Genomic DNA, 104120 nt, shown 5'->3' on the forward strand with positions numbered 1-104120 from the left:
TGGGGCCCCCCCCCCCCGGGCCCCCGGGGGGCCCCCCCGCCCCCGCCCCCCCCCCGGGCCCGCCCCCGCCCCGCCGGGGGCCCCCGACCGGGCCCGTGCCGTGGGATCAGCGGAAGTAGTGGCCCTGGTCGAGGTCCGCGAGCAGCCCGGGGCCGGTGGGGTGCCAGTCGAGGAGGTGCTGGGTGAGGGTGCTGGAGGCGGGCTGGTCGACGGCGAGGATGCCGCCGAGGAAGCCGAAGTCCTCGGCCGGGGCGGCGGCCGTCGGGAGGGAGAGGTGGCGGCCGATCACCGCGGCGATGTCGCGGGTCGGTACGCCCTCGTCGCCGACGGCGTGCAGCATCGAGCCCGACGGGGCCTGCTCGGCGGTCAGGCGGAACAGGCGGGCGGCGTCGCGCACGTGCACGGCCGGCCAGCGCTGGGAGCCGTCGCCGACGTAGCCGGAGACGCCCTTGGCGCGGGCGGTGGTGACCAGCTGGGCGATGAAGCCGTGGTCGCCGTCGCCGTGGACGGTGCGGGGCAGTCGGACGACGGACGGGCGCACGCCGCGCTCCGCCAGGGCGAGGACGGCCGCGGCGTTCTCCTCGCGGCCCGCCCCGAGGGAGCCGGGGGCGCTGCGGTCGTGCTCGGTGGCCGTCCGCCCGGGTGTCGCCGGCGTCCCGTGGGCGACGACCAGGGGCTTGCCGGAGCCTTCGAGGGCCTCGCCGAGGGCCTCGGCCGCGCGGGCGTCGGTGCGGATCGAGGCGTCGAAGGCGGTGAAGTCGTGGACGAAGGCGAGGTGGATGACGGCGTCGGCGGCGGAGGCCCCGGCCCGTAGGGCGTCCAGGTCGCCGAGGTCGCCGCGCAGGACCTCGGCCCCGGAGGTGGCGACCTTGGCGGCCGAGGCGTCGGACCGGGCGAGCCCGGTGACCCGGTGGCCGGCCTTGATGAGTTCGGGGACGACGGCGGAGCCGATCCAGCCGGACGCGCCCGTGACGAAGACGTGCATGACAGAACCTCCGAACGAGTGATGTCAGTGACTGTCGTCAGGCTAGCAGTGATGTCAGGGACTGTCATCGCGTACGATCACCGCATGGGCAGATGGGAGCCGAACGGGCGCGGACGGCTGGCGGAAGCGGCACTGGCGCTCTTCGCCGAGCAGGGGTTCGAGCGGACCACGGCGGCGGAGATCGCCGTGCGGGCCGGGCTGACCGAGCGGACCTTCTACCGGCACTTCGCCGACAAGCGCGAAGTCCTCTTCCACGGCACCGAGTTGATGCGGGAGCTGCTGGTACGGGCGGTTGCGGAGGCACCCGCCGACGCGGCCCCGATGGAGGCGGTGGGCGCGGCCCTCGAAGCCGTGGGCGCCGTCCTGCAGGAGAACCCCGAACGGGTCCGGCGGCGCGACGCCGTCGTGTCGGCCAGCCCGGAGCTACGGGAACGCGAGCTGGTCAAGCTCGACGCGATGGCGGCGGCGACCGCCGAGGCGCTGCGCGGCCGCGGCGTCCCCGCGCCGACCGCCGGCCTGGCGGCCGAGACGGGCATGGCCGTGTTCAAGGTCGCCGTCGCGCGCTGGATCGCCGAGCCGGCCGACCCGGTCGGCCCGGACGGTTCGGACCTGCCGGCGCTCATCCGCGCGTCCGTGCAGGACCTGCGGCAGGTCCTCGCGGCCGGCGCGCCTGCCTGAGGCGTGCGGGGATAGGGGCGTGCGGGGAAGGGTCGTACGGGGAAGACCGGGACCCCGTACCGCACCTCGAGGAGATTCGAGGAGAGCCGCTGCGGATCAGGCGGTGCCCGGGCGCACGGCGGTAGCGGGTCGGGGTGCGGGTTCTGTGGTCCAGGCCCGGACCAGGATTTCGGCGTGGTCCGCGAGCAGGGCGGGTGGCAGCGGGCCGCCGGTCTCCAGGATGACGGCGAGGACGGGCCCGGTGAGCTGGGCCGCGGCCAGTGGCGCGGGGGGCATGTGGGCGGCGTGCGGGCTCACGCGGGCGAGTACGGCCTGGGCTGCGGTGCCGAGGAGGTCGGCGGTGCGGACGAGGTCGCGTACGGCGCTGTCGTGCTGCGCTTCGCCCAGCAGGGCCCGGTAGGCGAGACCTGCGGGTGAGGTGGTGAGGAAGCACGTCAGCGCTTCGAGGAATGCGGTGAGGTCGTCCGTGGGGCGGGCTCGGGGTTCCGTGGCCAGTTCGTGGGCGGCGTCACTGGTGCTTGCCTCGAGCAGGATCTCGGCCTTCGTGGACCACCACCGGTAGACCGTCTGGCGCCCCACCCCGGCCCGCTCGGCGATGCCCTTCATGGTCATCGCCGCGTATCCCTGCTCGACGAGCAGGTCGTCGACGGCGTGGAGAACGGCGACCCGCGCCGCCTCACTGCGGGGGCGCCCGGGTGAAGCGTGCTCTGGGGGGGTGCTCTGCATGGGGCCAGCTTAACAAGACACCGTGCCTCGAAATGGTGCTAGCCTCTTTCGAGACACAGTGACCCGTAATTGGGTGGCGGCTACGCCGTGCCCAACGGCCCTCACGGCAGAGGAAGCCCTCATGAACACCACACGCCACCGCACCGGCCCGGCCCGGACCCTCGACCCGGCCGCACCCGCCGAGACCCGCCCCGCCGCCACGCCGGGAGACCGCACGTGAACACCCTGGCGCCCGGGATCCGCGACGGAATGACCCCACGGCAGGTGACGTTCGCCTTCCGCGGCCTCCTCGCGGTGCGGCTGCTCGGCGCACTCGCCAACGGCATCATGCTGCCGTTCATCGTCCTGTGGGCCCACCGCGTCGGCGGACTCGGCGGAGCAGCGGCCGGAGCCCTCTTCCTCGTCCAGGCCGCCGGCGAGTTCACCGGAGGCCTGGCCGGGGGCGTCCTGGCCGACCGGATCGGGCACCGCCGCATGATGCTGCTCTCCACGACGGGAATGGCCCTGGGCTACGGCAGCCTCTTCCTGGTCCACCACGCCGTCCTCGCCCTCGTGCTATTCCTGGCGGCAGGGCTCTTCGAGTCGGCGTTCCACCCCACGATCGCCGCCCTCATCGGTGACCTCCACACGGATGAGGACCTTCACCAGGCCTACGGACTGACCCGCGTGGTGGCCAGCATCGGCGGTGTGGTCGGACCGGTCCTGGGCGCGGTCGCCGTCGCCTTCTCGCTGTCGAGCGTGTTCGCCGTAGCGGGCGTACTGCTCGTCGCCGCCGCGATCGCCGTGTTCATCACCGTCCCCGCCGACCGCGTCACAGGTCCCGAGACCGCACAAGAGGCAACCGGCGGCGAGGCCGAGAACGTGCACAGCCCGTTCACCCACATCCTGCGCGACCGCAGACTGGCCCTGCTGATCCTCGGCGGCAGCCTGCTGACCGTCACCTTCACCTGGTGGGAAGCGGACGGCCTGGTCCTCCTGAACCGCGTGGACTCCATAAGCCCCACGGCCTACGCCATCCTGTTCGCCGTCGACGCCCTCGCGATCATCCTGTTCCAGATGCGCGTCAGCCGCTGGGCCCGCCGCCGCGACACCGCCCGGCTCCTCTTCCTGGGCGCCGCCCTCCAAGGAGCCGGCCTCGCCGGGTTCGCCGCCGCCGGCCTCGGCTACCCCGCCCTCGTCGCCGCGGCCCTCGTCACCTCCTTCGGCATTATGATCTACGGCCCCACCACCTCGGCGTTCGTCAGCCGCCACGCCCCGGCGGGCAGCAGCGCCACCTACCAGGCCGCCCTGTCCACCTCGCAGGACATCGGCTCGGCGATCGGCCCGATGTCCGGGCTGGCCCTCGGCCGCATCGGACCGCCCGCCCTGGTCTGGCTCACCGCACTCCCCCTGGGCCTGCTGGCCGCTCTCGCGACCGCCCGCGCCACCCGGGTTCCACAACAGCGGGGCGCCGGGACCGTGCCGGCGCAGAGGACAGAGCCGTAGCAGCCTCACGGTGCCCATCCGTCGGCGAGAAGGCGGAGACCGTCGAGCGCGCCCGGCGCGCCGTCGGGGTGGGGCGGGCCGAGCCGTGCCGACCCGTGTGGGGCCCGGTCCGGCCGTCAGGGCCGGGCCGGGTCGTTGGGGTGGGACTCCAGGGCGGTCACCGTGAGGGTCATCCACGGCCGCAGCGGGAGGCTGCCGAGCACCTCCTCGCGCAGCTCGTCCTCGTCGGCGGCCCACCAGACGCCGATGCTGCGCAGCTCGCCGACCGGGCGCCACAGCCGCGCCAGGCGCCCGGCGGCGGCCAGCTCGCGGGCGCGGACGGCCTCGGCGGCGCGCCGGCGGTCGACCTCCGCCGCGGGCGTGCCCTCGGGCACGGTGGTGGTGATCTCGACCAGGAACTCGCGCAGGGGCGCGGCGGCCTCCCGGGGCAGGAGGGAGACCTGGTAGTGGGCGATCGCCCAGCCGTCGGCGGTCCGTTGCAGCAGGACGCCGAGGAAGACGCTCAGCGTCGGGCGGTCGGTGAACGAGAAGTCCACGGCCAGGTATCCGAGGACGAGGTCCCGGGCCGGGCGGTCGATCGTCAGGATCTCGTACTCGGCGGTCATGCCGGCGGGTTGGGCGGCGTAGTAGGCGGCCACCCCGGGCCGCCCGACACTGTAGGGGTGCAGGCCCTGGAAGACCGCGTCCTCGGTGAAGAGGGCGGCGACGCGTTCGGGCTCGTGCCGGTCGACCGCGTCCTTCCAGCGGTCGAGCACCTCGCGCAGGACGGTCTCGTCGGCCGGGTCCTCGTCCATGGTCCGGGTCTCCTCTCGGGAGCGGCGGTGCCGCTGCGGTGGCCGGCGCTCGCGCCGCCGCCCAGGTGCAGGATCCCCCGGACCGGGCGCCGGCCGCTCGTCGGCGGCCCGTCGGCCGCCCGTCGACACCCTCTAAGCCTTGACCGGTGCGGCCGACCTGGCGGCCTGCTCGACCTTCGCGACGTAGGCCGCACGGGCTTCCTCGTCGACCTGCTGCTCGTGTTCGGGGCGCATCCCGGTCCGGCCGTCGAGGCCCTCGCGCAGGATGTCGGCGTGCCCGGCATGCCGGTTGGACTCGCCGAGGACATGGACCATGACGGCGAACAGGTTCGTGTCGGCATGAGGCCCCGGCCACCACGGCACGTGGCCGGGGGCGTCGAGGGGAAGCCCGTTGATCGTCGCGTCCGAGTGCGCCCAGGTGCGCCGGTAGAACCCGATGACCTGATCGCGGGTCTCGTCCTCGGTCGCCCACAGATCGCCGCCGTCGGAGTCCTGCCACCGGGGCAGCGGCTCCGGGGACGGGCGGTCGAAGACCTCGCCGAAGTACCTGGCCTCGACGGTGGCCACGTGTTTGACCAGGCCGAGGAGGTTGGTCCCGGTCGCCGTCAACGGTCGGCGGGCGTTGTACTCGGACAATCCGTCGAGCTTCCAGAGCAGTGCCTCGCGGTCCCGCCGCAGTCTCGCGTGCAGGTTGTCCTTCGCGAAATCATCGATCATGCGCCATGAGCCTGCCATGGGCCGCTCGTGGCCTCAAGGTTCCGTACGTGGTCCAACGACCCGCTTTGGCGGCGGAGGGCGGGTGCCGGTGGACTTCATGGACAGGTGTCCAGATAATATGGACACCTGTCCATGAACTCGGGAGCTGACGATGCGTACGACGGCGGAACTGCTGGTCGGCCTGGTGGCCGTGCTGCACGGGTACATCCTGGTGCTGGAGATGTTCCTGTGGGAGCGGCGGCCCGGCCGAGAGCTGTCCGGGTTCGACCCGGAGCTCGCCCGGGCGACGGCGCCGCTGGCTGCCAACCAGGGCCTCTACAACGGCTTCCTGGCCGCCGGGCTGGTCTGGGGGCTGCTCGCCGGCGGTACCACGGGCCACCAGGTGCAGGTGTTCTTCCTGTCCTGCGTGGTGGTGGCCGGGCTGTACGGCGGCGCCACCGCGAACCGGCGGATCCTGCTCGCCCAGGCCCTGCCCGGAGCGGTTGCCCTCGGCGCCGTCCTGGTGGCCGGATGAGCGCCGCCCCGGACCCGTGGGACGCCCTGAACCCCAGGGGGGCCGTGGACCCGAGGGGCGCCGTGGACCCCAGGGCCGAGCGGACCCGGGCCGCCCTGCGGCGGGCGCTGCTGGCGGAGTGCGCCGAGCGGCCGCTCGCGGAGGTCAGCGTCGCCGCCCTGGTGCGCCGGGCCGGGGTGGGGCGGGCCACCTTCTACGTGCACTACGCCGATCTGGAGGCGCTGGCGGTGGACGCCTGCGCCGACCTGGTCCGGGTGGCGGTGGACGCGCTGCACGCCTGGCGCGGCGTGCCCGACCCGGACGTCCCGCCGCCCGCCCTCACCGGGTTCTTCACCGAGCTGGTGCCGCACGCCGGGCTCCACCGCGCCCTACTGGCGCCGGGCGGCGGCGGGCCGCTCGGCCTGGTGCTCAACCGCGAGCTGCGTGAACGCAGCCGCACCGAGCGGGCGTTGGCCGGAGCGCCGGAACCGGACCTGGTGGCGGCCGCGGTCGCCGGCACGTTCACCGGGGTGCTCGCCGACTGGCTGCACGGCCGGATCGCGGCGGAGCCGGAGCGGGTCGCCGAGCGGGTCTGGCGCCTGCTGATCTCCCTGCACCGCACGCCGGGGCTCTGACCGGCACGACGGCGGGGCGTCAGGCCACCGGGACGGGTACGGGTGCCCGTCCGGTCTCGGCGATCAGGGCGCGGAGGGCGGCGGCGACCGGGGCGGGGCGTTCCTGCATGGCGACGTGGCCGGTGTCGGGGAGGGTGAGCAGGCGGGCGTCGCGGAAGGCGGCGTAGGCGCGCGGGGCGAGCCGGAACGGGACGAGGCGGTCCTCCCGGCCGTAGACCAGCAGCGTGGGGGCGGTGATCCGGCCCGCCTGGCGCCAGGGGGAGGCGGCGCCCCGGTGCAGGGAGGTGCGGACCACGGCGCGCATGCCCGCGGGCAGCATCCCTCCCGCGTACGGGAGTTCGCTGCGGCGCAGCCGTTCGCGGGCCTCCGCCGCGCGCACCTCGGGGCGGACCCGGGCGGGGTCCGCGTAGATCAGCCGGTAGAGGTCGTCCAGTTGGCGGTCCGGGCTCCGCTCGGCGAGCAGCCGGGCGTACAGGCGCGGGGCGCCGGGGAGGGCGAGCAGCGCCGCGCGCAAGGCCTGGGGGGAGGGGAGGGCGGGCAGCACGGGGGCGAGCAGGGTCAGGGAGGCGACCAACTCGGGCCGATGGGCGGCGATGTGCATGGCCGTCAGGCCGCCGAGGGAGTTGCCGACCAGATGGACCCGGCGGTGCCCGGCGCGGTCCAGGTGGGCGGCGACGGCCGCGGACTGGCCCTCGACCGTGACGAGGCCGCCGGGCGGGGGCGCCGACCGGCCGTAGCCGGGGAGGTCCAGGGCCAGGCAGTGCACCGCGCCGCGCAACTGGCCGATCAGGGCCGCCCAGTTGTCGGTCCAGCCGCCCAGGCCGTGCAGGAAGACGGCGGTGTCGGCGGCGGGTGCGGTGCCGGGGGTGTAGGCGGCGGCGAGCGGCTGGTGCACGGGGGCTGGTTCCTTCGGGAGCGGAGCTGCGGTGGAGTGGCGGTGGCGTCGCGCGGCTCACCGCCGCAGGGCTCCGGTGGTCTCCGCGATGGCGAGGCGGTAGTGCCCGATCAGCCGGTCGCCGATCGACGCCCAGTCGCGCTCGGCCACGGCGGCGCGGCCCGCCCGGCCGAGTTCGGCCCGCAGGCCGGCGTCCCGGGCGAGCCGGTCGACGGCCGTCCGGAACTCCTCGCCCGCGCCGGGCGGCACCAGGAAGCCGGTGCGCCCGGGGCGGACCAGGTCCAGCGGCCCGCCGGCCGCCGGGGCGACCACCGGCAGGCCGCTGGCCATCGCCTCCTGGACGGTCTGGCCGAAGGTCTCGTACGGTCCGGTGTGCGCGAAGACGTCGAACGAGGCGTACAGCCGGGCGAGTTCGTGCCCGGTGCGGCGGCCCAGGAACTCCGCGTCCGGCAGTGCGGCCTCCAGCGGGGCGCGGCACGGGCCGTCGCCGACCACCACCAGCCGCACGCCCGGCAGCCGGGAGGCCTGCACCAGCCGGTCGACCTGCTTCTCGGCCGCCAGCCGTCCGACGTAGCCGACCAGCACCTCGCCGCGCGGGGCGAGCCGGCGGCGCAGCGCCTCGTCGCGGTGGCGCGGGTGGAAGCGCTCCCGGTCGACCCCGCGCGGCCACAGGTGGAGCCGGGGGACGCCGTGGGCGGCCAGCGCGTCCAGCGACGCCCGGGAGGGCGCCAGCGTCCGGGCGGCCGCGCCGTGGACCCGCCGCAGGATCCGCCAGGCCGTCCGGGCACCGGCCTCGCCCGCGAACGGGAGGTAGGTCCGGGCGTAGGCCGCCATGTCCGTCTGGAACACCGCCACGGCCGGGACGCCGGCCCGCCGGGCGGCCGCGGCGCCGGCCGCGCCGAGGGCGAACGGCCCGGCCAGGTGGACGACCTGGGGGCGGTGCCGCTCGATCGCGGCCGCCAACTGCCCGCCGGGCAGGGCGATCCGCACCTCCGGGTAGCCGGGCAGCGGGACGGACGGGACCCTGAGCACCTGGTAGCCGTCCACCCGCTCGGGGCCGCGCCGGGTGCGGGTCGCCGGGGTGACCACCAGGACGCGGTGGCCACGGGCGCTCAGGTGCTCGGCGGTCCGTAGCACGCTGTGGGCGACGCCGTTGAGCTGCGGCGGGAAGGACTCGGTGACGATCAGGACCCGCAGCGGTCCGCCGTCCGGCCCGGGGGTGGGGGGTGCGGCGGTGCCGAGCGTCACCGGCCCCGACAGGAGGCGGCTCACCGGGCGGCCCCGCTCTCGATGCGGGCGGCCCCACTCTCGACCCGGGCACGACCGTCCTCGGCCCTGGCCCCGGGTACGGCCGCACTCGGCGGCGCGTCGACGCAGCGGCCCACCGCCCGGAGGTCCCGCAGGATCTCCCGGAACGAGTCGACCAGCCCCGCCTCGGCGTACGGCAGGCCGACCTCCGCGCAGTAGGCGCGCACGATCCGCGAGGCCGGGCGCAGCGCCGGGACGGGCATGGCCGGGAAGAGGTGGTGCTCGATCTGGTAGCCGAGACCGCCGAACAGGAAGTGGGTGAACCGCCCGGCGCGCAGGTTGCGGGAGGGCAGCACCTGGCGCCGGAGGTAGTCGGCGGGCTGCTCGTCCGGTCCGGTCATCGGCATGCCCTTGTGGTTGGGCGCGAAGATGCAGCCCAGGTAGACGCCGAGCACGGCGCCGCACAGCACGGCGAAGGCGAGCGCCTGGAGCGGGGTGAGGACGGCCAGCAGCAGGCCCGCCGCGAGGGCGTAGTGCAGGGCGGCGAGGGTCCGTTCCAGCACCGGGTGGCGCAGCCGGCCCCGGGTCAGGGTCACGGCGGTGGCGACGACCAGGCCGAGAGCCTGGAGCGAGAGCAGCGGGAAGAACAGCTCCGCCTGGTACTTGGCGACCGTCCTCCTCAACCCCTCGGTACGGGCCGCCTGTTCGGCGGTGCGGACGAAGAGCATGGCGTTGGCGGCCGGATCGCGCCCTTCCCGGTTCGGGTGGGCGTGGTGGCGGTTGTGGTCGCTGACCCACCAGCCGTAGCTCATCCCGACCACCAGGTTGCCGAGCAGGATGCCCGCGAGGTCGGTGCTCCGGCGCCCGGAGAACACCGCGTGGTGCGCGACGTCGTGGCCGAGCAGCGCCAACTGGCCCAGCACGAGGGCGAGTACGGGCGCCAGCGCGAGCTGCCACCAGCTCGCGCCGACGACGGCGAAACCGGCCAGCAGCAGGACGAGGGCGCCCAGCAGGGCGGCGGCCCGGCAGCCGTAGTACAGCGGGCGCTTGCGGAGCAGCCCGGCCTCGCCGACGCGTCGGCGCAGCTCGGCGAAGTCCCCGTGCCGGGTGGTTCCGGCGGTCGGGGTGTCCTGAAGGGTCATGCCACCATCCCGGTCTCGGGTCGCTCCGGCCGGTCGTGGCCGCAAAGCCACCCGTCCCGGGGCCACACGCGGTGGCCCCGGGACGGGCGGCGGCCTCACCCTTCCGCACCCGACCGGCCGGTGTCCCCGGCGGACCCGTGTCGCGGTCGGAATGGGCTCGAACGGGCGGGAGGCGGCGGGGGTTGTTCGGGCTGGCATCCGGCTGTCGAGCAGCTTTACGACGTTCCGGGCGGTCCCCCCGGTGAATGCGCTCCCCCTGCCCTCGGGCCGGGGCCGCCGGTCCGGTGCTCTAGCCTTTGGCCAATGACCGGGACGACCCATGTACACGCTGCCGACGTGCCCGACGTGCCCGACGTGCCCGACGAGGCCTGGAGCAGGTTGACCGCGGCCACCGACCTCGATCGGGACGTGGCCCGTTCCTGGCTCTCCGGGCTCGGTTTCAACCGCTCGGCGCCCGTCGACGTGCTCCTGAGCCTCCTGGACGCCGAGGAAGCCGGCTTCCTCTGGCGGGAGGACCTGCCGCCCGAGGTCGTGGACGCCGCGGTCGTCCACGGGGCCAGGCGCGTGCGCGTCATCGCCGCGGAATCCGGTCGCCTCTCCGCCGCACAGTGGGACCGGCTCGTCGCCGCCACGCCGGGTGCCGGGCTACGAGGGCTCTTCAAGGAGCTCGCGGGCGAGCAACTGGCCGCCCGGCGGCTCTCCCGCGGTGGCCGCGGCGTCGGCCGCGCCCCGCACCCCGACGCCACGCCGCCCGGGACGCCGGAGGAGATCGCGGCGATGGCCGCCGACGTCCCCGACATCGACCCGGAGGGCCAAACGACGGCGCTGTGGTGGATCGGCGCCCTGCACGGGGACGCCGACGCCATGCGTCAGCTCGCGGCCTCGCCGAACCTGCTGATCCGCCGCAGCGTCGCCAGGGCGCCGCGCCTGCCCGCGGACGTGGTGGCCGGGCTCGCCCGCGACCGGGACCGGGTCGTGCGGCTCTTCCTCGCCGAGTCGTGCGACGACGCTCCAGCGGAGCTGCTGCTGGACGTGGCCGCCTGGTGGGACGGGAGCCTGTCCTTCCCCGGCCGACCGCACAACCACCCCAACTTCCCCCGCGCGGGCCTGCTGCGCTACGCGACGGACCCGAACCCGCGCCTGCGGGCCCTCGCTCTCGACGACCCGGCCTCGACCGGCGCCCTCGTCGAGCAGCTCGGCCGCGACCCCGATCCGCTCGTCCGCGCGGCTGCCGCCCAGGACCGGCGCCTCTCGCCGGAATCGCTCCGGCGGCTCGTCACCGACACCGACCGAGGCGTGCGCCGGCGGGTCCGGCTCAACCCCGCCCTACCGCCGGATCTGCTGGTGACGCTGCTGCTCGAAGCCGACAGCGCCGAGCACGCCGTCCGCAACCCCGCCATCCCCGTCCCCGTTCTGCGCCGCATGGCCGCGCTCGGGAGGCTCTGGGCCGCGACCGGAACCTCCTGAGCACCGGAGCGGCCGGGGCCCGCCGACGCCGAGGCCCCCGGGTGGTTCCCCGGGGGCCTCAGCGTCAAGGGTTCAGTGGATCAGGTGGAGCGAGAACTCGTCGTCGGTGGGGACCGACGGGGTCTTGACGTGGGTCACGCCCGTCGCCGTGTCGAAGAACCAGCCGGAGGCAGCGGTGTCGAGGGCGGCGGCCGAGTGGAGTTCGGGGAGCCGGCCGCCCTGGGTGACGACCAGGCGCGGGGCGGACTGGCCGTGCACGGTGAAGCGGTACGAGCGGGCGTCCGGCTTGCCGGTGTAGCTGCCCTCGCTGGCGCCGACCTCGACGGTGGTGACGGGCCCGTGGGCGTGGACCTCGACCTGCTGGGTGGCGGAGGAGCCGGCGTTGTACTGGCGGGTGACGCCGTCGTCCTCGTACAGGGTGTACGAGGAGTCGCCCTTCGGGTAGAGGTCGTAGTCGAGTTCGCCCTTGTCGCGGTTCTGCCAGGACAGCGTGCCCTGCGGCCACATCGGGACGATGGCGCCGCCCTTGACGAACACCGGCAGGGTGTCCAGCGGGGCGGAGTAGTCGTCGATGGTGGTGGGGCCCTGGTAGGTGCGCCCGGTCCAGTAGTCGGTCCAGGTGCCCTCGGGCAGGTAGATGCCGTTGCGCACCGAGGTGTCGGAGTAGACCGGGGCGACCAGGAAGTCCGGCCCGGCGAGGAACTCGTACGTGGCGTTCGGGCCGAGCGCGGCCTTGTCGTGCGGGTACTCCAGGGCGAGCGGGCGGACGGCGCCGATGCCGGTGCGGGTGGCCTCGGCGGACAGGGTGTACATGTACGGCAGCAGGCGTTCCTTGAGCTGGAGGTACTTGCGGTTGATCGAGGTGTAGGGCTCGCCGTCCAGCCAGGGCTGCTGGTCGCGCTGCTCCTTGCCGGTCATGTCCTTGGCCCAGCCGTCCATGGTCATGATGGTCGGCAGGAAGGCCTTCCACTGGAGGTCGCGGGTGTACATCTTGGGGTCGCGGCGGAAGATCGAGCCGACGTCCCCGGTGTCGTAGGCGATGCCGGACATGGTGGCGCCCGCGTAGGTGGGGATCTGCCAGCGGATGTAGTCCCAGGACAGGCTCTGGTCGCCGCTCCACAGCACGCCGCAGCGCTGGGCGCCGGCCCAGGAGACCGGCAGCCAGACGAAGCCGCGGGCGTCGCTGTTGTCCTCGATGCCGGCCTTGGCCTGGTCGCAGGCGTTCAGCGCGAAGTCGTAGCCGTTGCCGACCCAGGCGACGTCGAGCTTGCGGACCCGGACCCCGGCCTTGACCTCCTCGGCCTGGTTGGGCAGGCCGTTCTGGGTCCACAGGCCGAGCTGGGCGTGGTCCTTGCGCAGGCCGTCGCCGGTCTGCGGGAGGTTCTCGTAGCCGCAGCCGTAGCCGTCGTTGACCAGCATCCAGCCGAGCGGCATCTGGTTCTGCACGTAGCCGTCGGCGACCTTGAGGGCGTCGGTGGTGTGTCGCTCGCCGCGGTTGGCGTTGTGCAGGTAGCAGTCGGAGTCGCCGGGTTCCAGGCCGTAGACCGGCGGCATGAAGGGCTTGCCGACCAGCGAGGTGTACTGGCCGATGACGGACTTGACGTCCCCGGTGAAGTAGTAGGCGTCCAGGCGCCGTTCCTGCTGGCCGGTGCGCACCGGCGAGCCGAAGTCGTAGATGCCGGGGGCGAAGGTGTTGCGGAAGACGCCGTAGCCGCCGCTGGAGACGTAGAAGGGCTGGGAGTTGTTGTAGCCGCCCTCGTTCCAGTTGGTGCTGTTGGCGACGTGGACCACCTGGTCGCGGTGCGAGAAGCTGCCGTTCTGCTCGCCGCCGCCGAAGAACTGCTCGTCGGTGCCGCGGGTCAGGCTCTGCCGCAGGCCGCTGGTGGACCAGCGCATCGGGGCGTTCTCCTGCCAGATCGCGGTGCGGTTGTCGGCCTGGTAGAGGCCGAACCGCAGCGGGTGCTTGTAGACCCGCAGTACGACGTGGCCGGAGCGGATGCCGTAGTAGTCGCCGGCATCGAACGAGGAGGTGCGGGGCTGGAGTTCGGGCTGCTTGCGGATGATGGTGCTGCCCGCCGGGTCGGTGATGGTGCCGTCCGGCGCGGCGCGCAGCCGCAGTTGGTCGTCGGCGAGGAAGTCGACCTTGGCCTTGAGGGTGCCGGCGGCGATGTCGTAGCTGCCCTTGCCGCCGCTGAACGAGGTGAGGTCGCCGGCGTCGGCGGTCTGCGGCAGGTAGGCGCGGCCGGTGAAGGAGCCGCCGTGCACGTCGTACGGGACGACCAGGACGTGGTAGGTGCCGGAGGCCTTGGGGATCACCGTCGCCTCCGGGTCGGCGGTGCCCGCGCTCTCGGCGACCTCCTTGCCGTTGGCGTCGTAGATGTACAGGTCGAAGTCGTCGGTGGGGTTCTGCCACTGGACGGAGATCGGGACGCCGCCCTCGGGGTTGTCGTCCCAGTAGCCGTTCGGGACGTTCACCGTCAGGTCGAAGCGGGCGCAGACCGCGCCGTCCGGGTCCTGGGCGACGGCGGGGCAGGAGGTGGCGCCGCCGAGGGTGCCCTTGGCGTAGGTGGGGCTCTGCCAGGTGACGTTCTGGTGGCTGCCGTCCAGGACGGCGGCGGGCGGGCCGGCGGCGTGGGCCGGCACGACGGGGCCGGTGACGGCGGCGAGGCTGGTCAGGGCTGCCGCGAGGGCGGCCCGGCGGAGCTGGGGTCGGAGCAGGCGCACGGGGGTTCTCCTGTCGACTCGGGGGCTCGGGGGCGGGGCTCGGGGGCGGGGTCTATCTGCTGACGGGATGCGCTACTTGACGGATCCGGCGGTCAGGCCGGAGACCACGTGCCGCTCGATCAGCGCGAACAGCACCACCACCGGCACGATCGCGACGACCGAGCCGGCGAACAGGTAGTTCCACTGGACGGTGTAGTTGCCGATGAAGCTGTTGATCCCGACGGTCAGCGGCTGGCTGCCCGGATCGGTGGACAGCGTCAGGCCCATGACGAACTCGTTCCAGGCGGAGATGAAGGTGAAGATCACCGCCGTGACCACGCCCGGCAGGGCCAGCGGCAGCACCACCCGGCGCAGCGCCCCGATCCGGCCCAGGCCGTCGAGCAGGGCGGCCTCCTCCAGCTCCACCGGGATCGAGGAGATGTACGCGGTGAGGATCCAGACCGCGAAGGCCAGGTTGAACGCGGCGTTGCAGAGGATCAGCGTCCAGACCGAGTTGAGCATGGACAGCTGGTAGAACTCCCGGTAGAGGCCCACCAGCAGGGAGGTCGGCTGGAACATCTGGGTCACCAGCACCAGCAGCAGGAACAGCCGACGGCCCCGGTAGCGCACCCGGGCGGTGTAGTAGGCGGCGGGCAGCGCGACCAGCAGCGCCAGCAGGGTGGAGCCGCCGGCCACCAGCAGGGTGACCCGCAGGTTGTCGCCGAGCGTGGACTCCTGCCACACGCCGACGAAGTTGGACCAGGCGAAGTGCCGTGGCAGGTACGTCGCGTCGCGCAGCTCGTCGGCCGGGCGCAGCGCGGTGACGACCATCTCCAGGTACGGGAACAGGAAGACCGCGGCCAGCAGCCAGGCCGCCCCCGCGAGGGCCAGGGTGCGCGGCCTCCAACGGTTCTGGCGCGGCATCAGCTCTCCTCCTGGTTCCAGCGGCTGACCTTGAGGAAGGCCAGCACCATCAGCACCACGAGGGCGAAGTTGACCACCGACATCGCCGCGGACTCCCCGATGTCGGTGGACTTCAACTGGTACATGAACACCGTGCTGGTGGCCGTGTCGCTGCTCGGGCCGCCCTGGGTCATGCCCCAGATCACCGGGAAGGAGTTGAAGACGTTGATCAGGTTGATCACCAGGCCGACCAGGAACGCCGGGCGCAGCAGCGGCAGGGTGATCCGCCGGTACGCCTGCCAGGCCGAGGCGCCGTCCACCCGGGCCGCCTCGTACACCTCGGCGGGCACGGTCTGCAGACCGGCCAGCAGGGTGTAGGTGGTGAACGGGAGGGAGACGAACACGGCGACGAAGACCATCCAGGGCCAGGCCGTCGAGGGGTCGCCCAGCCAGTCCTGCGGGCCGTCGACCAGCCCGAGGTCGGTCATGACGGTGTTCAGCACGCCCGCCGTCCGGTCCAGCATCCAGCGGAAGCCGATCGCGGTCATCAGCACGGACGCCGCCCACGGCGCGATCAGCGCCCAGCGGGCGTAGCGGCGGCCGGGGAAGCGCTGGTCGAACAGCTGGGCCAGGGCGAGCGACAGCAGCATGGTCAGGCCGACCACGGCGAGGGTCCAGGCCACCGTGGCCAGCAGGACGTGGCCGAGGTCCGTCTCGTCGAACAGCTTGCGGTACTTGTCCAGTCCGGCCGAGCCGCGGACGAAGCCGCTGGTGCTGACCCGCAGGAACGAGGTGCGGACCATCTCGTACACCGGCCACAGCACCACGGCGAGGATCAGCAGCACGGCCGGGGCGATCCACGGCAGCGGGCCGAAGCGACGGCCTCTGCGCACAGGGGGGTTGGGAGTCACGGGGGTGCCTTTCACGGCCGTCGCCGGGTGCCGGCCGTCACTTGTTCGGGGTCGGCCGGCACGCGCTCGGGGTGGGCCGTCAACTGTCGGGCGCCTGACGTCACTTGTTCGCGACGGCGTCCTGGGCCTTCTTCTGGAGGTCGCCGAGCACCTTGGCCGGGTCGCCCGCGACGGCGCTGCCGACCGACTTCTTGATCTCGGCCGAGACCGCGTCCCAGGTGGTGTCGCCGAGCGGGTAGAACACGGCGTTCGGCAGCAGGGCGAAGAACGGCGCGAGGTCCTGGTGCTTGCCCCCGGTGGTCAGCTCCTGCAGCGCGCTCTTGGTCACCGGCATCAGGTTGTACGTCTCGTCGAAGGAGACCTGGTTGGCCTTGGTGTACGCGAAGTCGAGGAACTTCCGGATCTGGTCGCGGTGCCCGTTCTTCTTGAACGCCATCATCCAGTCCGCCACGCCGAGGGTGGAGGCCAGCGGGCCGTTCTTGCCGGGGATGGGGGCGACCCCGTAGTCGACCTTGCCGTCCTGCGCCATCTGGATCAGCGACGGGTGCCCGTTGAGCATGGCGGCCTTCCCGGCCGCGAAGTCCGCGAACGCGGTCTTGCGGTCGGTGGTGGCCGGGTTGGCGTAGGTCAGCCCCGGGTCGACCAGGTTGGACCTGAGCCAGCGGAAGGTGTCGATGTCGGCCTGGCTGTTCAGGGTGTACGCGCCGTCCTTCCCGGTCGGCCCGCCGTCGTTGCCCAGCTCCCAGATCATGCTCTCGCCCTGGGCCTCCTCCGGCCCCAGCGGCAGCGCGTACGGCGTGACCCCGGGCACCTTGGCCTTCACCAGCTCGGCGTCCTTGCGCAACTCCTCCCAACTGGTGGGCGGTTGGCCGATTCCGGCCTGCTGGAACAGCGCCTTGTTGTAGAACAGTGCCCGCGCCGAGGAGACGAACGGGATGCCGTACTGCACGCCCTTGACCTGCCCCGCCCTGGCGAAGCTGTCGATCAGGTCGCCCCGGGTGTCGGGCGACAGCACGTCCTCGGCCTTGTACAGCAGGTCGTCGGCGACCTTGTCGGCGTACCCGCCGGTCTGCAGCACGTCCGGCACGTTGCCGCTCTGGATCATCGTCTTGACCTGCTTGTCGATGTCGTTCCAGTTCACCACCTGGACGTCCACCTTGATGCCGGGGTTGGCCGCGGTGAACGCGGTGGCGACCCCGTTCCAGTAGTTCTTCGAGCTGTTGGACTCCTTGTCGCCGTAGTCGGCGGCCACCAGCTTGAGCGTCACCTTCCCGTCGGCGTCCGCCCCACCACTGCCGCTCCCGCCGCCACTGCCGCAGGAGGTGAGGGCGAGCGCCCCCAGGGCACACGCCGAGACGAGGGCCAGCACACGTTTGTCCACCGCAGATACCGCCTTCGTGCGTGCTTGATCGGATGATCCAAGATGCTTGAAGAACACTGGTTTTGAGCAGTTTCGAAAGAGCAGCTTGCTGCTCCGGGCGGTTCATGTCAATCGTGACTGCAGTTTTGAGCAACACAACCCCTGACTCTCGGCCCACCGCGCCCCGCTCTGCGCAGAAACGCTCAAACCATGGGGCGGTCCCGGCCCCGCCGGTCGGGCGAGTGGCCCCCGCGGCTCATATGTCGCTCAAATCTCTTCAACTCTTGGTGAGTTGGGCCACATCATGGAGTGCCCGCGGCGGCCGGACACGCCAGGTGTGCCCGGGACGCAGCGCGGGCACCCGTGGGTGCTCGGAGCAGGGGGGCCGAATGTCATCAGGTGTGCGGACGCTTTCCCGGGTGATCACGGCGATCGCGCTCGTGGCCGCCTATGCCGCGCTGCACGTGCTGATCACCGTGGTCGAGAGCCGACAGGCCGAGAGCCGCCTCCAGGACGGCCCGGCCCGCGTCGCCGCGTTCACCGTCCTGGTGGACCGCTTCGCGGCCGGTGACCCGACTGCCCGCGCCGAACTCGTCGCGGCGAGGGCGTGGTTCGAGGAGAACGTGCCCGCCGGCCGGGCCCGGGCCACGGTCGCCGCGGTCACCGGCTTCGTGGACCTGGGCCGGGGCGCCTCCGCCCGGGCGCGGGCCGGTGCGCTCGCGGCGGACGTCGAACGGGATCGGGCGGGCCTCGACCAGGACCTTCGCTCCGAGACCCTGGCGGGGCTGTGGCTCACGGCGGGCGCGCTGGCCTTCGCCGGACCGTCGCTCTGGCTCCGCCGCCGACGCAGGGCGGCGACCGCGGAAGCCGTCCGTACGGTCGGCCGGTTCGCCGAGCGGCATCCGCCCTGGCGCCGGCCGCTGTTCCTGGCCGCGACCGGCCTCGGCTACACCCTGTTCATCGGAGGGATGACCCTCGTGAGCATGGCCCAGCGAACGAATCCGACCGAACACGGCCGACCGATGGCCGTCCAAGTCCTGCTGCTCCCGGTGGGGTTGGCCGCGGTCGGCGCGGGCTTCCTGGTCCTGCGCTACAGCCGGCCCCGTTCGACCCGGGGTGCGGTGCGCGCCCTGCGGGCCGACGGCCGCCGGCCCGTCCTCTACCTCCGCAGCTTCGCCGACGACCGCACCGCGGCCCAGGTCGACGACGGGCAGGCGCTCAACATCCACTCCCGGGAGGAGCAACTCGCCTCCGCCCTGGCGGCGTTCGGCCCGGTGATCGCGGTGGGCAGACCCGGTGAGCCGCTGCCGCTGCTCGGTGCGGCACGGTTCTACCTCCCACTGGACGACTGGAAGCCGACGATCCTGCGGCTGATGGACCTCTCCCAGCTCATCGTGCTGCGGGTGGGTGTCGGCGAGGGGCTGCGCTGGGAGATCGACCAGGTCGTCGCCACCCAGCCCGCCCGCAAGCTCCTCCTGCTGACACCGGGCCGGGTGAGCGAGGCGATCGACAGCCTGGACGGCCGGCTGCCGGTGCCCCTTCCGCTGGAGGGGGTGGCGGCGGACACCTCCTGGATCTCGGCCGCCGTCACCTTCGCACCCGACTGGACACCGCAGGTGACGGCGGTCCAGCCCACGTCCGGCCCGGCGCCCCACGGGCGCTGGATCATGCGTCGCCTCAGGGCGGCCAAGGAGGTGACCTGGGACCCCTCACCGGCGCGCCGGACGGTCGGCGCGATGAAGACCGCACTGGCGGCGGTGGGCGTCCGCGGCCGGATGGTCGTGGTGCGCAGCGACATCAACATGCTCGGCACCTGGGGCAAGGGCATGGTGGCGCTCGCGATCCTGGTCCTGCTCTACCGGCTGCTCGCACTCGCCGCTCCCTGAGAGTGCCCGGCCGCAACCGGCGCCGGGCGGCGGAGCCCGGCGCGACGTCGAGGACGCGGTGAGGACGCGTCGGGAACGCATCGAGGACACCTCGAAGAAACGTCGAGGACACGTCGAGGACAGCACGTCAACGGAGGGAACCCATGAGCAACGCACAGCAACACGGCGCCGGTCGCGCGGGCGGCACCGGGGCGAGGACGCACAGGCCGGTGACCGGTTGGGGCGTCGCCGCGGCGGTGCTGATCGCGGTGGAGGTCCTGCGGGAGGTGCTGGTCTCGGTGGCCAACTGGCGCGACTACCTGCTCATCCACGACTACCTCAACGGGGCGGCCACGGACGCGGACCTCGCGGCCGCCGATTCGGACACCCTCACGACGGTGTCGTCGCTGGCGGCGAGTTTCGTCGTCTGGGCCGCGGCCGGGGTGGCGTTCCTGGTCTGGCTGTGGCGGGCACGGATCAACGCGGAGGCACTGGGGGGTCGCGAGGCCCATCGCCGCTCCCGGATGTGGGCGGTCGGGGCCTGGACGGTCCCCGTGGCCAACCTCTGGTACCCCTACCAGGTCGTCACGGACATCTGGCGGGCCAGCGCGCCCCGGCGGCCGGCTCCCGACACGCTGGTCAAGGCCTGGTGGGCCTGCTTCATCCTGGCCGAGGTCGTCAAACCGGTCCAGTGGCGTCTGGCCAACTCGGAGGAGAGCGAGTCGGACGTGCTGGCCAACGCCAACGCGTCCGCGCTGCTGACGGCACTGTTCCTGGTGGCCGGGGTGCTGGTCATCCTCCTCATCCGGCAGGTCACGACCTGGCAGAACCGGGCGGCGGAAGCCGCGGGCGGTGAGCGGTGAACCCCGTGGCCGCCCGCCCCGCCGATCCCCACCAGCCGCCGGAACTGCTGGAGTTGTACAAGCTCGCGGTGGAGATGGCCGACCGGGTGTCAGCCCGCCGGGGCGCGGCCAACGCCTTCTTCCTCTCCGTGCAGACCGCCCTGGTCACCGTCGTCGGCTTCGGTGTTCCCCAACTGCGGGAGGCCGCGTGGTGGTCGGTGGTCGCCGTCACCGCGGCGGGCCTGACCCTGTCCGCCGCGTGGTGGCTCCAACTGCGCAGCTACCGGGACCTCAACGCCGCGAAGTTCAAAGTCATCAACGAGCTGGAGAACGGCCTGCCGGCCAAGGTCTTCACCGACGAGTGGAACCACCTCAAGCAGACCCCGCGCCAGGCCGGGCGCAAGCGGTACGCGGAACTCGGCATCTCCGAACGGCTCGTCCCCTGGGTGTTCGCCGCGGTGTATCTGGTGATCCTCCTGGGAACGCTGCTCGAATGACCTACCTCGACGAGCTCGCCGACCTCATCCGCTCGTGCCTTCCGGCCGCCGCCGCGCCGCCGGCCGACTCCGACGACCTCTTCCGCAGCTACGCCGTACTGCTCCGGGCGAAGGGGACGCAGGTCACGGACGAGGACGTCCACGACGCCTGGTCGGCGTGGATGCAGTCGACGAACGCCGACCACGGCGCCCTGGTCCCCTTCCAGGACCTCACCCCGGAGACCAGGGCCCTCGACGCCCCGTACGCGGAGGCGATCCGCGCCGCGGCGCGCAAGGCCGGACGGTGACGACCGGCGGCCGGCCCCGGCCCGGGGAGCGTGGCCGCTGAGACAGGAGTCCTCGCGCTCCGAAGGGCCTCGTCACTCGACAAGGCCGGCTGCCGGAAGGAGGCGTGAGTCACCGTCACCCACCGGAAGCGGGGAACTCCGGACGGGCGGAAGACGGCCGAACGGCCCGCGCGCTCGCGGTAGGGTGGCGCGCGCGGTCGGGGAGGCCGCAGGCAGGCATGGTGGTTCGGGCGTACGGCCCGGACGTTCGGGAGGGGAGCGGCGTGGCCGGGGACGTGACGGTGGAGACGATCGACCTGGGGGACGGCACCACGGTACGGGCCGAGGTGACCGGCGAGGTGGGCTTCGCCGAGGCCGAAGGAGCCGGGGCCGCCCCGGCCGCCACCCCCGCCGCCGCGGAGTGACCGGCCCGCACCTCGACGGCGCCCGGGCCGAGGCGCTGCACCGCTGCGCCGTCCGGATCGAGGCCGCGGGCGCCTTCCTGGGCAGCGGCTTCCTGGTCGCCCCGGGCCTGGCGGTCACCTGCGCGCACGTGGTGCTGGACCGGCGCGGCCCGGCCGAGGGCCTGGTGGTGCGGTACGGGGCGAGCACGCACCCCGTACCGCCCGACGCCGTCCGGGCCGAACCCGCCGAGCTGGGCGCCGGCCCCTTCGAGGCGTTCCCCGACCTCGCGCTGCTCGCCGTCCCGGCGCTCGGCCCCGGCCACCCGGTGGCCCCGCTGGCGGGCGCCGAGGCCGAGCCGGGGACGTGGCTGACCGCCCTCGGCCACTCCACGGCCACCCCGACACCGGGGGTCAACGAGGACACGGTGGCCCTGCGGGTCGTCGGCCGGTCCGGGGAGTTCACCGCCGTCACCGGCTTCGTGCAACCCGGCCTCAGCGGCAGCATGCTGGCCGGGCCGGACGGGCTGGTGCGCGGCGTGCTCAAGAGCACCCGCTCGCACAAGCAGGACCTGGGCGGCTGGTACGTGCCGCTGGCCGCCCTGATCGCCTTCCTCGGCCCGGAGGTTCACGCAGCCGCGCCCCCACCGCCGCCCACCGACGCCGACCTGGTGACGGCGCTGATGGCCCTCCCGTACACCGCGCGCGCCGACGGCCGGTTCGACCTGCTGGAGCGGATGGGCGAGCACCTCGGCCTGCCGAACTCCTTCGAGGTCGAGGAACGCTCCGACCGCCGTGACCACCTGTTCCGCATCGTGCGCCGCTGCCGCCACCACCGCGACGCCCCGGCGGCCCTCCGCGCGCTGTACACGGCACTGGAGGAACTCGCCCCCCACGACGGCGCGTTAGCGCACCTGCGGGACGTGCTCGGCCGGGCCGCCGGGGACCGCCCCGCGGACGGTCCGGGGAGCTGGTAGGCCGATGCACCCAGGCGCGAACGGCGGCAGGCCGCCGCAGGCCGCCGTGGAGCGGGGCCCCCACCTCGCCGCCCCGTTCGAGGAGGCCGAAGCCCTGCTGGCCGACATCCTGTTCGACTTCCAGGGCATCTCCCGACGGGACTTCCGCCAGGGCGTGCTGGAGACGATGGGCCGCTCCCCGGCGTCCCGCCTCTTCCACCTGGACGTCAAGGAGGCCGACACCCCGCGCGAACACGTCCTGGAGATCCTGCGGAGCATCCGCTGCGCCCGCGACCCCCGGGCCGTCCTCGGCTCGCTCGGCGAGGCGCTCAGGGACCACGACCCGTACGGCGGCGCCCTGCCCTGGCTGGAGGTGACCGTGCTCGCGCTGACCGCCGAGACCGGCCTCCCCGCCCGCGCCCTGCTCCACGCCATCACCCTGCTGCGCACCCTGGACCCGGCCCCCGGCCCGCACCAACTGCTCCTCCACGTACCCCCGAACGCGCCCGGCCGCCACCGGATCGACGAGCGGACCACCCTGCCCGAGGTCCTCACCCGCCTGCTGGACCACTTCGGCGGCCCCGACGCCGGCTACGCCCTGGCCTTCCTGGACGGCCTCGCCCGGGACCGCGACCTGCTGCTCCGGCACCCCCGGCTCGGCGACCTGGGCGCCCTGCTGTGCAGCCTCCCGGTCGCCCGCCCCGCGCCCCGGGAGGAGACGGCCGTCCGCCTGATCGTGCAGATCCGGCTGGAACCCGAGACCCCGGAGCACATCGAGGCCGGCCGCTACCACCTCCGGGCGTCCTGCTACCGGCAACCGCTGGCCGGCGGCCCGATCGCCCGCCTCCACGACCTCGTCGCCACCGACTCGCTCGCCCTGGAGGACCTGGTCGCCGAGGGCAGCGCCCGACTGGCCGGCTGGCAGACCCTGCTCGCCGAACTCGGCCGGAACCGGCGCAGCCCCGTCCGGATCGAGTTCCTGCTGCCCAGGGAACTGCTCGGCCACAGCGCCGAACTGTGGTCCCCGACCCTGGACGGACGCCGGATCGGACTGCTGCACCCGGTGGTGGTCCGCTACCTGGACCGCTACATCAACCCGTGGCTGCAGACCGAGGCCTGGTACGACCGGTGGGAGCACCTGTTCGCCGACACCCTCGACCGCGACGCCGCCGACCGGATCGACTGGCCGCCCCTGCACCCCGAACGGGTCGCCGACCTGCCCGGCTGGCTCGACGGCCGCCCCACCGTCGCCTGCCTCGCCCTCGACACCCCGTACGACGAACTCGACCCCCGGGTGCGCGCGGCCGTGCTCGACGCCGTGGAGATCGACGGCGTCCCGGCCATGCTGTGGCGCCGCACCCCCGGCGCCCCGACCGAGGTGGTCGACGCCCTGCTCCGCGACCGCCCGCGCTCCCTCGCCCACCTGCCGGAAGCCGTCCACCGGCACCGCAAGGTCACCCGGGAGGCACCCGCCCAGGACGGCGTCGCCCTCTTCTGGGACGACCCGAACTGCATGGACCCGGACCAGGACGCCGGGTTCCCGGGGATGGTGTGAGGCGGAGGGTGTGGGCCGGACGGTGCGAGGCGGATGGCCGGCGGTGAAGCGGGAACCGACGGCGCGGGAAACGACCGCACACAGGGCCGAGGAGTGGGAAACGATGAGAACGAGAACGAGGACGAGGACGAGGCGGTAACGATGCCCGAGAACTGGTGGATCTACCGGGGCACCGGCGTGCCCCACGGCGGCATCGCCGCGCTCCCGCCCGCCCCGGCCTGGCGCTCCTTCGGCGACTGGCTCGACGGCGACGAGGAACTCCCGCCGCCCCCCGTCCAGGAGGCCGCCGGCCTGACGGCCCGCCGCCTCGGCCGCGTCCAGCAGGCCACCGCCTACCAGGCCGACGAACGCGAGGTCCACCTCGTCAACCTGGCCCTCCACCTGCGCCGCCCGCTGCTGATCACCGGCAAGCCCGGCGTCGGCAAGTCCACCCTCGCCTACGCCGTCGCCCACGAGCTGGGCCTCGGCCCGGTGCTGCGCTGGCCGATCAGCAGCCGCTCCACCCTGCGCGACGGCCTCTACACCTACGACGCCATCGGCCGGCTCCACGAGGCCGGCCTGCACGCGCCGCAGGACGGCCCGCACCGCAGGCCGCCCGCCATCGGCCGGTTCCTGCGCCTCGGCCCGCTCGGCACCGCCCTGCTGCCCTGGCGCACCCCCCGCGTCGTCCTCATCGACGAGATCGACAAGAGCGACATCGACCTGCCCAACGACCTCCTCAACGTCTTCGAGGAGGGCGAGTTCGAGATCCCCGAACTCCAGCGCCTCGGCCCGGGCCCACAGGAGATCGCCGTCGCCGACCCCGGCCGGCGCGCCGTCGTCCGCGGCGGCCACGTGCGCTGCGCCCACTTCCCGCTGGTCGTCCTCACCAGCAACGGCGAGCGGGAGTTCCCCTCCGCCCTGCTGCGCCGCTGCGTCCGGCTGGAGATCCAACCGCCCACCGAGGAACGGCTGGCCGCCATGGTCGCCGCCCACCTCGGCGCGGACGGCAGCCCGGACGGTACCCAACGCGCCGAGCTCATCACCGAGTTCCTGCGCCGCCAGCGCGAGGACGGCGCCGACCTGGCCAACGACCAGCTGCTCAACGCCCTGCTGATGGCCGAACGCGGCCTGTGGGGCAGCGGACCGGGGCGCGACGTCATCCAGGACGTCCTGCTGCGCCCGCTCAACGAGAGCTGAGGCGGCGGCCGGTGGACGGGTTCGGTACGGGCGGTCACGGTGCGGACGGTTTCGGCGGGTCCGACGCGGACGGCGAGCCGGCGGTGCACGCCGTGCTGCGGCAGGCGCTGGCCGCCCTCGTCGCACCCGAGGACGGCGCGTCGCAGCCCCAGGACCTGGCCGACGTGCTGTGGATCTCCCAACTGGCCGGCCTCGGCCCGCTCACCGCCACCGCCACCGACGCCGATGCCGATGCGGACCCGGAGTCGCCGGGCGGCCACCCCGCACCCCCGGCCACCCCGCACCCGAACCCGCACCAGCCGTCCGCCGACCCCCGCCAGGACCCCCGCCGCCCCGCCGACCCCGACCCCGACCGGCCCCGACCGCCCGCCCCCACCACCCCGCGGCCCGGCCCCAAGGTCGAACTCCACCCCCGCCACGCCCCCGCCGACCCCGACCACCCCGGCGGCCCCGCCCGCGGCGCCGAGGTCGTCCAGGTCACCCGACCCCCCGCCCTGCCCGGCGCCCTCGCCATCGCCCGCGCCCTGCGGCCGCTGCGCCGACCGCTCACCCAGCGCCCCGGCGGCCGCAGGCCCTCCCACCTCGACGAGGAGGCGACGGCGGAGGCCACCGCCGAGGCCGGGGTGCTGCTGCCGGTCTGGCAGCGGACCGAGCCCCGCTACTCCGTCGACCTGCTGGTCGACACCGGCGCCACCATGGCCGTCTGGCACGACCTCGCCGGTGAACTCGCCACCCTGCTCGAACGCCACGGCGCCTTCGAGGAGGTCCGCACCTGGTCCCTCGACACCGACCGGGGCACCCCGCACCTCACCCCCTTCCGCCGCCGCCGCACCGCCGCCCCGCCCCCCGCCGCCCCCGACCCGAACTGGTCCCGCCCGCTCGCCGACCCGCACGGGCGCCGGATCCTGTTCGTCCTCACCGACGGCGTCGGACCGGCCTGGTACGGCAGGGAGTTGGTGCCCTTCCTGGCCCGCGCCGCAGCCGCCGGACCGGCCGCCGCCCTCCAGGTGCTGCCCCGCCGGCTCTGGCACCGGACGGCCCTGCGCGCCGCCCCCGTCGAGGCCCGCGCCGCCACCCACGGCCGGCCCGTCCCGCGGCTGCGCACCGAGAGCACCCTGCCCGGCATCCCGCGCGGCCGGGCCGGCGCGTCGGCCCGGGCCTCGGTCGGCTGGCTGCCGGTCCTGGAGATCGACGCCGACTGGATCGCCCCCTGGGCCGACCTCACCGCCGGCCGCACCACCGGCTGGACGCCCATGCTGGCCGCACCGCTCAGCGGGATCCCGCGCCCGCCGCGCCCGCGCACCAGGGACACGGCCGCGCGCCCGCCCGCCGACCGGGTCGCCGCCTTCCGGGCCGGCAGCTCCCCGAACGCCCACCGGCTCGCCTGCCACCTGGCGGCGGCGCCGCTCAGCCTGCCCGTGATGCGGCTGGTCCAGCGGTCGACCGTGCCGGAGTCCGGGCAGCGGGAACTCGCCGAACTGTTCCTGTCCGGGCTGATCGAGGTGCGGGAGAAGGCCGCCGACCCGGACGAGGTGGTGTACGACTTCGTCGACGGCGTCCGGGAGGAACTGCTGGGGGAGCTGACCCGCACCGAGTCGGTCCGGGTGCTGGAGCACGTCCTCGCCAAGGTCTCCGGCCGGGTCGCCGCGACCTTCGGCGGCACCCTCGACTTCCGCGCCCTCGCCGCCGCGACCAAGGACTCGCGGCACCGGCTCCCGGAGCGCAGCCGCCCGTTCGCCGAGGTCGCGGCCCGGGTCCTGGCCGGGGCCGGCGGCCAACACGTCACGATCGCCCGGCACTTGAGCAGCGCCGTCGGCGACCGGACGTTCCGGCGGGAGCTGCTGACCCCGCCCCCACCGGTCACCAGCCCGCCGGACCCGCCGCGGATGATCGGACGGCAGGAGGAACTCGACCGGCTCGTCCAGGCCTGCGAACGAGGGGGCACGAGGACCCGGCTGATCGCGATCGAGGCGGCCCAGGGCATGGGGAGGCGCCGCCTCCTCCAGGAGTACGTCCGGTTGCACGGCGGGCAGCACCCCTTCATCCACTGGATCAACGGGCAGACCGCCGACACGATGGCCACCGGCTTCGAGCGGTTGCGGGCCGCCCTGGGCGCGGAGAGCGCCGACCGCCTCGACGAGCGGCTCGACGCCCACCCGAACTGGCTGGTCATCGTGGACGACCTGTGGTCGGACGACCTGTACCCGCGCGAACTCGCCCGGCTCCTCGACTCCGAGGGGGGCCGGGTGATCGTCACGACCAACTCCCGCGAGGGAAAGCCCTTCCTGCAGTCCGCGACGACCATCGTCCTCGCCTTCCTCACCGAGGACGAACTCCGCGAGGAGATCCGCCACCGCCTCGGCGACGCCTACCGGCGGATCGAGTACGCCCAGGAGTTCCAGCACCTCCTCGACCGGATGCCCCGCCGCCCGGACGAACTGGCGACCTGGCACCTGGACGAGAAACTGGCCGTGCTGGTCGGGCCGGAGGGGGCGGGGGACTCCTACTCCACCGTCCGCAGCTTCCGCCTGCCCAGCCCGGCCCTGGCGATCGCGACGGTGCACGATCCCGACGGTGCCGGTACCGCACTTGCCGTCTACAGCGTGGACGGAGTGATGCGCCACATCGACGTGACGACCGGGCAGGAGTCGGCCCCTCCGCTGACCCTGAACGCGGGCCTCCCGGAGTTCGTCGTGATGGCGCAGATCAGTGAGCACCCACACGTTCTCTGCGCGACGGATGCCGCTGGCGGAGTCGTCTTCTGGCTCGCCCGCGACGGATCTCTCATCTCCACCGAACGAGGCTTCGTCAAACCGGTGGTGGCCATCGCGCCTTTCGGGAGCGCGGACGGAGAGCAAGTCCTCTGGACCTCGGACATCGACGGCCGCATGCACGTCCGGGGCCCGCGGGACCGCGATACGGGCCTGGAGCTGAGGGGCCTGCCCGGGGGCCATCGTTCCTGGGCCATGACCATGCTGCCCCAACGGGACGGGCGGCAGCTCCTGATCGGCGTCGACCCGACCGGACGCCTCCACCGCTGGCAGCCCGAGGACCCGTCGACCGCCGAGTTCTTCGCCGCCGCCGTGGTCGACCCCGGCCGGGCGCGGACGATCGTCGGGATCAGCGGTGATGACACCCGCTGCGTGCTCGCCTCGATCGGCGACCGGGACACCCACATCCACATCTGGGAGTTCGAGGGCCGCTGGCGCGCCGACCGCCGGCGAGAGGAGCGGAGGAGCGGGGACCGCGCGCGTGAGGCCGAACGGCCGCTCGTCGCGGAGCGGTTCCGCCTGGTCGAGCGGATCGCCCAAGGGCGGCGGAGCGAGGTCTGGCGGGCCCGCGACGAGCGGGACGGTTCGACGGTCGCGGTGAAGTCCTTCGCCCGGGAGCACCTCTTCCCCGAACTGGACCAGGGCCTGTTCCAGCAACAGGCCGGGATGCTCGCCGAACTCGACCATCCGGGCCTCGTCGCCTTCCACGGTTCCGGCAGCGACACCGAACGCCTCTACCTGGCCATGGAGTTCATCGACGGGCCCAACCTCAGAAGCATGCTCGACGGCGGCTCCGTACCCTCGCACGAGGCCGCGGTCATCGCCCACGGTGTGGCCGAGGCGCTGGTGTACCTGCACGGCCACGGGATCGCGCACGGCAGGATCGAGCCCGCCAACATCCTCATCCGCCCGGACGGCAGCCCCGTCCTCTGCGATCTGGGCATCGACCTGGACGGGAACGGCACGACGGACCGGACCGTCGACCTCTTCGACCTCGGCACCGTCCTCCAGGAGACCGGAGTGCCCGATACCCTGCACGGCCTCGTCCTCGACCTGGTGCACCCGGACCCGCGCCGCCGACCGTCCTCCGCCGCCGAGGTCCTCCAGCGGATCGCCGCCTCCGGAGCCCTGGTCCGGCCCGACCGCACGACGGCGCCGCCCCTGAGGTTCACGCTGCTCGGAGAGGTCCGCGCCTGGCGCGGGGACGAAACGGTGGAGCTCGGATCGGGGGAGCGGAAGGCGCTGCTCGCCGCCCTGTTGAAGTACCGCCGTCGGCCCGTCCGGGCCGAGGTGCTGATCGCGGAGGTACGGCAGCGGCACACCTCGTCCAACCGTGACATCGACGAAGTGCGATCCCACATAACGGAGTTGGGGAGAGTCCTCAATTCGCCGTCGGACCCTCGCAAGGTGCTGGAGGAGCTGGCGGACCACCACACCTGGGTCCTGAACGTCGTCTCCGAGCAGATCGACACCGTGCTCTTCGAACAGGCCCTGGAGCGCGCCGAGGCGGCACGCGCGGACGCCGACCCGGCGGAGGCCCGGCGGCACGCCGAGAAGGCCCTCGCCCTCTGGCAGGGGCCGCCGCTGGCCGACGCGCCGGGGCCGCTGGCGGAGATCGAGCGGATCAGGCTGACCGGACTGTACGAACGCGCCCAGGAGTTGATGGTCGAAACGGCGGGGGACACCCGCCTCGGCTACCGGCTGCTCGGCCCGGTGCGCGTCCTGCGGGGCAGCGAGCCGCAGCCCGTCGGCTCACCGGAGCAGCAGGCCGTCCTGGCCACCCTCCTGCTGCACGCCCCGGCGCAGGTGTCGACCGCAGGCCTGGTCGACGCCCTCCACGGCGAAGCTCCGCCACCCCAGGCCGTTGCCGCCGTGCGCACCTACGTCTCCCGGCTGCGCTCCGTCCTCGGCGACCCCACCCAGCCGCGCGGCGCGGCCGACACCCTACAGACGGTCGGCGATGGCTATCGGCTGACCGTCGATCCGGACTCCCTCGACGTGGCCGTCTTCGAGCAGCGCCTGGCCGAGGCCCGGCACTCGCAGGAGACAGGGGACGTGTCCGAGGCGTACACCCTGCTGCGGTCCGCGCTCGACCTCTGGGACGGCACGGCGCTGGACGGCGTCCCCGGGCCGTACGCCTCCGGCGAGCGCACCCGGTTGACCGAGCGGCGGATGGCGGCCACCGAGGAGATGTACGCCACCGGCCTGGCACTCGGGCAGCACTCGGAGCTCGCGAACGCACTCGAACGGCTCGTCCACGAGAACCCGTTGCGCGAGCGGTTGTGCGCGCTGCTGATGCTCGCCCACTACCGGTCCGGTCGGCGGACCGTGGCACTCGTCGCCTACGGGCAGCTCCAGCGCGCGCTGCAACAGGAGTTGGCCGTTGTGCCGAGCCCGTTGGTGACGCGGCTGTACGAGATGATCCGAACGGACGATCCCGAACTTCGCAGCCCCGGTGGGGTCGAGGCGGTCATCGTGGCCCCCGGTTGGGTGGACGCGTCCATGATCGCGGCCCCCGACCGGTCCTCCCACGGCAGTACCTCGCAGGGCGTGGTGATCGGGCTCGACGACGTCCGACAGGCCCCGGTGTCCGTCGACTTCCAGGCCGGCCCGCTGTTCGCCGTCTTCGGCGACACCGGGTCCGGGAAGACGGCGCTGCTCCGCCTGCTGGTCAAGCGGCTCACCGAGCGCTTCACCCCGGACGAAGTGGGCTTCCTGGTGGTGGACTTCGAGGCCTCGCTGCGGGACGAGGTGCCGCCCGAGTACCTCGTCCACTACGCGGGGGACATGTCGAGCCTGGCCACCCTGGCCCGGATCCTGCGCATCGCGGTCACCAGCCGGACACCCGGGTCACGGGGGCACAAGGACATCGTCCTCGTCGTGGACGACCTGGACGTGGTCGCCGCGAACGAGGACAACCCGTTGCCCTCCCTGGCCGCATTCCTGCCGCGGGCCGGGGAGCTCGGCCTCCGCGTGATCGTCGCCGACCACTCCGTGGGCGCCGGCCAGGCCCGCACCGCCGACCCGTTCCTCGGGGCCGTGTGCGGCTACGGGGGGCAGGGCGTGCTGCTGTCCGGTGACGGCCGGGAGGGCTACCTGCTCGGCAGCGTCACGCCCCGGCCCCTCCCGCCGGGCCGGGGAATCCTGGTGACGTCCGATCGCCCGTCCGGAACACTGTTCCAGGCCACCTGGGTGCCGGACGGAAGAGACCGATGACGACTGACGACGACGCGATGCCACTCTTTCGAGCCGTCATGATCTTCGACTGGTACGACGGTCCCCGGGCAGGGGTCGCCCGGGTGGAGACCGAACGCGGGAACTGGTGGTACTTCCGCACGCTCGCGACCCGCTTCGACCCGGACGACCTCGACCACGTCCTCTACGCCCTCTCGGCGATCCCGGTGGAGGGATCGGCCCTCCTGGAGTCCGAGTTCGGCGATCCAAGGCTCGGGCCGTTGATCTGGCCGGGCGACCCGGGGGAGGTGTCCGCGCGGGTGGCCGAGGTGGTCGAGGCGGCGGAGGCGGACGTGTCCGACCCGATGTACGTCGGGCGAGTGGCCGGGAGCGACCGGCGGTGCGAACTGTGGAATGCGCACGGGTCGTTCGCCCTCACCGGTGGGGCCGGGCGATGACCGGGGGTGGCGAGGAGGCGGACACGGCGACGCACGCCGCCGAGCACCCCCGCGAGCTGGACGCGATCCACGACCGGTGGATCACCCGGCGTCACCGTGGGGGCGCGGACGACGATGAGTGGTACCGCCAGCAGTGCGGCTTCTGCCGTCACTGGTTCCCGTTGGCCGGCACCCTGGGGCTGGACTACGGGGCGTGCGCGAACGGGGAGTCGGAGTTCGACGGGACGGTGCGGTTCGAGCACGACGGCTGCGGCCGCTTCGCGCGCTCGGGGCGGTGGTCCGTCCCGTCGGACTTCTGACGACGGCCGGCGGGGGATCAGAGTGCCGGGACCTCGGGGAGGCCGAACATGCCGGGGTTGGTGCGGATCTTCTCCCGCAGGTCGACCCGCTCGGCTCCCCGCTCGGCTCCCCGCTGCGCCCCCGGCTCCGCCGTCCAGGCGTACACGGGCTCGGTGAGTTCGGGGTTGACGAAGTACATCAGTGCGGTGCGCTCGGGCAGGCGCAGGTTGCGGACCTGGTGGTAGAGGGCCGGGACGCGGCCGGCGGTGAGGTCGGTGAGGACCGAGCCGGGCATCAGGATGACCTCGTCGGGGGCGGTGTCCACCGGGCGGGGGGTGCCGTCGAGGAAGAGTTCGAGGCCGGGGGCGGTGGCGTGGATGACGGTGACCAGGTGGCCGTCCTCGTGGCGGTCCTGGAGCAGGTCGCGGTCGAAGCCGGTGGCCGCGTAGTCGTTGAGCTGGAGGTAGGAGGCGGCTTCGAAGGCGGGGGCCCGGTGCCCGCCGAGTCGGGCGGCGAGCTCGCCGACGGTGTGGGTGACCAGTGCGGCGAGGTGGCGGCGCCAGGCGAGCAGGGCGGCGGTGAGGTCGGGGAGTTCGGCCGCGTGGGGGATCAGGTCGAGGCGGTCGTGCCAGAGGGTGAAGCAGTCGTTGAGGTCGGGGCGGTCGGAGCGGACCGAGAACTCGCGGCCGAGCGGGCGGTAGCCGGAGTTGAAGTCGCCGGTCGAGTAGCGGAACTTGCGTTCTGTCGGCCGGCCGAAGAACGTCCGGCTCTCGCCGAGCACCCGGTGCAGCAGGTGCGCCGCGCCGTCGTCGAGCGTGACCCGGGCGTAGCCGTCGCGCAGCAGATCGTCGGCGGCCTGCGCGGCGGCCCGCACGGCGGCCTGCGCGGCGACGTGGGTGGCGGTGTGCGTGGCAACGGTGTGCATGGTGCGTCCCTCCTCCGTACCCGGGCCCTTGATCGGGCCCCGGATCGACGGTACGCGGAGAAGATGCCGGGATTTTGAACCGTTGACGGAACGTGTGTACCGGGCGTGCGTCAGGAGTGTGTCAGGGCCGGACGGCGAAGACCCAGCGGTTGGCGGCGAGGGTGTCGTCCGGTTCGGGGAGCGGCCCGCGGCCGTAGTGGCGGGTGAACTCGAAGGGGGTGTGGTCGGTGGTGGACCAGCCGTGCGCGCGCAGGTCGGCGGGGGTGTCGGGGCGGGGTTCGGCGTCGAAGAGGGCGAGCAGGTCGATGCCGGTCCGGTCGCGGGTGGCGGTGTAGACGGGGTTGGTGCGGACGGCCGCGGACTCGATGCCGAGCTTGGCCTCGTAGGCGAGGGTGGAGCCGGGGGCGCTGAGCCGGGCGACGGTGGCGAAGAGCTCGCGTTCGGCGGTGCCGGGCAGGTAGAGCAGCAGGCCTTCGGCGAGCCAGGCGGTGGGCCGGTCGGGGCGGAAGCCGGCGTCGGTGAGCACCTGGGCCCAGTCGGTGCGCAGGTCGGTGCCGACGGTGACCCGGTGGGGGGTGGTCGGACGGGCTTCGATGCCGTCCAGGACGCCCTGTTTGAAGGCCAGTACCTCGGGCCGGTCGATCTCGTAGAGGGCGCAGTCGGACGGCCAGTCGAGCCGGTACGCCCGGGCGTCCAGTCCGGCGCCGAGCAGCACGACCTGGCGGGCGCCGAGTTGGACGGCGCGCAGCAGCTGGTCGTCCAACGCCCGGGTGCGCAGGGCGAAGTAGCGGCCGAGCCGGCCCCACAGCGGGTCGGCCTCCCCGGCCGGGACGTCCTGGGGGTGGAGCGGCCAGTCGGCGGCGGCGGGGACGGCGCGGACGAAGTGCTCCGCGTACGGGTCCCGGGCGAGGGCGTCGGGGCGGTGGGTCTCGATCGCCCGGGCGGCGGCGACCAGGACGGCGGTGAGGGCGACGCCTTCGGCGACGGCGTGGCCGTCGGTGCCGGGGGTGCCGGGGGTTCCGGTCGGGTCGAGGGTCTCGGTCGCGCCGACACTCATGTGCGCTCCTGTGGTCGGGGGGCGGGGGTCTCGGGAGGGTTGGTCCAGACGTCGAGCCGGTCGCGGGTGGTGACGCGGGCGCCGTACACCCGCTGCATGAAGCCGAGGACGGCCTCGTCGGGCAGGTGCAGCGCTGCCGTGCAGTCGGCGAGGACGGTGATGTGGAAGCCCTTCTGGAAGGCGGTGCGCGCGGTGGTGTCGACGCACACGTCGGCGAACACGCCCGTCATGGCGAGGTGGTGGACGCCGCCGTCGACGAGGTGCCGTTCGAAGCCCGCGCTGAGGAAGGCGTCGAAGCAGGCGTGCTTGGTGAACACGGCCTCGTCCGCCCTCGGCGTCACGGCGTGGAACTCGGCGCCCCAGCTGCCGTCGAGGCACTTGGGCCGTTTGCCGAGCGCGGCGTCCCGGTGGCGCCAGCTCGCGCCCTGGTGGGCGGGGTCGCCGAGGAAGCGGACGAAGACCACCTCGGTGCCGTGGGCGCGGGCCGCCTCGACGGCCCGGGCGGTGTTGGCGGCGACGGTGGCGAGCCGGGTCGGGTCGCCGGGGTAGCGGGCGGCGGCGACGGGCCCGGCACAGAAGTCGTTCTGCAGGTCGACGACGACCAGGGCGGTACGGCCGGTCGGCGGCGCGGCGTTCACGCGACCGCCCCGGGCAGGGCGCCGGCGGCGGTGTCGGCGGTGGCGTAGGCGGTGACGTGGCAGGCGTCGGCGTGCCGCTCGGTGTCCGCGGCCTCCTCGCGCAGCGGGACGGAGGAGTGGTACGTCCGGGTGGAGCGGGTGATCTCCACTGCGGTGTCGTGGAGTTGGGCGATCCGGTGCGGGGTCTGCTCGAAGACGGTCGCGAGTTCCGCGCCCGTTCCCCGGCCGACGGCGCGTGCGACGACGGGTGCCAAGGTGCCTCCTCGGGGCAGGGTCGAGGGTTCAGGCGATCGGGGTGCCGACCAGCAGGTCGCCGGGGATGCCGGCCTTGTCCGGGGCGTAGAAGTCGCGGATCCCGTCGGCCCAGGTGGCGACGGTGATCCGGTCGTCGGGGGTGGGGCCGAAGGCGTCGAACAGGGCGTCGATGTTGGCGGGTCCGAAGCCGATCGCGGTCATCAGCGCGACGAACAGCGGCCGCTCGACGTACCCGTCGCCGTCCGGGTCGCCGAGTGCGGACAGCGCCTGGGCGAACTCGGCGGCGGTCGGGCCGAAGCGCTCGGGTGCCTGGACGAAGGCGCGGAACTCGTCACGGCTGACCACGCCGTCGCCGTCGGCGTCCAACTCGCGCTCCAGGGTGGCCCAGTAGCGTCGGAAGGCGGCCCGGATGGCCTGCTTCGCGGGCTCGCCGGAGTCGGTGGCGGCCTCGACCACGCGGGCCGACATCAGCGCGAAGTCCTCGGCCTCGATCACTCCGTTGCGGTTGGCGTCGAAGAGGGTGAAGACCAGTTCGACCCGCTGGGCGGCCTCGGTCAGCATGAACGGCTCCTGGGACGTGGTGCGTCGGGGAACGGGGCGCCTCGGCGCCCGGTGGTTCCCCCACTATCGACGACCGGGCGGGTGTGAGCGGGGGCATGATCGTCGTGTTCACCTGATGGGGTGAAATCGTCCGAATGGCCGGGAGGTTGCCGGTGCCGCCCGCGCGTCGTAAGGACTCGCCCGCGCGTGAGGACAGGCCCGCGCGTGGGGTACTCGCGCGCACGCAGGCCCGCCCGCGCGTGGTCCCGGCCGCGCGGCGCCGGTCGCGGGCGTCAGCGCGCCGTGGCGAGCTGCCAGTCGGCGGGACCGGCCGGCGGCAGGTGGCCGGGCAGGCCGGGGGTCCAGCGCTTGGTGCCGTCCGGCAGGACGGCGAGCGCCTCCACCCCGGGCCGGCGGGCCGCCCAGGCGAGGGCCCGGTCCGGGCCCATCGCGAAGGCGGCGGTGGCCCAGGCATCGGTGCGGGCGATGCCGGTGCCGGGGGCGCCCACCAGGGTGAGCGAGGCGAGGCCCTCCGCCGGCCGGCCGGTGTGCGGGTCCAGGACGTGGGCGCCGCGTTCGGCGGTGCCGGAGGTGGCGATCGCGAGGTCGCTTCCGCCCAGGACGGCGGCGAGTGCGCCCGGCCGTCCGGGGTGGGCGACGCCGATCCGCCAGGGCCCGCCGCAGGTCTGCACGTCGCCGCCGCCGTTGACGCAGAACTGCCGGGCCCCGGCGGCGCGCAGCAGCCGGGCGGCCTCCTCGACGGCCCAGCCCTTGACCCAGCCGCTGGGGTCGAGCCGGCCGCCGGGGCGCTCGGTGAAGTAGCCGTCGGTCTCGGCCGCGACCTCGCGGCAGGCGTCCAGGACCGTGCGGACCTCGGGATCGCAGTCGGCGAGGGCCAGGTCGCCCCGGTCGAGCCGGCTGATGTCGCTCTCCGGCCGGTACGGGGAGAACACCGCGTCGATCCGGTGCAGCCGGTCGGCGACCTGCCGCAGCGCCTCGGGGGTGCCGGGGCCGGGGTCGCGGACGGCGATCGAGAACACGGTGCCCATCACGGGCTCGGCGTGCCGCAGCACCGGGCGTCAGCCCTTCGCCCGGTCGAGGGCGCTCTGCAGCGAGCGGATGTAGCCGTCGCTGGTGTAGGTCGCGCCGCTGACGGCGTCGATCTGGGCGTTCTGCGCGGAGATCGCCTCCTGGTTGAGGGTGGGGAGGGCGTCGGCGTTGATCTCGCGGTCCCGGCGGTCCTCGGTGGGGTACTTGACCACGTCGACGCCGGTGATCCGGCTCCCGGCGAGGGTGACCTGCACCTGGACCGGGCCGTACCGGGTGTTGATCGTGTCGCCGCTGGCCTTCCGGGTGGCGCCGCCCGCCGCGGACGCGAGCGCGGGCGCGGGGGACGCGGACCCGGTCCCGCTGCCCGAGGACGAGCCGGACCCGGACCCGGACCCGGACCCGGACCCGGAATCGGCCCCGGACGAGCTACCCGCCCCCGAGCTGATCACGGGTGCGTTCCCGGTCGCCTGGTGCGGTTTGAGGGAGAGCAGCAGCACCACCCCGGCGGCGGTGGCGGCACTGGTGACGACGGCTCGGCGCATGGACGGCTCCTCGTGTGGTCGGGCTCAGAAGGCGAAGGACTCGTGGTGGATCCGCCCCGGCCGCACCCCGGCGGCCCGCAGCGCCCGTACGGCCTCCGCGGTGACGGCCTCGGGCCCGCACAGGTACACCTCGTGCTCCGCGAGCCCCGGCACCAGGCGGGCCAGCGCCGCCCCGAGGTCGCCGACCTGCTCGCGGGGGCCGAGCAGCTCGTGCACCGTCGCGCCGCGCCGCCGGGCGATCTCCGTCAGCTCCGCCCGGAACAGCACGTCCTCGGCGCGCCGGGCCCGCTGGACCAGGATGACCTCGCCCGGCAGGGTCTCGAACAGGGCCCGCAGCGGGGTGATCCCGACGCCCACCCCGAGCAGCAGTACCCGGCGCCGGCGCTGCCGGCGCCCGGTGAACGCGCCGTACGGCCCCTCGGCCCGGACCGGGGTGCCCGGGCGCAGCCGGGCGACGGCGGCGCTGTGGCCGCCGAGGTCCTTGACGGTGAACCGGAGGAAGTCCGGGCGGGCCGGCGCGGACAGCGAGTACGGGTTGGCGGCCCAGCGCAGCCCGGGGGCCTGGAACTGGAGGCGGAAGAACTGGCCGGGCTCGGCGCGGAGTTCGTCGAGCCGCCGACCGGACAGGAACAGCGACACCACGCCCGGTCCCTCCGGCCGGATCTCGGCGACCCGCAGCCCGTGCCGCCGGTCGAGCAGCCAGGGCCGCAGCAGCCGGAACCAGCCGAGCAGCGCCGCCGTCCCGAAGTAGAGCGCGTACCAGGCGGCCCGGCCGGGTCCGCCGCCGAGGTCGGCGCCGGTGGTCAGCTGGTGGGCGAAGGCCAGCGCCACCGCGAGGTAGGTGGCCAGGTGCAGGTGGTACCAGGTCTCGTAGGAGAGCCGGCGGCGGGCCGCCCGGGCGGAGACCGCTCCGGTGCCGAGCATCAGCAGGGTGCCGAAGGCGGCCTTGAGCATGTCGGGGTAGTGGAAGACGATCTCCACGCCCTCGTCGAGCGGCCCGCGCCCGTCGGTGAGCGCGTACCCCCAGACCACGGTCAGCAGGTGCACGGTGACCAGGCCGACCAGCCAGCGGCCGCCGTACGCGTGCCAGCGGGCCAGCCGGTCGGCGCCGACCCCGCGCTCCACGGCCGGCAGCCGGGCCATCAGCAGGAGCAGCACCGGTGCGGCGTACCCGGCGAGCAGTCCGGTGATCCGCCCGGCGCCGGTCAGCCAGCCGGCCGCGCCGGCCACCGAGGAGGTGTCCGCCCACCACAGCCCGAGCACGCCGAGCGCGCCGGCGGCGATCAGGCCGAGCGCGGCGCCCGGCGGCAGCGCGAGCGGCGGGCGCTCGGCCGCCCGGTGACGCGGGCCGGCCGGCGCCTGCCGGGACTTCGGTGCGGTGGCAGTGGCCATCGGGGAACCTCCTTGACTCCCGGGGGCGGCACGGCCCCGCCCGGGCGGTCCACGATCGCACCGCAAGCTCTGAGTCGCCTCTGAGCGGGCCCGCCGCCGGCGCCCGCCAGAACCACCGTTTCCCCTGGTCAGAGGCCGTATGGGGCCCACGAACGGCCCCCGCTGATCTCACGGCTTTCTCATCGCGGCAGCCCGGAAGCCCGGCAACCCGGCAACCCGACAGCCCGGCAGCCCGGAAGTCCTAGCCGACCCGGACCACGTACTTGCCCCGGACCCCGCCCGCCTCCAGCGCCCGGTGGGCCGCCGCCGTCTCCTCCAGGGGGAAGACCGTGTCCACCGCGGGGCGCAGCTTGCCCTCGACCACGTGGCGGGCGAGGTCGTCGAAGTCCGCCTGCCCGGGGTTGCCGCTGAAGAAGCGCACCCGGCCGCGTCCGTGGACGGTGCTGGCCGCGAGGTAGCCGAAGGACGCGGCGGGCCGTTTCGGGTCGAAGGCGAGGGTGACCATGCGCCCGCCGGGCGCCGGTCGGCGCCGGTAGGCCCGCAGGTCGGTCCCCGCCGTGTCCAGGACCACGTCGAAGCGGTCCAGGTCCGCGGCCCGCACCGTCCGGTGGTCGATCGCCCGGTGCGCGCCGAGCCCGCGGACGAAGTCGAGGCCGGTGGCGCGGGCGAGGGCCGTGACCTCGGCGCCGTAGGCCCGTCCGAGCTGGACGGCGGCGTTGCCGACACCGCCCGCCGCACCCCGGACGAGGAGCCGTTCGCCGGGGCGCAGCCCGGCCTTGTCCCGCAGGGCGGTGATGGCCGCGGTGGCCACCGGCAGGGCGGCGGCGTCCACCGGGTCGATGCCGTCGGGGAGCCGCCCGACCCGGGTGGCGGGCACGCTCACGTACTCGGCGGCGCTGCCGAACCCGGAGGTGCGGCCCAGGACTCCCCACACCCGGTCGCCGGGCGCGAACCGGGTGACTCCGGCGCCCGGTTCGGCGACCTCGCCGGTGAAGTCCAGGCCGACCCGCTGGGGGAAGGTCCGGCCGCTCAGGAGCCGCAGACGGCCCGAACGGACGGTCAGTTCGCCGCCGTTGACGCTGAACGCGCGCACCTTCACCAGCACTTCGCCGGGGGCCGGCTCGGGGCGCGGCACGCGGCCCACGTACAGCACCTCGGGGCCGCCGTAGCGGTCGTACAGCACGGCCTTCATCATCCGGTCGTTCATCGTTCTCCCGTTCCGGCCCGGGGACTTGCGGGTCCGGCAGCGACCGTAGGCTCTCAAGCGGACGCAATCGTCCGTTTGGACCGGAAGCGAGAGACAGTGATGGTGGATTCCTCTCGGATCACAGCCCGGGGCGGGGTGCGGGCGGACGCCCGGCGCAACCGGGAGCGCGTCCTCGTCGCCGCCCGGGCGGTCTTCGCGGAGCACGGGATCGACGCCCCGATGGCCGCCGTGGCCCGTCGGGCCGGGGTCGGCGTGGCGACGCTGTACCGGCACTTCCCGACCCGGGACGCCCTGGTGCGGGGCGCGTTCGCGCAGCAGATGCAGACCTGCGCGCGGGCGCTCACCGAGGCCCTGGCCGCCCCCGACCCCTGGCAGGGCTTCCAGCGGTTGATCGAGACGGTCTGCGCGCTGCAACGGGAGGAACGCGGGTTCCCGGCCGCGTTCGTCACCGCCTTCCCGGACAGCGGGTCGCAGCACGCGCACGCCCGCCGACGGGCCGAGCGCGACGTCGCGACCCTGGTGCGCCGGGCGCAGGCCTCGGGCGCGCTGCGGCCCGACTTCCACCCCTCCGACCTCGCCGTGGTGCTGCTGGCCCACTGCGCCCTGGTCACCGCCCTGCCCGACGACGGTGCGGCGTCCCGGCGCCTGGTGGCCTACCTGCTCCAGTCGTTCCGCGCCGACGGGGCCCGCGGACCGCTGCCGCCGCCGGCCGCGCTGACCCTGCGCGACCTCCCGACCGCGGCCGACGGCCGAACCCCCTCGCCGCCCGCCCACCCCGGTACATGACGTAACGTCAGAAGCTCACGCGCAGGATTCTGACGACCACGTGAGAGGTACCGACATGCCCCGCCCAGCACACATCGCGATGGTGAACATCCCGGCGCACGGCCACGTCAACCCCAGCCTGGACGTGATCCGGGAGCTGGTCTCCCGCGGCCACCGCGTCAGTTACGTGAACGACCCGACCTTCGCCGAGCAGATCGGGACCACCGGCGCCCGGCTCGTGCCGTACGAGACCGGCCTGGAGATCCTCAAGGGCCGTGCGGTCGTGCCCGGGACCAATGTGCACGGCATGGTCTTCGGCGAGGCGCAGGCCATGCTGCCCCGGATGCGGGAGGCCTTCCACGACGACCGGCCCGACCTGGTGCTGTACGACTTCATGGCGTACGCGGGACGGGTCCTGGCCGACGGCTGGGGCGTCCCGTCGATGCTGGTCTCGCCGTCCCGGATCGCCCAGGCCGACCCCGAGGCGGAGCCGTTCCGGACGGTCATGGCGGCCCTGGAGGCGGAGGGCGTACCGGAGCGCTTCGCCAAGTGGCTGGCCGAGAACGGGGTGGCGCCCCGCGACATGTTCTCGTACATGCTGCGCCCGGACCGCGGGCTCGCGCTGATCCCCCGGGCGCTCCAGAGCGCGGTCGACGAGGTCGACCCCGAGGTCTTCTCCTTCGCCGGCCCCTGCCTCGACAACCGGGAGCACCAGGGCGGTTGGACCAGGCCGCAGGGCGCGCAGAAGGTCCTGCTGGTCTCGCTCGGCTCCGCCTTCACCCACCAGCCGGCCTTCTACCGGGCGTGCCTGGAGGCCTTCGGGGACCTTCCCGGCTGGCACGTCGTGCTCCAGGTCGGCAAGGCGACCGACCCGGCGGAGCTGGGGCCGATCCCAGCCAACGTCGAAGTGCACCCCTGGGTCCCGCAGTTCGCGGTGCTGCGCCAGGCCGACGCGTTCATCACCCACGCCGGGATGGGCGGGTGCAGCGAAGGCCTGTACTGCGGGCTGCCGATGGTGGCGGTGCCCCAGGCCGCCGACCAGTTCGAGAACGCGGACCGGCTGGTCGAACTCGGCGTCGCACGGCGCCTGGACACCGAGCAGGCCACCGCCGAGGCGCTGCGCTCCGCCGTACTGGAGCTCACCACCGACCCGGCGGTGGCGGCCCGGCTGGCCGAAATCGGCGGGGAGGTCCGCGCGGGCGGCGGCGCGTCGAGGGCCGCCGACCTGATCGAGGCCGCCCTGGTCTGACCCGGCCCGCGCGCTGCCCCCGCCCCCGCCCCTGGCCGGGGGCGGCGTGCGGTCAGCGCGGCGCCGTCGCCCCGCCCAAGGGGGCCCGGCGCGGCGAGACCCGGCGGTGACTGATCCGCCAACCGTCCGCGGTGCGCACCACGGTGTCCTCGTAGGAGACGGAGCCGCAGGAGCCGTCCGCCCGGACCCCCAGCCCCTTGGAACGGACCCGCACCCGGCCGTCCGCCCCCGCCGTGACGACGACATTGGTGACGTGGTGCGCGACCGGGTTGCCCGCGCCCAGCGCCCGTGCCGCCGCGCGGACGGCCGCCACTCCGGACAGCGGCTCCTGGCCGAACTCGGTGAGGTCGTAGACCGCGTCGACGGTGAACACCTCGTCCAGCCGGTCGAGGTCTCCGTCGTCGACGAGGTGACCGTGCATCGAGACCAGGTCGACGACGGCCCAGCGGTCCTCCGGGGTGAGCGACACGAGCGTCCTTCCGGTCAGACCGAGTCGGGGGTCGGGGCGGGGGTCGGGGCGGGGAGGCGGCCGGACAGCAGGGCGCGGCCGAGGGGGGTGGGGCGGTGGGTGACGGTGCGGCCGTCGCGGTCCTTGGTGGTGAGGCCGGAGTCGGCGAGGACGGTGGCGTGTTCGCTGGCGGAGGCCGTGGAGATGTCCAGCAGCCCGGCCAGGTCCTTGGTGGAGCACGGGCCGTGGGTGGCGATGGCCTCCAGGGCGGCGGCGCGGGTCTGGCCGAGCAGGGCGGTGAGGTTGCGGCTCGGGGCGGGTTCGGGCTCGGGCTGCAAGGGGCCGCTGATCCTCGCCGGGTAGAGGAGGACGGGCTGCTGCCCAGGGTCCTCGAAGCGGGCGATGACGGGGCGGCGGGGGCCGAACACGCAGGGCTGGAGCAGGAGTCCGCGACCGTCCAGCCGGATGTCGTGCCGGCAGGCCCCCACCAGCGGGAAGCTGAGCACCGGGCGGCGCCAGGAGACGGACGGGTGCAGCGAGGCGAGGACCCGGTCCGGTTCGCCGAGCCGGCGGCGCCGGCCGTGGTCGGTGGTGACGATGGTCTCGATCTGCCGCCGGTAGGGGTCGATCGCGCGGGTCTGGTAGTCGGCGGTGACGTTGCCGAGCAGTCGCCGGGCCCGCCGGTCGCCCGCGGCCACGCCGCGCGCGAAGGCGCTCAACTGCCTGGTCCCGCCGACCGATCGCAGGTGGTCGCGGAGCGGTTCCTCGGGCGCCTCGGCGGTGGCGCTCTCGGTGGCGCCGGGGTCGCGGCGCACGGCGAGGAACTCCGGGATGGCCGAGGGGGTGTAGAGGTCGAAGAGCAGCGCGGTCCGGGGGTTCCAGGACGCCCGCAGCCGGTTGCGCCACACCTGGAAGCGTGGATCGCAGCGGCCGCTGACCAGGCCGTGGACGCTGAGGGACAGCTCCATCGACATGTCCGGACGCTCCGCCACCCGGACGCGGTCCAAGTCGTCCGTACCGAAGATGATTCGCAGCACGGACAGGATCGTCGCCCCGCGGGCGGCCGCTCCGCAAGACCGTTCGGCGAGGACCGAATCCATTGCCCTCCGGCCCCGGGGCCCGGCAGGCTCGGAGGGCCGGCGGGGCGGCGCCCGCCGCCCCGCCCGGGCGGGGTGCCCCGGGTGACGGACCGGGGCGCCCCGCCGGCGCGGGGGTGGCGGGACGCGGCCGGGCTCAGCCCAGCTCGGCCGCCGACTCGACGACCACGCCGTACAGGTCCCCGACGGTGGCGAGCGCGCCCCGGTGGACCTGGGCGGCGGTGAGCTCCTCGGCGCCGGAACCCAGCGGGCGGGTCGCGCAGGCGTCGGCGACCACGGTGGGGCGGTTGCCGCGCAGGAAGGCGCCGGCGGTGGTGAAGGCGACGCACATGTGGGTCATGAACCCGGCGACCACGACCTCCTGGTGGCCGGCCGCGTCGACCAGTTCGCCCAGCTCGGTGCCGACGAAGGCGTCCGGGGCCTGCTTGACCACCACCCGCTCGCCCTCGGCCGGGGCCACCGCCGGGTGGATCTGCCCGATCTCCTCGCGGATGTCGTACGGGGTGCCGGCGCCGCCGTCGTTGACGACGTGGACGACGGTGGCGCCCTCGGCCCTGGCCCGGGCGAGCAGGCCGGCGGCCGCGTCGAGGGCCTCGCGCCAGCCGGTCAGCTCCATCACGCCGCGGGTGTAGGTGTTCTGGTAGTCGACCAGGACGAGGGTGCTCGCGCCGAGCCGGGCGGGCTTGTCGTCGAGACCGGTGAGGGTGCGCAGGGTGGTGCTGGGCATGGCTGTGCCGCCTTCGGGCCTGGGGGGTGTCGGGGCAGGTCACGCGGGGTGCGGCCTGCCCCAGGAACGCTACGGGCGGGCCCGGTGTGGCGGCAATGCCGTCTAACATGCAGAATCCGACATCGGCGTCGGCATCGACCGTCGGCGCCGACATCGACCGTCGGCACCGGCACCGGCACCGGCACCGGAGTGAGGGAGGGAGGCCCCGTGGAGAGCGCGCAGCAGCGGCTGGTCGTCATCGTCCTGTTCGAGGGCGTCGACCTGCTGGACGTCACCGGACCGCCCGAGGTGTTCGCGCTGCTCCGGCGGGAGACCGGGGACGCGGTCGGCTACCGGGTGGTGCTGGCCGCCGCCACCGCCGAGCCGGTCACCACCGCGGCCGGGGTGCGGATCCTGCCCGACCTGACCTTCGACCGGGCCGCCGCCGAGGGCGGCATCGACACCCTGCTGGTGCCCGGGTCGGTGGAGGTCGACGCGGCCGGTCGGGTCCGGGCGGTGGCCGACCCGGAGGTGGTCGGGCAGGTGCGCCGGCTCGCGGCCCGCTCACGCCGGGTCGCCTCGGTGTGCGTCGGAGCGCACCTGCTGGCCGCCGCCGGGCTGCTGGACGGCAAGCGGGCCACCACCCACTGGTCGACCGCGGGCCAACTCGCCGCCGAGTACCCGCAGATCGAGGTCGACGCCGACCCGATCTTCATCCGCGCGGGCGAGGTCTGGACGGGCGCGGGCATCAGCGCCTGCCTGGACCTCTCGCTCGCCCTGGTCGCCGAGGACTTCGGCGAGGAACTCGCCCTGCGGGTCGCCCGCCAGCTGGTGATGTACCTCAAACGCCCCAGCGGCCAGAGCCAGTTCAGCGTCCCGCTGGAGCCGGTCTCCACCACCCGGCGGATCGAGGAGCTGCGCCACCACATCCTGCGCCACCTGACCGGCCGGCTCACCGTGCCCGAGCTGGCGGCCCACGCGCACCTCAGTGAACGGCAGTTGATCCGGATCTTCAAGACCGAGCTGGGCACCACCCCGAGCGCCTACATCGAGTCCGCCCGGGTCGAACTCGCCCGCCACCGGCTGGAGTCGGGCGACGACACCCTCGAACGCATCGCCACCGCCTGCGGGTTCGGCACTACCGACACCCTGGTACGGGCCTTCCGCCGCCGACTGGACACCACGCCGACCGACTACCGCCAGCGCTTCCGCACGGCCGTCACGGCCGGAGCGTCCGTCACGGGTACGACGGACGTCACGGCCCCACGGGCTGACACAGCCGGACCGTGAACACCGTGCGGCCCGGCCGGCTGGCCGCCTCGACCGTGCCGCCGTGCGCCTGGACCACGGCCCGGACGATGGCCAGGCCCAGCCCGGTCGAGCCGGTGGCCCGGGAGCGGGCCCGGTCGCCCCGGACGAAGCGTTCGAAGACCCGTTCCAGCAGCTCCGCCGGGATCCCCGGCCCCTCGTCGGTGACGCTCAACTCGACGTGCCCGGCGCCGGGTTCGAGGCGCAGCTCGACCGCCGTGCCGGCCGGGGTGTGGGTGCGGGCGTTGGCCAGCAGATTGGCCACCACCTGGCTCAGCCGGTGCTCGTCCCCGTGCACCAGGACCGGCTCCTCGGGCAGTGCCAGGCGCCAGCGGTGGCCGGGCCCGGCCGCCCGGGCGTCGGCCACGGCGTTCAGCGCGATCCGGGTGAGGTCCACCTCGTCCCCGGCCAGCGGGCGGCCCGCGTCCAGCCGGGCGAGCAGCAGCAGGTCCTCGACGATCGCGCCCATCCGCAGGGCCTCGGCGTCGATCCGCTCCAGTGAGTGCCGCACCTCGCCGGGCACCTGGCCCGGGTGGCGCAGCGCCAGTTCGGCGTGGCCGCGGACGGCGGCCACCGGGGTGCGCAGTTCGTGGCTGGCGTCGGCGGCGAAGCCGCGCAGCCGCTCCTCCACGGCGTGCCGGCGGGCCAGCGCGTCGCCGACGTGGCCGAGCATCCGGTTGAGGGCGGCGCCGACCCGGCCGACCTCGGTGCGCGGGTCGTCGTCGGGGACCCGCTCGGCGAGCAGCACCTCGCCGCTGGCGAGCGGCAGCGCGCTCACCCGCTCGGCCATGCCGACCACCCGGCGCAGCGGGCGCAGCGACCAGCCGACCCAGACCGCCCCGGCGGCGCCGGCCGCGGCGACGGCGATCGCGAAGACGGTCAGCTCCAGGGTCTCCAGCCGCGTCACGGTGTCCTCGGCCGGGCCCAGCGGCAGCCCGCTGACCAGGACGTCGCCGTCCCGCCCGGCCACCGCGCGGACCCGGTAGTGGCCCAGGGGGCCGCCGAGGTCCAGGGTGCGGGCCGGGCCGCCGGCCGGCAGGGCGGCCAGCGAGCGCTGCTGGTCGGGCGTGAAGGCGACCCGGTCGTCCGCGTTGTCCGGGTCGTCGACGTCGTCGGCGTCGCCGTCGACCACCCCGGCGGCGGTGACCTTGCCCCCGAGCAGTCGCACGCCCAGGGTGCCGGGGGTCTGGGCCCGGGTGTCCGGGCCGGCGCCGGTGCCGGTGTGCTCCAGGCTGGCGGCGTACCGGCCGCCGGCCTCGGCGAGCTGCTGGTCGAGGCGGTCGACCAGGAAGTGCCGCAGGGCGGCGGCGGTGGCGAAGCCGACGGCGGCGCAGGTGACCACCAGCAGCACCAGCAGTCCGGCGATCAGCCGGGCCCGCAGGGTGCGGGGCAGCAGCTTCCGCAGCGCCCTGGTGACCCGCGCGGCGGCCCGTCCCACTGCGCGCGTCGTCGCGCGCCTCATTGCGCGGCCTTGATCAGGTAGCCCGCGCCCCGGACGGTGTGGATCATCGGGCTGCGGCCCGCGTCCAGCTTCTTGCGCAGGTAGCTGATGTACAGCTCCACGATGTGCGCCTGCCCGCCGAAGTCGTACGACCAGACCGCGTCCAGGATCTGCGCCTTGCTGAGCACCTGCCGGGGGTGGCGCATCAGGTGGGCGAGCAGCGCGTACTCGGTCGGGCTGAGCTCGATGGTCTCACCGTCCCTGGTGACCTCGCGGGCCCGGTCGTCCAGGACGAGGTCGCCCAGCACCAGGGCGTGCGCGGGCGGTCGGCGCGGCCCGTCCGTCGGCGCGGCCCGGCGCAGCAGCCCGCGCAGCCGGACCACCACCTCGGCCAGGCTGAACGGCTTGGTGACGTAGTCGTCACCGCCGGCCGCGATCCCCGCGATCCGCTCCTCGACGGCGTCCCGGGCGGTGAGGAAGAGCACCCGCACCTCGGGCTGCTCGGCGTGGATCCGGCGCAGCACCTCCAAGCCGTCGAGGTCGGGCAGCATGACGTCGAGCACCACGGCGTGCGGCCGCCAGTGCGCGGCCTCCCGGACGGCCTCCAGACCGGTGGTCGCGCCGCGGGCCTGCCAGCCCTCGTAGCGGACGGCGCCGCAGACCACCTCGACCAGGTCCGGTTCGTCGTCGACGACCAGGACGCGCCAGTCCGGGCGGTCGGCGGTGTCGTCCATGCTGCTCCCTCGGCTCCCTCGGCTCGGCGGCGGACGGCGTCCATTCCGGCGGCGTTCGTGCCGGCGCCGCTCATTCTGGCCCGCCGCGATGAGAAACCCGTGAGACCACCGGAACCGTTTCCGGGCCCCCGCACCTCCACTGACCTGGGCAAACGTGGCCGGTGGCAAGCGCCGGCCACGGGACAGACCGGCCGTCCGGCGGCTCGTCGGGCGCCGTGCACGAGCGCTTCCCGCGGGTCATCCTGGGAGGGGAGGGGTGCCGCCGCCTGACATCCACCCCGCTTAAGCGGCGAGGGGCCCGCACGAACCAACAGGTCGTGCGCAGAGTCCTGGAGGATCCCATGACGAATCTGCTCGACTGGCGCTCCTGCTACAAGTGCCAGACGCTCTTCTTCGACATGCTTCCGGAGAAGGGCGCATGCCCTGCCGGGGAGGGCCACAAGGCCTTCGGCTTCGCGTACAGCTTCCCCTCCGACGCCACGGAGACCCCGACGCAGCAGTCGAACTGGCGCCAGTGCGGAAACTGCTACGCACTGTTCTTCGACGGCTTTCCCACGAAGGGCACCTGTCCCACGGGTGGTGGACACCGGGCGACCGGCTACCTGTGCACCGTCCGGCACGACGGTTCGGCGGACGCGCCGACCCAGCAGACGAACTGGCGCTTCTGCGGCAACTGCTACGGCATGTTCTTCAATGGCTTCCCGGAGAAGGGGCGGTGCCCCGCGGGCGGCGGACACCAGGCGAGCGGCTGGGTGTTCGTCATCGACCACTGGCCGGACGAACCCCAGGACTTCATGGACTGGCAGGAGCTCACGGCCTTCGACCTCGTCAACAGCGCCCGCCGGCAGAACGGGGCCCCGGACGTGTCGATCGATCCCGGGCTCGTCGGTACGACACGCGCCCACAGCCAGGACCTCGCCGACCACCCCGGTCTGAAGGACCGGACGTGGAACGGATGGCCGGGCCACCTGGGGTCGGACGGCAGCACGCCGCCGGACCGCATCCTGCACGCCGTCGGGATCTCCGGCAGCGAGAACGTCTACATCGGCTGGTCCTCCGGCAGCGCTCCGCTGCCCGCGCCCCAGGACGCGTTCACCTGGTGGATGGGCGAGCCGATGCACCGGGCCAACCTCCTCGACCGCAACCACACCCGGGCCGGCCTGGGCATCTCCTACGGGCCCGGTACGGCCCCCGACGGGAGCCCGGCCACGTACTTCTACTTCACGCAGGACTTCGTCAACTGAGCGCGGTGCCCGCCTCGTCGCCCGCCCGGTCGTCCTGCGGGCGCGGCCCGGTGTAGGTGGCCCGGGCGCGCATCCGCAGGGGTTCCTCGCGGTACTCCTCCACCGCGTGGGCCAGCCAGCCAGGGGTGCGGGCCACGGCGAAGATCACCTCGCCGGCCTCCGCGGGCAGTCCGGTGGTCAGCGCCATGGCGGCCAGTGCCAGGTCGATGTTGGCCCGCTGGGCGGGCCGGCCGGCCGGGCCCGCGGCCGCCTCCACCGCGGCGACCGCCGCCACCACCTCCGCTCCGCCGTCGAGTCGGCGGACCGCGTCGAGCAGGGCGACCGCGCGGGGGTCGCCGTCCGGGTAGAGCCGGTGGCCGAGCCCCGGGATCGGCCGGCCGGTGCGCAGGTAGTCGGAGACCACGGGGACCGCGCCGTCGGCCAGGACCTCGGCGAGCATCCGGTGCGCCAGCGGGCTGGCGGCGCCGTGCAGGGGGCCGTCGGTGGCACCGAGTCCGGCGGAGACCACCGCGTACGGATGCGCCCGCGCCGAGGCGGCCACCCGCGCCGCCACGGTGGAGACCGCCAGCTCGTGGTCGATCAGCAGCACGAGGGCCCGGTCCAGGCAGGCCAGCTCCCCGGGGGCGGGGGCGGCGGGCGCCAGCCGGCTCCACAGCCGCGCGGCCAGCGGGGCGTCGGGCCCGGGGTCGGGTGCGGTGCGCGGCAGGGCCTCCACCATCCCGGCGATCAGGGCCGCCCCGGCGGCCCGGACGGTCTGCTCGCGCAGGTCGAAGCGGAGCGGGTCGAGCGCGGCGGCGACGGTGACCGAGATCCGGAGCCGGTCGGGCAGCCGGATCCCGTCGGGTAGCGCGGCGGCGGCCCGGGCCAGCGCCTCGGCGGTGGCCGGCGGCACCCGCAGCTCCACCGGGGCGTCGGTGTCCAGCCCCCAGAACCAGCCGATCACGGCCTCGAAGCCGTGCCCGGCGGCCAGGTCGACAGCGTCGCGGCCGCGGTAGTGGAGCCGGCCGTTCTCGATCAGGGTCAGCCCGGTCCGGACCTCGACCGGTTCGCTGCCCCACCCCGGTTCGGCGCCCGACGGCTCGCCCGCCGCCGGCCGCACCGGCGCGCGACGGCCGCGGGCGGCCAGCTCGGCGACCTCGCGGGCGTCGAAGGTGCTGCCCTTGCCTCCCGGGGCCCGCTCGCTGCTGAGCTGCCCGCGGCTGGCGTAGGCGTACACCGTCTCCACCTTCACGCCGAGCTGCTCGGCGACCTGCTGGGTGGTCAAGCGTTCGGCCATGGTCCGTCCTCGTCGTCCTGTGACGCCTCCGCGCCTTGATGATCCACAGTATTACACATTGATTTCAATCAACATTGACAACATGGATCCATGGTCGGAGAGTACAGAACGTCGCCGGAGCACCGGGCGGGAAGATCCACGAGAAGGGCCACTGCCATGCCGAGCACCACCGAGATCGAGGTCCCCCGCGGCCTCAAGGGCGTCGTGGTCACCGAGACCGAACTCGGCGACGTCCGCGGCCTGGAGGGCTTCTACCGCTACCGCCAGTACTCGGCGATCGACCTCGCCGAACAGCGCACCCTGGAGGACGTCTGGCACCTGATGCTCCTCGGCGGACTGCCGGACGCACCCGCCCGCACCGCCTTCCTCGCCCGCACCACCCCGCTGCGCCGCCTGCCGGACGCCCTGCGTCCGCTCCTGCCCGCACTGGCGGCGAGCACCGCGCACGGCGGCCCGCTCGCCACCCTGGGCGCCGCGCTCTCGGTCGCCGCCGCCGACCGCGGCATCCGCCCCCTCTACGACACCGCGCCCGAACAGCGGATCGAGGACGCGCTGTTCGCCACCGCGCTGGTCCCCACCGTCCTGACCGCGCTGCACCGGCTGCAGCAGGGCCGCCAGCCGGTGGAACCGCGCGACGACCTCGGCTACGCCGCCAACTACCTCTACATGCTGACCGGCGAGGAGCCCGGGCCCGCCGAGGCCCGGGCGATCGAGCAGTACCTGATCTCCACGGTGGACCACGGCTTCAACGCCTCCACCTTCACCGCCCGGGTGATCGCCTCCACCGGGGCCGACCTCGTCGCCTGCCTGGTCGGCGGGCTCGGCGCGCTCTCCGGGCCCCTGCACGGCGGCGCGCCCAGCCGGGCCCTGGACACCCTGGACGCGATCGGCACCCCGGACCGGATCGACGGCTGGATCCGCGAGCACGTCCTGGCCGGCGACCGGATCATGGGCTTCGGCCACGCCGTCTACCGCACCGAGGACCCGCGGTCCCGGATGCTGCGCGGCGTCGCCGAGTCCTTCGGCGGTGAACTCGTCGACCTCGCCGTCCAGGTGGAGGCCCGGGTCGAGGCGATCCTGGCCGAACTCAAGCCGGGCCGCGAACTGCACACCAACGTCGAGTTCTACGCCGGCGTGCTGATGCACCTCTGCGGCCTGCCGAGGGAGATGTTCACCCCCACGTTCGCCGCGGCCCGGGCGATCGGCTGGAGTGCCAACATCCTAGAGCAGGCCGCCGACCCCAAGATCATCCGCCCGGCCGCCCGCTACACCGGCCCCGCGGCTCCCCAGCCCCTGCCGACGGCCTGACCGCTGTGACCGCCCTGGCCGCCCTGGCCGCCCTGGCCGCCCGCCTGCTTAGGGCTCCGGGCTCCGGGCTCGGGGTGGATCGGAACAGATTCATCCGAACGAGTGAACGACACGGGTGCCCCATGCCCACCCCTCGCTGACGTGCCCGAGGATTCCCGGCAGACCATCGGAGGGGTGGGTTCCATGGAAGCGGATCGGCGTTTTGCTGGTCAGCGTGTTCGGACCGCAGGAGGCACGCGAGGCGGTGCTCGGCGGCGCCCGCATCATCGACAGCGAGGATCCGCGCAGCGCCCTCGGCACCATCAAGCCGCGGCGGATCATGGACATCGCCGACGCGGTGCTCGCCGCCCGCCGGGCACTGCCCGTCCAGCTGAGCACCAACATCGGCGAGGACCAACTGCTCTTCCGCCGGGCTGACAACGGCCTGGCCCTGGCCAAGTCGGCCTACGAGCAGGTCGGCAAGGCGGCGCAGGCCGCCCTCGGAGTGGCCCTCGCGATGGGCACCCGGGTGCACTCGTGCGGGATCGTCAGGTCGGCCTGGACGGCATGACGGCGGATCAGGCCGGCGAGGTGCTGCGCGAGATCGTCGCCACCGTCCGCCGGGCCGACGGCCTGTCGGCGACCCGGGTGATGGCCGTGCTGTTCGCCCAGGACCTCGACCTGTGGGACACCCGGAAGACCCTCCCGCAGGTCCGCCGCGCCCTGGTCGGCCTGCGCGAGTACCAGCCCTGCGCCCCGCCCCGGGGCCGACCGCCACCGACTTCAACGGCGGCGTCATGCGGGATGACGACGGAATGCGCCAGGGGCTGGCCGGACAGACCGCGCTCGGCCGCGTCGGCGAACCCGAGGAGATCGGCGACGCCATCGCCACACTGGCGTCGGAGGGCCTGAGCTGGATGACCGCCCAGCGCATCGAGGTCTCCGGCGGCTTCCTCGTCTGACCGACCGATCGACCGACCGGGCGGGCGGGCCCGTCCCGGGCCGCGCCGGATGGTGCCCACGTAAAGTGAGATCTTCGATGGAGTGGCAGGGGTGGAGACCGTGGAGATCACCGTCCAGTGGATACGGACGTCCTGGACGAAGCGGTCCCGGGGAGGAGAGGCCGCGGCTCGCAGGAACGCGGCCCCGGTCGGCTTCACCATCCCGAACGCGCCGTCCTCGTTGGCGCACGTGGTCCGCATGCATGAGCGTGACGGCTTCGAACCCAGTGGCGGCCAGGAGGAGCTGGGCAAGGTCGACGTCCAGCTTCGCGAGGCCGACGGACGGTTGCGGGTCCTTCCCCGAGTGCAGCCGCTGTTCGCCGTACCGGCTCGGCCGCGGCGTCCCCCGGCTGTGCGTCTTGTCCCCGGACAGTGGGTCCGTTGGCAGCTCAACTACCGTTTCAGCAGTGCGGCGGGGGCGCAGGACTGGTCGTACTGGCTGGATACCTTCAATGTCGCCTACGGCCCCGTGACCGCCGATGCCTTCTCGTCGGAGCCCACCGTGTTCATCGACGAGCGGGGACCACTCCGGTAGCGGCTTGGTGGTGTGACCGAGCACCGGGGTGTCCGGCCTCCGCTTCGGTTCTGCTGGGCTGTCCGAGGTCGACCAGGAGTCTGTCGATACGGTCGCCGGTGCAGCGGTGGCGTTCGACCGCGCGGTCCCAGCCGCGCTCGGCGGCGTCGCGGGCGAGGGCTTGCTCAACTTCGCGTCGCGCCCGCAGTCGTGGCGCGTACCCGGGCGTGGTGGCGAACGTCGCGCAGGTCAGGTAGAGGTCGCACGCGCAGGGGCCCTCCACGGGAAGCCTGAGACAGCGGCCGAGTTCGAGCTCGGTCCTGAAGAAGTCGGTCCTGAGCCAGTCGATCGACGCGTCCGGCAGGGGGCCGTTGCGCAGTTCGTCGCCGCGGCGGCCTATGGCCGACCCTGACCCAGAGCGTTGGCCTGTCCTGGTCTGTGGCCGCCACACCCGCGACGACTTCACCCTGTTCCCCTGCGGCATGGTCGAATTCCTCCGCAAGCTGCTCCTGGACGAATTCGACCCGTACCCACTCAGCATCGATCTTCGCGACGCCTCACCGCGCTACGTGCACTGGTTCGAGCAACAACGGCGCTCGAAGGCGGGCTTGGACCGATACTCCGGTGAACCACGGCCGGCCAACCAGTAGGGGTTGTCGAGGCCCTGCTGGTCGTAGCCACTCGTTGATCGCTGGGATCAGCACGGCGTCTCGCTCGGCCCCTGTCAGAGCTGATCCAACTCCCAGCCCTCAACGCCTATGAGGCCTACTCGTCCCGCGCCAACCGTGCCAAGCGCGCCTACCTGTGCAAACGCGGCATCAAGGCCGTCGTCCCGGAGATGCGGGACCAGACTGCCCGAGTTGAATACGCGAGCCCACCATTACCGAGGCCGGTCTCACCCTCTGGGCCGAGGGCGGCCCCGGCGGTAAGGCGTGGGGCGCCGGGGTCAGGGGGTGGCGGTGCGGGGCTGGCGGGGGAGCGGGAGGGTGAGGGCCTCGGGGGAGGCGGGCGGGAGGGCCAGGGCGGAGGCGGTCTCGGCGGGGAGGGGGCGGAAGCCGAGGAGGCCGGTGGTGAGGCGGGTGGTGGCGCGGTGCCAGTCGGGGATGCGCTGGAGCATGGCGTGGCCGCTGCCGGTGACGGTGTAGCCGCAGACGCGGGCGCCGGCGGCGCGGCTGCGGGCGGCGAAGGCGTGGGTGTCGGCGGGCAGGGTGACGGTGTCGCGGTCGCCGTGCAGCAGCAGGACATCGCGGTCGGCCAGTTGCTCGCAGGGGTCGGCGGCCGGGCACCAGGGGGCGAGGGCGACCAGGCCGGTGACGGCCGGGTGCCCGCCGGCCCGCAGCGCGGCGCGGCCGCCCATGGAATGGCCGACCAGGACGGTGGGCACCGGGCCGAGCGCGGCCGTCAGTTCGTCGAGTGCGGCGGACGCGTCCCGGGCGGCGTCGGCGCGGGCACCGTTCCAGCCCCGGTGGCGGTAGCGGACGGTGGCGATGGCGACGTCCTGGCCCGCGGTCTCCCGGGCCAGGCCGCGCAGGAAGCCGTGCATCCGCAGCAGCGGGAGGTTGAACCGGCGGGGCCGGGCGAGGTTGTGCTCCTCACCGCCGTGCAGGACCAGGACGGCGGCCCGGGCCACCGGGGGCCGCACCTGCCAGCGCAGCGCCCGGTGCGCGGCCGCACCGGCACCCGGGCCCGCACCCGCGCCCGTACCTTCGCCCGCGGTGGCACCCGGGCCCGCACCGCCACCGTTCACCTTCGCACCGTCCAGCACAGTCCAGCTCCGTCCCGCCCCGTCACCGTCGATCCGCAGTCCGTGGCCCCCGCCCCCGTCGGCCCGGACCGCCACTGTACGCGTGCGGACGGCGGGACCGTTCACCCGACGGAACCATCCCGGACATTCCGGCGCGCGCGGTCGGGGTGGGGTGCTGCTATCCACGAAGGGTGGGGGGTCGCCTGCGCCGCTCGTGGCGCCGTGTCATCGAGTGGAGGACTCCGTGGCTCAGCAGCTCGCACTCTCCGTCGACTTCGGGTCGGGTTTCACCCAGGCCTGGGGCAAGATCGCCAAGGTCGTCCCGCAGTTCATCGCCTTCCTGGTGATCCTCGCCATCGGCTGGTTCGTGGCCAAGGCGATCGCCCGGATCCTGGACCGCGTGCTGCGCCGCGTCGGTTCCGAGAAGGTCGCCGAGCGGGCCGGGATGGCCCGGTACCTGAGCGGCTCCAAGTACGACATGACCGGCATCATCTGCAAGATCGTCTACTACGCGGTCCTGCTGATGGCGCTCCAGCTGGCCTTCGGCGTCTTCGGGCCGAACCCGATCAGCGTGATGATCCACAGCATCGTCGCCTGGCTGCCCAGGGGCATCGTCGCGGTCGCGATCGTGGTGGTGGCGATGGCCATCGCCAACGGCGTGCGCGACATCGTCGGGAACGCGCTGTCCGGCGCCTCGTACGGGCGCACCGTCTCCACCGTGGCCTGGGCGTTCATCGTGGCGCTCGGGGTGATCGCGGCGCTCGGCCAGGCCGGGATCGCGACCGCGATCACCGGGCCGGTGCTGATCGCGGCGCTGGCCACCGTCACCGGGGTGCTGGTGGTCGGCGTCGGCGGCGGTCTTATCATGCCGATGCGCCAGCGCTGGGAGCGGTGGCTGGACAGCGCGGAGCAGGAGACCGCCCGACTGCGCGGCACCGCCTACCAGGCCGGCCGCTCGGACGCGCTGGCCAACCAGCCGATCCGCCCGACCACCCAGACCGGCCCGGCCAACCCGCCGGTGCCGGGGATCGACCCGGGCGAGAATCGGTAGATCGGTCTACGGGGTCTGGCTGGTCTGCCCGGTGCACCCGGTAGGCCCGGTACGCCCGGCGTCTCGGGCCTACCTGGTCCACCTGGCCTGATGGGAGATCTCTAGACCGGTCTACCTATTAGCCTCGCCACCAGAAGACCGGTCTGCATATTTTCCCGCGATGCCGCGATGCCGCGATGCCGCGATGCGCGATCGGTGGACCGGGTCCACCCCCCCGCCTCCTCGGATCAGGCCTCCAGCAGACCCTGGTCACGCACCAGCCAGCAGATCGCCGTCAGCCTGGTCACGGCGTAGTCGTAGCCGACCGGCTCCCGCCAGCCGATCTCGGTGAGCGCGTCCAGGAAGCCGAGCGCGTAGTCCGACAGTTCCTCACGGTCCAGCGGCTGGGGCGCGAGCTCCGCGCCCTGTGCGTACAGCAGCTCGCGCAGCATCGCCGCGTGCTGGTCGACCGCCGCGACGAAACCGGGCTCGAAGGCGAACTCGGCCAGCCGGGGCGTGAAGGCGGCCACGATGCCGGGCAGCGGGCAGCCGGCCGGCTCGTCGGGGGAGCGCCGGAAGGACTCGTCGGGGGTCGCGAACATCCGTCCACGGTAGGCGAACCGCTGTGGTGGCGAGCCGGGCTGTGACGGTTCCGTGCTGAGACCTTGGCCACCTTCGGAACGTTCCGTGGCATGGCCGGTTCCCTGTGTTCCCGAACGGGTGGTCCGTACCAGAATGGCCCGCATGGACCTCCGCATCTTCACCGAGCCCCAGCAGGGCGCGAGCTACGACACCCTCCTCAAGGTCGCCCGCACGACCGAGGAGCTCGGTGTGTTCAGCGCCTTCTTCCGCTCCGACCACTACCTCAAGATGGGCGACGTGGACGGCCTGCCCGGCCCCACCGACGCCTGGATCACGCTGGCCGGCCTGGCCCGTGACACCAGCACCATCCGCCTCGGCACCCTGATGACGGCCGCCACCTTCCGGCTGCCGGGCGTCACGGCGATCCAGGTCGCCCAGGTCGACGCGATGAGCGGTGGCCGGGTCGAGTTCGGCCTCGGCGCCGGCTGGTACGAGGCCGAGCACGCCGCGTACGGCATCCCGTTCCCGAAGGAGAAGTTCGGGCGGCTGGAGGAGCAGCTGGAGATCATCACCGGGCTGTGGCGGACCAAGCTCGGCGACACCTTCGACTTCGCCGGGGAGTACTACACCCTCACCGACTCGCCCGCGCTGCCCAAGCCCGTCCAGGAGCGCATCCCGGTGCTGGTCGGCGGCTCGGGGCCGAAGCGCACCCCGGCGCTGGCCGCCCGCTTCGCCGACGAGTTCAACCTGCCGTTCGCCTCGCTGGACGACACCGCCGCCCAGTTCGGCCGGGTCCGGGCCGCCGTCGAGCAGGCCGGACGCTCGGCCGACGACCTGGTGTACTCCAACGCCCTGGTGCTCTGCGTCGGCCGGGACGACGCCGAGGTGGCCCGTCGGGCCGCCGTGATCGGCCGCGACGTGGCCGAGCTCAAGGAGAACGGCCTGGCCGGCACCCCGGGCGAGGTGGTGGAGAAGCTCGGCCGGTACGCGGCGGTCGGCAGTGAGCGGGCCTACCTCCAGGTGCTCGACCTGAGTGACCTCGACCACCTGGAGCTGGTCGCCGCACAGGTGGCCCCGCAGCTCGGCTAGCGAGCCGGTTCGGAGTCGGTTCGGAGTCGGTTCGGCGCCTCATGGGTCGCCGTGCGTGCCGACTGCCGGGAAGCGGCCGCGGTCCGGGGCGTGAGCGCGGTGTCCTGGGCCGCAGCGACGTTGCCGCCGGTTCACTGACGGCCCGCCGGAGACCCCGGCGGGCCGTCGGAGCAGGTCCAGCGCCACGACTTCGTCCGTGTCGCCGATCCGGACGAAGTCGTGGGTCACCCGCGGATGTCGGTGGACTACCGGGAGACCGTCCGGCCGTCCTGGCTGCCGTTGTCGGTCGGGTACAGGTGCGCCCACGAGAGGGTGCACGGGAAGGTCCACCACGCGTTGTTGTACCCGGACTGGTACTTGTCGTTCCAGTTGAAGGAGTAGTAGTTGCCGCAGACGTCCTGGGCGGTGATGTAGAACTCCTCGTCGGTGTCACCGATGTTGACGTGCCAGCCGACGACGTTGTTGTTCGCGTAGACCTGGTACCACGAGCCGTGGCTGCTGCTGGCGCTGTCCGAGCCGCTGGAGGACGCGGACGCGGTGCCTGCCGCACCGAGCACCGTCGCGCCGGCGATGGTGAGCGCGACGAGGATCTTCTTCGCGTGCAAGGTTCTCTCCCTTGGTAGCTGGGGGTGGAGACGGAGCCCGTCGGCGTTTGCCCGCTCGCCCGGGTTCGGCCCGCCGGCGCTCATTCATCCGCACCGACGGCCCGTCCGAAAGCCCCGGCGCCGTACAGCGGACACCGGACGACAGACCCGGACGCTCGGGGGCTCCCCACGGTCGGCGCGGCGGCGCAGGCGAGGGCCCGGCCGGGGAGGCGATCACGAGTTTGCTCGTTCACACGCGCGCGACCACGTTCTTCCGGTACAACCTGACATGTCTGGACAGGCGTGGACGGGCAAGGCCCGTCCCACCTGTCACCGGGGGCAGACGGGAGGGCGTGATGGGCCAGGAGGACGAGGTTGCCGAGTTCCTCGACCGCTTGAGACAACTGCGGGCCCTCGCCGGCAATCCGTCGTTCCGGACGATGTCCAGGACGTCGGGAATCGTGTCGCACTCCGCCCTGCACGAAGCGCTAGCCGGCCGGCGGTTACCCACCTGGCCCGTGGTGCGCGAGTTCGTCAAGGCCTGTGGCGGCGACGAGGTGGAGTGGCGCCGGGCCTGGGCCGCAGCGGCGAACCCGGCGAGAGGGCCCGGTCGCCTCCCGTCCGACGCCGCCCACGAGGCGGACCACCCGGTCGAGCAGCCCGCCGGACCCGCAGGACCCGCAGGACCCGCCGGACCTGCCGAGGCGCTCGGCGCGACCGGCTCGCCCCGGCCCGCGCCCGTGCCGGGACGGAGGTGGTTCGGGCGGCGCGGTGGGGTGGCGTCCCACGGAGCCGCCCTGCTGGCGGGCATCGTCATAGGCGCCGTCACCGGCTACGTCGTCGGCAGCCCCGCCTCCGCCCAGCGGGAGGTGACCGCAGCGCAGCAGTGCCAGGACGCGATCAGTGACGACGGCGTCCAGCAGCCGCTCGCGGCCCACGGTCAGCGGGCCCTGGACGCCGCCGACCCCGCACCGGCCGGCCAGTCACCGGGCACACCGGCCTGGGTCGGCCGCCCCGGCGCGGAGGCTCACATCCTGACCGGCACGAGCGCCACGGTCCCGATCACCCAGAACGTGGCCGCGGGCGACGCACTCATCGTGTCGATCATGCTGACGTCCACCTGCCCGGCCCCACTGACCGTCACGGACAGCCGCGGCAGCCGCTACCAGCTGGTCGCGGACGTGTTCGACACCCGCCACCACCGCGTGGCCATCCTCGCGGCGTTCGACGTGGCCGCCCTCTCGACCGCCGACCACCTGGCGGTCACCTACGTCACCGCCAGTAAGTACCACGTGGTCGTCGACGAATACCGCGACATCCACTCCGTGGCCGCTCGGGCGACCGGCCTCGGCGAGTCCGGGGGCACCAGTTTCGGCATCACCGGCCCCACCTGCCGGGCGGGCCAGCTGCTCGTCGGCGCCGTGGGTTCGAACAGCGGCACCGGCCCGCTGTTCGAGCCCGGCTGGGCCGACCTGCCGACGGTGAAGTTGTCGTCCTACTGGCTGACGACCGGCTACCAGCTCGTGCGGACGCCGGGCCCCTGCTCCCTCTCCGGAGCCACGACCGCCCAGTGGGGCGCGGTTCTGGCCGTGCTGCAGTAGGACCGCTCCGACCCCCGAACCAGCTCACTGGCCGGGCCCTGTCCGGCAGGATCGGCCGGACAGGGCCTGGCCGCCGCCGGGCCTCCGTCGAGGCCTTCGCACCTGCCCTGACCACGGGTCTTTACTCGTTCTTGGTCATACGCCATGCTCGTGGCAGGGAACGCGAGTGGAAGCGGCGGGCGGAGGGTCGGTGACGGGGACACGAATACCGCGGGCGGCGGCGCCACGGGTGTCGCCGCCCCGTGGTGTCGAGGGTCGTGGTGTGGAGGGCCGTGGTGTCGAGGGCCGCGCTGCCGATTGCCGGACGGGCGCGGATCGGATCGTCCGCGCCGGTGTGCACGAGCTGCGCGGCTCCGGGCCGGCCGTGCTGCGCTATCCCGCCGGTGACCTGTTGGTCGTCACCGGGCTGCCCGGCAGTGGGAAGAGCACCCTGATGCGCCGCAGTGTCCGCGCCCCGCTGGTGGATTCCCAGCTGGTCCGCGAGGAGTACGCGTCCCGGCTGCCCGGCCGCCTCCCGTACGCGCTGTACCGTCCGCTGGCCCGGCTCGCGCACTACCGGCGGCTGCGCCGGGCGGTGCTGGAGGGCGGGCCGCTGGCCGTGCACGACTGCGGCACGCTGCCCTTCGTCCGGTCCTGGCTGGTGCGGGCCGCCGCCCGGCAGGGGCGCCGGGTGCACCTGCTGCTGCTCGACGTGGACCCGCGGGAGGCCCGGGCGGGTCAGCGGCGGCGCGGCCGGTGGGTCTCGCGCTACGCCTTCGCCCGGCACCGGGGCGCGGCCGCCCGGCTGCGCGGGCTGCTGCTCGGGGCGGGGCGGCCGCCGGCCGGCTGTGCGTCGGCCGTGGTACTCGACCGGGGTGCCGCGCGCGCCCTGCGGGAGATCGACTTCTCGGCGTCGTAGTGTCGGGCGGGTCCGCGCCGGGCGCCGGTCGCCGGTGGACGGGCCCGAGGCGCGGCCGATGCCCCGTCATCTCCCCCCGCCCCCTCCCTGGTCATCTCCCCGTCAGGAGCGCTGATGCGCCGTACTGCCCGGGTGCGCTCGCGTGCCCCCCGCCTGTTCCCCTGCGCCGCCGCGCTGGTCGCCGCGGCCGGTCTGAGCCAGTTCGCCGCCCCGGCCCCGCACCGTACGGTGGCGGCTGTCTGCGACGGTACTGCCGCCGAGACCGCCGCCGATGCAGGTGTCGACCCCGCCGCCCGGAAGCCGGCGGGCAGTCAGGCGGGCCGGGACCCGAACGCCGTGAGCGCCGACCGGGCCCGGGCGATGCAGGCGGACCTGGAGCACCGGCTCGCCGCGCTCGGCCCCGCCCACGTCCCGCTGGCCGCCGAACCGACCACCATTCCGGTGTACGTCCACGTGATCCACTCCGGGGACGCCGGCCGGCTGGGCGAGGGTGCGGTGGCCGCCCAGATCGACCACCTCAACGCCTCCTACGGCGGCCAGGGCGAGGGCAACACCCCCACCGGATTCCAGTTCGCGCTGGCCGGCACCGACTGGACCGACAACGCCGGCTGGTACTCCGGCATGACCCCCGGCTCCGCCGCCGAGCGGTCGATGAAGAGTGCCCTGCGCAAGGGCGGCGCGGGCACCCTCAACCTCTACACCGCCCACCTCGGCCAGTCCCTGCTCGGCTGGTCGACCTTCCCCGACGTCTACCGCTCGAACCCGGTCGACGACGGCGTGGTGGTCCTGGACGACTCGCTGCCCGGCGGCCCCGCCACCCACTACAACGAGGGCAACACCGCCACCCACGAGACCGGCCACTGGCTCGGCCTCTTCCACACCTTCCAGGGCGGCTGCCTGCCCCCGGGCGACTACGTGGACGACACCCCGCCCGAGCGCAGCGCCGCCTACGGCTGCCCCGAGGGCCGGCACACCTGCCCGGGCGGCGGGCTCGACCCGATCCACAACTTCATGGACTACAGCTACGACTCCTGCATGACCCAGTTCACCCCGGGGCAGGTCCAGCGGATGTCCAACTCATGGGCTGCCTACCGCAGTTGAACAGGAGTGGAGCGGCCGAGGTCGATCGAGGTCGGCCGCGGGTCGGAGCGGGAGGCCGGTCAGCAGCAGACGTGGAGGTAGAGGAGCGTCCGGCCGTCGGCGGCACGGAACTCGTACGCGTGGTGGTCCTCGGCGAGCGCCTCGAGCCAGGCGGCCGGACGCTCCTCGGGGGTCAGCAGCACCGGGACCAGTGCCTCCGGGAAGTCCTCGTGCCAGCCGTCCCAGCCGCCCATCGTCATCTCGTCGGCGCCGGCCGCCAGCCGCTTGGCCAGCCGCCGGTCCAGCGGGCCGCGGGCCAGCCGCCAGTAGCAGCCCAGGGCGTCCTGGAAGCCGCCGGCCGCCACGGGGGTCAGGCGGTACGGTCCGGCGCTTCCGTCGGCGGGCGGCAGGGTGGCGGCGACCTCGGCGATGACCTCGGCGAAGCCGCCGGCGCGGCGGCGCGGTTTGCTCGGCATGGGGGCATTCTCGCGGGCGGTGCCGGTCGGCGGCACCCGAATTGAATGCGGAACGCCGGGTGCGGCGTGGCAACTACCGGGTGCATGCCCGATTTGATCTATGTTCGGACGATTGGTGCCGAGCAGGAGTGACCGAAGGAGCAACCGCATGAGTGCCCACACCCGGATCGTCGTCGGCGTCGACGGCTCGCCCGCCTCGGAGCAGGCGCTGCGCTGGGCGGTCGACTACGCCAAGGCCGTCGGCGGGACGGTCGACGCCGTCACCGCCTGGGAGTACCCCGCCTTCTACGGCTGGGGCGGGACGGCCGTCCCCACCGGGGAGTCCCTCAACCCCGAGGAGCTGGCCGGCCAGACCCTGGCCGAGAGCGTCGCCAAGGCCGTCGGCACGGACCCGGGGGTGCCGATCGCCGAGAGCGTGCTGCCCGGCAACGCGGCCGGCGCCCTGCTGCAGGCCGCCAAGGGCGCCGCGCTGCTGGTCGTCGGCAGCCGCGGACTCGGCGGCTTCTCCGGCGTGCTACTCGGCTCGGTCAGCCGCCACGTCACCGAGCACGCGCCCTGCCCCGTGGTCGTGGTGCGGGAAGGCCAGGTCGAGGCCCCGTAGTCGAGGCGCGTAGCGGCGAGGGGCCGGTGCCGCACCGGGCCGCCGCGCGGACCAGAATGGAGACATGCCAGAAGGTGACTCCATCTACCGCGTGGCGGCCCGGCTGCACGAGGCCCTCGCCGGTCAGCAGCTGACCAGCGCCGAGCTGCGGGTGCCCGCGCACGCCACCGCCGCGCTCGCCGGGCGCCGGGTCCTGGAGGTCCGCCCGCGCGGCAAGCACCTGCTCACCCGCATCGAAGGCGGGCTCACCCTGCACACCCACCTGCGGATGGACGGCCACTGGGAGGTCTACCGCCCCGGCGAGCGCTGGACCGGCGGCCCCGCCTTCCAGATCCGCGCCGTCCTCGGCACCGAGCACGGCACCGCCGTCGGCTACCGGCTGCCCGTCGTCGAACTGCTGCGCACCACTGACGAACGGCGGGCCGTCGGCCACCTCGGCCCCGACCTGCTCGGCCCGGACTGGGACCCGGTCGAGGCCGTCCGTCGCATCCTCGCCCGCCCCGCCCGGCCGCTCGTCGAAGCCCTGCTCGACCAGCGCAACCTGGCCGGGATCGGCAACGTGTACGCCAACGAACTGTGCTTCGTCGCCGGGGTCACCCCGTGGACCGAGGTCGGACAAGTGCCGCACCCCGACCGGCTGGTGGAGCGGGCCCGGCAGATGCTGGAGGTCAACAAGCTGCGCCCCGGCCACATCACCACCGGCGACACCCGGCCCGGCTACCGGCACTGGGTCTACGGCCGGGCGGGCCGCCCCTGCCCGCGCTGCGTCACGCCCGTGCTGACCGGACGCCAGGGCGAGGCCCCGCGGGACCGGGCGGTGTTCTGGTGCCCGTACTGCCAGCGCGGGCCGGCCCCGGCCGCCCCGGCCGCAACGTCCGCAACATCCGGCGCGCCCGCCACGTCCGCCAGGTCCGCTAGGTCCGTTCGACCAGGGCGGGGTGCCGCGGGTCGTCCACCCGTACGGTGAGGTCGGCGGCCTCGGTCGGCCCGGTCTCCGCCTCGTAGCGGGCGAAGGCGGGCAGCGTCCACTGCTCGTCCGCCGGAGTGCGGCGGGCCAGCGCGGCCGGGGTGAGCGCCAGGTGGACGCTCAGTTCGAGCGGCAGCCAGCGGCCGAGCAGCAGGGCGCCGTCCAGCAACAGCACGCCGCCGGGCGGGAGTTGGACGTACGGGGCGCGGGTCGAGCGGTCGGTGGCCGGGTCGCGCAGCGAGGGCAGCACCCGGCCGGTGCCGCCCGGCTCCAGCGGGTCCAGCACCTCGCGCAGCAGGGCGCCGTCGTCCAGCCAGAGGTCGTGGAAGGCGTCCGCGTCCCGGTGGCCGTACTCCAGCCGGATCGAGGCCGGGCGCAGGAAGTCCGCCGCCGACACCCGCAGCGCCGGGCGGCCGCGCAGCCGCAGCGGCTCCACCAGGGCGTCGGCGAGCAGCCCGGGCCGGGCGGCCGCGGCGCCGTCCACGGCGACCCGCAGCCACCGCTCGCCGGCGCCGGGCAGCTCGGTGATCCGGTCGGCGAGCAGCTCGGCCAGCTTGTCGGGGGAGATCGGGTGTACCTGCACCAGCACATCCTGCCGTCCGGGGCGCTCCCGGCCCAGCGGTTTCAGGCCGGCGCTCTCAGGTCAGCTGTTCAGGCCCCCGCTCTCAGGTCAGCGGGAGCGCGTGCAGGACGTCGTCGTGCCCGGCGAAGAGGCGGGAGCCGTCGGCGGCGAGGTTCCAGACGTCCTTGCCCGGGCCGGAGTCGTGGAAGGTCCACCCCGGCGTGCCGGTCGCGGTGTAGATCGCCGCCACCCCGCCCGCCGCCGGACCGGGCACGTACAGCGTGCCGCCGACGACCAGCGGACGGCTGCGGTTGTCCAGCAGGAACGGCAGCTTGACGGACCAGAGCACCGCGCCGGTCCGTGTTTCGAGGCAGGTGACGACGCCGTCGTTGCGCAGCACGAAGACCCGGACGGTGTCCGGGACGGGCGGCAGGGCCCGCCAGGACTCCCCCCGGGCGGCGGTGTGGTTCCAGGCCGGCTTGCCGTCGGGGCCCAGCAGGTACACCCCGCCGTTGCTGTCCGGCACGAGGAAGCTCGTCCCGGAAGCGACGCACCAGCCGAAGTCCTGGGTGACGGCGGCGGTCGACAGTTCCTCGCCGGTGGTGGCGTCCCGGACCACCAGCTCGAGGCGTTCGCCGGTCGACCGGACGCAGGCCAGCAGGTTCTTGTTGTAGGGGGCGGTGGCGGCGGCGGGCCGTTCCTGGTGGTCGACCGCGACGGACCAGAGCAGGGAGCGCCGGTCCAGCTGTACGGCGAAGATCCGGCTGCTCGGCGCCGAGCTGTCCGAGCGCGGCCAGCTCAACAGGCAGCCGTAGAGGACGCCGGCGCTCAGGCAGGTGAGCTGGACGTCACCGTCCAGCTCCTCGGGCAGCGCCAGGCTCCAGTCGGCGGCCGGGTCGGTGAGGTGGTGGGCGTCCAGGTGGCCGCGGGAGGTGGCGGTGAACAGGTAGTCGCGCCAGACCGCGATCTTTCCGGCGGGCAGTTCCAGGTCGCTCGGCCAGTCCTTGGGTGCCGGCGGGTCGAACACCAGCAGCCGTCCGGGACGACCGGTGCCCGGGTCGAGGGCCTGCCACCCCGCCTTGGAGAGGAAGGCCGGCCCCTGGGGCGCGGCGAGCAGCCGCTCCGGGGTCATCACCTGCGGGCCCCGGTAGGTCCACAGCGGCGTCGGCCCGGACAGTGCAGTCGGCTGCGGCCGGCTCGGCGACGGCGAGGGCGTCGACCCGTCGCCCTCCACCCGGCCCAGCGCCCACGCCGCCCCGCCGGCCGCCAGCACCCCGGCCCCGATCAGCAGCCCGCGCCGGCTCAGCCGGGGGCCGTCACCGTCCGGACCCCCACCGCCGAGCACGTCCCCGGGCACCGCGTCCGCACCGTCCGCCTCCCCGTCCCACTGCCAGGCGGCGTCCTGCACCGGCCCCTCGGGCGACTTCATCCGGTCCTCACTCCCACCCCCGGCGGCCACCGTGCCACCACCTGCCGGGGAGGATATCGAACGGTCCCCGAACCATCCCAAGCCGCGACCTCGGCCGCACTAGGCTGCGCCCGACACAACGAGTACCGGCCCGCCCAGGAGGCCCGAGGATGTCCACCGTGACGGCCGAGCAGTACGACGGCTGGACCGAGGAGCAGTGCGCCGACGTGGAGATCGTCGGCGGGGTGGTGGTCGCCCGTCCGAGCCGCTCGGCCCGCCACAACCGGATCGCGCGGTTGGTGGCGAACGCCCTGGACGACGCGGGCGGGGCCGACTGGAACGCCGACTGCGGCTTCGACCTGCGGCTGCGGGACGTGCCGCTCGACAACCGCTGCCCGGACGTGGTGGTCTACCGGGCCGACACGGTCGAGGAGATGCCGGCCAGGCCGGAGCACGTGCTGCTGGTGGTCGAGGTCGTCTCACCGGGCTCGGAGACCACCGACCGGCTGGTCAAGCCCGACCAGTACGCGAAGGCCGGAATTCCCTTCTACTGGCGGGTCGAGCAAGCGGCGGGCCGGGTGCCGGTCGTCCACACCTGTCCGCTGGACGAGGCGAGCCGGGTGTACCGGGCCGGGGAGATGTTCACCGGACTGGTGAAGGCCGCGGTGCCGTTCCCGGTGGAGGTCGACCTCACCGATCTGCCGTAGCGCGTCACCCGCTCGGCGGAGCGGTTCGCTCGGCCGGGTGAGGGCGTCCGTGCCGGGGCGGGTGGGGCCGGTGGGCCGGCCGGGGCGGGCGGGGCTCGCCTTGACACGGTTCCGGGCCGGACGTAGCAAGGGAGCATGCGCGATCCGCGGCCGACCGGCGGGGACGCCGAGCCGGTCCGTGCGGCGGGCCCGGAGGCGGCGCACGCGCGGGACGAGCTGTTGGCGGAGGCCGTCCGGGAGGTGCTGGCGTCGACCGCGGCGTACGGGGCGATGGTGCACCTGCGCTCGCGGGACGGGCGGTCCCTGGTGCTGCGGACCCTCGCCGGGGTGCCGCTGTCGATCATGAGTCCGTTCCGCCGGGTCGCGGCGGCCGGGCCGCTGCCGGTCGCGGTCTGCTTCCGCACTGGGCGGACCGTCACGCTGTCCGACTCCGAGGACATCGTGCGGCGCTTCCCGCAGCTGGCCGTCGGGCTGCCGTACGACTTCGTCTCCGCCTGCGTGCCGGTGGGGCACGGCGGGGAGCGGTTCGGGGTGCTCAGCGTGCTGTGGCCCGCCTCGGACGACGGGGTGCCGGACGGGGACGGCGGGCGGCCGGAGGCGGTCGCCTCCCGGCTGGGCGCCGGGCTGGCCGGGGTGGCGGCGGCCGGGCAGCCGGTGGAGCCGGCCGGGGACGCCGCGGTGGTGGAGCTGGCGCCGCCGACGGCGGTGACCACCCGGGTCGGGCTGTTCGACTGGGACGTGGCCAGTGGCGCGCTCGCGGCGGACGTGCAGTTCCGGGAGATCTTCGGCTTCGGGCCCGGCGAGTTCGACGGCACGGTGCGCTGCCTGACCGGCCGGATCGCCCCCGGTGACGTGCCCGAGTTCCGGGCCGCCGCCCGCACCGCCCTGGAGCACGGCGAGGTGCTGGCGGCCCGGGTGCGGGTGCTCGGACCGGCCGGCCGGCCGTACCCGGTGGAGTTGTGGGCCCGGGTGCCCGGGGCGATCTCCGACGGCGGGACCCACCTGGTCGGCGCCGTCCTGGACGTCCGTGCCCTGACCGCGGCGGCCGCCGCCGTCGAGCGGCTGCACGAGGGGCTGCTCTCGCTCGACCCGGACGGCCTGATCAGCTACGTCAACCGGGCCGCCGAGCCGCTGCTCGGGGCCGGTGCCGAGGAGCTGGTCGGACACCACCCCTGGGAGGTGCTGCCCTGGCTCGCCGACCCCTTCTACGAGAACCGCTACCGCGCCGCCCTGCTCTCCCAGCAGCCCACCGCCTTCCTGGCCGTCCGCCCGCCGGACGGCTGGCTCGCCTTCTCGCTCTACCCCGACCCGCACGGCGTCACCGTCCGGATGGTCGCCGCCGAGGCCCCGCCGGGCGCGGCCGAGCCGCCGACCGCCCTGGCGCCGCCCGCGGCCACGGCCGGCGCGGGCACGGGAGGCGTCGGCGGCACCCACCACCTGCTCCAGCTGGCCAGCGCGCTCACCGAGGCCGTCACCGTGCGGGACGTCTGCCGGGCGGTGGCCGAGGAGATCCTGCCGGCCTTCGGCGGCCAGGAGCTCGCCATCTACGGGGTGCGCGAGCAGCGGCTGCACCTGGTCTCGCAGAGCGGCTACCCCGACGGCTTCCTGGACGGCTTCGAGGGCACCCCGCTGGACGCCCGGGTCCCCGGCGCGGAGGCGCTCAGCACCGGCACCCCGATCTTCTTCGAGTCGGTGCGCGAGCTCGCCGCCGCCTACCCGGGCCTCGCCCTGGACGAGATGGGCGCCTGGGCCTTCCTGCCGCTGATCGCCTCCGGCCGCCCGGTCGGCAGCTGCATCCTCGGCTTCGACCGGGCGCACCCCTTCACCGTCGAGGAGCGCGGACTGCTCACCGGCCTCGGCGGCTTCATCGCCCAGGCCCTGGAACGGGCCCGGCTGTACGACGCCGAGTTCGCGCTGGCCCGCGGCCTGCAGCAGGCCCTGCTGCCGCACCGGCTCCCGCAGGTGCCCGGCATCCGCACCGCCGCCCGCTACTTGCCCGGCACCCAGGGCATGGAGATCGGCGGCGACTGGTACGACGCGATCGTCACCGGCGACGACCTCACCCTGGTGATCGGCGACGTCGAGGGCCACAGCGTCGGAGCGGCCGCCGCGATGGGCCAACTGCGCAGCGCGGTCAGGGCGTTCGCCAGTGGCGGCGAGCCGCCCGGCCAGGTGCTGGCCCGCACCAACCGGCTGCTGCTGGACCTCGACCCGGGGCTGCTCGCCAGCTGCTGCCTGGTGCGCCTGACCCCCGCCGACGGCACCGTGCGGATCGGCCGGGCCGGCCACCTGCCGCCGGTGCTGCGGCACCCGGACGGACGGGCCGAGGCGCTGTACGTGCCGGGCGGGCCGCTGCTGGGCGTGGACGACGGGGCGGCGTACCCGGTCAGCGAGCTGCGGCTGCGGCCCGGGTCGCTGCTCGCCCTCTACACCGACGGGCTGGTGGAGGACCCGGCGCTGGCGATCGACCAGGGGGTGGACCGGCTGCGGGCGGCGCTGGCGCACGGGCGGGCGGGGGAGGCACTGGAGGAGCTCGCCGAGCGGCTGCTGCGCGAGGTCGGCTCGACCGGGCGGGTGGACGACGTGGCGCTGCTGCTCACGGCCTTCGGGACGGACGGCGGGGTGGGCGGCCCGGGCGGCGGGACGGACGGCGGGGTGGGCGTCGGCCCGGCTGGCGGGACGGACGGCGCCGGAGCGGCGACTTTCGTCGGCCCGGGCTGCGACGAAGGGTGACCGCGGCCGGGGCGGCCGCCCGGTTAGCCTCGACGGGTGGAAGCAATCGCACGGGCCTGGTCGACAGCGGTACGGACGGCGCTCCCGGGGCCCTGGCGCCCCCGGCGAGTGGTCGGCGAGGCCGTGGCGGCCCTGCTGATGGGCGCGCTGGCGGCCCTGCTGGAGCTCGCCGCCGCCACCGACCTGGCGGTGCCCTTCGGGCTGGCCGTCGCCGCGCTGTGGCTGCTGCGGCGCGGCTTCCCGGCGACGGTGCTGGTGCTGACCGGGACCCTGGCGGGCTGGTCGCTCGGGCCGTTCCCGCTGCTGGTGTGCGCGGGCTGGGTGGCCGGGGCGCGGATCGGCCGGGTGTGGCGACTGGTCGGCGCCTTCGTGCTGAGCTACCTGATGTTCTCCATGTTCGGGATGCTCAAGGACGGCGCCTCGTACTCACCCAAGCTGATCATCGGCTTGTCGCTCGGCATCTTCCTGGTCTTCGCGGGTCTGCCCGCCCTCTACAGCCGCTACCGGGCGCAGCGCCGCGCCCTGCTGGACGCGCTGCGCGAGCGCAACGACCAGCTGGTGCGCGAGCGGGCGATGGTGGTGCACCAGGCCCGGCTGCGGGAGCGGCACCGGATCGCCCAGGACATGCACGACAGCCTGGGCCACCAGCTGGCGCTGATCTCCGTGCACTCCGGCGCGCTGGAGGTGGACCGCACCCTCAGCGACCGGCAGCGGGAGGCGGTCGGGGTGCTGCGGCAGGCGGCGGTCGCGGCCATGCGCGAGCTGCGCGAGGTGGTCGGGGTGCTGCACGACGAGTCGACGGCGGTGCCGCCCGCGGTCGTCGGCGCCCCGGGCGCGGCGGGGTCGCGCGGCGGGGTCGACGGGATCGAGGGGTTGGTGGAGTCCTCCCGGGCGCCCGGGACGGTGGTGGAGCTCTGCGTCGAGGGGGAGCGGCGGCCGCTCGCGGCGGCGGTCGACCACGCGGCGTACCGGATCGTGCAGGAGGCGCTCACCAACGCGCACAAGCACGCCCCCGGCGCGCCGATCGCGGTCGCGCTGCGGTACGAGCCGGACGCGCTGGTGGTGGAGGTGACCAACCCCCGCGCGCCGGAGCTCGTGGGCGCGCGCTCCGGCGCGGGGCCGGTGGTGAGCGGCGGACAGGGGTTGACCGGCCTGCGGGAGCGCGCCCGGCTGGTCGGCGGCATGGTGCACGCGGGCCCGACGCCCGAGCAGGGCTTCCGGCTGGCCGCCGTCCTCCCCTACGAGGGGGCGGAGGCCGAGGGCGCCGCCGCCCTGACGGCCGAGGAGGAGTGGGCGGCCGGCGGGCTGCCGCCGGTGGACGGCGGGCAGGACGGCCGGCGCCGCCCGGCGCTGGGCTGCGCGGCCGGGGTGGGGGCGGTGACGCTGATCGTGGCGGGCCTGGTGGCCTGGGGCGTGGTGGCCTTCGTCCGGGGCGCCAGCGACTCGACGGTGCGGCAGTCGGTCTACGACCAGATCCGGGTGGGCGACTCGCGGGGCGAGGTGCTGAAACAGCTCCCGCCCGGCAACGACTTCTTCACCTCCGACTTCCAGTCCGCCGGGCCGCCCCGGCCGGAGGACTCGCACTGCCGCTGGTACTCGCTGGCGAAGGAGGGCCAGGGCGACTCCTGGTCGGACGACCACGTGGCGCGGTTCTGCTTCAAGGGCGGGGTGCTGGTGGAGAAGGTGGAGTACACCTCCAAGGGCTGAGGTCGGCCGTCCGTCGTCGCGGCGCCCGGCCCCGGCCCGCCCTCCCCGGCCCCGGGCGGGAGGAGGGTGCGGCCGGGATGTGAGGATGGAGTTCCAGCCGCACCACCGTTCGAGGGGAATGACCAGCGTGATCCGAGTCCTCGTCGCCGACGACGAGCCGCTCATCCGGGCCGGGATCAGGATGATCCTGGGGTCGGCCGAGGACATCGAGGTGGTCGCGGAGGCCGCCGACGGCCGGCAGGCGCTGGAGCTGGCCCGGGCGCACCGGGTGGACGTCGTTTTGCTGGACATCCAGATGCCGGTGATGGACGGACTGACGGCGCTCGGGGAGCTCGGCAGGGTCGCGCCCGGCGCACGGGCGATCATCCTCACCACCTTCGGGGAGCGCGAGAACGTCCTGCGCGCCGTGACCGAGGGCGGCGCCGGGTTCCTGCTCAAGGACACCGCGCCGAACGAGCTGATCCAGGCCGTCCGGGCCGCGGCCGGCGGGAACGCCTTCCTCTCCCCGGCCGCCACCCGGCACATCGTGGACTCGCTGGCCGCCGGGCGCAGCGGCTCGGCGGCCGCCCGCGGCGCGCAGGCGCGGCGCCGGCTGGAGGTGCTCACCGGGCGCGAGCTGGAGGTGCTGGCGCTGCTCGGGGAGGGCCTGTCCAACGCGGACGCGGGGGCCCGGATCCACATGAGCGAGGCGACGGTGAAGACCTACGTCAGCCGGATCCTGGCCAAGTTGGGCTGTGAGAACCGGGTCCAGGCGGCGCTGCTGGCGCGGGACGCGGAGCTCGACGGCCGTAGCTGAGCGGGGTCGCGCGGTCGCGGTGGGTGTCGCCGGTGACGGATGCCACTCAATCGGTGGTCCGAATCGGGAACTCCGGATGGACTCGTGACGGTCCGTCATATTCCGATTGCGGACGGTCGATGGTGTGCGGGAGTCCACGAACGGACAGATGTGAGCGCGGGCACGGAAATTGATCGTTCGATCTTTAAAATGCGGTCAAACCTGGTCGAACCGGGCGCCGTTTCTTGATCGATACCGCCGGTAACAGTCAACTGACCTGCGAGAACCAAGAATTGCTTGCTGAGCCCCGGATGTGCCCCTAGCTTTCTTGGCGGCGCAACGAGCGCCACCCGGGTTCACCCCGACGCACGGCCCGCCGACTGACCCCCGGCGCGAGGGCGGTGCCCGCCGACGAGACCGGCCCGAACGGGCCGTCGGCGAGTGGAGGTGGCCGGGGCGGCACGGCACGTCCGACACGTGGCCGGCCGCCCGACGAGCGAGGTGAGCGCAACCGACCGGCCCGTGTCCCGGGCCTGGTTCCGCCTGCCCGCCCGGGGCTTGCCGAGAGGACATTCATGACTTCCCGTCACGAGACCGCCGCTGCCACCGAGACCACCACCAGCAAGCGCAACCGCCTGCGGATGGCGGTCGTCGCGGGCGCCGCCGTCGCGGCCCTGCCGGTGGCCGGCCTCGTCACGGCCACCTCGGCCTCCGCCGCACCCTCCTCCACCTGGGACGCCGTCGCCCAGTGCGAGAGCGGCGGGAACTGGAGCATCAGCACCGGCAACGGCTTCAACGGCGGACTGCAGTTCACCCCCTCCACCTGGGCCGCGTACGGCGGAACCGCGTACGCCCCCCGGGCCGACCAGGCGACCAGGGCGCAGCAGATCGCCGTCGCCGAGAAGGTGCTCGCCTCGCAGGGGCCGGGGGCCTGGCCCGTGTGCTCCCAGAAGGCGGGCCTGAGCAAGGGCGGCGCCCCGGCCGCCGTCGACACCTCGGCGGGCTCGGGTGTCGCGGATCGGGCGACCCCCGCCAAGCCGGCCAAGCGGTCCGCGAAGGCGGCCCCCAAGGCCGCCCCGCAGGCGGCTCCGAAGGCGGCCGCCCCGAAGGCGCAGCCGCACGCCGCGCAGGCCCCGCAGGGCCGCCCGTCGGCCAAGCCGGCGCAGTCCGCTCCGGAAGCGGCGAAGAACACCACCGGTGGCGAGTACACCGTCCGCAGCGGTGACACGCTGAGCGACATCGCCGCCAAGTTCGGCGTCGACACCGACGGCCTGTACGGCAGGAACGCCCGCACCATCGGCGCCGACCCGGACCTGATCTTCCCGGGGCAGACGCTGACCGTCTGACGCCCTACCACGCTGCGACGCGATCCGGCGGCCACCCCTGCGCGGGGTGGCCGCCCGGCGCGTTCAGGGTCCTGGCGCATCGGGTTCGCTGGAGCCCTGCACCAGTAAGGTCGTCTGATGGTCCGACTGATCAGTGACAGCGAGCTCAGCGCCTCCTCCGTGGTGGCCAACAGCACCATGAACCGCGGGCGCGGGCTGCGCGGCGTCAACAGCTACACCCGCGAGCTGGGCTTCGACCCCGTGGCCTGGCTCCGGGAGCACGGCGGCGCCGCGCCTGGCTGGCTGGACCTGTGCAGCGGGGAGGGGCGGGCGCTGGTCGAGGCGGCCCGGGTGCTGCCCGCCGGCGCCGAGCTGACGGGGGTGGACCTGGTCGGGCCGCTGGTCCCGCCGCCCGTCCCGCCGCCCGCCCCGGCGGCCGGGGCACGGCTGCGCCTGGTGACGGCGGCGCTCGCGGACTGGGTGCCCGAGCGGTCGTACCAGCTGATCACCTGTGTGCACGGCTTGCACTACCTCGGCGACCAGCTCGGCGCGATCGCCCGCGCCGCCTCCTGGCTGGCCCCGGAGGGCCGCTTCGCCGCCCACTTCGACCCGGAGTCGGTGCGCCGCCCCGACGGCTCCGGCGCGGGCCGGGCGGTGCTCGCCGCGCTGCGGGCGGCCGGGTTCGAGTACCGCGCGCGCCGCCACCTGCTGCTCCTGGACGGCGGACGGCCGGTCGCGCTGCCCTTCGGTTACGCGGGCGCCGACCCGGCGGCCGGGCCGAACTGGACCGGGCAGCCGGCGGTCGGGTCGTACTACCACTCGCTGGTCGCGCCCCGGGGGCGCGTGGAGTTGTAGTTGAAGATTGGACGCAACGTCCGAATACCGCCGGAGACGTCAAGGGATCCGGATCAGGATCGACTCACACACCGAGAGCGGAACGCCGGCCGGCGGACGGCCGGGACGCGATCGGACCACGGTGCACGAGGAGACCCGAAGACATGACGATGAACGGTGCTGCGGCGCTCGACGGCAAGGTGGCCCTGGTGACCGGCGGCAGCCGGGGGATCGGGGCCGCGGTCGCGCTGCGGCTGGCCGAGGACGGCGCCCACGTGGCGCTGACCTACCAGGGCTCGGCCGAGCGGGCCGAGGAGGTGGTCGCCAAGATCACCGCGATGGGGCGGACCGGCTGGGCCGTGCGCGCCGACAGCGCCGACCCGGCGGCGGTGCGCGCTGCGGTGGCCTCGGTCGCCGAGCGGTTCGGACGGTTGGACATCCTGGTGAACAACGCCGGCGTGGGCGCCGGCGGGCCGATCGAGGAGGTCGGGCTGGAGGAGCTCGACCGGGTGCTGGAGGTGAACGTCCGGGCGCCGTACCTGTACGCCCAGGCGGCCGTCGAGCACCTGGCCGAGGGCGGGCGGATCGTCGCCATCGGCAGCTGCGTCGCCCAGCGCGTCGTCTTCCCCGGCGCCGCGCTCTACGCGACCAGCAAGGCCGCGCTGATCGGCCTGACCAAGGCGCTGGCCAGGGAGCTCGGCCCGCGCGGGATCACCGCCAACCTGGTCCACCCGGGCCCGATCGACACCGACATGAACCCGGCCGACGGCGACTCCGCCGACTTCCAGCGCGGCTTCGTCGCCCTCGGCCGCTACGGCACGGTGGCCGAGGTCGCGGGCGCCGTCTCCTACCTGGTGGGTGAGGACGGCCGCTACGTCACCGGTGCGGAACTGTCGGTGGACGGCGGCTTCGCCGCCTGACCTCCCGTTCGGCGGGGCGGCGGTGTCGTGCCGGGCGGTCGTCGGCGACCGCGCTTACGATCGCCCGGCACGACCCGTGCGCCCCCCCGACCGAGAGGTGTGCCATGACCGCGGCGGACGATCCGGCCGATCCGGTGGACCCGGCCGACCCGGTGGACCCGATCGGGCTGCTCGCCCGGGCCCTGGCCCAGACCGCCGGGCTGATCGACGGCACCGGCGTCGAACTGGCCGGCCACCCGACCCCCTGCCGCTCCTGGGACGTCGGCGACCTGATCAGCCATCTCCTGCACGACCTGGCGCAGTTCACCCTCCGGGCCGAGGGCGGGCAGCCGGACTGGAGCCGGCCCTTCGACCGGGTCGAGGAGGACTGGCTGCACGCCTTCGAGGCCGGGGCCGAGCGGCTGGTCGAGGCCTGGCGCGCCGCCGGGGACCTCACCGGCACGGTCGAGCTCCCCGGCGGCGCCACCCTGCCGGCCCGCTTCCCGGTCGATCAGCAGACCACCGAATTCGCCGTCCACGCCTGGGACCTGGCCCACGCCACCGGCCAGTCCACCGAGGGCCTGGACCACGAGGTGGCCCGGGCGGCACTCGACTGGGCGCACGGCGCCCTCAAACCCGAGTACCGCGGCGACGAGGCCGACCACCACGCCTTCGCCCCCGAAGTCCCCGCCCCGCCGGACGCCCCGGCGTACGACCGGCTCGCCGCCTTCTTCGGCCGTGACCCCGCGGCGGGCGCCGGCGCATAGGGCACACCGCGGCGATCCGCAGACGGCCGGTGGGTCAGTGCACCCGGCCGGTGGCCGCAGCGCGTTTGATGGCCTCGCGGATGCGGGGGTAGCTGCCGCAGCGGCAGATGTTCTGGATCTGGTCGATGTCGGCGTCCGTCGGGTCGGGGGTGCGGCGCAGCAGGGCGACGGCGGTCATGATCTGGCCGGGCTGGCAGAAGCCGCACTGGGCGACGTCGCAGTCGATCCAGGCCTCCTGGACGGGGTGGAGGGTGTCGCCGTCGGCGAGGCCCTCGATGGTGGTGACGGTGCGGCCGTCGCACTCCTTGACCGGGCGGGTGCAGGGCTGGAACTCCTGGCCGTCCAGGTGGCTGGTGCAGGCGCGGCAGACGCCCACGCCGCAGCCGTACTTGGGGCCGGTGACGCCGAGCTTGTCGCGCAGGACCCAGAGCAGCGGCATGTCGTCCGGGGCGTCGACGCTGACGGGCCGCCCGTTGAGGACGAAGGTGTGGGTGGGCATGGGGGGCGACGTCCTCAGAAGTTGATCGGGAAGGAGCGCGGGCTGGTGCCGGTGGCGCGGGCGTAGGCGTTGGCGACGGCGGCGGAGGCGGCGGGGACGCCCAACTCGCCTGCCCCGCCCGGGGATCCGCTGGGCGGCATCAGGTGGATCTCGACGATCGGCGGGGTGTTGCGCTGCCGGGCGTAGTGGAAGTCGGCGTAACTCCCCTCCCGGAAGGCGCCGTTGTCGAGGTGGTTGCCGGCCTGCAGGACGACCGAGATGCCGTCGATCAGTGCGCCGGTCAACTGGGCCTCCAGGCCTCGGGGGTTGATGACCTGGCCGACGTCGGCGGCGATGACGGCCTTGGTGACCCGGGGGTTGGCGCGGTCGGTGGCGTCGAGTTCGACCAGGTAGGCGGCCCGGCCGCCGTTCTCGTCGTGGTAGCCGACGCCCTGGGCCTGGCCCTCGGGCATCGGGCGGCCCCAGTCGCCGGCCTTGGCGAGGGTGTCCAGGAGGGCCCGGCCGGCGGCGTCGCGCACCCGGGCGCGGCGGAAGGCGACCTCGTCCTGGCCCATCCGGCGGGCGAGTTCGTCCATCATGATCTCGTCGGCGACCCGGACCATGCCGGAGTAGACGGAGCGCCAGCTGCCGGTGTGCACCGGGAGCGGGAGTTCGGCGAGCAGCTGGGTGGGGATGCCGACGTTGTACGGGTTCTTCTCGGTGAGCAGGAAGAAGGCCTGGGCGAGGCTGATCCCGGCGACGGAGAGGTTGAACCCGGCGCCGGTGAGGGCCTCGCCGAGGCCGTGCGAGAGGTCGGTGCGCACGGTGGCGGCGCGGTGCTCCCAGCTGAGCACCTGGCCGAGGCCGTAGGTGGCGCGGATGCGGTGGTGGCTGGCGGGGCGCATCCGGCCGTGCCGCATGTCGTCGTTGCGGGTCCACATCAGTTTGACCGGTCGGCCGGCGGCCTTGGAGATCTGGGCGGCCTCCAGGGCGGCGTCGAAGAACAGCCGGCGTCCGAAGGAGCCGCCGCCGCGGACGACGTGGACGGTGACGGCGTTCTGCGGCAGGCCGAGTTCGGCGGCGATGGTCTGCTGGGCGATGATCGGGCTCTGGGCGGCGAACCAGAGTTCGGCGCGGCCGGGCCGGACGTCGGCGACGGCGGTGAGTACCTCCATCGGCGCGTGGTTGACGAAGGCGAAGTCGAACTCGCCGTCCAGGTACGGGGTGAGCAGCGGCGGCAGCAGGAACGGCGCGTGCGCGGCGCGCAGTCCGGCCCGGACGTCCTCGGTGGAGAGGCCGGCGGCCGGGCCGGGGTTCCAGGTGGTGCGCAGTGCGTCGCGGGCCTTGAGGGCCTGGTCGAAGGTCTCGGCGAGGACGGCGACGCCGGTGGGGATCGGCACCACGGCGAGGACCCCGGGCATGGCGCGGGCGACCGAGGCGTCCAGGGACTTGAGGGTGCCGTTGACGGTGGTCGGGCGGGCGACCACGGTGGGTGCGGCGCCCGGGATCCGGAGGTCCCCGGCGTACTGGACGCGGCCGGTGACGATGTCGCGGGCGTCGATGCGGCCGGTGGGCCGGCCGACCAGGCGGCGCTGGTCGGCCGGCTTGGGGGTGGCGGGGACGGCGGGGACGACCACGGTGGCGGCGTCGGCGGCGAGTTCCCCGAAGCGCAGGCGTCGGCCGTCGGGGGCGAGGACGGCGGAGCCGGCGGTGCGCAGGGCGGTCGCGGGAACCTTCCAGCGGTTCGCGGCGGCGGTGACCAGCCGGGCGCGGGCGGCGGCGGCCGCGGCGCGCACCGGCTCGTACAGCGAGCGCACCGAGTTGGAGCCGCCGGTGAGCTGGTAGAAGAGCAGTTCGGGGCGGCCGTCGGAGAGCGGTACGTCCACGTCGGTGAGTTCGGCGTCGAGTTCCTCGGCGACGAGCATGGCGATCGCGGTGGTGAGGCCCTGGCCGACCTCCAGTCGGGGCAGGTGCAGCGCGGCACGCCCGGCGGGGGTGATTTCGAGCACCAGCAGGTGGGAGGTGGGCAGGCCGGCGAGGATCATCGCGTCGCCGAGGTCGAGGACGTCGGGGATGCCGGGCAGGCCGAGCAGTTGCGGGGGCGCGGAGGCGTCGCGGGTGGCCGCGGCGGCGCGTTCGGCGGCCCGGGCGGTGGCGGGCGCGGCGGCGTCGAGGCCGAGCCGGGCGGCGACGGTGAGGGTGGGGGCGGCCAGCAGGTAGGTGAGGAAGCGGCGGCGGCCGGCGGGCTCGGCGCGGTCCGCGGGACCGGTGGGAGCGGCGGGGTCCTCGTCCGGGCCCTCGCGGCCGGCGAAGCCCGAGCGGGCGGTGGAGGTGCTGATGGGAGGGGCCCTTCGAGCCGGAGCGGGCGCCGGATCGGGCGGGCACGGACGGCCCCGGCCCCGGTGCCGGATCGCGGACGCCGTTGAGCATAGGAGGGCGTTACTGACGGGTCAACACGGCCAATCTTGGCCCTCCGGCCGGGTGGTGGAGGTGTCCGGTCCGCTTCGGCCGGCGGAGTCGGAGCGGGTACGGAGGGGGCTTCGCCCGGGCGGGCGGGGCCTCGGAGCGGCCGCGCGGAGTGCTGCCGGACGATCAACAGGGCGCTGTCGTACGGGAGTTCACGGCTCGTCCGACGGTGCGGCGGGGCCCCGGAAGTGGACCGGGAAAATTCAAGATCAATGGACCTGTCGGCCGGTCCACTTCTTCCCTAGGCTGGGCCTCGCCCGACCGCCTGGATCCGACAGGAGAGAAGTGCCGAACCAGAGCGCCGCCCGGCTCGCCCTGCTGCCCCCCGCCGGCCCCCAACGCACGCTCGCCGCAGCCCAGTTGGCGAGCGCGGTGGGCGACGGCGCCTACTACACCTGCTCCGCGCTCTACTTCACCCGCGTCATCGGGATGTCGCCGACCGCCCTCGGCTTCGGACTCGCCGTCGCCTGGGCGCTCGGCTCGCTGGCGGGCGTCCCGCTCGGCGCCCTCGCCGACCGTCGCGGCCCGCGCCGCACCGCCGTGGCCCTCGCGCTCGCCACGGCCGGCGTGGTCGCCGTCCTCCTGGTCGTCCGCTCCTACCCGCTGTTCCTGCTCGCCGTCTGCCTCTACGCCACCGCGCAGTCCGGCCTCACCGCGGCCCGGCAGGCCCTGGTCGCCGGCCTGGTGCCGACCGCCGAGCGCACCGGACTGCTCGCCCACCTCCAGTCAACCCTCAACGGAGGACTGGCCGTTGGCGCCGCCATCGGCGGCATCGCGCTCACCGTCGGCACCCGGGAGGCCTACTTCGGCGCCTTCACCGTCACCGCCCTCGGCTTCCTGGCCGGTGCGCTGGTCCTGCGCCGGCTGCCCGAGGCCCCGCCCGCACCGGCCGACCCGGCCGCCGGACCACGACTGGCCGTGCTGCGGGACCGCCGCTACGCCGCCGTCACCCTGGTCAACACCGTGCTGCTGCTGCGGATGCCGATGCTCAGCCTGATCCTGCCGCTGTGGATCGCCCAGCGCGCCCCCGGCCTCGGCTGGCTCGGCTCGGCGCTGTTCGTGCTCAACACCCTGGCCGTGCTGGCCTTCCAGGTCCGGGCGGCCCGCGACGTCAGCGGACTGGACTCGGCCGTCCGGGCCGTGCGGTCGTCCGGGGTGCTGCTGCTCGCCTCCTGCGCGGTCTGCGGACTGTCCGTGCTGTCCGTCCCGGCGTGGGGGTTCGCCGCCCTGCTGGTGGTCGCGGCCGTGCTGCAGGTGGTGGGCGAGATGCGGCAGTCGGCCGGTTCCTGGCAGCTCGGCTTCGACCTCGCGCCGCCGGAGCGGATCGGCCAGTACCAGGGCTTCTTCGGCACCGGCGTCGCCGTCGCCCGCACCCTGGGGCCGCTGCTGCTCACCACGCTGCTGCTGGACGGCGGGCTCACGGGCTGGCTGGTACTGGGCGGGGTGTTCCTCGCCGCCGGGTACGCGATGGGCCCGGTGGCCCGCTGGGCGGCGCGCGACCGCGACTACCTGCCCCCGGCCCCCGCGCCGTCCTCCTCGGCCGTCGGGGCCACCGCCGCCGAGGCGCCGTAGAGATCGTCGTCGCCGCCGTACGGCGCCGCGCGCCCGGCCCCGGAGGCCGGCCGCTCGGAGCGGTCGGCGAACAGGTCGTCCGACGCGTCCTCCAGCAGGTCGTCCGGCGTCTCCTCCACCAGGCCGTCCGACCGGACCGGCCGGCCGTCCCGCCGCTCGTTCCCGGTCATCGCACGCTCCAACCGCCGCTGCTGCTGTTCCGGATACGGCCGATGCTACTCCGCGGGCCCGCCGCGCAGCGCCCCGCGCGGGCCCCGCGCAGCGGGCCCCGGAAACCGCTGGCCCCCGCCCGCTGCCCGCTGGCATGCTGGCCGCGTGGACAGACCCCAGATCTGGCTCGACCTCGCCCCTGAGCTGCACCTCTTCGTCTCCGCGCCCCGGCGGGCCGGCCGCACCGCGCTGCGCACCGACGGCACCTCCAGCCTCGGCCACCTGGTCGAGTCGCTGGGCGTGCCGCTCACCGAGGTCGGCGCCCTGCTGGTGGACGGCCGCCCGGTGCCCGGCTCGTACGTCCCGGCCGACGCCGAGCAGGTCAGCGTCGCCGCCGTCGCCCGGCCGCAGCCCTCGCCCGCCCCGCCGCGCTTCCTGCTGGACGTCCACCTCGGCACCCTCACCCGCCGGCTGCGCCTGCTCGGCATCGACGCCGCCTACGAGAACCCCGACATCGGCGACGCCGCGCTGGCCGCCCGCTCCGCCGCCGAACAGCGCGTCATGCTCTCGCGCGACCGCGGCCTGCTGCGCCGCCGCGAACTGTGGGCTGGCGCGTACGTCTACAGCCACCGCCCCGCCGAGCAGCTGCGCGACGTGCTCTCCCGCTTCGCCCCGCCGCTCGCCCCCTGGAGCCGGTGCACCACCTGCAACGGCACGCTGCGCACGGTGAGCAAGACGACGGTGCGCGAACAGCTGCACGACGGCACCGAGCGCTCGTACGACGCCTTCGCCCAGTGCGCGGACTGCGGCCAGGCCTACTGGCGCGGGGCCCACCACGCCCGGCTGGAGGCCATCGTCACCGATGCGGTGCGCGAGTTCGGGGGAGTCTCGGGGTAGCGGAGCCGGGCTCCTCGGGGTTCTCTCGGGGTCGGATACGGACCGCTGCGGATGGTGGGCCGTCCGGCGGGCATGGTCTGATCGGCGACGGGGGACGAGCCCAGGAACTCCTTCGTACGAGAGAGGCCGGGTCGTCGGATGAACGATCAGCCAGTGCACCAGCCCGCACCGCACCACTCCTCCTCACCCGAGCACCAACCCTTCGAGAGCGCCGAGCCCGCCACCGCCCCGGTGGTGACCGCGCCCGACGGCGCCGTGGTCCGCCCGCTGCTGGTCCTGGACGGGCTCGGCAGCCTCGCGGTCTTCGAACTCGCCCCCGGGCAGGTCACCCACGCCGTGTCGCACGCCACCGTGCAGGAGCTGTGGCAGGTCACCGCCGGCCGCGGCGAGCTGTGGCGGCGCCAGGACGGCCGGGAGGAGGTCCACCGGCTCGCCCCGGGGGCGGCCGTCTCGATCCCGCTGGGCACCGCCTTCCAGTTCCGGGCCGACCAGGACGCCGACGGGCCGCTGCGCATCACGGCCGTCACCATGCCGCCCTGGCCGGACACGGACTCCGAGGCGCGCCCGGAGGAAGGCCCCTGGAAGGCGACCGTCCGATGAGCCGGGGCAGGACGGCCCACCGGCGGTTACGCCGTACCGCCGCGGCCGCCGTCGCCGCGCTCACCCTGTTCGGCCTGGGCGCGGCCCCGGCCGTCGCGGACACCGGCACCGCCGCACCCCACCTCCAGTCACGCTACGTGGCCATGCCCGACGGCGTCCGCCTCGCCGTCGACGTCTACCTGCCGAACGGCACCGAAGCCGGGGCCGAGCTGCCCACCGTCCTGGTCACCCAGCGCTACTGGCGCGCCCGTGTCCTGGCCGGACAGTCGGGCGGCACCAGCGGCGAGGCCGAGGCCTGGAACGCCAAGGGCTACGCCTACGTCGTCGCCGACCTGCGCGGCACCGGCGCCTCCTTCGGCACCCTGACCTCCGAACTGGGCGCGGACCTGGTCGCCGACAGCGGCCCGCTCAGCGACTGGATCGCCGCCCAGCCCTGGTCCAACGGCCGGGTCGGCACCACCGGCGTCTCCTACGGCGGCGACACCGCGATGCTCGCCACCGCCCTCGGCAACCACCACATCACCGCCGCCGCACCGATCTCCTACGACTTCGACCCGTACGAGGACCTGGTCCGCCCCGGCGGGCTGCTGATCGAGCCCCGGCTCGCCCCGTACGCGCTGCTGCTGCGCATCCTGGACCAGGCCGGCGGCACCACCTGCGAGACCAGTGCGCAGACCCGGCAGCTCTGCGCCCAGGTCGGCCTCACCGGCCTGACCCCCCGTCCGGTCGACGGCCCGGACGGACCCGCCCTGATGGCCGCCGCGCGCGCCGAGCACGCGAACAACGCCAACCTGGTCGACATGGCGCAGCAGGGCGTCCACCGCGACTACCGCAACGGCCCGCAGAGCTGGACGGTCGGCAGCGTCGGCGAGCAGACCGACGCCGTCGAGGACGGCGGCGTCCCGGTGCTGACCCGGGCCGGCTGGCTGGACGCGGGGACGGCCAACGGCGTGCTGTCCCAGTTCAGCGGCCTGTCCAACACCCAGGACGACTGGATCGGCCCCTGGAACCACGGCGCCGGCTGGCTCGCCGACCCGTTCCGGCCCGCCCGGCCGCTCACCCCGGCCGAGCACGAGCAGAACGACCAGCGGGTGGTCGACTTCTTCGACCGCTACGTGCGCGACGGCGCCCGCCCCGACGGCAGGCGGCAGGTGCACTACTACACCTTCAACGAGGACGTCTGGCGCACCACCAGCCGCTGGCCGGTGCCCGGGACCCGCACCCGGCCCTTCCGGCTCGGCGCGGGCAACACCCTCACCGAGGGGCGGACCGGGAGCGGCCCGGCCGGCTCCGACCTGCTGAGCCTGGACCCGACCGCCGGCACCGGCCCGCTCGACCGCTGGAACACCAACCTCAGCGGCAGCAAGGTGAGTTACCCCGACCGGGCGGCCGTGGACGGCAAGCTGCTCAGCTACACCACCGCGCCGCTGACCGAGCCCGCCCGGGTCACCGGCAACGGCAGGGTCGCCCTCGACGTCACCGGCCTGGCCGGCTCGGCGGACGGCGCCCTGCACGTCTACCTGGAGGACGTCACCCCGGACGGCCGGGCCACCTATCTGACGGAGGGCCAACTCGCCCTCGCCGACCGGGCGGTGGCCGACTCCGACGACAACCCCGACTGGCGCCGGCTGCGCACGCCCCGCAGCTACGCGGCCACCGACGCCACGCCCTTCCCGCAGGGGCGGGCGCAGCGGGTGGTGATCGACCTCCAGCCGGTCTCGGTGCTCTTCCGGGCCGGCGACCGGATCCGGCTCACCGTGGCCGCCGCCAATCCCGACTCCTTCCAGCTGCTCCCGGCCGACGGCCGCGCGCAGTACCGGATCGGCTACGGCGGGCACGGCGGCGAGTCCGGTTCGGTGCTAGAACTCCCGCTGGTGCAGCGGTAGTTACCTGCCCGCCAGGCCGAGGGTCCAGATGTGGGAGCTGTAGCTGCCCATCCGGGTCGGGTGGCGCTCGACCAGGGTCGCGGTCAGGCCCTCGGGGCCGCCGTGCAGTGAACCGGTGAAGCGGTGCCGGTCGGCGGGGTCGAGCGGGAGCAGTTCGGCGAGCACCGCGTCGTCCAGCTCCCGCCCGACGGCACGCAGCACTCCCGCGTCCAGCACCAGCAGGGTGCCGTCGGGCAGCACCAGCGGCTCGGGGGCCAGGGCGTCGCTCAGCAGCGGGCCGGGCTCGACCACCCCGCCGGGCAGCAGCCGCACGACCCGGCTGCCGGTGGGGTGGCGGCGGTCGGTCTCCACCACCCGCAGGCCGCCGGTGCCGGCCGGTCCGGCCGTGCCGACCACGTAGTGGCCGAAGCTGCGCCAGGAGTCGACCACGGCGCCGTCCCGGTCGTGGGCCCTGGTGTCGAAGTGGCCGTAGCCCTCCAGCCCCAGGACGAAGCGCCCGTCGCCGAGCGCCGCACCGCGTTCCCCGCGCAGCTCGGCGACCGGCGTGCCGTCGGCGAGGTCCAGCAGCAGGGCCGGGCCGAGGTGGCCCCAGGCGGTGTAGTCGAAGGAGGTGGTGGTGACCAGCACCCGGTCGGCGGACAGGTGCGCCGCGTTCGGCCGGCCCGGGCAGGGGCGGCGCCAGCGGACCTCGCCGGCGGCGTCGACCCAGCTGAGCTCGCCGTCCCCGCCGTGCAGCGTCCACCCCTCGCGCCGCGCCAGCGGCCCCGCCGGGCGCCCCTGCGGACGGCCGCCGGGCTCGCGGCGGTGGTTCATGACCGTGACCTGCCAGCTCCCCATGGTGCGGATGCTATCGGCCGGGCCCGAACGACGGGTGTCGTTTCGGTGGCCGCTCACGGCGCCCTGACGGCGGACAATCTCCCCAGGACCAGTGGAGGAGGCGAGAGTGGAGCCCGTGGAGCCCGTGGAGCCGGCGGAGTTCGAGGTGATGGTCGAGATCCCGCAGGGATCGCGCAACAAGTACGTGATGGACTTCGACGCGGGCCGGATCAGGCTGGACCGCACCCTCTTCACCGCCACCCGCTACCCCGCCGACTACGGGTACGTCGAACGCACCCTCGGCGGCGACGGGGAGCCGCTGGACGCGCTCGTCCTCGGCGGCGAACCCGCCGTCCCCGGCTGCGTGCTCACCTGCCGGGCGGTCGGGATGTGGGTGATGCGCGACGAGCGCGGACCCGACCAGAAGGTCCTCTGCGTCCCGGCCCGCGACCCCCGCTACGCCGACCTGCGGGACATCGGCGACCTGCGCGAGTTCGACCGGCTGGAGATCACCCACTTCTTCCAGGTCTACAAGGACCTGGAGCGCGGCACGTCGGTCGAGGGCTCGCACTGGGCGGGCCGGGACGCCGCCTACGCCGAGATCGCCGAATCGCGCGCCCGGGCGGCGGGCACCCGCTTCGCCCGCCCGGCCTGAGCCCGCTCGGCCTGAACCCGGGCCCACGGCCGGGCCCAGGCCCGGGCCCGGGCCCAGCGGTTCGTCGGCTCAGAGCCGCGCGCTGCTCAGGATCGCGCGCACCTGGGCGGCGATGGCGGCCTCGTTGTGCTCGAACTCCGGTGAGGTGACGCGGTCCTGCCGGTCCGGGAGGCCGGTGAGGACCGGGGTGTGGAGGTGGCCGCCGGGCAGCGCGGGGTCGAGGTCGAGGCGCAGGCGGTTGGAGCGGTAGGCGACCTCGTTGGAGAGGTAGCCCCCGCCGCCCCCGGCGACGGCGCGGGAGCCTGGGGTCGGGCCGTCGGGGCGGTCGACCGGGGCGGTGGCGCCCGCGGGGATCTCGGTGACGGGGGTGTTGAGCAGCACGGGGTAGGGCTGCTGGACGGCCGTCATGGCGTCGGTGGGCAGGGTGGTGCGGATGAACTCCGGGCCGTCGGCGAGGCCCGGGGCGTCCACCGGGTGCTGCCGGGTGCCGCCGGAGAGCGCGGCGGCGTTGTCGGTGTACGGGTCGGCGGAGCGGGCGCGGCCGGCCCAGGCCTCCAGGGTGAACTTGCCCGGGTAGCCCTGGCTGATGCTGGTGATCAGGTCGGCGGACTGCGGGCCGCCGGGCTCCAGGTGGGGGCCGAAGGCGCGTTCCACGATGCCCTGGTCGAAGTCGCGGTAGCGCACCGGCAGGACGACGGCCCGCACCTCGGCGGTGCTGCCGTCGGCGAGGGTGATCCGCTGCCCGTGCAGTTGCAGCACGGCCGCGCCGGAGGGGTTGGCGCGGCGCGCTTCGGTGTCCAGGCCGTACGGGTCGAAGCCGCTGACGAAGATCCGTCGGACGCCGGGGTCGGGTTCGTCGGCGAAGCCGTCGTCGAGGCCGCGCGAGGCGTCCTCGAAGCGGGCCCGCAGTCCGGCGTGGTCGACGTCGAACCGGGGCTGCCACTGGGCGAGTTGCACGGTCATGGCGAGTCGCGCCCAGTACAGCGGGCGGTCGTCGAGGGCGGGCAGTTCGCCGCCGGGCCGGCGCCCCTGGGCGCGGTCGAGGCCGGCCTGCCAGAGCTTGCGGCCCCAGCTGTCGACCACCCGCTGGGCGCGGTGGGCGGTGCGGGCGGCGCAGAGGGCGGCGGGGAAGCCGTGGAGCAGGTCGGCGAGGCCGGAGCGCTCGGTGAAGACGGCGGTCCGGGCGTCCTGCAGCCGGGCCTGTTCGGCGTCCGGCGGGGCGGTGGTGACGGTCCGGCAGCCGGCCGGTGCGGCCTGGGCCCCGGCGGCGGGGGCGAGCAGCGCGGCGAGGGTGCCGACGAGCGCGGTCGCCAGGGCGGCGCGGCGGGTGGCGGAGCTCGCGGCGCGGCGGGTCATTGTCATGGCCACTGACATTAGGCGGCGGGCTGACACCCCGCCAGGGTGCCTGCGCCGTACCCGTAGGCTGAGCGGGTGACACCCCTCGATCCGACCGTGAAGTCCCTGATCAGCGACCCCTACGGCGCCTACGCCGCGCTGCGCGCCGAGGCGCCCGTGCACCGGGTCACCGGCCCGGACGGACTGCCCGTCCGGCACCTGCTGCGCCGCTTCCCCGACCTGGCCCTGGACACCGCGGCCGAGGAGCTGCGCCACCGCCCCGCGCTGCGCGCCCGCGGCCTGCTGGAACTCCCCGTCCGCATCGGGTCGCAGGGGCGGGAACCGGCGTGAGCTCTACAGCGTTGTCGTGGTCGAACAGCGTGATTCGGACGGTGGTGGAGGAAACCCCATGAGTGTGGCCCTGACGAAGGGTGGCAACGTCTCCCTGGCCCGGCAGGCGCCCGGCGTGCGGTCCGTCCGGGTGTGCCTCGGGTGGACGGCCGGAGCCGGGTACGACCTGGACGCCAGCGCGCTGCTGTGCGGCCCGTCCGGGAAGGTCCTCACGGACCAGCACTTCGTCTTCTTCAACAACCTGCAGAGCCCGGACGGTGCGGTCCGCCACCTGGGCTCCGGCGGGGGCGGCGAGGACGCGGAGCGGATCGAGGTCCGGCTCGGGGACGTCTCGGCGCAGGTGGAGAAGGTCGCCTTCGCGGTGGCGATCTACGACGCGGCGCAGCGGCGGCAGAGCTTCGGCCAGGTGCGCCGTGCGTACGTGCGGGTCGTCGACGCGGACAGCGGCACCGAGGTGGCGCGCTACGACGTGACGCCCGAGACGGGCAGCGAGGCGGCCATGGTGTTCGGCGAGCTCTACCGCAACGGCGCGGACTGGAAGTTCCGCGCGGTCGGGCAGGGCTACGCCTCCGGGCTCGCGGGCATCGCCACCGACTTCGGGGTCGACGTCCTGCAGCCCGCGCCGGCGGCTCCGGCCCCTGCCCCTGCCCCCGTCTCCGCGCCCGTACCGGTCGCGCCCGCGGCGCCGCCGGTCGTCCCCGCCGTTCCGAAGACCCAGCCAGCTACAGGGAGTTCACCCGTGACGTGCTTCTTCGACCCCACCCACGGCGCCGGTTCGGCCGTGGTGCTGTGGCAGCCGCAGTGGGGCGTGCCGCGCCAGGTCGAGACCTGCGCCGCCTGCGCCCAGCGGGTGCAGACCACCGTCCCGCCGTTCTACACCCCGCCGCAGGCCGGTTACCCCCAGCAGGGCTACCCGCAGCAGGCGCAGCCGCAGGTGCCCGCCCAGCAGCAGGAGCAGGGCGGCCGCCGCTTCGGCACCGGCGCGATGATCGGCGCGGGTGCGGCCGGCCTGGTCGGCGGCATGCTGCTGAACGAGGCGCTGAGCGACGACGAGCCGCAGGTGGTCGTCAACAACTACTACGAGGACGACGACTCCTTCTTCTAAGAGGAGCTAACAGAACGGCGAGGTGGCCATGGTCGACCGTGCCCGACCGGGCTCGAAGCACCACGTGATCACGGACGGCCACGGCACACCGCCGGCCATCACCCTGACCGGCGGCAACCGCCACGACGTCACCCAGCTGCTGCCACTCTGAAGCCGAGTCGACCCTCGGCCGGAGCGCAGCTCTGCCGCCCGGTCCGGCCGTGACGTCGGGTCAGGAGGCCGTGGTGAGGGCCGTCCACGGCTGCGGGCGGGCCAGGGCGAGACGGGGTTTGGCGTCGGCCCAGTGGCGCACGGCGGTGGCCATCACGGTGGCGGGGTCGGTGACCGGATGGGTGGGGGTGAAGGGCTCCGTCATCGAGGTGTAGCTCTGGAACATCGCGAGCAGCTTGACGGCCTGGGCCTGGAACGGCGAGAGGTGACGGTCCGCCAGGGGCAGGAAGAAGCGGTTCCAGCGTTCCGTCGGGACGAGCGGCGGGCGCTCCACCGGGGCGATCCCGTGGGCGGCGCGGCAGGAGTTGAGGGTGTCGCAGATGACGTCGAGCAGGGTGGAGAGCGTCAGACAGGCCGGCCCTGCCGCGATCACCTCGGTGCGTGGGGTCGGCGGGGGCTCGGCGAGGCCGGCGGCTGCGATCACCCGGGCGACCTGGTCGACGGGGCTGATCTCGGCGTAGCCGTCCGGGTCACCGACCACGACGGCGGCCAGGCCGGACACCAGGGCCTGGAGGATCGTGTACGGCCCCGAGAAGCGGGCGATCCGCCCGTCCCGGCTGCGGCCGACGACCAGCGGCGGGCGGACCACGGTGAGCGGTCCGGGGTGCTCGGCCCGGGCCAGGTCCTCGCAGCGGGCCTTGGACCACTCGTAGCCGTTGCGATAGCCCTCGAACTGCGCGCTGCGAAGGTCGCCGGGGTTGCGGGTGCCGCCGACGTAGGCGGTCGAGACGTGCACCAGGTGGGTGTCCCGGTCGGCCAGGGCGAGCACTGCCCGCAGCGGCTCCACGTTGGCGGCGACGGCCTCCGGACGGGTGAGGGTCCAGCGGGTGGTGGCCGCCGCGTGGACGATCACGTCCCAGTGGCCGGCCAGTTCGGCCGGCGGGGGTTCGGCCCCCATCCGCCAGCGGACCGAGGCCTCGGCGACCGAGGCGTCGGCGGTGGCTCGGCGGGCCACCGGCACGGGCGTGTGGCCCGCCGCCCGCAGCAGGCCGGTGACCTCGGTGCCGACCACACCGGTCGCGCCGGTCAGGAGGATTCGCATGGGACGTCCCGGAACGAGGAGGGGATACGAGGGGGGAATCGGGGAAGGTCAGGCGGGGACGAGCACCAGGCAGGCGTTCTGGCCGCCGAAGCCGAAGGAGTTGGAGAGGACCGGCGCCGGTGCGATGCCGCGCGGCACGGAGCGGACCAGGTCCACCAGGTCGGCCTCCGGGCTGGTGCCGAGGTTCGCGATCGGGGGCACCTCGCCCCGGGTCGCGCAGAGCAGGCCGAGCGCTGCCTCCAACGCTCCGGAGCCGCCGATCAGATGGCCCGTCACGCCCTTCATCGCCGTCACGGGCAGGGCCCCGGCGCCGAAGCAGCGCTCGATCGCCCGGGCCTCCGCCCGGTCGTTGAGCACCGTCGAGGTGCCGTGCGCGTTGACGTGGCCGATGTCCGCCGGTGCCAGCCCCGCGTCCGCGATCGCGCGTCGCATGCAGCGGGCCGCCACCTCGCCGTCCTCGATCGGGGCCACGATGTGGAAGGCGTCGCAGTTGTCCGCGTACCCCGCCACCTCGCCCAGGATCGCCGCGCCCCGCGCCAGGGCCGCGTCCCAGCGTTCCAGCACCAGGACGGCGGCCCCCTCGGCCATCACGAAGCCGTCCCGGTCCGCGTCGAACGGGCGGCTGGCCAGGGCCGGTTCGCCGTTGCGCGCCGACATGGCGCGCATCTTCGCGAACGCGCCGACGATCACCGTGGTCACCGGCGCGTCCACGCCCCCCGCCACCGCCGCGTCCAGTTCGCCGTAGCGGATCCGCCGGGCCGCCTCGCCGATCGCGGTGGTGCCGCTGGCGCACGCCGAGGAGTACGTGGTGCAGGCACCCCGGAGGCCGTAGCGCAGGGCCAGGCGGGAGGCCGCGGAGTTCGCCATGGTGCGCGGCACGGTGTGCACCGGCAGGCCGCCGGGGCTGTCCCAGTGGTCCGTGGTCACCTGCTCCATGCTGGCCAGACCGCCCATGCCGGTGCCGATCTGCACGCCCACCCGGTCCGGCGGCGGACCGCCGTCGGTGAGGCCCGCCGCGGCGACGGCGTCGGAGGCCGCGCAGAGCAGCAGGGTCGCGGCCCGGTCGATCTGCCGGGCCTCACGGCGGGTCAGGTACGCCTCGACGTCGAACGGAGGCACCAGCGAGGCGATGGTCACCGAGACGCCCCGCTGCACCAGGAGGTCGACCACCCCGGCGGTGGGCCGGGCCTTGAGCACCGACTCGTAGGCCTCCTGCACGCCGGTGCCCGCCGGAGACTTGACCCCGATCCCGGTGACCGCCACCCGGTGGCCGCCGTCCGGACGCCTGGAATCCCGGTTCGCCGTCACCGGTCCCCCGTCCGGAGCGTGAGGAGGTCGATCGCCTGGCCGACGTCCTCGGCCCGGGTCAGGTCCTCGACCTCGATCCGCAGGGCCAGCGCGCGTTCGAGGCGGGAGCCGATCTCCATCAGCTCCAGGCTGTCGATGCCGTAGTCGGCCGACAGGCTGGTGCGCTCGTGCACCTCCTCCACCTCCGTGCCGAGCACGTCCGAGATCGTCGTCCGGACCATCAGGGCCAGTTCCTCACGCGTGGGCATGTCACTCCTTCCTGAGGGTGCGGGGTTCATCGGGCGGCCACGGCGGTCAGGGCCTCGTCCAGGAGGCCGAGACCTTCGGCGAGCTCGGCCTCGGTGGCCACCAGCGGCGGCAGCAGCCGGATGGTGGTCGGGCGGCCCAGACAGGGTGAGACCAGCAGGCCACGGGCGGCGAGTTCGAGGACCGTCGCGCCCGCGTGGGCGGGCGTATCCAGCTCGACGCCGCGCAGCAGACCCCGCCCCCGCACCTCGCGCACCGTCTCCGGGTGGCGGGCGCGCAGGTGCTCCAGGCCGGAGTCCAGCAGGGCGGAGAGCACCCGGCCGTGCCCGGCCAGGCGGTCCATGGCCGCCAGCGCGGGCGGCAGGGCCGCACAGCTCAGCGGGTGTCCGCCGAAGGTCGCGGAGTGCAGGAACGGATCGGCTTCCAGCGGCGCGTACAGCCGCTCCGAGCTGACCAGTGCCGACAGCGGGACCACGCCGCCGCCGAGCGGCTTGCCCAGCAGCACGCCGTCCACCGGTAGGCCCTCGGCCAGCGCGAGCGAGGGCTCACCGCAGCGGCGCAGGCCGCACTGGATCTCGTCGGCGATCACCATCGCCCCGTGCTCGACCGCATCCGCGCACCACTGGCGCAGCACCTCCATCGGGAGCGGTACCGCACCGTTCTCCCCCTGGACCGGCTCGAACACCAGCGCGGCCACCGGTCCCGCCGCCAGCTCCCGGGCGAAGGCCCGCGCGTCCTGCGGGTCCAGGTGCGCCACCTCCACGGCGCAGCCGCGCAGGCCGACCCGGTAGAGCGGACTGTGCGTCAGGGCCAGGGCGCCGAGCGACTTCCCGTGGAAGCCGCCGCACACCGCGAGCACCCGCTCCCGGCCGGTCGCCAGTCGGGCCAGCTTGACGGCGACCTCCACCGCGTCCGAGCCGTTCAGCCCGAAGTGGACCTTCGGCAGGGCGTGCCCGAGGTGCGCCGCCAACCGGCCGGCCGCGTCGGCGGCCACGGGGTTGGCCAGGCTCCGGGTGGCGGTGGGCATGGCGTCCAGCTGCCGGTGGACGGCGGCGAGTACCTCGGGGTGCCGGTGGCCGAGCAGGGTGACGGCGTACGAGCCGAAGTCCAGCACCCGGCGCCCGTCGGACAGGGTCACCCTGGTGCCTTCGGCGGCCGTCTCGACCGCACCGCGCCCGGCGAAGCCACTGGTCAGCGCGAGCTTCCCGGACAGGTGCCGGCGCACTTGGTCGAACACCTCGGTCGCGGCGGTCGGCGTCATCGGGCCACGCGTCATCGGGCCACCACCGCGACCGGGACGAGCCGGGCGCGCAGTGCGGTCAGCATCTGCTCGGCGTTCTCCCGCAGGGCGTCGGCCGCGATCGGGTTGAGCATCTCCGCGAGCAGCGGGATGCCGATGTCGAAGTCGACACAGAGCTCCACCCGGCTGCCGCCGTCGGCCACCTCCCTGACCGCCCAGTGGCCGGAGAACTCGCCCAGGTCCCCGGTGAGTTGGCGGAAGTCGAACCGCCGGGCCGCCGGGTCGATCACCTCCGCCTCGGTCCACCGCAGCACCGATCCCTCCAGCCGCACCGACCACGCGGTGGTGCGGTGGCGTTCGTCGGTCCGCTCGACCACCACCACCTCGTCCACGCTCTCCATGCAGTGCTGGTACGACTCCACGTCCACCACCGCCGCCCAGACCAGCTCCGGCGGCGCGGCGATCGGCAGGTCCACCTCAACGTGCGGCACGGGACAACCCCTTCGGTTCAGGGAGGGACGGGGGGACGTGTTCGGCGTGCGGCCCGAGGGCCTTCGCCCTCGCGGCGGTCAGGGCCGGGGGCAGCATCCGGCGCAGCAGGGCCCGCCGCAGCGGATGGAGCTGCGTCATCGCGTACCACTGCTCGACGAGGTCGCAGCCGAGCTCGACCTTCGGCTGGTAGGCGGTCTGGGCGAACCGGATGTGGGTGCATCCCGAGTCGATGGCCAGCCGGATCGCCGCGTGGTGCACGGCGTGGTAGAGCCCGGCGTCGTGGGCGATCCGGTAGTCCAGGCCGATCCGGGCTCCGGTGGCGCCCGTCCCGGCGAACAGGCAGAGGAGGAAGGCCACCAGCCGCTCGCCCTCGAAGCAGGCCACCAGTCGGCGTCCGGCCGAGTGCCCGGTGTGGACGGCGGTCAGGAAGTCGGCGTCCAACACGTCCAGCCGTTGGTCGGCCCGGTCCATCACCTGTCGGTACAGCCCGAGCATCTCCGGCAGCAGGTACGCGAAGTCCTCCAGCACCTCGGTCCGCAGCCCGGGCCAGGCCGCCGCCCGGCGCAGTTTGCTGCGCGCGTTGCGCCGCGCCTTGGCGGGCAGGCGGGTCAGGTAGTCCTCGAACCCTCCCGGGCCCAGGCGGAGTTCGGTGTCCGGGAGGGCGGGCAGGAAGAAGAAGCCGGCGCCGGCCAGGGCGGGCCGCAGCGCCGCCAGTTCGACCGGCGCGAAGTCCTTGAACACCACCGTGCCGAGCCCCTCCCGGCGGGCCATCGCGAGCGCCCCGCCGACCAGCGCGTCCAGGGCCGGCGGCGGCAGCCGCCGGTCGGTCAGCAGGTGTCCCTGGCCGAGCAGGTGGCCGCAGAACAGCATCGGCACCGTCAGTGGGCCGGGGAGCAGGCGCCGCAGCGGAGCGAGGCGTCGTCGGCCGTCGGCCCCGAGCACCTCGTCCAGCCGCAGCCGCGGGAACAGGCTGACCGGCAGCACCGCGAGTGGCTCCGGCTCCGCGGGGGCGTCCTGACGGAGCACCAGGTGGGCGTACCCGTCCGGGCCGATCGCGGACGCCTCCATCGCGCGCAGCACGTCGCGCGACCACATCGGGTCGTCCGGCGGCGCCAGGCGCTCCCACAGGCCCTCCGGGAGCGCGTCGACGCCGCGCACCACCTCGACCCGGTAGCCGGCCGCGGCGCTCACGCCCGTCATCCGATCCGCAGCGGGCGGCCGTCGAGGTACTCGCGCAGCGGGCCGGCCATCCGGGCCCGGGCGGGCGGGTGGAAGCCGAGCGCCCCCGCCGCCGAGGCCAGGTAGCTGCCCTCGGCCGAGCCGACGAAGGCCATTCCGCCCAGGGCGGCCAGGCAGCCGCGGGTGGTGCGGGCGATGGCGTCCTCCGCCGCGTAGCGGGCCGCCAGCGCGGCCGCCAGCAGGCCGTCGTCCCAGGGCTGGTCCGGGTCCGCCATCGCGCGGGCCACCGACTCCACCGCGAGCATCGCGGCCTCCACCTCCACCAGGGGTCCGGTCGGGTCCTGCGGGGGGCCGCCGGGCTTGGTCAGCACCCGCTCCACCAGTGCGCTGGCCACGCCCAGGTAGCCGGCCGTCAGCAGCAACTCGAACCAGAGGAAGCCCGCCGTGTTGAGGTCGTCCGGTACCGCGTCGGCCGTGACCTCGGTGACCAGGACCATCTCCTGGTCCAGCTCGACCTCGGTCAGCACCACCTCCTCGCTCTCCGCGCCGGCCAGCACCGCGTTGCGCCAGAACGGCCGCACCTCGATGCCCGGGGTGGAGGCGGGGACCAGCGCGACGGCCAGCCGCTCGACGCCGTCCTGGTCCGCGAGCAGCACCGAGGCCGTCAGCAGGTCCATCGAACGGGAAAGGCTGCACGGCATCTTGCTGCCGTTCAGCACCACCTGCTCCCCTCGGCGACGGGCGGTGATGTGCGGTTTGAGGATGTTCTGGCCGGCCCGGCCCTCCGCGAAGGCGGAGGCCAGCAGCAGGCCGTCGGCGGCGATCGAGGCGAGCAACCGCTCCTCCGGAGCGCCCGGGGTGGCGGCGCGGACCAGTCCGGCCACCGAGAAGTGGTGCATCGTGGTGGCCACCGCCAGCGAGGGGCAGCGGGCCCCGACCGCACGCTGGACGCGCACCGCCTCCAGGGCGCTCACGCCCTTGCCGCCCAGGGCACGGGGTACCAGCAGGCCGGGGCCGCCGGCGGCACGGAACGCGCCGATCGCCGGGCTGGGGGCGCTCTCCAGGCGCTCCAGGGGCTGGGCCGCCAGGGCGGCGTCCAAGCCGGTCAGGTGGGTCTCCAGGGCGGCACGTTCGCGATGCAGGAAGCGCACGGGACCGGTTCCTCCGAGGGCTGTGGTCGGGACTGTGGGGGCGGGTCAGCCGGCCAGGGCCAGCGGGAGGCGGGTGAAGCCGCGCAGACCGTCGCAGGTGCGTCGGGTCGGCGGGCCGGACAGCGTCAGCCGCGGAAAGCGGTCGAGTAGTTGGCGCAGCAGGACGGATCCCTCCAGCCGGGCCAGCGCGGCGCCGACGCAGTAGTGCGCGCCGGCGCTGAAACCCAGCACCCGGCCGTCCGCCCGACCGACCGCGAAGGCGTCCGGATCCGCGAACACCTCGGGGTCCCGGTGTGCGGCCGCCATCACCGTGATGACGCTCGCTCCGGCCTGCAGGGGGACCCCGGCGACCTCCGTGGCCCGTGCCGTGATGCGTTCCGTCATCGGTACCGGGGCGTCCCAGCGCAGCGACTCCTCCAGCGCCGCCGGCACCAGGTCGGGGCGAGCCCGCAGCAGGGCCCACTGGTCGGGATGGCTGAGCAGGGCGTACACCGCCATCCCGAGCATCGCGACGGTGGTCTCGAAGCCGGCGGCGAACACCAGGACCAGCACGTCGACGAGTTCGTCGTCCGTCAGCCCGGCGCCGTCCGTCAGGGAGCCCGCGGCCAGGGCCGAGGCGAGGTCGTCGGCAGGCCGGAAACGGCGCTCGCGCAGCAGCCCGGCGAAGTACTCCCGCAACCCGCTCACCCCCCGGTCGGCCCGGGCCCAGTCCTCCGGGGTGCGGACGGGTTCCAGCAGCCGGGCGGCATCGTCACCGAGCAGGCTCAGGTCCTGCTGGTCCGCACGCGGCACGCCGATCAGCTCGCCGACCGTCGCGACCGGAAGGGGCGACGCGACCAACTCGTGGAAGTCGGCGACCGCGCCACCGGCGGCGGTCTCCGCGAAGGCGTCCAGCAGTTCGGTGCCGAGCTCCTCGACCCTGGCCCGCAGTGCCGCGACCCGACGGGCGCTCAGCTCCCGGGCCGCCAGTCGACGGAGTCGGTCATGGGCGGCGTGGTTGGTGGCCAGCATCGAGGAGTAGAAGAAGTCGGCGGCAGGGCGGCCGAGGGCATCCGGGATTTCCCGCTCGCACCACTCCCGGTCAGGCACCAGGAAATCCGGACCGGCGAGAACGGACTGGCATCCCGCGAAAGTGGTCAGGAAATGGGAGCCGATCGTCGCACTATAATAAACCGGCGCCAGCTCTCGAAGTCCAGCCAGGGCCGGGTAGGGATTCTCCCTGCCCTCCGGGGTAAAAACCGATAAAAGGATCGCCTCTGGATTCAACGGTTCGGCCTTTTGTCCGATCGACGGAAAGACGGTTCCTGTCGCTCTTTCCACGGTGCCCGTGCAGTGTATATCGGAGATTCCGAAACTCGCCCGAACCGGGCCATTCCAAAAGTTCGTGACCGTATGTCAGAGCCCGTTCCGAACCGGTCCCGGCCCTCGTGCCCCCGGTCCGACGCCCCCTCGCTCAGCCGGTGCGGTGCAGGTCGCACTGCTGCTGGATGGCCGAGGGGGCGTCGCTGCTGACGATGGCGACCCTCGGCACCGGGCCGGCGGTGGGGGCGTCCTCGGTGGTGCAGACGAGCTGCTGGATGGCGGGGGCGGACAGCGAGGCGGCGGGCCAGGAGAGCCGCAGGGTGACCACGCCGGGGGTGGCGGTGGCCTGGACCCGGCCGTCCTTGGGGAGGTCGCTGTACAGCCCGGTGCGCCGTTCGGTCGGGTCGGGCCCGGCCAGCAGGGTGTCCAGGGTCTGCTGGAGGTCCTCGCGCTCGGCGCTCGGCCGGATGGCGGGCCGGATGCCGTGCTGGTCGAGGAAGTACAGCCGGGTGCCGGGCTGGACGCCGGTGGCCGGCTGGCCGCTGCGGACCGAGCCGGTGGTGGAGATGGAGCAGCCGCCGGTCAGCAGCAGGACCGCGGCCAGCGGGACGAGTCGGCGGAGGGTCACCATTCCTCCTCCCCGTCCAGTCCGCGGGGCAGGACGAGGGTGAACACCGCTCCGCCGTCCGGCACGTTGGCGGCCTCGATGAGGCCGCCGTGCAGCCGGGCGTTCTCCTGGGCGATGGCCAGGCCCAGGCCGCTGCCCTCGGAGCGGGCCCGGGACTTGTCGGCCTTGTAGAACCGGTCGAACAGGTGCGGGAGTTCGGTGGGCGGGATGCCCGGACCGTGGTCGGTGACGGTGAGCACCAGTTCCTCCTCGCTGCCCCGCAGGGCGAGCCGCACCGGCGGGCGGCCGTGGCGCAGGGCGTTGCCGACCAGGTTGGCGACGACGACGTCGAAGCGGCGCGGGTCGAGCCGGACGGGCAGGGCGGCGGGCAGGTCGAGGTCGACCTGCTCGCCCCAGCCGCGCAGGTCGAGGGTCTCGCGCACGGCGGTGGCGGCGTCGACGGTCTCGGTGCGCAGCGGGGCGGCCCCGGCGTCCAGCCGGGAGATCTCGATCAGGTCGTTGACCAGCCTGGTCAGTCGTACGGTCTCGTTGCTGATCATGCGCAGTGCGGTGGCGGTGTCGGCGGGCAGCTGTTCGGCGTCCTCGTCGAGGATGTCGGTGACGGCGAGCATCGCGGCCAGCGGGGTGCGCAGTTCGTGCGAGACGTCGGCGGCGAAGCGCCGGCCCTGGGACTCGATGGCGCGCAGTTCCTCGATGGTGCCCTGGAGGGTGCGGGCGGTGTGGTTGAAGGTCTTGGAGAGCTGGGCGAGTTCGTCGTGCCCGGTGACGGTCAGCCGGGTGTCCAGCCGGCCCTGGGCCAGGGCCCGGGCGGCGTCGCCGAGCGCCCGGACCGGCCGCAGCACCTGGCGGGCGGCCAGCAGGGCGAGTCCGGCGGCCAGCACGGCGGCGAAGGCCCCGGCCCCGGCGGCGCCGGCGAGCAGGGCGGAGGCGGCGCTCTGCTCGCGGTCGAGGGGGAGCAGGGCGTAGACGGTGAGCCCGGACGCCCCGGCGGGGCCGCCCTTCGCGTAGCTGACGGGGACGCCGACGGCGAGCCAGGGGTGGCCGTCGGCGGCGAAGCGCTGGAACGCGGCGTGGCCGGTGTCGACGGTGTGCTGGAGGGCCGGCGGGACGGCCACGGGCTGGGTCCACTCCGAGTGCTCGGCACCGTAGGAGGCCAGCACCCGCCAGTCGCGGAAGCCGCCGGTGCCCGACAACTGGGCGGCCAGGCGGTCGAGTTCGCCCTGGGTGGGCGGGAAGGGCAGGGCCGGGGCGAGCACGTCGACGCGGCGGCGCAGCTCGTCCAGGGCGGTGTCCTTGGTCAGGTCGAGGGTGGAGGTGGTGGCGGCCCGGTAGGTGAGGGTGGCGGTGGCCAGCGCGCTCAGGGCGGCGACGGCGACGAAGGCCACCAGCAGGCGTGGCCGCAGCCCGGCGACGGCGCGGCGCAGCCGGACCAGCCGCGGCGGGTGCGGGCCCGGGCGCGGCGGCGGGTCGTCGGACGGTCGGGGCGCGGCGGCCGGTGCGGGGTCCGGGGCGGCGGCGCTCACCGCGGCCCGAAGCAGCCGCAGCGCGGGCCGCGCGCCGGGGCCGCGGGTGCGGAGTCGTCGTCCTCGAACAGGAATAGCCGTGCCATGGGAGTCAGTATCGGGGGTTGACCTGGGGCAATGCGCCACGGGGGCGGTTCGGGGGCGGGTTCTTGCCAAAAACTCATACATCGCTCACAGGCTGCGCGGGCGCCGGTCAGTCGATGACCACCGCCATCTGCCCGTAGGTGGCGTACCCGTCGGCGAAGGACTCCTCGGACACGGTCGTCCGGCCGCGGGCGGGGTCGTTGACCGACACCCTGCCGTTGCCGAACCCGGTGACCACGACGGTGTGCTCGGCCGGCCCGGCGTACAGCACGCTCCGGCCGTCGTAGGCCGTGTAGGTGGTGCTCCGGAGGCGCCGCCAGTGGTAGTCCACCCAGACGATCGCCGGGTGGCCGGCGGCCAGCTGGTCCTTGAGCTGCTGGACGGAGACGCCCGAGCCGTCCTGGCGCACGGTGAGCCCGTACGAGCGGGCGGCGGCGACGACGGGCGGGGAGTAGACGCCGAAGCCGGTGCCGGCCGACTCCGAGCCGTCCGGGTCGCCGACGAAGGCTACGTAGGGGTCGCCGGACAGCGGGCCGGAGTGGCCGAACTCGGGGTGCTCCCGGTCGACGCCGATCCGGTCGAGGATCTGCTGGTCGTCGGCGCTCACGCCGCGGGCGGCGAGGAGCATGCGCAGCGCGGCCGCCTCGCAGTCGTCGTTGAGCTGCTGGTCGTAGTAGGGCACGGACACGGACGCGGGGGCGGCCGAAGCGGGGCTTGCGCCCGCCGCCAGGGTTGCGGTGGCCAGGACGGCGAGCAGGGAGGCTCGTACGGTGATCGTCATGGCCATGACGCTACGAAGGATGGTTGCGTTCCGCAGTCGCTGACCGGCAACCAGGTGACGTAACGCAGCTGCTCCCGATCGGCCGTCTCAGCTCGCGGCCCGTCGGTACGCCCCCGCCCGGGCGGCGGCCTCGGCAGCGGCCGCTGCCCGGTCGGCGGCCGCCTCGTCGAGCGGTTCGGCGGTGGTGAGCATCCGGTAGTAGAGCGGCGCCGAGACGGCCCGGATCACCTCCAACGGGTCGGTGTCGGCCGGGAGTTCGCCGCGCTCGACGGCCTCGGTCACGCACGGCGCCCACTCCTCGACCCGGCGCCGGTAGAAGTGCCGCAGCGCCTCGGCGGTGCCCGGGTCGCCGTTGGCGGCCACCAGGACGGCGCGGAACAGCGCGCCCTGCCGGGGGTCGGCCAGGGTGCGCCGGACCAGTCGGGCGTTGGCCCGCAGGTCCTCGGCGAGCGAGCCGCTGCGGGTGCGCGGCAGCGACTGCTCGGCCATGTCGGCGAGCAGGTCGGCGACCAGGGCGGTGGTGCTGCCCCAGCGCCGGTAGACGGTGGTGCGGCCGACCTCGGCGCGCTGGGCGAGGTCGCCGAGGTCGAGGCCGGCGAAGCCGTGCTCGACCAGGGCGTCCTCGGCGGCCCGCAGGACGGCGGCGCGGACCCGGGCGGTGCGGCCGCCGGGGCGGACGGTGCCGGGGGTGGAGGGCGTGTCGGGCTCGTCGACCATTAACGGGATTCCTGTTCCATTAGTTGGGTGGAGTCTGCTAGCTTCGAGACATCCTAACGGAACGGGAGTCCCATTAGTGGCTCCGAGGGGAGAACCGTCATGACGACCACCACCACGGCACCCACCGGCATGGAGTACCGCCGCCTCGGCGCCTCCGGCCTCAAGGTCCCCGCCCTCAGCCTCGGCACCGGCACCTTCGGCGGCCGCGGCCCGCTGTTCGGCGCCTGGGGCAGCACCGACGTCCAGCAGGCCCGCCGCCTGCTCGACATCGCCCTCGACGCCGGGGTCACCCTCTTCGACACCGCCGACGTCTACTCCGACGGCGCCGCCGAGGAGGTGCTCGGCGAGGCCCTGCGCGGCCGCCGCGACCAGGTGCTGATCTCCACCAAGGCGGGCCTGCCGCTCGGCGACGGCCCCCAGGACGCCGGCACCTCCCGGGCCCGGCTTCTGCGCTCCGTCGAGGACGCGCTGCGCCGCCTCCGCACCGACCACCTCGACCTCTTCCAGCTGCACGCCTACGACGCCGCCACCCCGATCGAGGAGGTGCTGGCCACCCTGGAGGACCTGGTCCGCGCGGGCAAGATCCGCTACACCGGCGTCTCCAACTTCTCCGGCTGGCAGCTGATGAAGTCCCTCGACCTGGCCGAGCGCCACGGCCGCCCCCGCTACGCGGCCCACCAGGTCTACTACTCCCTGGTCGGCCGGGACTACGAGTGGGAGCTGATGCCGCTCGCCGAGCAGGAGGGCGTCGGCGCCCTGGTCTGGAGCCCGCTCGGCTGGGGCCGCCTCACCGGCCGGATCCGCCGCGGCGAGCCGCTTCCGGCCGGCAGCCGGCTGCACGACACCGCCGACTACGGCCCGCCGGTCGAGGAGGACCTGCTGTTCCGGGTGGTCGACGCCCTGGACGAGGTCGCCGCCGAGACCGGCCGCAGCGTCCCCCAGATCGCGATCAACTGGCTGCTACGCCGCCCGACCGTCTCCTCCGTGATCATCGGCGCCCGCAACGAGGAGCAGCTGCGGCAGAACCTCGGCGCCGTGGGCTGGTCGCTGACCCCGGAGCAGGTCGCCCGGCTGGACGCCGCCAGTGCCCGTACCGCGCCCTACCCGTACTTCCCGTACCGCCGGCAGGAGGCCTTCGCCCGCCTCAATCCGCCGCTCGCGGGCTGACCCCGTCGAGGCGGCTCTCCGGCGCCCCGCGGTGGTCAGCCTAGCCGGTCGGCGGCTTCGAGGCAGGCGGCGACCGTCGGCTGGTGGGCCGTGCCCTGGCGGACCGCGGTCTCGATCGTGCGGGTGAGCGTGGCGTCCGACACCGGTCGTACGGTCAGCGTCGGCGGGAGGCGGTCGGCGGCGATCCGGGGGATCAGCACGGTGTGGCCGCCGCTCGCGGCGAGGGCGGTCATGGCGGCGAAGTCGGTGCAGGTGTGCCGCACCCGCGGGGTGAAGCCGGCCGAGCGGCAGGCCTGGAGGACGGCGTCCCCGCAGGGGGTCTGCGGCGGGGCGGTGATCCACGAGGTGTCCGCGAGCTCCCGCAGGTCGACCGGCGCCCCCGCGCCGCCCGCGGTCGTCGCCGGGCCGGCGGCCGGGTGGTCGGCCCGCACCACCGCGACCAGCGGATCGGTCCGCAGGGTGCGGGTCTCGATGCCGGGGTACGGGGGCGCGGCGAGGTTGGTGTAGCGGTAGACGAGCGCGACGTCGGCGCGGCGCTGGAGCAGCAGCCGTACGGCGGCCTCGGGTTCGGCCTCGGTGATGTGCACCTCCAGGCCGCGGTGGGCGCGCTCCAGGGCCTCGCCCAGCGGGGCCGCGACCGGGACCAGGGCGCTCGGGAAGCAGGCCAGGTGCACCGGGCCGGTCGGTTCCCCGGCGCCGGTGCGCAGCCGCTCCCCGGCCTCGTCGAGCGCCGCGAGCACCGCCCCGGTGTCCGCAGCCAGCCGGTGCCCGGCCGCGGTGAGGTGGACGGAGCGTCCGGTGCGCTCCAGCAGGGCGGTGCCGGCCTCCTCCTCCAGCAGCCGCAGCTGCTGGGAGACGGCGGAGGGCGTGACGCGGTGGAGTTCGGCCACGGCGGTCACCGTGCCGTGCGCCTCCAGGTCGCGCAGGAGGACGAGCCGTCGGACATCGAGCATCAGTCCAGCTTAAGGGCCTGCTGTAGGAGATGTAGCTGGACGCAGGGGCGTGCGGACGGCGAACCTGACGGCCCGACCCCAGTCCCCGAGCAGTACGGGAGTGTCTTCGTGCGCGCCACCGTGATCCACGGCCCCAACGACATCCGGATCGAGGAGGTGCCCGACCCGGTGGTCCGGCGGCCCACCGACGCGGTGGTGCGGGTGGTCAACGCCTGCATCTGCGGCAGCGACCTGTGGGCGTACCGGGGCGTCGCCGCCCGGGTCCCCGGGCAGCGGATCGGGCACGAGTTCCTCGGCGTCGTCGAGGCGGTCGGCCCCGAGGTGACCGGCTTCGCGCCGGGCGACTTCGTGCTCGCCCCGTTCGTCTGGTCGGACGGCACCTGCGGGTTCTGCCGCGAGGGCCTGCACACCTCCTGCCCCGAGGGCGGCTTCTGGGGGTCGGTCGGCTCCGACGGGGGCCAGGGCGAGGCGGTGCGGGTGCCGTTCGCCGACGGGACGCTGGTGAAGCTCCCGAAGGAGGCCGCCGGTGAGGAGAAGCTGCTGCCCGGCCTGCTCGCCCTCTCCGACGTGATGAGCACCGGCCACCACGCCGCGGTCTCCGCCCGGGTCCGCCCCGGTGCCACCGTCGCCGTGGTCGGCGACGGCGCGGTCGGCCTGTGCGGCGTGCTCGCCGCCCACCGACTGGGCGCCGGGCGGATCATCGCGCTCGGCCGACACGAGCGGCGCACCGCGATCGCCCGCGACTTCGGCGCCACCGACGTCGTCGCCGAGCGCGGCGAGGCCGCGGTCGAGGCCGTCCGGGAGCTGACCGGCGGACTCGGCGCGCACGCCGTGCTGGAGGCCGTCGGCACCGAGGAGTCGATGCGGACGGCCCTCTCCATCACCCGCGACGGCGGCACGGTCGGCTACGTCGGCGTGCCGCACGGCGGCTCGGCCGGCGTGGACATCTCGCAGATGTTCGACCGGAACGTCTCGCTGGCCGGCGGCGTCGCCCCGGCCCGCGCCTACATCCCCGAACTGCTCCCGGACGTGCTCTCCGGCGCCATCGACCCCGGCGCGGTCTTCGACCGCACCGTGGACCTCGACGGCGTCCCGGACGGCTACCGGGCGATGGACGACCGTACAGCGCTCAAGGTCCGCATCGCGTTCTGACCGCCGCTGGCCGTGGTCGGCGTCGCGACTGCCCTCTTGTTCAAAGTTGATCGACTGCCCTATCTTTTGCTCAGCTTCAAGCAACTCATTGCAGATTCGAGCAGGGGGATCGATGGCCCACGTCGCCGCCGAGAACGTCATCGCCCTGGACATCGGCGGCACCGAGATCAAGGGCGCCGTGGTGGCGGAGGACGGCACGGTCCTGCGCAGTGAGCGCCGGCCCACCCGGCCCGCCCGGAGCGGTGGCGCGGTCATCGACACCGTGCTCGACTGCGCCGCCGAACTCGCGGAACTCGCCCGGCGGGCCGGAGCCCCGCCCCGGGCCGTCGGCGTCGTCGCGCCCGGCCTGGTCGACGAGAGCGCGGGCACGGTGGTCAAGGCGGTCAACCTCGACTGGCACGACATCCCGCTCCGCCACCAGGTGGCCGAACACCTCGGCCTCCCGGTCGCGTTCGGCCACGACGTCCGGGCCGGCGGCCTCGCCGAGGCCCGCCTCGGCGCCGGGCGCGGCAGCGACTCCTTCGTCTTCGTCCCCGTCGGCACGGGCATCGCCGCCGCCGTGATGACCGGCGGCCGCGCCCAGGGCGGCGCGCGCGGGATCGCGGGCGAACTCGGCCACCTGGTCGTACGGCCCGGCGGCGAGCGCTGTGCCTGCGGCGGCCGGGGCTGCCTGGAGACCGTCGCCTCGGCCTCCGCGATCGCCCGCCGGCACGCCCGGCTCACCGGCACCCCGGACCTCGGCGCCGAGGACGTGCACCGGCGGGCGAACGCCGGCGAGCCCGTCGCCGCCCAGGTCTGGGCCGAGGCGGTGGCGGCCCTCGCCGACGGCCTGGCCGCCACCGTCACCCTGCTCGACCCGGAGCGGATCGTGATCGGCGGCGGCCTCGCCCGGGCCGGGGCGGACCTCCTCGCCCCGCTGGCCACGGCACTCGCCGAGCGGTTGGCCTTCCGCACCCCGCCCCGGCTGGTCGCCGCCGAACACGGCCGCAGCGCGGGCTGCCTCGGCGCGGCCCTGCTGGCCCGGGACCTGCTGGCCCGGGACTTGCTGGTGGCCGGGGGCCCGTCGGCCGGGGACCCGTTCGTCCAAGCCCCGTCGCCCGTCGGAGGCACGCCGTGATCCTCACCGTCACCCTCAACACCGCCGTGGACGTCACCTACCGCCTCGACCGGGTGGCCCGGCACGGCAGCAACCGGGTCGGGGCCGTCACCGAACGGGCCGGCGGCAAGGGCGTCAACGTCGCCCGGGTGCTCGCCGCGCTCGGTCACGACACCGTGGTCACCGGCCTGGTCGGCGGCGCCACCGGGCAGGCCCTGCGGGCCGACCTCGCCGCCGCCGGACTGCGCGACGCACTCCAACCGATCGCGGGCCCCACCCGGCGCACCGTCGCCGTGGTCGAGGACGCCACCGGAGACGCGACCGTCTACCTGGAACCCGGCCCCACCGTCACCGCCGAGGAATGGTCCGACTTCACCGTCCGCTACCGCCGACTGCTGCGCACCGCCCGGGCCGTCGTCCTGTCCGGCTCGCTGCCCGGCGGCGTGCCACCGGACGCCTACGGACAGCTGGTCGCCCTCGCCGCCGAGGCGCGGGTGCCCGCCGTCCTCGACGCCGAGGGGCCCGCCCTGCTCGCCGGACTGGCCGCCGGCCCCGCCCTGGTCAAGCCCAACGCGGCCGAACTCGCCGCGACGGTGGGCCCGGTGGACCCCCTCACCGGCGCCCGGCTGCTGCGCGCCGCCGGAGCCCGCGCCGTGGTCGTCTCCCTCGGCCCCGGCGGGCTGCTCGCCAGCACACCGGAGGGCGACTGGCGCGCCCGCCCGCCCGAGGACGCGCGCGGCAACCCGACCGGCGCCGGCGACTCGGCGGTCGCCGCCCTCACCGCGGGCCTGGTCGCCGCAACCCCGTGGCCGGAGCGGCTGGCCGAGGCCGTCGCCCTCTCCGCGGCGACCGTGCTGGCCCCGCTCGCCGGCAGCTTCGACCCGGCGGACCACCGGCGACTGCTCCCCCTCGTCCGGGTCCACCCGGTCCATCCGGCCGTACCGGGCTCCGCCCCGCGAGGAGAACCGCACCCCTCGTGACCCGGCGGGTCCGTCGGTGAATCGGCTGCGCCACCCTAGTGTCCTGAGTCCTTGATCCGTCGGATGTATCCAGCGAGGGATTCGAGGATCTGGTCAGCGGTTTTGGTCCAGACGTAGGGCCGGGGGTC

At 74.6% G+C, this 104120-nt stretch carries 100 protein-coding genes and 3 pseudogenes; 52 read left to right on the top strand and 51 right to left on the bottom strand.

The window, feature by feature from the left end; translation table 11 throughout:
* Positions 1 to 106 precede the first annotated feature (106 nt).
* Positions 107 to 985, bottom strand: a complete 879-nt coding sequence (locus ACFY2K_RS30595) for an SDR family oxidoreductase (protein WP_380588525.1) — start codon at positions 983 to 985, stop codon at positions 107 to 109.
* A gap of 84 nt (positions 986 to 1069) precedes the next feature.
* Between ACFY2K_RS30595 and ACFY2K_RS30600 the strand changes: the two genes are divergently transcribed.
* Positions 1070 to 1663 (top strand): TetR/AcrR family transcriptional regulator, encoded by a 594-nt coding sequence (locus tag ACFY2K_RS30600; protein ID WP_380532482.1) that lies wholly within the window; start codon positions 1070 to 1072, stop codon positions 1661 to 1663.
* A gap of 96 nt (positions 1664 to 1759) precedes the next feature.
* On the opposite strand, the gene ACFY2K_RS30605 is transcribed toward ACFY2K_RS30600, so the two are convergent.
* Complete coding sequence (locus ACFY2K_RS30605; RefSeq protein WP_380532484.1) at positions 1760 to 2389, bottom strand: TetR/AcrR family transcriptional regulator; 630 nt, start codon at positions 2387 to 2389, stop codon at positions 1760 to 1762.
* Positions 2390 to 2638: 249 nt separating this feature from the next.
* Between ACFY2K_RS30605 and ACFY2K_RS30610 the strand changes: the two genes are divergently transcribed.
* The gene (locus ACFY2K_RS30610; protein ID WP_387715828.1) at positions 2639 to 3874 is read left to right on the top strand and encodes an MFS transporter; all 1236 of its coding nucleotides are present in this window, start codon (positions 2639 to 2641) and stop codon (positions 3872 to 3874) included.
* A 116-nt stretch (positions 3875 to 3990) separates the two neighbouring features.
* On the opposite strand, the gene ACFY2K_RS30615 is transcribed toward ACFY2K_RS30610, so the two are convergent.
* From ACFY2K_RS30615 to ACFY2K_RS30625, 3 genes and pseudogenes are all read right to left on the bottom strand, one after another.
* On the bottom strand, positions 3991 to 4281 hold the full coding sequence (locus ACFY2K_RS30615) for a muconolactone Delta-isomerase family protein (protein WP_387715988.1): 291 nt from the start codon (positions 4279 to 4281) through the stop codon (positions 3991 to 3993).
* A gap of 21 nt (positions 4282 to 4302) precedes the next feature.
* Positions 4303 to 4668: pseudogene (locus ACFY2K_RS30620) on the bottom strand (YybH family protein); the annotation flags it as partial.
* Between the two features lie 132 nt (positions 4669 to 4800).
* Positions 4801 to 5385: a DinB family protein gene (locus ACFY2K_RS30625; RefSeq protein WP_387715831.1), complete on the bottom strand. Its 585-nt coding sequence runs from the start codon at positions 5383 to 5385 to the stop codon at positions 4801 to 4803.
* A 151-nt stretch (positions 5386 to 5536) separates the two neighbouring features.
* Between ACFY2K_RS30625 and ACFY2K_RS30630 the strand changes: the two genes are divergently transcribed.
* On the top strand, positions 5537 to 5899 hold the full coding sequence (locus tag ACFY2K_RS30630; RefSeq protein ID WP_375884222.1) for a DUF1304 domain-containing protein: 363 nt from the start codon (positions 5537 to 5539) through the stop codon (positions 5897 to 5899).
* Positions 5896 to 6513 (top strand): TetR/AcrR family transcriptional regulator, encoded by a 618-nt coding sequence (locus ACFY2K_RS30635; RefSeq protein WP_380532494.1) that lies wholly within the window; start codon positions 5896 to 5898, stop codon positions 6511 to 6513. Before ACFY2K_RS30630 ends, ACFY2K_RS30635 begins: the two co-directional genes overlap by 4 nt.
* Before the next feature lie 19 nt (positions 6514 to 6532).
* On the opposite strand, the gene ACFY2K_RS30640 is transcribed toward ACFY2K_RS30635, so the two are convergent.
* From ACFY2K_RS30640 to ACFY2K_RS30650, 3 genes are all read right to left on the bottom strand, one after another.
* The gene (locus ACFY2K_RS30640) at positions 6533 to 7408 is read right to left on the bottom strand and encodes an alpha/beta fold hydrolase (protein WP_380532497.1); all 876 of its coding nucleotides are present in this window, start codon (positions 7406 to 7408) and stop codon (positions 6533 to 6535) included.
* A 57-nt stretch (positions 7409 to 7465) separates the two neighbouring features.
* Positions 7466 to 8605 carry a glycosyltransferase family 4 protein gene (locus ACFY2K_RS30645; protein ID WP_380532504.1) on the bottom strand — a complete coding sequence of 380 codons (1140 nt, stop codon included), beginning with the start codon at positions 8603 to 8605 and terminating at the stop codon, positions 7466 to 7468.
* A 71-nt stretch (positions 8606 to 8676) separates the two neighbouring features.
* Entirely contained in the window at positions 8677 to 9798 is a 1122-nt protein-coding gene (locus tag ACFY2K_RS30650; RefSeq protein ID WP_387715835.1) for an acyl-CoA desaturase, read from the bottom strand.
* A gap of 303 nt (positions 9799 to 10101) precedes the next feature.
* Here ACFY2K_RS30650 and ACFY2K_RS30655 point away from each other — a divergent pair, with 303 nt between their 5' ends.
* Positions 10102 to 11265 (top strand): hypothetical protein, encoded by a 1164-nt coding sequence (locus tag ACFY2K_RS30655; RefSeq protein WP_387715838.1) that lies wholly within the window; start codon positions 10102 to 10104, stop codon positions 11263 to 11265.
* A gap of 72 nt (positions 11266 to 11337) precedes the next feature.
* Here ACFY2K_RS30655 and ACFY2K_RS30660 read toward each other — a convergent pair whose 3' ends face one another.
* The 4 genes from ACFY2K_RS30660 to ACFY2K_RS30675 all read right to left on the bottom strand — a co-directional run bounded on the left by ACFY2K_RS30660 (position 11338) and on the right by ACFY2K_RS30675 (position 17163).
* Entirely contained in the window at positions 11338 to 13989 is a 2652-nt protein-coding gene (locus tag ACFY2K_RS30660) for a TIM-barrel domain-containing protein (protein WP_380526529.1), read from the bottom strand.
* 72 nt (positions 13990 to 14061) lie between these two features.
* Positions 14062 to 14892: a carbohydrate ABC transporter permease gene (locus tag ACFY2K_RS30665; RefSeq protein ID WP_387715841.1), complete on the bottom strand. Its 831-nt coding sequence runs from the start codon at positions 14890 to 14892 to the stop codon at positions 14062 to 14064.
* On the bottom strand, positions 14892 to 15764 hold the full coding sequence (locus tag ACFY2K_RS30670; protein ID WP_387715844.1) for a carbohydrate ABC transporter permease: 873 nt from the start codon (positions 15762 to 15764) through the stop codon (positions 14892 to 14894). Before ACFY2K_RS30670 ends, ACFY2K_RS30665 begins: the two co-directional genes overlap by 1 nt.
* A 118-nt stretch (positions 15765 to 15882) precedes the next feature.
* Complete coding sequence (locus ACFY2K_RS30675; RefSeq protein ID WP_375884243.1) at positions 15883 to 17163, bottom strand: extracellular solute-binding protein; 1281 nt, start codon at positions 17161 to 17163, stop codon at positions 15883 to 15885.
* A 398-nt stretch (positions 17164 to 17561) separates the two neighbouring features.
* On the opposite strand from ACFY2K_RS30675, the gene ACFY2K_RS30680 reads away from it, so the two are divergent.
* The 11 genes from ACFY2K_RS30680 to ACFY2K_RS30730 all read left to right on the top strand — a co-directional run bounded on the left by ACFY2K_RS30680 (position 17562) and on the right by ACFY2K_RS30730 (position 31405).
* On the top strand, positions 17562 to 19028 hold the full coding sequence (locus ACFY2K_RS30680) for a transferase (RefSeq protein WP_380526536.1): 1467 nt from the start codon (positions 17562 to 17564) through the stop codon (positions 19026 to 19028).
* A 143-nt stretch (positions 19029 to 19171) separates the two neighbouring features.
* The gene (locus tag ACFY2K_RS30685; protein ID WP_380526538.1) at positions 19172 to 19870 is read left to right on the top strand and encodes a DUF4328 domain-containing protein; all 699 of its coding nucleotides are present in this window, start codon (positions 19172 to 19174) and stop codon (positions 19868 to 19870) included.
* Positions 19871 to 19875: 5 nt separating this feature from the next.
* On the top strand, positions 19876 to 20346 hold the full coding sequence (locus ACFY2K_RS30690) for a hypothetical protein (protein ID WP_375884250.1): 471 nt from the start codon (positions 19876 to 19878) through the stop codon (positions 20344 to 20346).
* The gene (locus ACFY2K_RS30695) at positions 20343 to 20633 is read left to right on the top strand and encodes a hypothetical protein (RefSeq protein ID WP_375884252.1); all 291 of its coding nucleotides are present in this window, start codon (positions 20343 to 20345) and stop codon (positions 20631 to 20633) included. The genes ACFY2K_RS30690 and ACFY2K_RS30695 overlap by 4 nt, the downstream gene beginning before the upstream one ends.
* 263 nt (positions 20634 to 20896) lie before the next feature.
* Complete coding sequence (locus ACFY2K_RS30700; protein WP_387715850.1) at positions 20897 to 21037, top strand: hypothetical protein; 141 nt, start codon at positions 20897 to 20899, stop codon at positions 21035 to 21037.
* Positions 21034 to 21990 (top strand): trypsin-like peptidase domain-containing protein, encoded by a 957-nt coding sequence (locus ACFY2K_RS30705; protein ID WP_387715853.1) that lies wholly within the window; start codon positions 21034 to 21036, stop codon positions 21988 to 21990. Before ACFY2K_RS30700 ends, ACFY2K_RS30705 begins: the two co-directional genes overlap by 4 nt.
* A 4-nt stretch (positions 21991 to 21994) precedes the next feature.
* Positions 21995 to 23524: a hypothetical protein gene (locus ACFY2K_RS30710; RefSeq protein WP_387715856.1), complete on the top strand. Its 1530-nt coding sequence runs from the start codon at positions 21995 to 21997 to the stop codon at positions 23522 to 23524.
* Between the two features lie 93 nt (positions 23525 to 23617).
* On the top strand, positions 23618 to 24703 hold the full coding sequence (locus ACFY2K_RS30715) for an AAA family ATPase (RefSeq protein WP_387715859.1): 1086 nt from the start codon (positions 23618 to 23620) through the stop codon (positions 24701 to 24703).
* A gap of 11 nt (positions 24704 to 24714) precedes the next feature.
* Positions 24715 to 30690, top strand: a complete 5976-nt coding sequence (locus tag ACFY2K_RS30720) for an SAV_2336 N-terminal domain-related protein (protein ID WP_387715861.1) — start codon at positions 24715 to 24717, stop codon at positions 30688 to 30690.
* Complete coding sequence (locus ACFY2K_RS30725) at positions 30687 to 31106, top strand: hypothetical protein (RefSeq protein ID WP_387715864.1); 420 nt, start codon at positions 30687 to 30689, stop codon at positions 31104 to 31106. The genes ACFY2K_RS30720 and ACFY2K_RS30725 overlap by 4 nt, the downstream gene beginning before the upstream one ends.
* Positions 31103 to 31405 (top strand): DUF3027 domain-containing protein, encoded by a 303-nt coding sequence (locus ACFY2K_RS30730; RefSeq protein WP_387715867.1) that lies wholly within the window; start codon positions 31103 to 31105, stop codon positions 31403 to 31405. The genes ACFY2K_RS30725 and ACFY2K_RS30730 overlap by 4 nt, the downstream gene beginning before the upstream one ends.
* A 17-nt stretch (positions 31406 to 31422) precedes the next feature.
* On the opposite strand, the gene ACFY2K_RS30735 is transcribed toward ACFY2K_RS30730, so the two are convergent.
* The 9 genes from ACFY2K_RS30735 to ACFY2K_RS30775 form a co-directional block, all read right to left on the bottom strand.
* A complete protein-coding gene (locus ACFY2K_RS30735) occupies positions 31423 to 32310 on the bottom strand; it encodes a 2OG-Fe(II) oxygenase family protein (RefSeq protein WP_387715870.1) in 888 nt (295 codons plus the stop codon).
* Positions 32311 to 32431: 121 nt separating this feature from the next.
* Positions 32432 to 33367: an SAM-dependent methyltransferase gene (locus ACFY2K_RS30740; RefSeq protein ID WP_387715872.1), complete on the bottom strand. Its 936-nt coding sequence runs from the start codon at positions 33365 to 33367 to the stop codon at positions 32432 to 32434.
* The gene (locus ACFY2K_RS30745) at positions 33364 to 34005 is read right to left on the bottom strand and encodes a cysteine hydrolase family protein (RefSeq protein ID WP_380588482.1); all 642 of its coding nucleotides are present in this window, start codon (positions 34003 to 34005) and stop codon (positions 33364 to 33366) included. The genes ACFY2K_RS30740 and ACFY2K_RS30745 overlap by 4 nt, the downstream gene beginning before the upstream one ends.
* The gene (locus tag ACFY2K_RS30750; protein ID WP_387715875.1) at positions 34002 to 34259 is read right to left on the bottom strand and encodes a hypothetical protein; all 258 of its coding nucleotides are present in this window, start codon (positions 34257 to 34259) and stop codon (positions 34002 to 34004) included. Before ACFY2K_RS30750 ends, ACFY2K_RS30745 begins: the two co-directional genes overlap by 4 nt.
* Before the next feature lie 28 nt (positions 34260 to 34287).
* Positions 34288 to 34821 (bottom strand): EF-hand domain-containing protein, encoded by a 534-nt coding sequence (locus ACFY2K_RS30755; RefSeq protein WP_387715878.1) that lies wholly within the window; start codon positions 34819 to 34821, stop codon positions 34288 to 34290.
* A gap of 272 nt (positions 34822 to 35093) precedes the next feature.
* On the bottom strand, positions 35094 to 35849 hold the full coding sequence (locus ACFY2K_RS30760) for an FAD:protein FMN transferase (RefSeq protein WP_380526591.1): 756 nt from the start codon (positions 35847 to 35849) through the stop codon (positions 35094 to 35096).
* A 30-nt stretch (positions 35850 to 35879) separates the two neighbouring features.
* Positions 35880 to 36392: an FMN-binding protein gene (locus ACFY2K_RS30765; RefSeq protein WP_387715880.1), complete on the bottom strand. Its 513-nt coding sequence runs from the start codon at positions 36390 to 36392 to the stop codon at positions 35880 to 35882.
* Positions 36393 to 36416: 24 nt separating this feature from the next.
* On the bottom strand, positions 36417 to 37784 hold the full coding sequence (locus tag ACFY2K_RS30770; RefSeq protein ID WP_387715882.1) for a ferric reductase-like transmembrane domain-containing protein: 1368 nt from the start codon (positions 37782 to 37784) through the stop codon (positions 36417 to 36419).
* 241 nt (positions 37785 to 38025) lie between these two features.
* Entirely contained in the window at positions 38026 to 38991 is a 966-nt protein-coding gene (locus ACFY2K_RS30775; RefSeq protein ID WP_387715884.1) for an NAD(P)-dependent alcohol dehydrogenase, read from the bottom strand.
* Positions 38992 to 39090: 99 nt separating this feature from the next.
* Between ACFY2K_RS30775 and ACFY2K_RS30780 the strand changes: the two genes are divergently transcribed.
* Entirely contained in the window at positions 39091 to 39777 is a 687-nt protein-coding gene (locus ACFY2K_RS30780) for a TetR/AcrR family transcriptional regulator (protein ID WP_375884286.1), read from the top strand.
* Between the two features lie 55 nt (positions 39778 to 39832).
* Entirely contained in the window at positions 39833 to 41005 is a 1173-nt protein-coding gene (locus ACFY2K_RS30785; RefSeq protein ID WP_380526568.1) for a macrolide family glycosyltransferase, read from the top strand.
* A gap of 52 nt (positions 41006 to 41057) precedes the next feature.
* Here ACFY2K_RS30785 and ACFY2K_RS30790 read toward each other — a convergent pair whose 3' ends face one another.
* The 3 genes from ACFY2K_RS30790 to ACFY2K_RS30800 form a co-directional block, all read right to left on the bottom strand.
* Entirely contained in the window at positions 41058 to 41474 is a 417-nt protein-coding gene (locus ACFY2K_RS30790; protein ID WP_375884291.1) for a nuclear transport factor 2 family protein, read from the bottom strand.
* A gap of 14 nt (positions 41475 to 41488) precedes the next feature.
* Positions 41489 to 42490, bottom strand: coding sequence for an ArsR/SmtB family transcription factor (locus tag ACFY2K_RS30795; protein WP_387715888.1), 1002 nt, complete (start codon positions 42488 to 42490; stop codon positions 41489 to 41491).
* A gap of 196 nt (positions 42491 to 42686) precedes the next feature.
* Positions 42687 to 43277 (bottom strand): isochorismatase family protein, encoded by a 591-nt coding sequence (locus ACFY2K_RS30800; protein ID WP_375884294.1) that lies wholly within the window; start codon positions 43275 to 43277, stop codon positions 42687 to 42689.
* 207 nt (positions 43278 to 43484) lie between these two features.
* Between ACFY2K_RS30800 and ACFY2K_RS30805 the strand changes: the two genes are divergently transcribed.
* A complete protein-coding gene (locus ACFY2K_RS30805; protein WP_387715892.1) occupies positions 43485 to 44546 on the top strand; it encodes a GlxA family transcriptional regulator in 1062 nt (353 codons plus the stop codon).
* Here the strand turns inward: ACFY2K_RS30805 and ACFY2K_RS30810 are convergent.
* Positions 44512 to 46026 (bottom strand): sensor histidine kinase, encoded by a 1515-nt coding sequence (locus tag ACFY2K_RS30810; RefSeq protein ID WP_387715894.1) that lies wholly within the window; start codon positions 46024 to 46026, stop codon positions 44512 to 44514. The genes ACFY2K_RS30805 and ACFY2K_RS30810 overlap by 35 nt on opposite strands.
* Entirely contained in the window at positions 46023 to 46739 is a 717-nt protein-coding gene (locus tag ACFY2K_RS30815; RefSeq protein WP_380397058.1) for a response regulator transcription factor, read from the bottom strand. The genes ACFY2K_RS30810 and ACFY2K_RS30815 overlap by 4 nt, the downstream gene beginning before the upstream one ends.
* A 341-nt stretch (positions 46740 to 47080) precedes the next feature.
* On the opposite strand from ACFY2K_RS30815, the gene ACFY2K_RS30820 reads away from it, so the two are divergent.
* Positions 47081 to 47983 carry a CAP domain-containing protein gene (locus ACFY2K_RS30820; protein WP_387715897.1) on the top strand — a complete coding sequence of 301 codons (903 nt, stop codon included), beginning with the start codon at positions 47081 to 47083 and terminating at the stop codon, positions 47981 to 47983.
* On the opposite strand, the gene ACFY2K_RS30825 is transcribed toward ACFY2K_RS30820, so the two are convergent.
* On the bottom strand, positions 47976 to 49259 hold the full coding sequence (locus ACFY2K_RS30825) for a citrate synthase (protein WP_387715900.1): 1284 nt from the start codon (positions 49257 to 49259) through the stop codon (positions 47976 to 47978). The two genes, ACFY2K_RS30820 and ACFY2K_RS30825, sit on opposite strands and share 8 nt — an antisense overlap.
* A 156-nt stretch (positions 49260 to 49415) precedes the next feature.
* Here ACFY2K_RS30825 and ACFY2K_RS30830 point away from each other — a divergent pair, with 156 nt between their 5' ends.
* The 4 genes from ACFY2K_RS30830 to ACFY2K_RS30845 all read left to right on the top strand — a co-directional run bounded on the left by ACFY2K_RS30830 (position 49416) and on the right by ACFY2K_RS30845 (position 52082).
* Positions 49416 to 50567, top strand: coding sequence for a citrate/2-methylcitrate synthase (locus ACFY2K_RS30830; protein WP_387715903.1), 1152 nt, complete (start codon positions 49416 to 49418; stop codon positions 50565 to 50567).
* 214 nt (positions 50568 to 50781) lie between these two features.
* On the top strand, positions 50782 to 51117 hold the full coding sequence (locus ACFY2K_RS30835) for a hypothetical protein (protein ID WP_387715906.1): 336 nt from the start codon (positions 50782 to 50784) through the stop codon (positions 51115 to 51117).
* Positions 51118 to 51229: 112 nt separating this feature from the next.
* Positions 51230 to 51508: an SDR family oxidoreductase gene (locus ACFY2K_RS30840; protein WP_387715909.1), complete on the top strand. Its 279-nt coding sequence runs from the start codon at positions 51230 to 51232 to the stop codon at positions 51506 to 51508.
* Between the two features lie 100 nt (positions 51509 to 51608).
* Entirely contained in the window at positions 51609 to 52082 is a 474-nt protein-coding gene (locus tag ACFY2K_RS30845) for a hypothetical protein (protein WP_387715912.1), read from the top strand.
* A gap of 925 nt (positions 52083 to 53007) precedes the next feature.
* On the opposite strand, the gene ACFY2K_RS30850 is transcribed toward ACFY2K_RS30845, so the two are convergent.
* Complete coding sequence (locus tag ACFY2K_RS30850) at positions 53008 to 53826, bottom strand: alpha/beta hydrolase (protein ID WP_387715915.1); 819 nt, start codon at positions 53824 to 53826, stop codon at positions 53008 to 53010.
* 223 nt (positions 53827 to 54049) lie between these two features.
* Here ACFY2K_RS30850 and ACFY2K_RS30855 point away from each other — a divergent pair, with 223 nt between their 5' ends.
* Positions 54050 to 54856, top strand: coding sequence for a hypothetical protein (locus ACFY2K_RS30855; RefSeq protein ID WP_387715917.1), 807 nt, complete (start codon positions 54050 to 54052; stop codon positions 54854 to 54856).
* Between the two features lie 227 nt (positions 54857 to 55083).
* Here ACFY2K_RS30855 and ACFY2K_RS30860 read toward each other — a convergent pair whose 3' ends face one another.
* Positions 55084 to 55437, bottom strand: coding sequence for a DUF6401 family natural product biosynthesis protein (locus ACFY2K_RS30860; protein ID WP_375884320.1), 354 nt, complete (start codon positions 55435 to 55437; stop codon positions 55084 to 55086).
* A gap of 142 nt (positions 55438 to 55579) precedes the next feature.
* Between ACFY2K_RS30860 and ACFY2K_RS30865 the strand changes: the two genes are divergently transcribed.
* Positions 55580 to 56506, top strand: coding sequence for an LLM class F420-dependent oxidoreductase (locus ACFY2K_RS30865; RefSeq protein ID WP_375884322.1), 927 nt, complete (start codon positions 55580 to 55582; stop codon positions 56504 to 56506).
* Between the two features lie 245 nt (positions 56507 to 56751).
* Here ACFY2K_RS30865 and ACFY2K_RS30870 read toward each other — a convergent pair whose 3' ends face one another.
* Positions 56752 to 57111 carry a hypothetical protein gene (locus ACFY2K_RS30870; protein WP_380526682.1) on the bottom strand — a complete coding sequence of 120 codons (360 nt, stop codon included), beginning with the start codon at positions 57109 to 57111 and terminating at the stop codon, positions 56752 to 56754.
* Between the two features lie 335 nt (positions 57112 to 57446).
* Here ACFY2K_RS30870 and ACFY2K_RS30875 point away from each other — a divergent pair.
* The 4 genes and pseudogenes from ACFY2K_RS30875 to ACFY2K_RS30890 all read left to right on the top strand — a co-directional run.
* A pseudogene (locus ACFY2K_RS30875) lies at positions 57447 to 57650 on the top strand (helix-turn-helix domain-containing protein); the annotation flags it as partial.
* 216 nt (positions 57651 to 57866) lie between these two features.
* Positions 57867 to 58691 carry a hypothetical protein gene (locus ACFY2K_RS30880; RefSeq protein ID WP_387715997.1) on the top strand — a complete coding sequence of 275 codons (825 nt, stop codon included), beginning with the start codon at positions 57867 to 57869 and terminating at the stop codon, positions 58689 to 58691.
* Between the two features lie 334 nt (positions 58692 to 59025).
* Positions 59026 to 59589, top strand: a complete 564-nt coding sequence (locus ACFY2K_RS30885) for an AAA family ATPase (RefSeq protein WP_387715920.1) — start codon at positions 59026 to 59028, stop codon at positions 59587 to 59589.
* 114 nt (positions 59590 to 59703) lie between these two features.
* Entirely contained in the window at positions 59704 to 60690 is a 987-nt protein-coding gene (locus ACFY2K_RS30890; protein ID WP_380526688.1) for a zinc metalloprotease, read from the top strand.
* Between the two features lie 59 nt (positions 60691 to 60749).
* On the opposite strand, the gene ACFY2K_RS30895 is transcribed toward ACFY2K_RS30890, so the two are convergent.
* The gene (locus ACFY2K_RS30895; protein ID WP_387715923.1) at positions 60750 to 61145 is read right to left on the bottom strand and encodes a hypothetical protein; all 396 of its coding nucleotides are present in this window, start codon (positions 61143 to 61145) and stop codon (positions 60750 to 60752) included.
* A 148-nt stretch (positions 61146 to 61293) separates the two neighbouring features.
* Here ACFY2K_RS30895 and ACFY2K_RS30900 point away from each other — a divergent pair, with 148 nt between their 5' ends.
* Positions 61294 to 61746, top strand: a complete 453-nt coding sequence (locus ACFY2K_RS30900; protein WP_380526690.1) for a universal stress protein — start codon at positions 61294 to 61296, stop codon at positions 61744 to 61746.
* A 64-nt stretch (positions 61747 to 61810) separates the two neighbouring features.
* Complete coding sequence (locus ACFY2K_RS30905; RefSeq protein WP_380642366.1) at positions 61811 to 62713, top strand: DNA-formamidopyrimidine glycosylase family protein; 903 nt, start codon at positions 61811 to 61813, stop codon at positions 62711 to 62713.
* Here the strand turns inward: ACFY2K_RS30905 and ACFY2K_RS30910 are convergent.
* Both ACFY2K_RS30910 and ACFY2K_RS30915 read right to left on the bottom strand, forming a co-directional pair.
* Positions 62661 to 63296 (bottom strand): uridine kinase, encoded by a 636-nt coding sequence (locus ACFY2K_RS30910; protein WP_387715926.1) that lies wholly within the window; start codon positions 63294 to 63296, stop codon positions 62661 to 62663. The two genes, ACFY2K_RS30905 and ACFY2K_RS30910, sit on opposite strands and share 53 nt — an antisense overlap.
* An 82-nt stretch (positions 63297 to 63378) precedes the next feature.
* Entirely contained in the window at positions 63379 to 64704 is a 1326-nt protein-coding gene (locus ACFY2K_RS30915; RefSeq protein ID WP_387715929.1) for a PQQ-binding-like beta-propeller repeat protein, read from the bottom strand.
* Positions 64705 to 64853: 149 nt separating this feature from the next.
* Here ACFY2K_RS30915 and ACFY2K_RS30920 point away from each other — a divergent pair, with 149 nt between their 5' ends.
* From ACFY2K_RS30920 to ACFY2K_RS30955, 8 genes are all read left to right on the top strand, one after another.
* Complete coding sequence (locus tag ACFY2K_RS30920) at positions 64854 to 65390, top strand: Uma2 family endonuclease (RefSeq protein ID WP_387715931.1); 537 nt, start codon at positions 64854 to 64856, stop codon at positions 65388 to 65390.
* Between the two features lie 135 nt (positions 65391 to 65525).
* The gene (locus ACFY2K_RS30925) at positions 65526 to 68123 is read left to right on the top strand and encodes a SpoIIE family protein phosphatase (protein WP_387715934.1); all 2598 of its coding nucleotides are present in this window, start codon (positions 65526 to 65528) and stop codon (positions 68121 to 68123) included.
* 36 nt (positions 68124 to 68159) lie between these two features.
* Positions 68160 to 69830, top strand: coding sequence for a sensor histidine kinase (locus tag ACFY2K_RS30930; RefSeq protein WP_387715937.1), 1671 nt, complete (start codon positions 68160 to 68162; stop codon positions 69828 to 69830).
* A 127-nt stretch (positions 69831 to 69957) separates the two neighbouring features.
* Positions 69958 to 70626, top strand: coding sequence for a response regulator (locus tag ACFY2K_RS30935; protein WP_375884477.1), 669 nt, complete (start codon positions 69958 to 69960; stop codon positions 70624 to 70626).
* 554 nt (positions 70627 to 71180) lie between these two features.
* Positions 71181 to 71951 (top strand): transglycosylase family protein, encoded by a 771-nt coding sequence (locus tag ACFY2K_RS30940; protein WP_387715940.1) that lies wholly within the window; start codon positions 71181 to 71183, stop codon positions 71949 to 71951.
* A 117-nt stretch (positions 71952 to 72068) separates the two neighbouring features.
* Positions 72069 to 72785 carry a class I SAM-dependent methyltransferase gene (locus ACFY2K_RS30945; protein WP_387715943.1) on the top strand — a complete coding sequence of 239 codons (717 nt, stop codon included), beginning with the start codon at positions 72069 to 72071 and terminating at the stop codon, positions 72783 to 72785.
* 143 nt (positions 72786 to 72928) lie between these two features.
* Entirely contained in the window at positions 72929 to 73684 is a 756-nt protein-coding gene (locus ACFY2K_RS30950; RefSeq protein ID WP_375884357.1) for an SDR family oxidoreductase, read from the top strand.
* A gap of 104 nt (positions 73685 to 73788) precedes the next feature.
* On the top strand, positions 73789 to 74430 hold the full coding sequence (locus ACFY2K_RS30955) for a TIGR03086 family metal-binding protein (RefSeq protein WP_380588394.1): 642 nt from the start codon (positions 73789 to 73791) through the stop codon (positions 74428 to 74430).
* Positions 74431 to 74464: 34 nt separating this feature from the next.
* On the opposite strand, the gene ACFY2K_RS30960 is transcribed toward ACFY2K_RS30955, so the two are convergent.
* A complete protein-coding gene (locus ACFY2K_RS30960; protein ID WP_380526707.1) occupies positions 74465 to 74929 on the bottom strand; it encodes a (2Fe-2S)-binding protein in 465 nt (154 codons plus the stop codon).
* Between the two features lie 14 nt (positions 74930 to 74943).
* Positions 74944 to 76953 carry a molybdopterin cofactor-binding domain-containing protein gene (locus ACFY2K_RS30965; protein WP_387715947.1) on the bottom strand — a complete coding sequence of 670 codons (2010 nt, stop codon included), beginning with the start codon at positions 76951 to 76953 and terminating at the stop codon, positions 74944 to 74946.
* A gap of 706 nt (positions 76954 to 77659) precedes the next feature.
* On the opposite strand from ACFY2K_RS30965, the gene ACFY2K_RS30970 reads away from it, so the two are divergent.
* Positions 77660 to 78946 carry an MFS transporter gene (locus ACFY2K_RS30970; RefSeq protein WP_387715950.1) on the top strand — a complete coding sequence of 429 codons (1287 nt, stop codon included), beginning with the start codon at positions 77660 to 77662 and terminating at the stop codon, positions 78944 to 78946.
* Here ACFY2K_RS30970 and ACFY2K_RS30975 read toward each other — a convergent pair.
* A complete protein-coding gene (locus tag ACFY2K_RS30975; protein WP_387715952.1) occupies positions 78880 to 79116 on the bottom strand; it encodes a hypothetical protein in 237 nt (78 codons plus the stop codon). The two genes, ACFY2K_RS30970 and ACFY2K_RS30975, sit on opposite strands and share 67 nt — an antisense overlap.
* Positions 79117 to 79261: 145 nt before the next feature.
* On the opposite strand from ACFY2K_RS30975, the gene ACFY2K_RS30980 reads away from it, so the two are divergent.
* From ACFY2K_RS30980 to ACFY2K_RS30990, 3 genes are all read left to right on the top strand, one after another.
* Positions 79262 to 79993, top strand: coding sequence for a Mut7-C RNAse domain-containing protein (locus tag ACFY2K_RS30980; RefSeq protein ID WP_375884371.1), 732 nt, complete (start codon positions 79262 to 79264; stop codon positions 79991 to 79993).
* A 138-nt stretch (positions 79994 to 80131) separates the two neighbouring features.
* Positions 80132 to 80593, top strand: a complete 462-nt coding sequence (locus ACFY2K_RS30985) for a cupin domain-containing protein (RefSeq protein ID WP_380397118.1) — start codon at positions 80132 to 80134, stop codon at positions 80591 to 80593.
* Entirely contained in the window at positions 80590 to 82479 is a 1890-nt protein-coding gene (locus tag ACFY2K_RS30990; RefSeq protein ID WP_387715956.1) for a CocE/NonD family hydrolase, read from the top strand. Before ACFY2K_RS30985 ends, ACFY2K_RS30990 begins: the two co-directional genes overlap by 4 nt.
* Here the strand turns inward: ACFY2K_RS30990 and ACFY2K_RS30995 are convergent, their stop codons facing one another.
* Complete coding sequence (locus ACFY2K_RS30995; protein WP_387715958.1) at positions 82480 to 83316, bottom strand: hypothetical protein; 837 nt, start codon at positions 83314 to 83316, stop codon at positions 82480 to 82482. It lies immediately after the preceding gene.
* Positions 83317 to 83464: 148 nt separating this feature from the next.
* On the opposite strand from ACFY2K_RS30995, the gene ACFY2K_RS31000 reads away from it, so the two are divergent.
* A complete protein-coding gene (locus ACFY2K_RS31000) occupies positions 83465 to 83950 on the top strand; it encodes an inorganic diphosphatase (RefSeq protein ID WP_380526760.1) in 486 nt (161 codons plus the stop codon).
* Positions 83951 to 84019: 69 nt separating this feature from the next.
* On the opposite strand, the gene ACFY2K_RS31005 is transcribed toward ACFY2K_RS31000, so the two are convergent.
* On the bottom strand, positions 84020 to 85312 hold the full coding sequence (locus ACFY2K_RS31005; RefSeq protein WP_387715961.1) for a pyroglutamyl peptidase: 1293 nt from the start codon (positions 85310 to 85312) through the stop codon (positions 84020 to 84022).
* Between the two features lie 69 nt (positions 85313 to 85381).
* Between ACFY2K_RS31005 and ACFY2K_RS31010 the strand changes: the two genes are divergently transcribed.
* The 3 genes and pseudogenes from ACFY2K_RS31010 to ACFY2K_RS31020 all read left to right on the top strand — a co-directional run.
* A complete protein-coding gene (locus ACFY2K_RS31010; RefSeq protein WP_380526721.1) occupies positions 85382 to 85636 on the top strand; it encodes a hypothetical protein in 255 nt (84 codons plus the stop codon).
* Positions 85637 to 85694: 58 nt separating this feature from the next.
* Positions 85695 to 86741 (top strand): TerD family protein, encoded by a 1047-nt coding sequence (locus ACFY2K_RS31015; RefSeq protein WP_387715964.1) that lies wholly within the window; start codon positions 85695 to 85697, stop codon positions 86739 to 86741.
* 34 nt (positions 86742 to 86775) lie between these two features.
* Positions 86776 to 86889, top strand: a pseudogene (locus ACFY2K_RS31020) (IS5/IS1182 family transposase); the annotation flags it as partial.
* 63 nt (positions 86890 to 86952) lie between these two features.
* Here ACFY2K_RS31020 and ACFY2K_RS31025 read toward each other — a convergent pair.
* The 12 genes from ACFY2K_RS31025 to ACFY2K_RS31080 all read right to left on the bottom strand — a co-directional run bounded on the left by ACFY2K_RS31025 (position 86953) and on the right by ACFY2K_RS31080 (position 98644).
* Positions 86953 to 87993 (bottom strand): SDR family oxidoreductase, encoded by a 1041-nt coding sequence (locus ACFY2K_RS31025; protein WP_380526725.1) that lies wholly within the window; start codon positions 87991 to 87993, stop codon positions 86953 to 86955.
* Between the two features lie 48 nt (positions 87994 to 88041).
* Entirely contained in the window at positions 88042 to 89301 is a 1260-nt protein-coding gene (locus ACFY2K_RS31030; RefSeq protein WP_380526727.1) for a beta-ketoacyl-[acyl-carrier-protein] synthase family protein, read from the bottom strand.
* Positions 89298 to 89549: an acyl carrier protein gene (locus ACFY2K_RS31035; RefSeq protein ID WP_380526729.1), complete on the bottom strand. Its 252-nt coding sequence runs from the start codon at positions 89547 to 89549 to the stop codon at positions 89298 to 89300. The genes ACFY2K_RS31030 and ACFY2K_RS31035 overlap by 4 nt, the downstream gene beginning before the upstream one ends.
* A gap of 26 nt (positions 89550 to 89575) precedes the next feature.
* Positions 89576 to 90823 carry an aspartate aminotransferase family protein gene (locus tag ACFY2K_RS31040; RefSeq protein ID WP_387715968.1) on the bottom strand — a complete coding sequence of 416 codons (1248 nt, stop codon included), beginning with the start codon at positions 90821 to 90823 and terminating at the stop codon, positions 89576 to 89578.
* Positions 90820 to 91278, bottom strand: coding sequence for a type II toxin-antitoxin system RatA family toxin (locus ACFY2K_RS31045; RefSeq protein WP_380526733.1), 459 nt, complete (start codon positions 91276 to 91278; stop codon positions 90820 to 90822). Before ACFY2K_RS31045 ends, ACFY2K_RS31040 begins: the two co-directional genes overlap by 4 nt.
* A complete protein-coding gene (locus ACFY2K_RS31050) occupies positions 91265 to 92479 on the bottom strand; it encodes a GNAT family N-acetyltransferase (RefSeq protein WP_387715971.1) in 1215 nt (404 codons plus the stop codon). Before ACFY2K_RS31050 ends, ACFY2K_RS31045 begins: the two co-directional genes overlap by 14 nt.
* On the bottom strand, positions 92476 to 93609 hold the full coding sequence (locus tag ACFY2K_RS31055) for an acyl-CoA dehydrogenase family protein (RefSeq protein ID WP_380526737.1): 1134 nt from the start codon (positions 93607 to 93609) through the stop codon (positions 92476 to 92478). The genes ACFY2K_RS31050 and ACFY2K_RS31055 overlap by 4 nt, the downstream gene beginning before the upstream one ends.
* Before the next feature lie 45 nt (positions 93610 to 93654).
* The gene (locus ACFY2K_RS31060) at positions 93655 to 94698 is read right to left on the bottom strand and encodes a cytochrome P450 (RefSeq protein ID WP_380526739.1); all 1044 of its coding nucleotides are present in this window, start codon (positions 94696 to 94698) and stop codon (positions 93655 to 93657) included.
* 364 nt (positions 94699 to 95062) lie between these two features.
* Positions 95063 to 95542 carry a GerMN domain-containing protein gene (locus ACFY2K_RS31065; RefSeq protein ID WP_380526741.1) on the bottom strand — a complete coding sequence of 160 codons (480 nt, stop codon included), beginning with the start codon at positions 95540 to 95542 and terminating at the stop codon, positions 95063 to 95065.
* Complete coding sequence (locus ACFY2K_RS31070; RefSeq protein WP_387715976.1) at positions 95536 to 97062, bottom strand: ATP-binding protein; 1527 nt, start codon at positions 97060 to 97062, stop codon at positions 95536 to 95538. Before ACFY2K_RS31070 ends, ACFY2K_RS31065 begins: the two co-directional genes overlap by 7 nt.
* A 193-nt stretch (positions 97063 to 97255) precedes the next feature.
* Positions 97256 to 97927: a C39 family peptidase gene (locus tag ACFY2K_RS31075; RefSeq protein ID WP_380526745.1), complete on the bottom strand. Its 672-nt coding sequence runs from the start codon at positions 97925 to 97927 to the stop codon at positions 97256 to 97258.
* An 87-nt stretch (positions 97928 to 98014) separates the two neighbouring features.
* Entirely contained in the window at positions 98015 to 98644 is a 630-nt protein-coding gene (locus tag ACFY2K_RS31080; protein ID WP_380526747.1) for a TetR/AcrR family transcriptional regulator, read from the bottom strand.
* A 129-nt stretch (positions 98645 to 98773) separates the two neighbouring features.
* On the opposite strand from ACFY2K_RS31080, the gene ACFY2K_RS31085 reads away from it, so the two are divergent.
* On the top strand, positions 98774 to 99811 hold the full coding sequence (locus ACFY2K_RS31085) for an aldo/keto reductase (protein WP_387715994.1): 1038 nt from the start codon (positions 98774 to 98776) through the stop codon (positions 99809 to 99811).
* Positions 99812 to 99846: 35 nt separating this feature from the next.
* On the opposite strand, the gene ACFY2K_RS31090 is transcribed toward ACFY2K_RS31085, so the two are convergent.
* Positions 99847 to 100764: a LysR family transcriptional regulator gene (locus ACFY2K_RS31090; protein WP_380644806.1), complete on the bottom strand. Its 918-nt coding sequence runs from the start codon at positions 100762 to 100764 to the stop codon at positions 99847 to 99849.
* A gap of 108 nt (positions 100765 to 100872) precedes the next feature.
* Between ACFY2K_RS31090 and ACFY2K_RS31095 the strand changes: the two genes are divergently transcribed.
* The 3 genes from ACFY2K_RS31095 (at position 100873) to ACFY2K_RS31105 (ending at position 103992) form a co-directional block, all read left to right on the top strand.
* Complete coding sequence (locus tag ACFY2K_RS31095) at positions 100873 to 101916, top strand: zinc-dependent alcohol dehydrogenase family protein (protein ID WP_380526750.1); 1044 nt, start codon at positions 100873 to 100875, stop codon at positions 101914 to 101916.
* A gap of 112 nt (positions 101917 to 102028) precedes the next feature.
* On the top strand, positions 102029 to 103033 hold the full coding sequence (locus ACFY2K_RS31100) for an ROK family protein (RefSeq protein WP_387715982.1): 1005 nt from the start codon (positions 102029 to 102031) through the stop codon (positions 103031 to 103033).
* Positions 103030 to 103992: a 1-phosphofructokinase family hexose kinase gene (locus tag ACFY2K_RS31105; RefSeq protein ID WP_387715985.1), complete on the top strand. Its 963-nt coding sequence runs from the start codon at positions 103030 to 103032 to the stop codon at positions 103990 to 103992. The genes ACFY2K_RS31100 and ACFY2K_RS31105 overlap by 4 nt, the downstream gene beginning before the upstream one ends.
* Positions 103993 to 104120 lie beyond the last annotated feature (128 nt).

It is taken from the genome of Kitasatospora sp. NPDC001309 (assembly GCF_042896295.1).
Classification (GTDB): Bacteria; Actinomycetota; Actinomycetes; order Streptomycetales; family Streptomycetaceae; genus Kitasatospora.

Bases quoted from the DNA above. Each gene is read 5' to 3' on its own strand.
- ACFY2K_RS30595 (WP_380588525.1), bottom strand. From the start codon at position 985: ATGCACGTCTTCGTCACGGGCGCGTCCGGCTGGATCGGCTCCGCCGTC.
- ACFY2K_RS30600 (WP_380532482.1), top strand. From the start codon at position 1,070: ATGGGCAGATGGGAGCCGAACGGGCGCGGACGGCTGGCGGAAGCGGCA.
- ACFY2K_RS30605 (WP_380532484.1), bottom strand. From the start codon at position 2,389: ATGCAGAGCACCCCCCCAGAGCACGCTTCACCCGGGCGCCCCCGCAGT.
- ACFY2K_RS30610 (WP_387715828.1), top strand. From the start codon at position 2,639: ATGACCCCACGGCAGGTGACGTTCGCCTTCCGCGGCCTCCTCGCGGTG.
- ACFY2K_RS30625 (WP_387715831.1), bottom strand. From the start codon at position 5,385: ATGATCGATGATTTCGCGAAGGACAACCTGCACGCGAGACTGCGGCGG.
- ACFY2K_RS30630 (WP_375884222.1), top strand. From the start codon at position 5,537: ATGCGTACGACGGCGGAACTGCTGGTCGGCCTGGTGGCCGTGCTGCAC.
- ACFY2K_RS30635 (WP_380532494.1), top strand. From the start codon at position 5,896: ATGAGCGCCGCCCCGGACCCGTGGGACGCCCTGAACCCCAGGGGGGCC.
- ACFY2K_RS30650 (WP_387715835.1), bottom strand. From the start codon at position 9,798: ATGACCCTTCAGGACACCCCGACCGCCGGAACCACCCGGCACGGGGAC.
- ACFY2K_RS30655 (WP_387715838.1), top strand. From the start codon at position 10,102: ATGACCGGGACGACCCATGTACACGCTGCCGACGTGCCCGACGTGCCC.
- ACFY2K_RS30665 (WP_387715841.1), bottom strand. From the start codon at position 14,892: ATGCCGCGCCAGAACCGTTGGAGGCCGCGCACCCTGGCCCTCGCGGGG.
- ACFY2K_RS30685 (WP_380526538.1), top strand. From the start codon at position 19,172: ATGAGCAACGCACAGCAACACGGCGCCGGTCGCGCGGGCGGCACCGGG.
- ACFY2K_RS30695 (WP_375884252.1), top strand. From the start codon at position 20,343: ATGACCTACCTCGACGAGCTCGCCGACCTCATCCGCTCGTGCCTTCCG.
- ACFY2K_RS30710 (WP_387715856.1), top strand. From the start codon at position 21,995: ATGCACCCAGGCGCGAACGGCGGCAGGCCGCCGCAGGCCGCCGTGGAG.
- ACFY2K_RS30725 (WP_387715864.1), top strand. From the start codon at position 30,687: ATGACGACTGACGACGACGCGATGCCACTCTTTCGAGCCGTCATGATC.
- ACFY2K_RS30730 (WP_387715867.1), top strand. From the start codon at position 31,103: ATGACCGGGGGTGGCGAGGAGGCGGACACGGCGACGCACGCCGCCGAG.
- ACFY2K_RS30735 (WP_387715870.1), bottom strand. From the start codon at position 32,310: ATGCACACCGTTGCCACGCACACCGCCACCCACGTCGCCGCGCAGGCC.
- ACFY2K_RS30740 (WP_387715872.1), bottom strand. From the start codon at position 33,367: ATGAGTGTCGGCGCGACCGAGACCCTCGACCCGACCGGAACCCCCGGC.
- ACFY2K_RS30755 (WP_387715878.1), bottom strand. From the start codon at position 34,821: ATGCTGACCGAGGCCGCCCAGCGGGTCGAACTGGTCTTCACCCTCTTC.
- ACFY2K_RS30760 (WP_380526591.1), bottom strand. From the start codon at position 35,849: ATGGGCACCGTGTTCTCGATCGCCGTCCGCGACCCCGGCCCCGGCACC.
- ACFY2K_RS30765 (WP_387715880.1), bottom strand. From the start codon at position 36,392: ATGCGCCGAGCCGTCGTCACCAGTGCCGCCACCGCCGCCGGGGTGGTG.
- ACFY2K_RS30770 (WP_387715882.1), bottom strand. From the start codon at position 37,784: ATGGCCACTGCCACCGCACCGAAGTCCCGGCAGGCGCCGGCCGGCCCG.
- ACFY2K_RS30775 (WP_387715884.1), bottom strand. From the start codon at position 38,991: ATGAACGACCGGATGATGAAGGCCGTGCTGTACGACCGCTACGGCGGC.
- ACFY2K_RS30780 (WP_375884286.1), top strand. From the start codon at position 39,091: ATGGTGGATTCCTCTCGGATCACAGCCCGGGGCGGGGTGCGGGCGGAC.
- ACFY2K_RS30785 (WP_380526568.1), top strand. From the start codon at position 39,833: ATGCCCCGCCCAGCACACATCGCGATGGTGAACATCCCGGCGCACGGC.
- ACFY2K_RS30800 (WP_375884294.1), bottom strand. From the start codon at position 43,277: ATGCCCAGCACCACCCTGCGCACCCTCACCGGTCTCGACGACAAGCCC.
- ACFY2K_RS30810 (WP_387715894.1), bottom strand. From the start codon at position 46,026: ATGAGGCGCGCGACGACGCGCGCAGTGGGACGGGCCGCCGCGCGGGTC.
- ACFY2K_RS30815 (WP_380397058.1), bottom strand. From the start codon at position 46,739: ATGGACGACACCGCCGACCGCCCGGACTGGCGCGTCCTGGTCGTCGAC.
- ACFY2K_RS30820 (WP_387715897.1), top strand. From the start codon at position 47,081: ATGACGAATCTGCTCGACTGGCGCTCCTGCTACAAGTGCCAGACGCTC.
- ACFY2K_RS30825 (WP_387715900.1), bottom strand. From the start codon at position 49,259: ATGGCCGAACGCTTGACCACCCAGCAGGTCGCCGAGCAGCTCGGCGTG.
- ACFY2K_RS30830 (WP_387715903.1), top strand. From the start codon at position 49,416: ATGCCGAGCACCACCGAGATCGAGGTCCCCCGCGGCCTCAAGGGCGTC.
- ACFY2K_RS30860 (WP_375884320.1), bottom strand. From the start codon at position 55,437: ATGTTCGCGACCCCCGACGAGTCCTTCCGGCGCTCCCCCGACGAGCCG.
- ACFY2K_RS30865 (WP_375884322.1), top strand. From the start codon at position 55,580: ATGGACCTCCGCATCTTCACCGAGCCCCAGCAGGGCGCGAGCTACGAC.
- ACFY2K_RS30890 (WP_380526688.1), top strand. From the start codon at position 59,704: ATGCGCCGTACTGCCCGGGTGCGCTCGCGTGCCCCCCGCCTGTTCCCC.
- ACFY2K_RS30895 (WP_387715923.1), bottom strand. From the start codon at position 61,145: ATGCCGAGCAAACCGCGCCGCCGCGCCGGCGGCTTCGCCGAGGTCATC.
- ACFY2K_RS30900 (WP_380526690.1), top strand. From the start codon at position 61,294: ATGAGTGCCCACACCCGGATCGTCGTCGGCGTCGACGGCTCGCCCGCC.
- ACFY2K_RS30905 (WP_380642366.1), top strand. From the start codon at position 61,811: ATGCCAGAAGGTGACTCCATCTACCGCGTGGCGGCCCGGCTGCACGAG.
- ACFY2K_RS30915 (WP_387715929.1), bottom strand. From the start codon at position 64,704: ATGAAGTCGCCCGAGGGGCCGGTGCAGGACGCCGCCTGGCAGTGGGAC.
- ACFY2K_RS30920 (WP_387715931.1), top strand. From the start codon at position 64,854: ATGTCCACCGTGACGGCCGAGCAGTACGACGGCTGGACCGAGGAGCAG.
- ACFY2K_RS30925 (WP_387715934.1), top strand. From the start codon at position 65,526: ATGCGCGATCCGCGGCCGACCGGCGGGGACGCCGAGCCGGTCCGTGCG.
- ACFY2K_RS30940 (WP_387715940.1), top strand. From the start codon at position 71,181: ATGACTTCCCGTCACGAGACCGCCGCTGCCACCGAGACCACCACCAGC.
- ACFY2K_RS30945 (WP_387715943.1), top strand. From the start codon at position 72,069: ATGGTCCGACTGATCAGTGACAGCGAGCTCAGCGCCTCCTCCGTGGTG.
- ACFY2K_RS30950 (WP_375884357.1), top strand. From the start codon at position 72,929: ATGACGATGAACGGTGCTGCGGCGCTCGACGGCAAGGTGGCCCTGGTG.
- ACFY2K_RS30955 (WP_380588394.1), top strand. From the start codon at position 73,789: ATGACCGCGGCGGACGATCCGGCCGATCCGGTGGACCCGGCCGACCCG.
- ACFY2K_RS30960 (WP_380526707.1), bottom strand. From the start codon at position 74,929: ATGCCCACCCACACCTTCGTCCTCAACGGGCGGCCCGTCAGCGTCGAC.
- ACFY2K_RS30965 (WP_387715947.1), bottom strand. From the start codon at position 76,953: ATGATCCTCGCCGGCCTGCCCACCTCCCACCTGCTGGTGCTCGAAATC.
- ACFY2K_RS30975 (WP_387715952.1), bottom strand. From the start codon at position 79,116: ATGACCGGGAACGAGCGGCGGGACGGCCGGCCGGTCCGGTCGGACGGC.
- ACFY2K_RS30985 (WP_380397118.1), top strand. From the start codon at position 80,132: ATGAACGATCAGCCAGTGCACCAGCCCGCACCGCACCACTCCTCCTCA.
- ACFY2K_RS30990 (WP_387715956.1), top strand. From the start codon at position 80,590: ATGAGCCGGGGCAGGACGGCCCACCGGCGGTTACGCCGTACCGCCGCG.
- ACFY2K_RS30995 (WP_387715958.1), bottom strand. From the start codon at position 83,316: ATGGGGAGCTGGCAGGTCACGGTCATGAACCACCGCCGCGAGCCCGGC.
- ACFY2K_RS31000 (WP_380526760.1), top strand. From the start codon at position 83,465: ATGGTCGAGATCCCGCAGGGATCGCGCAACAAGTACGTGATGGACTTC.
- ACFY2K_RS31005 (WP_387715961.1), bottom strand. From the start codon at position 85,312: ATGACAATGACCCGCCGCGCCGCGAGCTCCGCCACCCGCCGCGCCGCC.
- ACFY2K_RS31015 (WP_387715964.1), top strand. From the start codon at position 85,695: ATGAGTGTGGCCCTGACGAAGGGTGGCAACGTCTCCCTGGCCCGGCAG.
- ACFY2K_RS31025 (WP_380526725.1), bottom strand. From the start codon at position 87,993: ATGCGAATCCTCCTGACCGGCGCGACCGGTGTGGTCGGCACCGAGGTC.
- ACFY2K_RS31035 (WP_380526729.1), bottom strand. From the start codon at position 89,549: ATGCCCACGCGTGAGGAACTGGCCCTGATGGTCCGGACGACGATCTCG.
- ACFY2K_RS31040 (WP_387715968.1), bottom strand. From the start codon at position 90,823: ATGACGCGTGGCCCGATGACGCCGACCGCCGCGACCGAGGTGTTCGAC.
- ACFY2K_RS31050 (WP_387715971.1), bottom strand. From the start codon at position 92,479: ATGACGGGCGTGAGCGCCGCGGCCGGCTACCGGGTCGAGGTGGTGCGC.
- ACFY2K_RS31065 (WP_380526741.1), bottom strand. From the start codon at position 95,542: ATGGTGACCCTCCGCCGACTCGTCCCGCTGGCCGCGGTCCTGCTGCTG.
- ACFY2K_RS31075 (WP_380526745.1), bottom strand. From the start codon at position 97,927: ATGACGATCACCGTACGAGCCTCCCTGCTCGCCGTCCTGGCCACCGCA.
- ACFY2K_RS31080 (WP_380526747.1), bottom strand. From the start codon at position 98,644: ATGGTCGACGAGCCCGACACGCCCTCCACCCCCGGCACCGTCCGCCCC.
- ACFY2K_RS31085 (WP_387715994.1), top strand. From the start codon at position 98,774: ATGGAGTACCGCCGCCTCGGCGCCTCCGGCCTCAAGGTCCCCGCCCTC.
- ACFY2K_RS31090 (WP_380644806.1), bottom strand. From the start codon at position 100,764: ATGCTCGATGTCCGACGGCTCGTCCTCCTGCGCGACCTGGAGGCGCAC.
- ACFY2K_RS31100 (WP_387715982.1), top strand. From the start codon at position 102,029: ATGGCCCACGTCGCCGCCGAGAACGTCATCGCCCTGGACATCGGCGGC.